This is a genomic window from Salmonella sp. SAL04213, assembly GCF_046550535.1.
Classification (GTDB): Bacteria; Pseudomonadota; Gammaproteobacteria; order Enterobacterales; family Enterobacteriaceae; genus Salmonella; species Salmonella enterica.
Map to the genome: position 1 here is coordinate 728921 of NZ_JBGDXS010000001.1, position 114759 is coordinate 843679.

At 52.2% G+C, this 114759-nt stretch carries 108 protein-coding genes, 1 tRNA gene, 1 other RNA gene, 2 pseudogenes and 1 other annotated feature (2 of these 113 only partly in view); of the genes and pseudogenes, 57 read left to right on the forward strand and 55 right to left on the reverse strand.

Annotation, left to right across the window (positions count from 1 at the left end):
* The 7 genes from nfsB to ACLJPQ_RS03605 all read left to right on the forward strand — a co-directional run.
* Positions 1-468, forward strand: the 3' portion of a protein-coding gene (gene nfsB / locus ACLJPQ_RS03575) for an oxygen-insensitive NAD(P)H nitroreductase (protein ID WP_080184584.1). The gene continues 186 nt to the left of window position 1, outside the view; 468 of the gene's 654 nt are visible here — the last part of the coding sequence; its start codon lies off the left edge, out of view; its stop codon occupies positions 466-468.
* Between the two features lie 198 nt (positions 469-666).
* A complete protein-coding gene (locus ACLJPQ_RS03580) occupies positions 667-1116 on the forward strand; it encodes a PTS sugar transporter subunit IIA (protein ID WP_001216659.1) in 450 nt (149 codons plus the stop codon).
* The gene (locus ACLJPQ_RS03585; protein WP_080184585.1) at positions 1094-1564 is read left to right on the forward strand and encodes a PTS sugar transporter subunit IIB; all 471 of its coding nucleotides are present in this window, start codon (positions 1094-1096) and stop codon (positions 1562-1564) included. The genes ACLJPQ_RS03580 and ACLJPQ_RS03585 overlap by 23 nt, the downstream gene beginning before the upstream one ends.
* A 14-nt stretch (positions 1565-1578) precedes the next feature.
* The gene (locus ACLJPQ_RS03590) at positions 1579-2322 is read left to right on the forward strand and encodes a PTS mannose/fructose/sorbose/N-acetylgalactosamine transporter subunit IIC (protein WP_000927522.1); all 744 of its coding nucleotides are present in this window, start codon (positions 1579-1581) and stop codon (positions 2320-2322) included.
* A 2-nt stretch (positions 2323-2324) separates the two neighbouring features.
* Positions 2325-3179, forward strand: coding sequence for a PTS system mannose/fructose/sorbose family transporter subunit IID (locus tag ACLJPQ_RS03595; protein WP_000005802.1), 855 nt, complete (start codon positions 2325-2327; stop codon positions 3177-3179).
* A 32-nt stretch (positions 3180-3211) separates the two neighbouring features.
* On the forward strand, positions 3212-4255 hold the full coding sequence (locus ACLJPQ_RS03600) for a glutamine--fructose-6-phosphate aminotransferase (RefSeq protein ID WP_023139453.1): 1044 nt from the start codon (positions 3212-3214) through the stop codon (positions 4253-4255).
* Positions 4256-4321: 66 nt separating this feature from the next.
* A complete protein-coding gene (locus ACLJPQ_RS03605; RefSeq protein WP_000020343.1) occupies positions 4322-5308 on the forward strand; it encodes an SIS domain-containing protein in 987 nt (328 codons plus the stop codon).
* A gap of 127 nt (positions 5309-5435) precedes the next feature.
* On the opposite strand, the gene ACLJPQ_RS03610 is transcribed toward ACLJPQ_RS03605, so the two are convergent.
* Positions 5436-8165, reverse strand: a complete 2730-nt coding sequence (locus ACLJPQ_RS03610) for a sigma 54-interacting transcriptional regulator (protein WP_001031469.1) — start codon at positions 8163-8165, stop codon at positions 5436-5438.
* Positions 8166-8331: 166 nt separating this feature from the next.
* Positions 8332-10302: an autotransporter outer membrane beta-barrel domain-containing protein gene (locus ACLJPQ_RS03615; RefSeq protein ID WP_080184586.1), complete on the reverse strand. Its 1971-nt coding sequence runs from the start codon at positions 10300-10302 to the stop codon at positions 8332-8334.
* Positions 10303-10612: 310 nt separating this feature from the next.
* On the opposite strand from ACLJPQ_RS03615, the gene ACLJPQ_RS03620 reads away from it, so the two are divergent.
* Positions 10613-11860, forward strand: a complete 1248-nt coding sequence (locus ACLJPQ_RS03620) for a mechanosensitive ion channel family protein (RefSeq protein WP_080184587.1) — start codon at positions 10613-10615, stop codon at positions 11858-11860.
* 41 nt (positions 11861-11901) lie between these two features.
* On the opposite strand, the gene pheP is transcribed toward ACLJPQ_RS03620, so the two are convergent.
* On the reverse strand, positions 11902-13296 hold the full coding sequence (gene pheP / locus ACLJPQ_RS03625; protein WP_000786291.1) for a phenylalanine transporter: 1395 nt from the start codon (positions 13294-13296) through the stop codon (positions 11902-11904).
* Between the two features lie 325 nt (positions 13297-13621).
* On the opposite strand from pheP, the gene ACLJPQ_RS03630 reads away from it, so the two are divergent.
* Complete coding sequence (locus ACLJPQ_RS03630; protein ID WP_001033459.1) at positions 13622-14797, forward strand: DnaJ family molecular chaperone; 1176 nt, start codon at positions 13622-13624, stop codon at positions 14795-14797.
* Between the two features lie 78 nt (positions 14798-14875).
* On the opposite strand, the gene rclC is transcribed toward ACLJPQ_RS03630, so the two are convergent.
* The 3 genes from rclC to rclA all read right to left on the reverse strand — a co-directional run bounded on the left by rclC (position 14876) and on the right by rclA (position 17167).
* Positions 14876-15436 carry a reactive chlorine resistance membrane protein RclC gene (gene rclC / locus ACLJPQ_RS03635; RefSeq protein WP_080184588.1) on the reverse strand — a complete coding sequence of 187 codons (561 nt, stop codon included), beginning with the start codon at positions 15434-15436 and terminating at the stop codon, positions 14876-14878.
* Between the two features lie 12 nt (positions 15437-15448).
* Positions 15449-15685 carry a reactive chlorine resistance periplasmic protein RclB gene (gene rclB / locus ACLJPQ_RS03640; RefSeq protein ID WP_000922173.1) on the reverse strand — a complete coding sequence of 79 codons (237 nt, stop codon included), beginning with the start codon at positions 15683-15685 and terminating at the stop codon, positions 15449-15451.
* 156 nt (positions 15686-15841) lie between these two features.
* On the reverse strand, positions 15842-17167 hold the full coding sequence (gene rclA, locus ACLJPQ_RS03645) for a reactive chlorine resistance oxidoreductase RclA (RefSeq protein WP_080184589.1): 1326 nt from the start codon (positions 17165-17167) through the stop codon (positions 15842-15844).
* 215 nt (positions 17168-17382) lie between these two features.
* Here rclA and rclR point away from each other — a divergent pair, with 215 nt between their 5' ends.
* A complete protein-coding gene (rclR, locus tag ACLJPQ_RS03650; protein ID WP_000339618.1) occupies positions 17383-18237 on the forward strand; it encodes a reactive chlorine-specific transcriptional regulator RclR in 855 nt (284 codons plus the stop codon).
* A 50-nt stretch (positions 18238-18287) separates the two neighbouring features.
* On the opposite strand, the pseudogene ACLJPQ_RS03655 reads toward rclR, so the two are convergent.
* Positions 18288-18553, reverse strand: a pseudogene (locus tag ACLJPQ_RS03655) (efflux RND transporter permease subunit); the annotation flags it as partial.
* A 3-nt stretch (positions 18554-18556) separates the two neighbouring features.
* Here ACLJPQ_RS03655 and ACLJPQ_RS03660 point away from each other — a divergent pair.
* The 5 genes and pseudogenes from ACLJPQ_RS03660 to ACLJPQ_RS03680 all read left to right on the forward strand — a co-directional run.
* Positions 18557-18931 (forward strand): annotated as a pseudogene (locus ACLJPQ_RS03660) (ATP-binding protein); the annotation flags it as partial.
* Positions 18932-19166: 235 nt separating this feature from the next.
* The gene (locus ACLJPQ_RS03665; protein WP_020898505.1) at positions 19167-19376 is read left to right on the forward strand and encodes a hypothetical protein; all 210 of its coding nucleotides are present in this window, start codon (positions 19167-19169) and stop codon (positions 19374-19376) included.
* A gap of 424 nt (positions 19377-19800) precedes the next feature.
* On the forward strand, positions 19801-20163 hold the full coding sequence (locus ACLJPQ_RS03670) for a GtrA family protein (RefSeq protein WP_000915523.1): 363 nt from the start codon (positions 19801-19803) through the stop codon (positions 20161-20163).
* On the forward strand, positions 20160-21080 hold the full coding sequence (locus ACLJPQ_RS03675) for a glycosyltransferase family 2 protein (RefSeq protein ID WP_080184590.1): 921 nt from the start codon (positions 20160-20162) through the stop codon (positions 21078-21080). Before ACLJPQ_RS03670 ends, ACLJPQ_RS03675 begins: the two co-directional genes overlap by 4 nt.
* Before the next feature lie 15 nt (positions 21081-21095).
* On the forward strand, positions 21096-22583 hold the full coding sequence (locus ACLJPQ_RS03680; RefSeq protein WP_000622958.1) for a hypothetical protein: 1488 nt from the start codon (positions 21096-21098) through the stop codon (positions 22581-22583).
* A 221-nt stretch (positions 22584-22804) separates the two neighbouring features.
* Here ACLJPQ_RS03680 and ACLJPQ_RS03685 read toward each other — a convergent pair.
* Both ACLJPQ_RS03685 and ACLJPQ_RS03690 read right to left on the reverse strand, forming a co-directional pair.
* Positions 22805-23904, reverse strand: a protein-coding gene (locus tag ACLJPQ_RS03685; protein ID WP_086016667.1) for an IS3 family transposase whose coding sequence is annotated in 2 segments (ribosomal slippage) — positions 22805-23649 and positions 23649-23904 — 1101 coding nt in all. Because the reading frame shifts where the segments join, the coding sequence is not laid out codon by codon here.
* Between the two features lie 183 nt (positions 23905-24087).
* Positions 24088-24164: transfer RNA gene (locus ACLJPQ_RS03690), tRNA-Arg, on the reverse strand.
* A 254-nt stretch (positions 24165-24418) separates the two neighbouring features.
* Between ACLJPQ_RS03690 and fimW the strand changes: the two genes are divergently transcribed.
* The 4 genes from fimW (at position 24419) to fimZ (ending at position 27465) form a co-directional block, all read left to right on the forward strand.
* Positions 24419-25015: a fimbria biosynthesis transcriptional regulator FimW gene (gene fimW / locus ACLJPQ_RS03695; RefSeq protein ID WP_000948627.1), complete on the forward strand. Its 597-nt coding sequence runs from the start codon at positions 24419-24421 to the stop codon at positions 25013-25015.
* Positions 25016-25176: 161 nt separating this feature from the next.
* The gene (locus ACLJPQ_RS03700) at positions 25177-25488 is read left to right on the forward strand and encodes a hypothetical protein (protein ID WP_000226494.1); all 312 of its coding nucleotides are present in this window, start codon (positions 25177-25179) and stop codon (positions 25486-25488) included.
* A gap of 18 nt (positions 25489-25506) precedes the next feature.
* Complete coding sequence (gene fimY, locus ACLJPQ_RS03705; RefSeq protein WP_080184591.1) at positions 25507-26229, forward strand: fimbria biosynthesis regulator FimY; 723 nt, start codon at positions 25507-25509, stop codon at positions 26227-26229.
* Positions 26230-26832: 603 nt separating this feature from the next.
* Positions 26833-27465, forward strand: coding sequence for a fimbria biosynthesis transcriptional regulator FimZ (gene fimZ, locus ACLJPQ_RS03710; RefSeq protein WP_000801272.1), 633 nt, complete (start codon positions 26833-26835; stop codon positions 27463-27465).
* A gap of 45 nt (positions 27466-27510) precedes the next feature.
* Here the strand turns inward: fimZ and sfmF are convergent, their stop codons facing one another.
* From sfmF to fimA, 6 genes are all read right to left on the reverse strand, one after another.
* Complete coding sequence (gene sfmF / locus ACLJPQ_RS03715; RefSeq protein WP_079841498.1) at positions 27511-28029, reverse strand: fimbria assembly protein; 519 nt, start codon at positions 28027-28029, stop codon at positions 27511-27513.
* Between the two features lie 9 nt (positions 28030-28038).
* A complete protein-coding gene (fimH, locus tag ACLJPQ_RS03720; RefSeq protein WP_080184592.1) occupies positions 28039-29046 on the reverse strand; it encodes a type 1 fimbria D-mannose specific adhesin FimH in 1008 nt (335 codons plus the stop codon).
* A gap of 14 nt (positions 29047-29060) precedes the next feature.
* Positions 29061-31673: a fimbrial biogenesis usher protein gene (locus ACLJPQ_RS03725; RefSeq protein ID WP_080184593.1), complete on the reverse strand. Its 2613-nt coding sequence runs from the start codon at positions 31671-31673 to the stop codon at positions 29061-29063.
* A gap of 30 nt (positions 31674-31703) precedes the next feature.
* The gene (gene fimC, locus ACLJPQ_RS03730) at positions 31704-32396 is read right to left on the reverse strand and encodes a type 1 fimbria chaperone FimC (RefSeq protein ID WP_001675699.1); all 693 of its coding nucleotides are present in this window, start codon (positions 32394-32396) and stop codon (positions 31704-31706) included.
* A 43-nt stretch (positions 32397-32439) separates the two neighbouring features.
* Complete coding sequence (gene fimI / locus ACLJPQ_RS03735) at positions 32440-32973, reverse strand: type 1 fimbrial protein subunit FimI (RefSeq protein ID WP_000619618.1); 534 nt, start codon at positions 32971-32973, stop codon at positions 32440-32442.
* Between the two features lie 74 nt (positions 32974-33047).
* Positions 33048-33602 (reverse strand): type 1 fimbrial protein subunit FimA, encoded by a 555-nt coding sequence (gene fimA / locus ACLJPQ_RS03740; RefSeq protein ID WP_001523318.1) that lies wholly within the window; start codon positions 33600-33602, stop codon positions 33048-33050.
* Positions 33603-34148: 546 nt separating this feature from the next.
* On the opposite strand from fimA, the gene folD reads away from it, so the two are divergent.
* From folD to ACLJPQ_RS03765, 5 genes are all read left to right on the forward strand, one after another.
* Entirely contained in the window at positions 34149-35015 is an 867-nt protein-coding gene (folD, locus tag ACLJPQ_RS03745) for a bifunctional methylenetetrahydrofolate dehydrogenase/methenyltetrahydrofolate cyclohydrolase FolD (protein ID WP_000729165.1), read from the forward strand.
* Between the two features lies 1 nt (position 35016).
* On the forward strand, positions 35017-35229 hold the full coding sequence (gene ybcJ / locus ACLJPQ_RS03750; RefSeq protein ID WP_000190281.1) for a ribosome-associated protein YbcJ: 213 nt from the start codon (positions 35017-35019) through the stop codon (positions 35227-35229).
* A 127-nt stretch (positions 35230-35356) separates the two neighbouring features.
* A complete protein-coding gene (locus ACLJPQ_RS03755; RefSeq protein ID WP_023195048.1) occupies positions 35357-35902 on the forward strand; it encodes a metal-dependent hydrolase in 546 nt (181 codons plus the stop codon).
* Positions 35895-36332 carry an STM0539 family protein gene (locus ACLJPQ_RS03760; RefSeq protein ID WP_001038574.1) on the forward strand — a complete coding sequence of 146 codons (438 nt, stop codon included), beginning with the start codon at positions 35895-35897 and terminating at the stop codon, positions 36330-36332. Before ACLJPQ_RS03755 ends, ACLJPQ_RS03760 begins: the two co-directional genes overlap by 8 nt.
* Positions 36329-37153: a DUF2145 domain-containing protein gene (locus tag ACLJPQ_RS03765; RefSeq protein ID WP_020898494.1), complete on the forward strand. Its 825-nt coding sequence runs from the start codon at positions 36329-36331 to the stop codon at positions 37151-37153. The genes ACLJPQ_RS03760 and ACLJPQ_RS03765 overlap by 4 nt, the downstream gene beginning before the upstream one ends.
* Before the next feature lie 43 nt (positions 37154-37196).
* Here the strand turns inward: ACLJPQ_RS03765 and cysS are convergent, their stop codons facing one another.
* Entirely contained in the window at positions 37197-38582 is a 1386-nt protein-coding gene (gene cysS, locus ACLJPQ_RS03770; RefSeq protein ID WP_000912377.1) for a cysteine--tRNA ligase, read from the reverse strand.
* A gap of 172 nt (positions 38583-38754) precedes the next feature.
* On the opposite strand from cysS, the gene ppiB reads away from it, so the two are divergent.
* From ppiB to purK, 4 genes are all read left to right on the forward strand, one after another.
* Positions 38755-39249: a peptidylprolyl isomerase B gene (ppiB, locus tag ACLJPQ_RS03775; protein ID WP_000255991.1), complete on the forward strand. Its 495-nt coding sequence runs from the start codon at positions 38755-38757 to the stop codon at positions 39247-39249.
* Between the two features lie 2 nt (positions 39250-39251).
* Positions 39252-39974, forward strand: a complete 723-nt coding sequence (gene lpxH / locus ACLJPQ_RS03780) for a UDP-2,3-diacylglucosamine diphosphatase (RefSeq protein WP_000212287.1) — start codon at positions 39252-39254, stop codon at positions 39972-39974.
* A 117-nt stretch (positions 39975-40091) separates the two neighbouring features.
* Positions 40092-40601: a 5-(carboxyamino)imidazole ribonucleotide mutase gene (gene purE / locus ACLJPQ_RS03785; protein ID WP_000098736.1), complete on the forward strand. Its 510-nt coding sequence runs from the start codon at positions 40092-40094 to the stop codon at positions 40599-40601.
* Positions 40598-41665 (forward strand): 5-(carboxyamino)imidazole ribonucleotide synthase, encoded by a 1068-nt coding sequence (gene purK / locus ACLJPQ_RS03790; RefSeq protein WP_000815599.1) that lies wholly within the window; start codon positions 40598-40600, stop codon positions 41663-41665. The genes purE and purK overlap by 4 nt, the downstream gene beginning before the upstream one ends.
* A gap of 40 nt (positions 41666-41705) precedes the next feature.
* Here the strand turns inward: purK and ACLJPQ_RS03795 are convergent, their stop codons facing one another.
* Genes ACLJPQ_RS03795 through ACLJPQ_RS03810 form a run of 4 tightly spaced genes read right to left on the reverse strand, consistent with a single transcriptional unit; the run spans position 41706 to position 46357 of the window.
* Complete coding sequence (locus ACLJPQ_RS03795) at positions 41706-42599, reverse strand: carbamate kinase (RefSeq protein ID WP_000855342.1); 894 nt, start codon at positions 42597-42599, stop codon at positions 41706-41708.
* 3 nt (positions 42600-42602) lie between these two features.
* The gene (locus tag ACLJPQ_RS03800) at positions 42603-43412 is read right to left on the reverse strand and encodes a DUF2877 domain-containing protein (protein WP_000821191.1); all 810 of its coding nucleotides are present in this window, start codon (positions 43410-43412) and stop codon (positions 42603-42605) included.
* An 11-nt stretch (positions 43413-43423) separates the two neighbouring features.
* Positions 43424-44683, reverse strand: coding sequence for a DUF1116 domain-containing protein (locus ACLJPQ_RS03805; protein WP_000495330.1), 1260 nt, complete (start codon positions 44681-44683; stop codon positions 43424-43426).
* Between the two features lie 9 nt (positions 44684-44692).
* Positions 44693-46357 carry an acyl-CoA synthetase FdrA gene (locus ACLJPQ_RS03810; RefSeq protein WP_058112861.1) on the reverse strand — a complete coding sequence of 555 codons (1665 nt, stop codon included), beginning with the start codon at positions 46355-46357 and terminating at the stop codon, positions 44693-44695.
* 315 nt (positions 46358-46672) lie between these two features.
* On the opposite strand from ACLJPQ_RS03810, the gene allD reads away from it, so the two are divergent.
* Genes allD through allE form a run of 3 tightly spaced genes read left to right on the forward strand, consistent with a single transcriptional unit; the run spans position 46673 to position 49775 of the window.
* Positions 46673-47722, forward strand: coding sequence for an ureidoglycolate dehydrogenase AllD (gene allD / locus ACLJPQ_RS03815; protein ID WP_000703936.1), 1050 nt, complete (start codon positions 46673-46675; stop codon positions 47720-47722).
* 21 nt (positions 47723-47743) lie between these two features.
* Positions 47744-48979, forward strand: coding sequence for an allantoate deiminase (gene allC, locus ACLJPQ_RS03820; protein ID WP_000589769.1), 1236 nt, complete (start codon positions 47744-47746; stop codon positions 48977-48979).
* Positions 48980-48989: 10 nt separating this feature from the next.
* Positions 48990-49775 carry a (S)-ureidoglycine aminohydrolase gene (allE, locus tag ACLJPQ_RS03825; RefSeq protein ID WP_000540981.1) on the forward strand — a complete coding sequence of 262 codons (786 nt, stop codon included), beginning with the start codon at positions 48990-48992 and terminating at the stop codon, positions 49773-49775.
* Positions 49776-49854: 79 nt separating this feature from the next.
* Here allE and glxK read toward each other — a convergent pair whose 3' ends face one another.
* From glxK to allA, 10 genes are all read right to left on the reverse strand, one after another.
* Positions 49855-51003 carry a glycerate 3-kinase gene (gene glxK, locus ACLJPQ_RS03830; RefSeq protein WP_080184594.1) on the reverse strand — a complete coding sequence of 383 codons (1149 nt, stop codon included), beginning with the start codon at positions 51001-51003 and terminating at the stop codon, positions 49855-49857.
* Between the two features lie 22 nt (positions 51004-51025).
* Positions 51026-52324 carry a uracil/xanthine transporter gene (locus tag ACLJPQ_RS03835; protein WP_000484505.1) on the reverse strand — a complete coding sequence of 433 codons (1299 nt, stop codon included), beginning with the start codon at positions 52322-52324 and terminating at the stop codon, positions 51026-51028.
* A 58-nt stretch (positions 52325-52382) separates the two neighbouring features.
* Positions 52383-53744: an allantoinase AllB gene (gene allB / locus ACLJPQ_RS03840; protein ID WP_000006865.1), complete on the reverse strand. Its 1362-nt coding sequence runs from the start codon at positions 53742-53744 to the stop codon at positions 52383-52385.
* A 78-nt stretch (positions 53745-53822) separates the two neighbouring features.
* Positions 53823-55277, reverse strand: a complete 1455-nt coding sequence (locus tag ACLJPQ_RS03845) for an allantoin transporter (protein WP_000401059.1) — start codon at positions 55275-55277, stop codon at positions 53823-53825.
* 95 nt (positions 55278-55372) lie between these two features.
* Entirely contained in the window at positions 55373-56620 is a 1248-nt protein-coding gene (locus ACLJPQ_RS03850) for an MFS transporter (protein ID WP_000005070.1), read from the reverse strand.
* Between the two features lie 65 nt (positions 56621-56685).
* Positions 56686-57564, reverse strand: a complete 879-nt coding sequence (gene glxR / locus ACLJPQ_RS03855; RefSeq protein WP_080184595.1) for a 2-hydroxy-3-oxopropionate reductase — start codon at positions 57562-57564, stop codon at positions 56686-56688.
* 100 nt (positions 57565-57664) lie between these two features.
* A complete protein-coding gene (gene gip / locus ACLJPQ_RS03860) occupies positions 57665-58441 on the reverse strand; it encodes a hydroxypyruvate isomerase Gip (protein ID WP_000943591.1) in 777 nt (258 codons plus the stop codon).
* 12 nt (positions 58442-58453) lie between these two features.
* The gene (gcl, locus tag ACLJPQ_RS03865) at positions 58454-60235 is read right to left on the reverse strand and encodes a glyoxylate carboligase (RefSeq protein WP_001096865.1); all 1782 of its coding nucleotides are present in this window, start codon (positions 60233-60235) and stop codon (positions 58454-58456) included.
* 84 nt (positions 60236-60319) lie between these two features.
* Positions 60320-61138, reverse strand: coding sequence for an HTH-type transcriptional repressor AllR (gene allR / locus ACLJPQ_RS03870; RefSeq protein WP_000141265.1), 819 nt, complete (start codon positions 61136-61138; stop codon positions 60320-60322).
* A gap of 78 nt (positions 61139-61216) precedes the next feature.
* On the reverse strand, positions 61217-61699 hold the full coding sequence (gene allA / locus ACLJPQ_RS03875; RefSeq protein ID WP_000764659.1) for an ureidoglycolate lyase: 483 nt from the start codon (positions 61697-61699) through the stop codon (positions 61217-61219).
* Positions 61700-61925: 226 nt separating this feature from the next.
* Here allA and allS point away from each other — a divergent pair, with 226 nt between their 5' ends.
* Positions 61926-62852 (forward strand): HTH-type transcriptional activator AllS, encoded by a 927-nt coding sequence (gene allS / locus ACLJPQ_RS03880; protein WP_000460169.1) that lies wholly within the window; start codon positions 61926-61928, stop codon positions 62850-62852.
* A 69-nt stretch (positions 62853-62921) separates the two neighbouring features.
* Positions 62922-64016: a tRNA 2-selenouridine(34) synthase MnmH gene (mnmH, locus tag ACLJPQ_RS03885; protein ID WP_080184596.1), complete on the forward strand. Its 1095-nt coding sequence runs from the start codon at positions 62922-62924 to the stop codon at positions 64014-64016.
* Between the two features lie 38 nt (positions 64017-64054).
* Here mnmH and ACLJPQ_RS03890 read toward each other — a convergent pair whose 3' ends face one another.
* The 6 genes from ACLJPQ_RS03890 to ybbA form a co-directional block, all read right to left on the reverse strand.
* Positions 64055-64714, reverse strand: coding sequence for a methionine ABC transporter permease (locus ACLJPQ_RS03890; RefSeq protein WP_000342247.1), 660 nt, complete (start codon positions 64712-64714; stop codon positions 64055-64057).
* Positions 64707-65723, reverse strand: coding sequence for a virulence-associated ABC transporter ATP-binding protein SfbB (gene sfbB, locus ACLJPQ_RS03895; protein ID WP_000569660.1), 1017 nt, complete (start codon positions 65721-65723; stop codon positions 64707-64709). Before sfbB ends, ACLJPQ_RS03890 begins: the two co-directional genes overlap by 8 nt.
* A gap of 36 nt (positions 65724-65759) precedes the next feature.
* A complete protein-coding gene (locus ACLJPQ_RS03900; RefSeq protein ID WP_000524317.1) occupies positions 65760-66590 on the reverse strand; it encodes a MetQ/NlpA family ABC transporter substrate-binding protein in 831 nt (276 codons plus the stop codon).
* A gap of 256 nt (positions 66591-66846) precedes the next feature.
* Positions 66847-67980 (reverse strand): porin, encoded by a 1134-nt coding sequence (locus tag ACLJPQ_RS03905; protein ID WP_000152862.1) that lies wholly within the window; start codon positions 67978-67980, stop codon positions 66847-66849.
* 185 nt (positions 67981-68165) lie between these two features.
* The gene (gene ybbP / locus ACLJPQ_RS03910) at positions 68166-70580 is read right to left on the reverse strand and encodes a putative ABC transporter permease subunit YbbP (RefSeq protein WP_058821697.1); all 2415 of its coding nucleotides are present in this window, start codon (positions 70578-70580) and stop codon (positions 68166-68168) included.
* The gene (gene ybbA, locus ACLJPQ_RS03915; RefSeq protein WP_001110598.1) at positions 70577-71263 is read right to left on the reverse strand and encodes a putative ABC transporter ATP-binding protein YbbA; all 687 of its coding nucleotides are present in this window, start codon (positions 71261-71263) and stop codon (positions 70577-70579) included. The genes ybbP and ybbA overlap by 4 nt, the downstream gene beginning before the upstream one ends.
* On the opposite strand from ybbA, the gene tesA reads away from it, so the two are divergent.
* The 3 genes from tesA to cnoX all read left to right on the forward strand — a co-directional run bounded on the left by tesA (position 71234) and on the right by cnoX (position 73687).
* A complete protein-coding gene (tesA, locus tag ACLJPQ_RS03920; RefSeq protein ID WP_001010574.1) occupies positions 71234-71848 on the forward strand; it encodes a multifunctional acyl-CoA thioesterase I/protease I/lysophospholipase L1 in 615 nt (204 codons plus the stop codon). The two genes, ybbA and tesA, sit on opposite strands and share 30 nt — an antisense overlap.
* A gap of 154 nt (positions 71849-72002) precedes the next feature.
* On the forward strand, positions 72003-72773 hold the full coding sequence (locus ACLJPQ_RS03925) for an SDR family oxidoreductase (RefSeq protein ID WP_001172802.1): 771 nt from the start codon (positions 72003-72005) through the stop codon (positions 72771-72773).
* Between the two features lie 59 nt (positions 72774-72832).
* Positions 72833-73687 (forward strand): chaperedoxin, encoded by an 855-nt coding sequence (cnoX, locus tag ACLJPQ_RS03930; RefSeq protein WP_000116060.1) that lies wholly within the window; start codon positions 72833-72835, stop codon positions 73685-73687.
* Positions 73688-73772: 85 nt separating this feature from the next.
* On the opposite strand, the gene fetB is transcribed toward cnoX, so the two are convergent.
* The gene (gene fetB, locus ACLJPQ_RS03935) at positions 73773-74552 is read right to left on the reverse strand and encodes an iron efflux ABC transporter permease subunit FetB (RefSeq protein WP_001002130.1); all 780 of its coding nucleotides are present in this window, start codon (positions 74550-74552) and stop codon (positions 73773-73775) included.
* On the reverse strand, positions 74539-75216 hold the full coding sequence (fetA, locus tag ACLJPQ_RS03940; RefSeq protein ID WP_000140187.1) for an iron efflux ABC transporter ATP-binding subunit FetA: 678 nt from the start codon (positions 75214-75216) through the stop codon (positions 74539-74541). The genes fetB and fetA overlap by 14 nt, the downstream gene beginning before the upstream one ends.
* 146 nt (positions 75217-75362) lie before the next feature.
* Here fetA and ACLJPQ_RS03945 point away from each other — a divergent pair, with 146 nt between their 5' ends.
* Together ACLJPQ_RS03945 and ACLJPQ_RS03950 are read left to right on the forward strand one after the other, a co-directional pair.
* Positions 75363-76280 carry an SPFH domain-containing protein gene (locus ACLJPQ_RS03945; RefSeq protein WP_000906146.1) on the forward strand — a complete coding sequence of 306 codons (918 nt, stop codon included), beginning with the start codon at positions 75363-75365 and terminating at the stop codon, positions 76278-76280.
* Positions 76277-76729, forward strand: a complete 453-nt coding sequence (locus ACLJPQ_RS03950; protein WP_000561177.1) for an NfeD family protein — start codon at positions 76277-76279, stop codon at positions 76727-76729. The genes ACLJPQ_RS03945 and ACLJPQ_RS03950 overlap by 4 nt, the downstream gene beginning before the upstream one ends.
* Here the strand turns inward: ACLJPQ_RS03950 and cueR are convergent, their stop codons facing one another.
* Positions 76730-77146 (reverse strand): Cu(I)-responsive transcriptional regulator, encoded by a 417-nt coding sequence (cueR, locus tag ACLJPQ_RS03955; protein WP_001026760.1) that lies wholly within the window; start codon positions 77144-77146, stop codon positions 76730-76732.
* Positions 77147-77255: 109 nt separating this feature from the next.
* On the opposite strand from cueR, the gene copA reads away from it, so the two are divergent.
* From copA to ybaK, 4 genes are all read left to right on the forward strand, one after another.
* Positions 77256-79757, forward strand: coding sequence for a copper-exporting P-type ATPase CopA (copA, locus tag ACLJPQ_RS03960; RefSeq protein WP_080184597.1), 2502 nt, complete (start codon positions 77256-77258; stop codon positions 79755-79757).
* Between the two features lie 153 nt (positions 79758-79910).
* Positions 79911-80738, forward strand: a complete 828-nt coding sequence (locus ACLJPQ_RS03965) for a lysozyme inhibitor LprI family protein (RefSeq protein ID WP_000488545.1) — start codon at positions 79911-79913, stop codon at positions 80736-80738.
* Between the two features lie 85 nt (positions 80739-80823).
* Positions 80824-81618, forward strand: coding sequence for a TraB/GumN family protein (locus ACLJPQ_RS03970; protein WP_000421861.1), 795 nt, complete (start codon positions 80824-80826; stop codon positions 81616-81618).
* A gap of 201 nt (positions 81619-81819) precedes the next feature.
* Complete coding sequence (ybaK, locus tag ACLJPQ_RS03975) at positions 81820-82299, forward strand: Cys-tRNA(Pro)/Cys-tRNA(Cys) deacylase YbaK (RefSeq protein WP_000186618.1); 480 nt, start codon at positions 81820-81822, stop codon at positions 82297-82299.
* A 116-nt stretch (positions 82300-82415) separates the two neighbouring features.
* Here the strand turns inward: ybaK and ushA are convergent, their stop codons facing one another.
* Positions 82416-84068 (reverse strand): bifunctional UDP-sugar hydrolase/5'-nucleotidase UshA, encoded by a 1653-nt coding sequence (ushA, locus tag ACLJPQ_RS03980; protein ID WP_000670398.1) that lies wholly within the window; start codon positions 84066-84068, stop codon positions 82416-82418.
* Between the two features lie 172 nt (positions 84069-84240).
* Between ushA and ACLJPQ_RS03985 the strand changes: the two genes are divergently transcribed.
* Both ACLJPQ_RS03985 and ybaL read left to right on the forward strand, forming a co-directional pair.
* Positions 84241-85461, forward strand: a complete 1221-nt coding sequence (locus ACLJPQ_RS03985) for an MFS transporter (RefSeq protein WP_001251593.1) — start codon at positions 84241-84243, stop codon at positions 85459-85461.
* 214 nt (positions 85462-85675) lie between these two features.
* Entirely contained in the window at positions 85676-87352 is a 1677-nt protein-coding gene (gene ybaL / locus ACLJPQ_RS03990) for a YbaL family putative K(+) efflux transporter (RefSeq protein ID WP_000546209.1), read from the forward strand.
* A gap of 48 nt (positions 87353-87400) precedes the next feature.
* Here the strand turns inward: ybaL and gsk are convergent, their stop codons facing one another.
* Complete coding sequence (gsk, locus tag ACLJPQ_RS03995; protein ID WP_000671592.1) at positions 87401-88705, reverse strand: inosine/guanosine kinase; 1305 nt, start codon at positions 88703-88705, stop codon at positions 87401-87403.
* Between the two features lie 152 nt (positions 88706-88857).
* On the opposite strand from gsk, the gene aes reads away from it, so the two are divergent.
* Complete coding sequence (aes, locus tag ACLJPQ_RS04000) at positions 88858-89829, forward strand: acetyl esterase (RefSeq protein ID WP_000801786.1); 972 nt, start codon at positions 88858-88860, stop codon at positions 89827-89829.
* Here the strand turns inward: aes and hemH are convergent.
* The 8 genes from hemH to ACLJPQ_RS04040 all read right to left on the reverse strand — a co-directional run bounded on the left by hemH (position 89826) and on the right by ACLJPQ_RS04040 (position 97990).
* A complete protein-coding gene (gene hemH, locus ACLJPQ_RS04005; RefSeq protein WP_064043807.1) occupies positions 89826-90788 on the reverse strand; it encodes a ferrochelatase in 963 nt (320 codons plus the stop codon). The two genes, aes and hemH, sit on opposite strands and share 4 nt — an antisense overlap.
* A gap of 228 nt (positions 90789-91016) precedes the next feature.
* Complete coding sequence (gene adk / locus ACLJPQ_RS04010; RefSeq protein ID WP_001220237.1) at positions 91017-91661, reverse strand: adenylate kinase; 645 nt, start codon at positions 91659-91661, stop codon at positions 91017-91019.
* 240 nt (positions 91662-91901) lie between these two features.
* The gene (htpG, locus tag ACLJPQ_RS04015) at positions 91902-93776 is read right to left on the reverse strand and encodes a molecular chaperone HtpG (RefSeq protein ID WP_001523272.1); all 1875 of its coding nucleotides are present in this window, start codon (positions 93774-93776) and stop codon (positions 91902-91904) included.
* A 110-nt stretch (positions 93777-93886) separates the two neighbouring features.
* The gene (gene recR, locus ACLJPQ_RS04020; protein ID WP_023194514.1) at positions 93887-94492 is read right to left on the reverse strand and encodes a recombination mediator RecR; all 606 of its coding nucleotides are present in this window, start codon (positions 94490-94492) and stop codon (positions 93887-93889) included.
* Positions 94492-94821 carry a YbaB/EbfC family nucleoid-associated protein gene (locus ACLJPQ_RS04025; RefSeq protein ID WP_000467098.1) on the reverse strand — a complete coding sequence of 110 codons (330 nt, stop codon included), beginning with the start codon at positions 94819-94821 and terminating at the stop codon, positions 94492-94494. Before ACLJPQ_RS04025 ends, recR begins: the two co-directional genes overlap by 1 nt.
* Before the next feature lie 45 nt (positions 94822-94866).
* Complete coding sequence (dnaX, locus tag ACLJPQ_RS04030) at positions 94867-96795, reverse strand: DNA polymerase III subunit gamma/tau (protein WP_080184598.1); 1929 nt, start codon at positions 96793-96795, stop codon at positions 94867-94869.
* Positions 95470-95534: a sequence feature (DnaX frameshifting element), on the reverse strand. It overlaps the preceding gene by 65 nt.
* A gap of 113 nt (positions 96796-96908) precedes the next feature.
* Positions 96909-97460 (reverse strand): adenine phosphoribosyltransferase, encoded by a 552-nt coding sequence (gene apt / locus ACLJPQ_RS04035; RefSeq protein WP_000127350.1) that lies wholly within the window; start codon positions 97458-97460, stop codon positions 96909-96911.
* 152 nt (positions 97461-97612) lie between these two features.
* Positions 97613-97990: a DUF454 family protein gene (locus tag ACLJPQ_RS04040; protein ID WP_001189860.1), complete on the reverse strand. Its 378-nt coding sequence runs from the start codon at positions 97988-97990 to the stop codon at positions 97613-97615.
* 68 nt (positions 97991-98058) lie between these two features.
* On the opposite strand from ACLJPQ_RS04040, the gene priC reads away from it, so the two are divergent.
* The 3 genes from priC (at position 98059) to ACLJPQ_RS04055 (ending at position 99760) form a co-directional block, all read left to right on the forward strand.
* A complete protein-coding gene (priC, locus tag ACLJPQ_RS04045) occupies positions 98059-98586 on the forward strand; it encodes a primosomal replication protein N'' (protein ID WP_076735411.1) in 528 nt (175 codons plus the stop codon).
* Between the two features lie 13 nt (positions 98587-98599).
* Positions 98600-98767: a pleiotropic regulatory protein RsmS gene (rsmS, locus tag ACLJPQ_RS04050; RefSeq protein ID WP_000051161.1), complete on the forward strand. Its 168-nt coding sequence runs from the start codon at positions 98600-98602 to the stop codon at positions 98765-98767.
* 69 nt (positions 98768-98836) lie between these two features.
* The gene (locus tag ACLJPQ_RS04055) at positions 98837-99760 is read left to right on the forward strand and encodes an Rpn family recombination-promoting nuclease/putative transposase (RefSeq protein ID WP_080184599.1); all 924 of its coding nucleotides are present in this window, start codon (positions 98837-98839) and stop codon (positions 99758-99760) included.
* 41 nt (positions 99761-99801) lie between these two features.
* On the opposite strand, the gene mscK is transcribed toward ACLJPQ_RS04055, so the two are convergent.
* Positions 99802-103164 carry a mechanosensitive channel MscK gene (gene mscK, locus ACLJPQ_RS04060; protein WP_000178234.1) on the reverse strand — a complete coding sequence of 1121 codons (3363 nt, stop codon included), beginning with the start codon at positions 103162-103164 and terminating at the stop codon, positions 99802-99804.
* A 118-nt stretch (positions 103165-103282) separates the two neighbouring features.
* On the reverse strand, positions 103283-103936 hold the full coding sequence (gene acrR / locus ACLJPQ_RS04065; protein WP_000101753.1) for a multidrug efflux transporter transcriptional repressor AcrR: 654 nt from the start codon (positions 103934-103936) through the stop codon (positions 103283-103285).
* Positions 103937-104077: 141 nt separating this feature from the next.
* Here acrR and acrA point away from each other — a divergent pair, with 141 nt between their 5' ends.
* The 6 genes from acrA (at position 104078) to ACLJPQ_RS04095 (ending at position 110876) form a co-directional block, all read left to right on the forward strand.
* Positions 104078-105271 carry a multidrug efflux RND transporter periplasmic adaptor subunit AcrA gene (gene acrA, locus ACLJPQ_RS04070; protein WP_001039199.1) on the forward strand — a complete coding sequence of 398 codons (1194 nt, stop codon included), beginning with the start codon at positions 104078-104080 and terminating at the stop codon, positions 105269-105271.
* A gap of 22 nt (positions 105272-105293) precedes the next feature.
* Positions 105294-108443 (forward strand): efflux RND transporter permease AcrB, encoded by a 3150-nt coding sequence (gene acrB, locus ACLJPQ_RS04075; RefSeq protein WP_001132508.1) that lies wholly within the window; start codon positions 105294-105296, stop codon positions 108441-108443.
* Positions 108444-108938: 495 nt separating this feature from the next.
* A complete protein-coding gene (gene tomB / locus ACLJPQ_RS04080; protein ID WP_000344807.1) occupies positions 108939-109313 on the forward strand; it encodes an Hha toxicity modulator TomB in 375 nt (124 codons plus the stop codon).
* A gap of 27 nt (positions 109314-109340) precedes the next feature.
* Positions 109341-109559, forward strand: coding sequence for an HHA domain-containing protein (locus ACLJPQ_RS04085; protein ID WP_001280991.1), 219 nt, complete (start codon positions 109341-109343; stop codon positions 109557-109559).
* 178 nt (positions 109560-109737) lie between these two features.
* On the forward strand, positions 109738-110289 hold the full coding sequence (maa, locus tag ACLJPQ_RS04090) for a maltose O-acetyltransferase (protein ID WP_001278793.1): 552 nt from the start codon (positions 109738-109740) through the stop codon (positions 110287-110289).
* A 116-nt stretch (positions 110290-110405) separates the two neighbouring features.
* Positions 110406-110876 carry a YlaC family protein gene (locus ACLJPQ_RS04095; RefSeq protein WP_000136183.1) on the forward strand — a complete coding sequence of 157 codons (471 nt, stop codon included), beginning with the start codon at positions 110406-110408 and terminating at the stop codon, positions 110874-110876.
* 55 nt (positions 110877-110931) lie between these two features.
* Here ACLJPQ_RS04095 and ykgO read toward each other — a convergent pair whose 3' ends face one another.
* Both ykgO and ACLJPQ_RS04105 read right to left on the reverse strand, forming a co-directional pair.
* Positions 110932-111072: a type B 50S ribosomal protein L36 gene (ykgO, locus tag ACLJPQ_RS04100; RefSeq protein ID WP_001197749.1), complete on the reverse strand. Its 141-nt coding sequence runs from the start codon at positions 111070-111072 to the stop codon at positions 110932-110934.
* A 5-nt stretch (positions 111073-111077) separates the two neighbouring features.
* Positions 111078-111338, reverse strand: a complete 261-nt coding sequence (locus ACLJPQ_RS04105; RefSeq protein ID WP_000801415.1) for a type B 50S ribosomal protein L31 — start codon at positions 111336-111338, stop codon at positions 111078-111080.
* A 224-nt stretch (positions 111339-111562) separates the two neighbouring features.
* On the opposite strand from ACLJPQ_RS04105, the gene ACLJPQ_RS04110 reads away from it, so the two are divergent.
* Positions 111563-113113, forward strand: coding sequence for an EAL domain-containing protein (locus ACLJPQ_RS04110; protein ID WP_000213145.1), 1551 nt, complete (start codon positions 111563-111565; stop codon positions 113111-113113).
* Between the two features lie 49 nt (positions 113114-113162).
* On the opposite strand, the gene ffs is transcribed toward ACLJPQ_RS04110, so the two are convergent.
* An RNA gene (gene ffs, locus ACLJPQ_RS04115) (signal recognition particle sRNA small type) lies at positions 113163-113259 on the reverse strand.
* Between the two features lie 84 nt (positions 113260-113343).
* Here ffs and ACLJPQ_RS04120 point away from each other — a divergent pair.
* A complete protein-coding gene (locus tag ACLJPQ_RS04120) occupies positions 113344-113733 on the forward strand; it encodes an MGMT family protein (RefSeq protein ID WP_000961285.1) in 390 nt (129 codons plus the stop codon).
* A gap of 32 nt (positions 113734-113765) precedes the next feature.
* Here ACLJPQ_RS04120 and ACLJPQ_RS04125 read toward each other — a convergent pair whose 3' ends face one another.
* Positions 113766-114335 (reverse strand): YbaY family lipoprotein, encoded by a 570-nt coding sequence (locus tag ACLJPQ_RS04125; RefSeq protein WP_000779802.1) that lies wholly within the window; start codon positions 114333-114335, stop codon positions 113766-113768.
* Positions 114336-114549: 214 nt separating this feature from the next.
* On the opposite strand from ACLJPQ_RS04125, the gene tesB reads away from it, so the two are divergent.
* A protein-coding gene (tesB, locus tag ACLJPQ_RS04130) for an acyl-CoA thioesterase II (protein WP_000084176.1) crosses the window boundary here: on the forward strand, positions 114550-114759 show its 5' portion. The gene runs 651 nt beyond the window's last position; only the first 210 of its 861 coding nucleotides appear in the window; it begins with the start codon at positions 114550-114552; its stop codon lies beyond the right edge, outside the window.

The window sequence follows — 114759 nt, forward strand, 5'->3', positions numbered from 1 at the left end:
TCCGCCGCCGCCAATTATGTGTTTAACGAACGTAAAATGTTAGACGCCTCCCATGTGGTGGTCTTCTGCGCGAAAACCGCGATGGATGACGCATGGCTTGAGCGCGTCGTCGATCAGGAAGAAGCCGATGGCCGTTTCGCTACGCCGGAAGCTAAAGCGGCAAATGATAAAGGTCGCCGCTTTTTCGCCGATATGCACCGCGTCTCGCTGAAAGATGACCACCAGTGGATGGCGAAACAGGTTTATCTGAACGTCGGCAACTTTCTGCTGGGCGTCGCCGCGATGGGTCTCGACGCTGTCCCCATTGAAGGTTTCGACGCCGAGGTGCTCGACGCTGAATTTGGTCTGAAAGAAAAAGGCTATACCAGTCTGGTCGTGGTGCCGGTCGGCCATCATAGCGTCGAGGACTTCAACGCCGGGCTGCCGAAATCACGTCTGCCGCTTGAAATCACACTGACGGAAGTCTAATCCCCTGCCTAAGCCGGACGCCCGTCCGGCTTTTTTCACCTTTCTGCCAGGTTCCCCAATGATCAATGGCGCGAAGTGCCAGGTTTTACATCGTTAGTGTTAACTTCCCTTCTCAACGCATTGAAAATAAATAATATTTAAAACTGGCACGCCGTTTGCCATATCTGGATACCCCTATCTGGATGAAGGAGAAAACGGGTGAGACATGTTTATGTAGCCAGCCATGGCCCTTTTGCCCGCGGACTTATTAACAGTCTATCGCTGCTGATTGGCGACGAACACGGCGTGACACCGGTTTGCGCCTACGATGGCGATATTGTCACCACGGAGCAGCTTGAACAAACCCTCGAAAATCTGATCGCGCAAGCCAACGGCGAAGAAGTGGTGGTGTTTACCGATCTGCTCGGCGGCAGCATCAACAATAGCGCCGCGAAAGTGCTGATGCGTCACCGTCACGTTTTTGTGGTGGCTGGCGTCAACATGACCCTGTTGCTGGAGTTTTTACTCTGTGAAGAAGAAAGCACAGACGCGGCCATTACCTACGCCACCAATGCGGCGCGTGAATCCATTGTCTTTATCAACACGCTAATAACACAACCATCCGCTGACCTACAGGGAGAATCCCATGATCAAATTAGTGCGCATTGATTACCGCCTGCTGCACGGCCAGGTGGTCTTCGCCTGGACCCGGGCGCTGGATATCGACCATATCATCGTCGCTAACGCCAACGCCGCCGGCGACGCGTTTGTCTCTATGTCATTAAGTCTGGCAAAACCCGCTGGCGTGTCGCTGGACATTATCACGGTGGAACAGGCGGCGGAAAAACTCGCCAGCGGCAAGCTGGATCACAAAAAAGTGATGGTGGTGCTGGGAAATACCGCCGAAACCCTCGCCTTCGTCGAGAAAGTGCCAGGGATTAGCGTTATCAACTACGGCGGTATCGCGCAAAAAGAGGGCGCGCAGCAGTTCGGCAAAGCCATATACCTGACCGAGCAGGAGATTACCGATAGCCAGGCGCTAAAAGCCAAAGGCATCCGTCTGGAAATGCGCCAGGTTCCGGCTCATTCCGCCGAATTACTTAACGATAAACTCTGAACCCGGAGGTCACTATGTTGCTCACCGCAACGCTGCTCGGCCTGATTGCCGCACTGGGCATTCTTGACGGGCGTTTACTCGGCGTGTCGATGATTGACCGTCCGCTGGTGATGTGCGCCCTCACCGGTCTGGTCTGCGGCAATTTACACGAAGGCATTCTGATCGGCGCGACGCTGGAACTGATCTTTTTAGGTAATGTCGCTATCGGCGCCGCGGTACCGCCTGATGTCGTCACCGGTTCGGTGCTGGCGACCGCGTTTTCTATTATGTCCGGGCGCGGGCCCGAAGCGGCGCTGACCATCGCGATTCCTATCTCTATGCTGGCGCAGACCCTCGGCGTCCTGGTGCGCGTGGTTAACGCCCGCTTTGGCCACATGGCCGATCGTTATGCGGCGCAGGGTAATACCCGGATGGTTGCCGTTATGCACCTGGGAGGCCCAACGCTGCTCTATTTTCTAAGCGGTTTTCTGCCGGTCTTTTTCGCCATTTTGCTCGGTTCTGCCGCCGTCACCTGGTTCCTCGACGCCATTCCCGCCTTTATTACCAATGGCCTGGTTGTCGCCAGTAAGATTTTGCCGGCGCTGGGTTTCGCGTTGCTGATCAGCATGATGCTTAGCAGCAAATTAATACCTTACCTTGGGCTGGGCTTTCTGATCGCCGCATATACCAAACTGGACATCATCGCCATCGCGCTGTTTGCCGTGGTGTTGGCTTTCATTATCAGCCAGTTTCTTAACACATCCCAACAGGAGGGCTAATCATGAGTGAAGTGACGCAGACCCTGATCGACGACGCACAGGCTCACTCGCAAAGCGAAAGCCGCATCACCGCCCGCGATTTACGCAGCGTGTTCTGGCGCTCCTTTACGTTGCAAGGATCGTGGAACTATGAACGCCAGCAGCATATGGGCTATGCCTTCGCTATGTCGCCAGCGCTAAAGCGTATCTACCAGGACCCCGCCGAACTGGGGCGCGCCTTACAGCGCCATCTGGTGCTGTTTAATACCACGCCGCATCTGTCAACGTTTGTCTTTGGCCTGTCGATTGCGATGGAGGAGGAAAATCAACGCAACCCGGACTTTAACGAAGAGTCGATCAATGCCGTTAAAACCAGCCTGATGGGGCCGCTAGCCGGGATCGGCGATTCCATCTTTTGGGGATCGCTGAAAGTTATCGCCGCCGGGATGGGGATCTACTTTGCCCAGCAGGGCAGCATTCTGGGGCCGATTCTCGCCCTACTGGTCTATAACATTCCGCACATCCTCTGCCGCTGGTACGCCCTCAAACTGGGCTACCGGGCGGGGACCACCTGGCTGATGCGCCTCTGGCAAAGCGGGCTGATGGACAGGGTGACTTATATCGCGTCAATCGTCGGGTTGATGGTCGTCGGCGCCATGACCGCCAGCATGATCGACATTACTACCCCGCTGAGCTTTACCGCCGGGCAGACTACCATGAAAGTGCAGGATTTTATTGACAAAATCCTCCCTTCCCTGCTGCCGCTGCTCTTCACGCTTGGCATGTACAAACTTATCCGTAAGGGCGTGAACATTAACTGGATCCTGTTAGGCACCGTCGCGTTTGGGCTTCTTGCCAGCGCGCTGGGCCTGCTTTGACGAGAGGTAACACTATGCAAGTAGAAGACTATATGAACGAGACGCCCCTTCGCCTGCTGGAGATGCTGACGCAGACGCGGGAAGATCTCTGGCGCGCGGCGCAGGCGCTAACGGAACGCGGCGTCACCCGCATTATTCTGACAGGCTCCGGCACGTCATACCACGGCGCGCTGACCGCTCGCGCGTTTATGCAGCGCTGGTGCGCATTGCCGGTGGATGTCTGCTGGCCGTTTATGCTTGATGATGAGACGCTTGCCCGCAGCGGCAAGGCGCTGGTTGTGGGCATCTCCCAGGGCGGCGGCAGCCTCTCAACGCTGGCGGCGATGGAGCGCGCCCGCAATGTTGGTCATATCACCGCCTCAATGGCTGGCGTGGCGCCTGCGACTATCGACCGGGCGGCGGATTATATCCTTACCGTTCCCTGCGGCGAAGAAACCGCTGGCGCGAAAACAAAAGGCTATCACTGCACGGTTCTCAATTTGATGCTGCTGGCGCTCGCCGTCGCCGGGCAGCAACAGCGGCTGGACGGCGAACAGCGCCGGTCACTGCTGCTGCGGATGGAAAAGACCTTTAACCACCTGCCCGCGCTGATTACCGCCTCGCAGGCGTGGGCGCAAACCAATGCGCTGGCGCTGCGCGATAGCGCAGATATTCGTCTGACCGGCCCGGCAACGCTGTTCGGTACGGTGCAGGAGGGTGCGCTCAAGATGCTGGAGACGTTGCGCTGCCCGGTGTCGGGCTACGAATTCGAGGAGTTTATTCACGGTATTTACAATGCCTTTAATGCGCAATCCGCACTCATTATGCTCGACCCGCAGCCTGACGCGCGTCAGGATCGGCTGGCGCAAATACTCGGTGAGTGGACGCCGTCTATTTACCGCATCGGCCCGCAGGTAGAAAATAATGGTCTGAATCTGAATTTCCCGTTTGTCAATGATGAGGACTTTGCCGTCTTTGAATATATCATTCCGCTACAAATGCTATGCGCGATATTACCCCCGCAAAAAGGCATTAATCCGGCGATACCCAAAGATCCGCAATTCCATCAAAAAATGAAAAGTAAGCAAGAAATTTAATTTTTATTAATGCTCGTTATTATCCGCGCTGTTGCGGAGGACGCGCTACACGCTAAGGAGATAAATATGTCTATTGCTCATGAAAATGCCCGCCGTATTATTAGCGATATTTTAGGTAAACAAAACATTGAACGCGTCTGGTTTGTCGGCTGCGGCGGTTCATTAACCGGCTTCTGGCCAGGGAAATACTTTCTGGACTGTGAAGCGTCAAAACTGGCTGTCGGTTATATCACCAGTAATGAATTTGTCCACGCCACGCCAAAAGCATTAGGAAAAAATAGCGTCGTTATTCTCGCCTCGCAGCAGGGCAATACGGCGGAAACCGTCGCAGCCGTCCGCGTGGCGCGTGAAAAAGGAGCGGCGACCATCGGTCTGGTTTACCAACCTGACACGCCGTTGTGCGAATACAGCGACTACATCATTGAATATCAGTGGGCGCGTTATCCGGAAACGGTCGACCCTGCACAACAAAAAGCCGCATACAGCCTGTGGCTGGCGCTGGAAATTCTCGCCCAAACAGAGGGCTATGCGCAATACGATGAGTTAGTCAGCGCGTTTGGGCGCTTTAGCGACGTTGTTCACGGCGCCCAACGGCAGGTACAAGAAGATGCTCAGCGTTTCGCCGCCGAATGGAAGGATGAGAAGGTGGTCTATATGATGGGCTGCGGCCCCTCTTTCGGCGCCGCGCATCAGGAGTCTATCTGTATTCTGCTGGAAATGCAGTGGATCAACTCCGCCAGCATACATAGCGGAGAGTATTTCCACGGACCGTTCGAAATCACCGAGCCGGGCACGCCGTTTATATTGCTGCAAAGCAGTGGTCGCACTCGCCCGCTGGACGATCGTGCGATTCGCTTTATTGAACGCTATCAGGGAAAACTGCAGTTGATCGATGCGGATAAACTCGGCATTCAGGATCTGTCCACCGACGTTGGCGAATACTTCTGCGGTCTGTTGCACAACTGTGTGCTGGACGTTTATAACCTCGCTCTGGCGACAGCCCGTAATCACCCACTGACCACCCGCCGGTATATGTGGAAAGTTGAATATTAATAGTTATGCCGGATGGCGGCTTCGCTTTATCCAGCCTACAAAGCGATCTGTAGGCCTGATAAGCGTAGCGCCATCAGGCCTTTCTTCTGCGGGGCGCTAGCGCCCCTTTTTTCCTGAACTACCGCGCCTACCAGCGAAAATCCTCTATCCGTAATTCGAAAATATCGTGAATATAGCCAATTTCTGCTACCGGCAGCGCCACGTTATAAAGAATTTTCAACCGCTGAAACGAATGATTTACCATCGCGATAAATTCACCATGCCGCTCATTAAATTCCGTCATGTTTTTATAGTGGGTAATTTCATTGCGCATGACCAGCCGCTCAATCATACAGCTCAAATGAACATATAAACTAATAATCAAATTATTATTAAAGCTGAAGCCCAGCGTATTTTGCCATTCGGCAATAATCGTTTCGATATGCCCTATCGTCTTATTGGCATTGAGAATGGTCAGCGAATTAACCACATTATGCAACGAAAATTCGCGAACCATATTTTTATTAATTAACGCAATTTGTTTATCGTTAAGATAACCGCTTAATAACTGACTTAAATGCGCATACCCCTGCTCGCCAAGCAGCTCTTCAATCCCCACCCAGGGAACGCCCGCCAGCTGCGGGTCAATGGTGCCGACAACCGCAATCACTTCATACTGATTCAGCAACGAGGCCGCCATCCGGCTGTTTTTCAGGCGAGTATATTCACAGGCGATAATATTAATATCAAAGTCGGTCAACTGACTTTTTTCCATCAAATTTTTAAATTTAAACGCCGTCCCGATGCCGGTAATACAGGTCACCAGCAGCGCGCGTGCTTTTTTCTGCTCGGGCCAGAAGACATCCCAGCGCGACTGATTTAACGGGACGATCTCTTCGGCGATCTGTTCGATGTTTTTTTGCAGCGCGATCTCGCTGGCCACGTTCAGCGCCAGACGCGTCGTAACGTTATCGACCACCACCAGCGGGCCATGAATTACGCTCAAAAGCGCATCGGCGATCTCTTTGGTGTATCCCATATCGATCAGCACCATGACGCCTGCGCGGGTATCCGTATGCTGGAGATAATCGACAATGGCCCGGCTGACATCGCTAAACGCGACCTCCATCGGCATATCCATCGCATGATAAATCTTTTCGCCAATCAGACGGTTCGCCACGCCTGCAATGCTGCTGGCGGTCGAATAACCATGCGCGATGATAAGCGCTTTTACCTTACCGCCGCTGGTGGCGTCAATGGCATTACTGACGATGGCCGCCACGACCAGTCTGTCGAGCGTGTCGATTAACAAATCATATTTATTATTTACCACGTCCAGCAGTTTTTGCGCCACACGCTGCGCCAGCCCCGGCGCCTCCTCCAGCCAGCGCAGCATCACATGGCGAACCGATGGCGACGCCTCCACCGGCGTTAACGGCAGGCTGGTAAGGTAACGTCCGGTGAGATAAGCGAATTCCGCATTCAGTTCGAGATCGTAATGTGCAGCGATCGCTTTCCCGACATCTTCGATAAAACGCAGCCGCTTGTCCTGACGAGCGCGAGGGCTCTCTTTATTCATTAAGGCATCGAGATATAACGTGAGGTTTTGATAGACCAGCTTGTCAAACGTCCGTGCGGAAATATTCTCCTGCGCCAGCTCTTCGCACAGGCCGCAAATGTTTTCCGTCAACCGTAAATATTCCTGATGCTGACCGGAAACTCGCGGAAAAACGCCACCTTCGCGATAAATCATGACGCGTTCCGCCGTCTGCGGAACGGTAAAGGGCACCTCCATCAGCAGACGATCCGGCAGTTGCCCGGCTTTTACTTCCAGTACCCCATCGTCACGCTGGCCGAAAGTCCAGGCGCTGGCGCAAATATTACGAATGAGATTTTCCAGGCCGCCGACATTCCCTTCCAGGGTCTCCTGCATCAGTTGGCTGATAATTTCACTATCCAGCGACAAATCGTGATGAAGACGCTGCGCCTCGCGACGAAAAAAATGGTGAATAAACGCCAGCCGCTCATATTGTCCGCGTTCGGCGATAGGCAGAATTTTGACAATGACCGGTATCCGGCGAATAAATGTCGCCAGAAAGTGCTTTTCCAGATCTTCGGTAGAGGCGAATATCAGACGTACCGTGGCGCTGCGTTCATCGCTGCTTTCGCCTAAGCGACGCCAGGTGCCGTTATCCATAAAATGGAACAGTTTTTCCTGCCCTTCCGGCGGTAGACGGTGCACTTCATCGATAAACAATACGCCGCCATTACTGGTCTCAATTAACCCGGATACCGCTCTGTCTGCGCCGGTAAAAGCACCTTTAGCATGACCAAATAATTTTGACGTCAGCAATTCCGGGTTATTAGCGTATTCGGCGCAGTTAAACACGGTAAAGGGCGCCTCCGGGGGCAAAATGCCCTGCTCGATGGCATACTGCCAAAGTTGACGCGCCAAAAAACTTTTTCCTGTCCCCGTCGGGCCGCGCAGCAGCAAAGGCAAGCCCGCGCCGGGATAACTGATCGCCGCCTTACACTGACGCAGGGACTCCTGCAAGCTGCCCTGTGCGCCAATGAGCAGCTCCAGACTGTCCTGCCGCTCCGCGCACAGCGCCTGAATGGACGCGTAATCCCCCTGCCGAACCGCCAACCGGTGGTGACGACGTAGCGCCTCGACGGGCAGGAACAGCACCGGGCGGCTATTCACTTTGACCACCCGCTGCTCACGATGCAAGTTATTAAGATGGTGACTAATAATGCTGCGTTTTTGCCTGAGACTGTCGGCAATCGCCATTGCGCTAAACCCGCTTAACGCGTCGGCTGTTAGTGAACATCCGGCCAGCCGTAGCTCCAACTGACGAAATATGGACTCTTTATTCATACCTGCGCCCCGCCAAAAACGTAAACTCCGCTTATACGATAATTTACAAACGACGTCACAGGCTTCACCCACATTTTTGAAAATACTTACTTTTTATAAAACTTACCGTTGCGCTTTCGGCTCATCGTGTCACGAACGAACGGGGTTGGCCCTCCCTGGCGTGTCATCAAAATTGGGCGCTAAACCCAACGTTATAACGGGTTTGATTGCCATCGCTTAACCCTGCCGTTTGCGCCAGCCCGGCGAAAGCGGACACCGTTGCCGACAGCGGAAAATCTGCGCCAATCGCGATATCAACCCAGTTTTTATCCTGCGCTTTTCCGTCGCGGCTAAACGTCAGCGCGGTCGATTTAAGGCCGCCGTTCGCCACATACGTATCATCGCCAAACTGACGGCGATAATTAATCTGCGCCCAGGAGTGAATGATGCTGTGGCGAAGATCCAGACGCCAGCCAGCGCCACCCACCTGCGAATGGGCGTTTTGGTCGCCAAAACGCATTGATGTACTGGTATTGAGCTTCTCGCTATAGCCATTAACGTGGCTGTAATCCCATGCATATTGCAGCATCGGTCCGGTCGTTAACCACGGCATCATGACAAAATCATAACCGCTGGTTAACCTCGCGCCCCACAGCTGCCCGTTGGTTTCGCCCTCTTCCACCCGTCTTAGCGCACCGAGCGTGATACTGCGCTGAATGTTACTGAATTTAGCGGACAGGTAGTGTAAATCGCTATCCAGCCACGCCTGACCGGCGCGTAAATGGCTGAATACGGCGGCCTGAAAACCGCGGGCGTCATAACGATAATTATCGTCAGGATGTTGCTTATCCAGAGAACCGGCTATCAGCCCTCCCAGCAGTACCTGCTCGTTAAGCTGATAATCGACGCCAACCGTCAGATTATTATGATTACCGTTCCCGTCGGCCTCATTATTATCATAACGTTGATATCCCCCGCTGTATCCGCCGAACATACCCAGCGAACCGACAGGGTTTTCCCCCTGGCGAAGCTGCTGATAACGGCTGTCAAGCGTGGTACGACTGCCTTGCGCCATCGACTGAACGCTTTGGTTCAGGTATGTCGCCTGTACCGGCGCGGCAATGATCGACTGGATATATTGCGCAATAATGGTATGGACCTGCGGACCGGGATGTAAATGATCGGCAAACAGATAGTCCTGCGACGCATTAAATCCAGGCATCGCCGAGGAGCACGCCGAAGCGGATACGCCAGGCGGGCAGGCCATACCTACGGTATTTGTCAGACCAAACGCCTGCGGGTTGGCAAGAATTTCCTTAAAGAGGCCGTTGATATCGGCACGGGCTATATTGCCGCCGTGTTGCTCCAGCCCCTTCTCTTCCATCTGATTATAATAATCGGTCAGAGCTGACGCCTGCCCTGCCGCCTTTTCATAGCCCGCCAGCAGTTGCTCAACGAGCAGTTGCTGAATAAATGGATTGCTGCTTACCGTTGCAGCCGCCGCCAGCAACGCCTTGCGGATCGCCTGTTGCCGACTGGCGAAATCGGGCGTAGCGCCCTCCGCCAGCGCCTCTAACGCCGCTTTTAGCGCCGGGGGCGCCGCTGCGCCCAGCCCGGCGGTGATTACCGCCTCCAGAAGCATTGGCGTCGCACTAATATCCGGTACGTTTGGCGCCACGACCAGCCCGGCGCCGGCATCCAGTAACATCCCTACCTGCGCCGCCGCGCTAGTGGCGCTATTACCGGCTATTTGCTGTGCCATGGCAGGTCGCGCGATGGCCGCCGCCAGATCGTTTCCGCCGACCCAGTGAATATACAAACCGTTGTGGTCGGCTTTTCCCCCCGTTTTGGCAAGCCACTGCCGTACCTGATCCGCGGTATTATCCTGTGGGTTTAATTCCGGGGTCGCCGTCGCGCCGCCGGCGGCATAATTAGAACCGCCATTGCTGGAAGGGCTTAATGCCAGCCCATATCGTTCGGCCAACTGTTCGTCGTAGAGCTTATTTTGACCACTATCCCAGGTCCAGCGACCGTTATTTCCGGTATCGCTAAGGCTATCGCCAATTACCGTAAGAGAGTCAAACGCACAGGCAGATAATGGCGCAGCCAGCGCCAGCGAGAGTATGCCGTATTTTAGCAGGGTACGCTTTTGGGTCATCCGATGTTCCTTAATGTTATTGTTGATAGGTACGACGGTGCTAATCATTATCCGACAGAGATATTGCAATCGTTTTAAACATTCTGGTTAAAAAGTTTTCATTCATTGTTGACGTACTGGCGCCTGTTCAAAAAGAGGGAACCGCGTAAAATAACGACGTTTATAGGGCGCTGGATAAAATATAGCGTATGGATAACCCCAGAGGCGCTTTTACCCGTCTGTTGCTGATTATGCCTGAAGCGCAGGCGTCCTGATTTGCATAAATGCCATTCAGCAGTCATCATAGGCTGCTGTTTATAAAGGAGAGATTATGCAGGAATTGATATCCCGGGTAGAAGATTTAGCGGGAATTGAAATGAATCACACCACGTCGCTGGTGGTGATATTTGGTATTATTTTTCTGACAGCAGTTGTCGTGCATATTATTTTGCACTGGATAGTACTGCGCGCTTTCGAAAAACGTGCCAGCGCCAGTTCCCGCCTGTGGCTGCAAATTATTACCCAGAATAAATTATTCCATCGTCTGGCTTTTACGCTGCAAGGCATCATTGTCAATATTCAGGCCGCGCTCTGGCTACAAAAAGGCAGTGAGGCTGCGGATATCCTGACGACCTGCGCGCAGTTATGGATTATGACCTACGCCCTGCTGTCGTTATTTTCTCTGCTGGACGTGATTTTCAATCTATCGCAAAAATGGCCCGCCGCCTCTCAGTTACCGCTAAAAGGAATATTTCAGGGCATTAAGCTCATCGGCGCAATTATCGTCGGCATTCTGATGATCTCACTGGTGATTGGCCAATCACCAGCAATTTTAATCAGCGGGCTGGGCGCGATGGCCGCGGTATTAATGCTGGTCTTTAAAGACCCGATTCTTGGCCTGGTTGCCGGTATACAGCTTTCCGCCAACGATATGCTCAAACTAGGCGACTGGCTGGAAATGCCGAAATATGGCGCAGATGGCGCGGTCATTGATATTGGCTTAACCACGGTAAAAGTACGCAACTGGGATAATACCATCACCACCATTCCCACCTGGTCGCTGGTTTCCGACTCGTTCAAAAACTGGAGCGGCATGTCTGCGTCCGGCGGACGCCGGATTAAACGCAGCATTAATATTGACGCGACCAGTATCCATTTTCTGGATGATGATGAAAAACAGCGGCTGTTAACCGCGCAACTGTTAAAGCCGTACCTTACCTGCCGTCATCAGGAAATCGATGAATGGAATAAACAACTGGATGCGCCGGAATCAGCCTTAAATCACCGCCGAATGACCAATATCGGGACATTTCGCGCCTATCTGAACGAATATTTACGCCACCATCCGCGCATCCGTAAAGATATGACGCTGATGGTACGCCAACTGGCGCCTGACGATCATGGTTTGCCGATAGAGATCTACGCCTTTACCAATACCGTCGTGTGGCTGGAATATGAGAGCATCCAGGCCGATATTTTCGACCATATTTTTGCCGTGGTGGAAGAGTTTGGCTTGCGTATTCATCAGACGCCGACCGGCAGCGATATTCGCGCGCTGTCAGGGACATTGCGGCATTAATGGATTGCCCGATCGCATGAGCATGGGATCGGGCAAAAAAGTTAATGAGCCTTACGGCGCAAAACGGTAAACGCGATAAACAGGAATACAATCCATACCGGCAGCAAAATCGCCGACAATCGCATATCGTCCATCGTACACATTAACACCAGAATCAGCGCCAGAAACGCAATGCACAAATAGTTTCCGGCGGGATAGAACAGCGCCTTAAATTGCGTCTCGCGCCCTTTACGACGCATCGCCGCGCGAAAACGTAAATGCGCGAGACAAATCATTATCCAGTTTAGCAATAGCGTCGCGACAACCAGCGCCATCAACAGACTAAACGCTTTTTGCGGCAACAGATAGTTGATCAGCACCACCAGCGAGGTAATCGCTCCGGAAAGTATCAGCGAGTTCACCGGCACGCCGCGATGGCTGACGCGGGTTAAAAATTTCGGCGCATTGCCTTGTACGGACAGGCCGAACAGCATTCGGCTGTTCGAATAAACGCCGCTGTTATACACCGAAAGCGACGCGACCAGAATAACGAAATTCAGCGCCGAAGCCACCACATTACTGTCCAGGTTATGGAAGATCATCACAAAAGGGCTGCTATTGGATTTCACCTCTACCCACGGATAGAGCGCCAGCAACACCACCAGCGAACCGATGTAGAACAGCAAAATACGGTATACCACCTGATTCACCGCTTTCGGGATGCTTTTTTGCGGATCGCGCGCTTCCGCCGCAGTAATGCCGATCAGCTCCAGTCCGCCAAAAGAAAACATAATCACCGCCAGCGACAGAAGCAAACCATGCCAACCGGTAGCGAAGAAACCGTTATAACGCCAGAGGTTATCAATGCTGGCATGTTCGCCGCCGTGGCCGGAGAACAGCAGCCACAGACCAAAACCTATCATGCCGATAATCGCCAGCACTTTAATGAGCGCGAACCAGAATTCCGTTTCGCCATACAGACGAACGTTCACCAGATTCACGGCATTAATGATAATAAAAAACACCGCCGCCCATACCCATGTTGGTACGTCAGGCAGCCAGTACTGCATATAGATACCCGCCGCGGTCAACTCCGCCATCCCGACCAGCACAAACATGACCCAATAGTTCCAGCCCGACAAAAAGCCCGCAAACGGCCCCCAATATTTCCAGGCGAAGTGGGCAAACGATCCGGAAACCGGCTCTTCCACGACCATTTCACCCAACTGGCGCATAATGAGAAAAGCGATAATCCCGGCAACGCCATAGCCCAACAAAACAGCCGGCCCCGCCATTTGAATCGCCGGGCCGATGCCCAGAAACAGTCCGGTGCCAATGGCGCCGCCCAGCGCAATTAACTGAATATGGCGGTTTTGCAACCCCCGCTGAAGCGTCGGTTCATTCTTCGACGCGGCATCCGACACGCTGGCGCCGGATGCAGTTGACGCGTTTTTCACGTCCTACCCCTGTATCGTTTTTATTGAGGGGCACCTTTTAACATTTCGCTCTCGCTGCCGCAAGGCGCAATCGTTTGTCAAGGCTCAACTCCGGACGTTAACGTTATCGTGTAAAAAAAGATGTCGCGGGGAGTAAAAAGAAAAGAGTGCGCGCCGATATAGAACGTTACGGGTGACAGACGCCGAGTATAAAATATGTGAATAACTCTGGACGAAAAGTACGACACCCTACAGAATACATTTAGTATTTTTTCAGTATTTTCAAAAAGGTGAATCAGACCTGGTATCTGTTATCCGTTTTTGAGCCACGCCAGGCATCAACGTCATGAATAAGATCATCAAACGTTTAGAGATCATCAAAAGCGCCATTGAACTTGAGGACGAAGAGATTATCCGTCAGCAGCTCATCTACCTGAAAAATGAGCCGCAGGATGCCGTAATCAGCGCGATTGCCCAGGCGATTGAAGCTCGTCGATTCAGTGACGCCATGCAAGAGATCGCCGCCTGGCTACAGGCTCAACGGGCGCTCTCGACGTGGCAAGATCCCTCTATTGCCGCCAGTAAACTGGAGCTGAAAGCACTTGAAGCCCAACTTCGCGATCTGATTGACAAACGAAATGCGCGGGTTCAAATCCTCGACGATTTCAACGACCTCTATCATCTGCGCCTCGGGCCGTTGATGAGCCGTATTCTTGAGTTGCGTAAACAGCTCGCGGTGAGTATGCAGCGTAAGCAAGAGGCCGAAATAAAACGCCGGGAAAAGGATTATCAATCCTGCCTGCAATTTATTTCCCAGGCCGTGGATCAACTGGCAACGCTAAAACAACAGTGGACAGGATTGAATGCCGCCTCGCGCGAAGCGGTGGGCATCCGTCAGCGAATCCAGCAGCAGACGGAGTTAATCACCGCGTTGCTGGCGGAAATTCGCGAGCTGGAAGCGGATTTTTCCCATCAGGACGACAGCGCATTCCGCCAGGCGCAGGAAAATGCGGAACAGGACTATCACCAGTACCGGGAGCAGCAGCAGGAAGCGCAATTCCGCTACACCCGCGATCAACGTTTGTCGGCTGACGAACGCAGTGAATTAAAACGTTTGTGGCGCCAGGCCAGCCGCCTGTGTCACCCGGATGTGGTCGCCGATGAATTGAAAGAAAAAGCGCACCAGATGATGGTACAGCTTAATCAGGCGCGGCAGAATGCCGATCTGGCGGCAATTCGCGCGTTATTGACGCAGCTGCAAAGCGGTCTGGAACCGATGATGGCAAGCGACAGGCTAAATAACCTGGAACATCTGCGCCATAAAATACGCCAGCTCCGCACGCAAATCGACGCGCTGTTGAAAGAGATAACGCAACTGGAAACGGAAAACGCCTGGCGGCTCGCCTCTTCCGTTGCGGATAAGGAAGCCTATTTCTCCGAGCAGGAACGGGCGCTAACCGAAATTCGCAATACGCTGGAGGCGCAGGTTCAACAGGTGGAACAGGAACTTCTGTCAGGGTAGTCCATCATTCATCAACACATTGTCGGATGGCGCAAGCGCCACCCGACGAATCGCGGCATAAAGAGGGTAAGAGGGTCGCTACTGTCGCTGTAAAAGTAACGAACGGGCGGAGTCCGCCATGATCATCACCGCACCTGCCAGCATTAACGTATCTTTTAATACCAGCCGTCCGGCGCCCGATAAATACGGAAAACCATAATGCGCATCGCCCAGCGGCATAACCCAGGCCTCCGGCGTAGTGATTAAAAACGACAGCGTGACAAATGGCGTCAGGAATGCCAGCACGCCGCCTGCCAGCCCTAACCAGCGGCTGACAGGGTTAGCCAGTACCAGCGCCGCGATAATCAATTCCACCACGCCCAGACTATCCGAAAACGCATACGTATTATTGGCCGTTTGCCAGGCGCGTTCCTCCGGTTTTAGTTCGCCCTCATGAGTCAGATGCTGACGATATTCTTCCGGATGTTCATAGAAAAAAGACATAAACGGGCTGTTCGCTACAAACGGGGTAATACTGTCTGCCTCATAGGGCACAAATTTTAGTAGTCCAATCCAGATAAAAACGATGGCGATACTCAGGCGAATTAATGTTAATCCCAGCCGATCCCCCTGACTTAACAGACGAAGATATTTATCCATCTCAGGCTCTCCTTACTTATATAAAATCGCAGTGGCGTAACCCGTATTATCAATACGCATTGACGTAATTTTCCATGACGACGCCTGTTTACTTTGCGCCAGTCTGGCAATAGCGTCTTCAAGCATTGACGGCGTTGCTGACACCGCAGAAACGCTGATATATTCAACGTCAGTTAGCGGCTGGGCGGAGACGGAAAACGCCAGCGGCGCAGCCAATAATGAAGCAATAAGTGTGGTAACTTTTAACATCGAGATTTCCAGTCGTGGGTTATTTCAATGGTGTTATAATACGTTACGCCTGACTAAAGCCTTTTCTTTCAGACGCCAGCATATTTGTTCTGGCGTATTTTTATAGCCTGACAGGCAAAAAAAAGCCCTGATTAACAGGGCTACGTTATTTATGTTTTACTTAATGAGAGAGAAGAGATCGTTTAAAGACTCACTCATTGTAGGATGGGTAAATATCTGGTCGCGTAACACCGTATAAGGTAAATCTGCATCCATAACGGTTTTAACGATATTAATCATTTCATGAGAATCAACGCATAACAATGACACCCCTACAATACGCTGCGTATTCACGTCCACTACCGCTTTTAGTACGCCACGGGTATCGTTCATAACACGGGCGCGAGGGATCGCCGCCACCGGTAATGTCACCACCTGCACCGTTGCGCCGCTTGCCCGCGCTTGTTCTTCCGTCAGCCCGACACGAGAGAGCGGCGGCGTCATAAAGACGGAATACGGAACATTCTGGCGATCGCGGGTACTGCGTTTGCCATCTCCCAATAACCCGTCGCGTACAATACGAAAATCATCCAGTGAAATATAGGTAAACTGCAACCCACCGGTAACGTCGCCCATCGCCCAGATATTGTCCGCCGTGGTACGCAGGTAATCATCCACGATGATCCCGCCGCGTTTGTTCACCGCCACGCCGGCGTTCTGCAACTGTAAGCCAGCCGTCGCCGGTTTTCGCCCCGACGCCACCAGCAGGGCATCCACAAGATGCGCGCCTTCCGGCGTTTCTACTTGTACCGCGCCCTCCTTTGAGGATACGGCCTGTACGTTGGCGTTTAAAATCAGCTCGACGCCCTTTTCCTGTAAAATGCGGGTAATTGCCTGCGCGATATCCCGATCTTCACGAGGCAGGAATTGCGGCGCTGCTTCAAAGATAGTGACCTTCGTACCAAAGTTGGCGAACATTGAGGCAAATTCAAGGCCAATATAACCACCGCCTAAAATCCCCAGCCGCGCCGGACGCTGGCTCAGGCTGAGTAGCCCGGTGCTATCGAACACCCCTGCCGTCGTTGTTAAGCCCGTAATAGCCGGGATCACCGGCTCTGCGCCAGTATTAATGAAGATCTTTTCTCCCCGTAACACCCGCTCGCCGTCCGCCTGAAATACCCGTAAGGTATGGTTATCAATAAACTCCGCCCTTCCCTCAATCACATCGACATTGTCCAGGTCGGCAAGATTATGAAAATTTTTGTCGCGTAAAAAATTTACGACCGCCGCTTTGCGTTGCATGGCGACAGAAAAATCGCCCTCACGTTCCGCGTCATGCACCAGCGTTTTCGTTGGAATACAGCCAATGTTGATGCAGGTTCCGCCAAACATACTCGCGGACTGTTCGATAATCGCCACGCGCCATCCCGTCTTCGCCAGAGTTGCCGCCAACGTTTTTCCTGCCTTGCCAAAACCAATAATGAGCGCCTGATACTGTGTCATCTTCTTTCTCCGCCAAATCACCATCTGTTTGTCAGGACAAGTATAAATAACGTCAAAAAAGACAGGGTTATCCGCAACGCGTCATTTTTTGTCTTATCGTCTAAATTGGCGGTTAGCAAAAAGAAGGGTAGAAATGACATTGAGTCCGAAATATAGTGATCAGAGACAGAAATGGTTATCCCTATTTTTGAAAAAGAATCTGTTCTGGAGTCTATATGGATGCGCTTAGTCGGCTATTGACGCTTAACGCCCCTCAGGGCTCAATCGACAAGAATTGCCCGTTAGGCGGCGACTGGCAGTTGCCGCACGCCGCTGGCGAACTATCGGTGATTCGCTGGCATACCGTTACGCAGGGCGAAGCGCAACTGGAAATGCCTACCGGCGACGCCATGACGCTTACGCCGGGAAAGGTGGTGATTCTGCCGCAAAACTCCGCCCACCGTTTGCGCCAGTCTGGCGAAGCACCGACACATATCGTGTGCGGTAGTCTACGTCTGCACACGACGTCACGTTATTTCCTTACCGCGTTGCCGGAAGTGTTATGTCTTGCCCCGCCGCCGCATAGCCCCGCCAGTATCTGGATTAACGCCGCCATTTTGCTGTTACAGCAGGAGTCAGAACGCCATTTACCTGGCGCTGATGTCTTATACAGTCAGCAGTGCGCCACGCTGTTTACCCTCGCCGTTCGCGACTGGCTATCGCAGGCTGGCACAGCGAAAAGCGTGCTCAATTTATTGCTGCATCCCCGGCTGGGCCGCGTGATCCTTCACATGCTGGAAACACCGGCGCATCCCTGGACGGTCGAAACGCTGGCGCAACGGGTACACATGTCGCGGGCGAGCTTCGCCCAGCTATTTCGCGACGTGTCCGCGACGACGCCCTTAGCCGTGTTAACAACGCTGCGCCTGCAAATCGCCGCCCAGACCCTGTCGCGTGAAGCGCTGCCAGTGATGGTGATTGCCGAGTCGGTAGGTTATGCGAGCGAATCTTCTTTTCACAAAGCTTTTGTCCGTGAATTCGGTTGTACACCAGGCGAGTACCGCAAACGGGTCAACGCGCTCGGACGATAAACGTATACTGAACCCGCCTACAGTTTGACGCCGCAGGCGGGCGACACACGTTATGCCGCAAGGCGACGATGCCTGCGCAGCCACATCAGCTTGTAGGCTGCCGGAATGATAAACAGCGACAGCAGCGGCGCGGTAATCATGCCGCCAATCATCGGCGCTGCAATACGGCTCATCACCTCAGAACCCGCGCCGGTCCCCCATAAAACAGGCAGCAGACCGGCGATAATCACCGCTACCGTCATGGCTTTTGGCCCCCCCGGAGCACCGCCCCGTGGTAAAGCGCCTCATCGAGTTTTTCTGCCGAAAAGGTGTTGGGAGCTTGCGCTTTGAAGGCCGCGCCTGCTGAATCACCGGCGCTCCCATCATGCTACGCAGAGCGATCAGTAATTTACTCTCTAATACGATGCGCTATACGCCGCCGGGTAAAACCATTACTCTTAGGATAAAAGAAGCGGACGACCAGATACATATTATTGTTGAAAACCCCGGTACGCCAATCGCGCCGGAACATTTGCCGCGCCTTTTCGATCGTTTTTATCGCGTTGATCCCTCCCGCCAGCGTAAAGGGGAAGGCCGCGGTATAGGCCTGGCAATTGTAAAATCCATCGTCATTGCGCATCAGGGAAAAGTTTCTGTCACCTCCGATACGCGCGCTACTCGTTTTATTTTGACATTACCCAAACACCTCCGTTGAACTGTAGCGATAGTGAAAGGCGCTATCACTAGCCAGCAAAATAATCTGATATAATCGTCATTATCCTGTCACGCGCCAGACCCAACGACTGTTTTATTATTTCTCTTATTAACCCACACCGGAGAAATAAGATGAATAAGTTTACATCCCTTTTAGCTGTCGTTTTTTTATTTCAGCTGGCGTAAAAGCCGCAGAGAAAATAGAATCCCGCCAATTATCCGCCACGGCGCATGAGATGATGAATAACGGTGACGCCTTCGCGCACCAGCAAATGGCTCAGACACAGAAACCCAGCGCCCTGACTACAGTGGAAAATGCGACACCCTTTTCTGAAATGGACGACCATGAAAAAGCAATGGTCATCCATCAATCGATGAATAATGCCCATTCTTTCTCCCACGAGATCCAGGCTGAGGAGCACCATAAACAGATTAAACGCAATTAGTTATTTGCATATTAGCGTCACGTACTGCGGATGGCGCAACGTCGCCCCCGCAGAAGCTTACGGATTAACATAATTTTGAGAGGTTAAATGGCGCGCCCTGCAGGATTCGAACCTGCGACCCACGGCTTAGATGTTCCTGGAACTACCTGAGCTAACAACAAGTTATCCCATTACTACGGCGCTCACACTCGCCCCATCCTCGAAAAACATGCAAAGCCTTGCAAACCAATGCAAAGCTTTGTGTGTCCCGTTTTTGTCCCAAACAACTTAGCAATCAGTAGTCCCAATTGATCGGTAACAACGATCAATTAATAATATAACAATAAGTTTAAACTATCAAATATCACATTATTGATCGTTTATATCGATCAAAGCAATTTGTAGTGCTACACTCCAGACCTTTCCGAATCCGCTGATTTTCATAATGTTGAAGTTATTCGCTAAGTACACATCGATCGGTGTTCTTAACACGCTTATTCATTGGGGCGTATTTGCTTTTTGTGTGTATGGGATGCATACGCATCAGGCGCTGGCGAACTTTTCCGGTTTTGTTATCGCCGTATCGTTCAGCTTCTATGCCAATGCGCGCTTCACCTTTAATGCCAGCACCACCACGCTTCGCTACATGATGTACGTGGGGTTTATGGGAACACTGAGCGCCGTTGTTGGCTGGATGGCTGACAAATGTTCCCTGCCGCCACTCCTTACGCTTGTCACCTTTTCAGCTATCAGCCTGATATGCGGATTCATTTATTCAAAGTTCATTGTCTTTAGGGATGCGAAATGAAAATCTCGTTAGTCGTTCCGGTCTTCAATGAAGAAGCCACGATACCTATTTTCTATAAAACGGTTCGCGAGTTTGAAGAGCTAAAACCGTATGAAGTTGAGATTGTTTTCATCAACGACGGAAGCAAAGATGCGACTGAATCAATAATTAACAAAATAGCTGCATCTGATCCGCTCGTTATTCCGCTTTCGTTTACGCGAAACTTCGGTAAAGAACCTGCTCTTTTCGCGGGTCTCGACCATGCAACCGGGGATGCGGTCATTCCTATTGATGTCGATTTACAGGATCCGATAGAAGTTATCCCCCATCTCATTGAGAAGTGGCAGGCTGGCGCGGATATGGTGCTGGCTAAGCGCTCAGACCGCTCAACTGACGGGCGCATGAAGCGTAAGACTGCTGAATGGTTTTATAAGCTGCACAATAAAATCAGCAACCCGCAGATTGAGGAAAACGTAGGAGACTTCCGCCTGATGTCTCGTGAGGTTGTAGAGAACATCAAGCTCATGCCTGAGCGCAACCTGTTTATGAAAGGGGTTTTATCATGGGTTGGGGGTCGCACTGAAGTTGTTAAATATGCACGTGCTGAACGAATTGCCGGGGTGTCAAAGTTTAATGGATGGAAATTGTGGAATTTGGCTATAGAGGGGATCACAAGTTTCTCTACGTTCCCGCTACGTATGTGGACTTATATCGGATTAACCGTTGCTGGAATGGCGTTCCTTTACGGAGCATGGATGATATTTGAAACATTGGCATTCGGTAACCCTGTCCGTGGTTATCCATCAATTCTGGTTTCAATTCTTTTCCTGGGAGGAGTTCAGTTGATTGGAATTGGGGTGCTTGGAGAGTATATAGGTAGAATATATATAGAAACAAAATGCCGCCCAAAGTACTTAGTAAAAAAACAACCAAAATAAATAACGGAATATTTTATGATTTCCTTCAATAAATCTAAAATTTTAACATGTGGTTTATTTGCAATTATATCTGCAATTTCACTTTACTTTTTTTTAGTTTCACATCCAACAGTGATCATATCAGGAGATGATTGGGGAAACCTGACATCTACTAGAGCATTATATCCTCAATGGGGGATCGCTAACCCAATTAAGGTAATGCCAGAGCTAGGCTACCCTTTATTTGCAAAGTTATCCACTGCGCTTATAATGCCGCTTGGTTTTGGATTTCTTGAATCATTTTCAATCATAACAGCCATTTTCATCACTATACTTTTGTCTTTGTTCTTACATCAACTATTCCAGCTATTTAATGTTAATCTCTCAGCTGGATTTTTACGATCATCTATTTTTGTTGTTTTTTTCTACGCTTCAATTTTTTTCATTTTCTTGAAAGAGGGCAATCATGAGAACTTATACATGCTATGGGAGGTAAACATAACATGTTTTTATCATTATATAGCACCTGCTTTAATTAACTCTGCGCTATCAATATTTGTAATAAGAAATTATAGAAATTTCGATGTTAACATCTTAAAGAGAAATGGTGTTTGGTATTCTTCGTCGATATTTTTTGCTTCATATATTGCAGTGTTTTCCAGCATGTTCGCTAATATTATATTAGCGATAACTTGCGGAGTGACACTACTGTTCTCGCTCATTAATAATAAACTATCAATAACGAAGACAATAAAGGAAAGCACCTTACAAATATTCACACTAACCGCTTGGGTTGTTGCTGTGATTTATGAGGCCAACGGTGGAAGGGCTGCCAGCCTTGGTTCTGGCTCACTTGATATATATGGCACATTAAGCGTATTAAATTACCTAATAGAACAAGTCCAACCAGCTTTTAAATATTCAGCAACCGCACTCGTTTCAATTGGAATAATATCATCATTGTATTCATTAATAAGAAATAAAAATAGAGACCAAAGCATTGTTTTCTTTATTGTGTTTATTTCAGGAGTGCTGTCATTAATAGCGCTTGTTCTTTTGTGCGCCAGGGCAGGAAGTTATTATGCTGCTCGACCTGTTGTGATGTGGGGGGGATTCCTGTATGTAAGCATGGCGTCTTTCATCACAATTGACATTCTGGCCAAGGACAGAACAAAACTGATAAATGCATTGCTGGCTTTTTGTACAATTATTTTAGTCTATAAAGGGCTGACTTCTAACTCTACTCTTAAGCAGTCAATAAATCTTAACTTAAGCTATAGCCAAGCTAAAGCGGTAAGCCAGAATATAATAGATCAGGTTATATCAACCGACAGGAATAATGGCACAAACATGATTCTTTATGTCCCTAAAGGTGATGATCACGATAACTGGCCATTCCCTATTTATGAAGGACCATTCATAGGGAAGGCATTAAAGAATTATGGCATAATACAAAATGATATATATATTGAGGTTAAGCCTGATATTTATTTGAACCAGAAGATGTCTGTCCCGATTAGTTAACATAATTAGCGGCAGGGGCGCCCTGCCGAAATCTACAAGGCTTTATGGGTACGCCACCACCGAGCCGGAAGTGTTGTAATTATTAGCCACTCTTGGTAACAATATCAGTTGTTGACAACGTTCCTCCTAACGTATTGAAAACGTTCCCCTAATAACTTAAGAAGTGCTTTCCACTTGTTGGAGTAGTAATGACCCTGGCACAAATTCAGTACAGTGCTAAATCAGAGACCTTCGTCTTTCCGGAGACTTCGGATAAATTCAGCCGGAGTCATGTCATTTAATGATGAATGCGTTCTCTCATGATTGTATTCCCTGCGCCAGTTGTCGGGTTTTTCCTGCGCATCTTCCAGTGACAGGAACCAGTGAATGTTCAGGCATTCATCCCGCAGACTGCCGTTAAATGATTCAATAAACGGATTATCTGTCGGCTTTCCGGAGCGTGAGAAGTCCATTGTGACGCCGTGTTCATACACCCATTTATCCAGACTTTTTGAGATAAACTCGCTGCCGTTATCCGTCTGGATACCTACCGGCAGCCGCTTATTTAGTACCCGCAGTGCCTCCATTATTCTGACCACATCCTCGCCTTTTAACAATTTTCCGGCATGGATCGCCAGGCATTCCCGACTAAAATTAACCACTACAGTCAGCGCCCGAAAACGCCGCCCGTTAAACGGATTATCTGACACAAAATCCATACTCCAGCACTGATCGACATGCGTCAGGACCGGGCGCTGCTGACGGCGTGCTGCACTGACATGTCTGCGGGGGCGTTTTCTGCGCAGGTTCAGGCCTTCCGGACAATAAATCCGGTGGGTTTTCTTGTGGTTAACAGGCCATCCCTCCCGGCGCAACTGAATATGAATACGCGGGCAACCGTAGCGTATCCGGGTTTCCGCTATTTCCCGGATACGCAGGGTTATCGCCCGATCATCACGCCGGCTCTGCCAGTGGTAAACGGTTCTGCTCTGCATCAGCAACCCGCATCCCCGCCGGACGCTGATACGGTAAGCCTCCAGCAAAAATGTCACCGCCTGGCGCTTCTGAGCCGACCTCAGAACTTTTGCTTTAGTACCTCCTGCAGCATCTCCTTATCCAGACTCAGCTCAGCGCCCAGCTTCTTCAGCCGCTGATTCTCATCCTCCAGTTGCCGCAGCCGCCGCAGTTCCGTTACGCCCGGCCCGGCAAATTTTTTCTTCCAGTTGTAAAATGTGGCCTCAGAAATTCCCATCTTTCTGCAGACTTCCCCGACGCGAGTGCCGATTTCAGCCTGTTTCAGGGCAAATGCAATCTGTTCTTCGGTATAACGGGTCTTTTTCATGACAATGCGCCTTTCTGTGAGATGGAAGAAAGACCGGAAACTTCAGTTTAGACTGGCACTGTTTACAGGGGGAAGGTCAAGATAATGCGAAAATACAGGGATGATTTAAAACTTACCCTGATACTTACACTGCAGGATAATTTTAGATGATAGTTTTTTTGATGTAACTGCTTGATATATCAATGGCGCGCCCTGCAGGATTCGAACCTGCGACCCACGGCTTAGAAGGCCGTTGCTCTATCCAACTGAGCTAAGGGCGCCTTGTGAAGTGAAGACTTCGTGTAGACGAAACGCGAGAATTATACGGTCAGGCACTCCTGAGTCAATGGCTTTTGTTCTGGTTGCTGACTAAGTGTACGAATATCGTCTTTTCTGGCGCAATGCCAGGTTCCAGGAAATCGCCTGGACACATCTCAGCACGCATAAAGTGGGAATTAAGGCCGCCAGTATTTAGATAATCAATCAGTTTCTTTAATATTTCACCATGATTCACCTGCCGTGTAGGATATTTTTTATGCTGAGTATCGCTATTAAGGAACAAAACAGTCACTTTGAGCATGGGTTGAAAATCATCATGACGCGTCTGGCGAATCAATGGCAGCAGAAAATTGACTTTCTGCCGCCAGAAGAGATAGATAATGCCGATATCGCTTTCCTGGCCCTGGATGATGATTGGTTCAGCGCTGGCTGTTATCAGATACCTATGCATACCCAACATCAGCTACGGGTGATTATTTGTAATAAATGCGATAAAGAAAAGCTCATGTTCAGACCATGTCTGTATATGCTGCCGCATATTTATCGGGAAGATGATATTGAAGAAATTACCCGGAAAATGATATTGATCTTACATAAACGAGCGCTTCGACATAGCGTCCCTTCTGGCATTTGCCACTACTGCACGACTCGTCATTTTTCAGTAACAGAACGTCACCTGTTAAAACTGATCGCCAGCGGTTATCATTTAAGCGAAACGGCCGCTTTACTTTCACTTTCTGAAGAGCAGACAAAGTCACTCCGCCGGAGCATTATGCGAAAATTACATGTTAAAACGGAGCAGCAGTTTTTAAAATATATTAGAGTTAACCTTCATTTCTTACTCAGTAAGTAAACTCACTTAACTTTTTACAAGGCTTACGAAATATCTCACCAATAATTAAGTAACGATACCTACAGGCATTTTTTTAACGCTGCCACAATGATGCCCATAATATCCTGATAGATTCAGGGGTCGAAAATATATGGCTGCATCATAAATGCCTGGAGGAGTGTTTGGTGGCACAGGGTACTTTATTAAAGGAAAGGATAAATCCCCCACACCTGGCGTCTTCGCCCACACGTCATTCATATCTCAACAGCGAATTGTTAAAATCTGAGCCAATCGTTAATCTCTCAACTGCGCAATTAATCGGCTATGAGGTCCTGACGCAACTTCCGTCAGAACATGATAGCGAAGTTTTTTTTCAGCAGTTAATGCTGGTGGAAGGCATTGAAACATCAGAGCAACGAAGCATTGCTTTTTACGCTGGTGCAACGATGGAACAAGGTTATTTATGGCCAGCCATATTACCAGATATATATTAGAGCAATGGAAAAAGCAGGATGCGCAGCGTACCACGCAGGGAAAGACACCGCCGTTTAAGAAATGCTAAAGACTGCGCCTGCCGTTATCACTCTCCAACGCCGCAGATATTTGATCGCCTTGAGTTACTGAACCAACAGCTCAATTATGCCTTGCCGGTTGGTATCATTTCTCAGGCAATAATTACAACTGACAACTACCTCGGCTATTCGCTGAGTCACTACTTATTTTCCGGAAAACGTGCCGCAGCATTCCGCTCATTAGATGACATTTCTTTGTGGATTGAAAAGGGGTCGCTCAGACAACTGATTGTAGATATGGAGACGCTACCTGTCTCCTGTATTGAGGCGCTTAACCAGCTACGCGCGCTCAGTTGGCAACAAAGCGATATCCAGTTTTACCTGCTGGTATCAGATAAAACCCCCGCTATAGCTCAGTTTATCCGTATGGCTGGGCGTTTTTTTGTCCTGTCGCGACGACAAAATCTGGCCTCTGTACGCGAAGCCTTGTTATCAGCCGCCGAACCTCGCTTATCGGAAAGCTTTAGCCGTACTGACTGGTTGATTATTGAAACTTTAGCGCAAGGCGCCTCTTTAAAAGAAATAGCACGTCAGCAAAGCGTACCTTATCATCGTGTAGTTTACCGGCTTAAACAACTTATCACCCTCCTTAACCTTCCCCACAGGCAAAGCTTTCTTCGGCTGATCCAGCAGTTAAACGTTACTTTCCACGACATTTTTTAACGAACTAACGTTTTGGTGAATAAGATTTTTTAAGAAATTACTTATTTTCACTTCCATTAAATGTAAATATTTCACATAAAATTAATATTTACAACTCGTCCTGGTAAGCGATAAAAATTTTTTTCTTACACCGTCCCCTGTTCCTCCTCGTTTTTTGAGGTCTCCAGCGTCAACATCTTTCTGTTATTACATAACAAATACTAAACAATTAGTCTTTCATATTATTTTTATACTTAAAAACAACAGTTTAAACTACTCAATGTCAACTCTAAAGAAAATAGCTCCACCACGAACAAATTTTCTATAACGCCACAGAACATCCTACCCGCTATCCATAATTCGCATTTCGCAAGACTTTTCCGAGAAATCAGACCAGGTATAATCCATATTGTTTTTACTTAATCAGAAATTTCTTTTTTGTTGGTGCGAAATGGATATTCCACATATTTATTACTCTTACGCCAAATAGCCAGTCAACAGGGAGGTCTCATTCTTTATTATTGCTCCACTGTGTGGTGCGTAGACCTGGCTATTTCACAATCTTTAAGGTGTCTGACGCTTATTCTAAAACGAAGGACGCATAACAGTCTGAGGCATACAACAATGAAACCTGCATCTGTTATCATTATGGACGAACACCCTATTGTAAGAATGTCGATCGAAGTTTTACTCGGTAAAAATAGCAATATTCAGGTTGTCCTGAAAACGGATGATAGCCGAACAGCGATAGAGTATCTGCGCACTTATCCTGTTGACCTTGTCATTCTGGATATTGAATTACCGGGCACCGACGGCTTTACCTTACTTAAACGAATCAAATCTATCCAGGAACATACCCGGATACTTTTTTTATCGTCGAAATCAGAGGCTTTTTATGCCGGAAGAGCAATAAGAGCGGGCGCAAACGGATTTGTAAGTAAACGCAAAGACCTCAATGATATTTATAATGCGGTAAAAATGATTTTATCCGGCTATTCTTTTTTCCCATCTGAGACGCTTAATTTCATCAGTAATACCCGTCCCCCCAAAGGTGGGCACCATGATATGCCACTATCTAACCGCGAAGTTACCGTGCTGCGCTATCTGGCCAATGGAATGTCTAACAAAGAAATTGCCGAGCAACTTTTATTGAGTAACAAGACTATCAGCGCGCATAAGGCCAATATATTTTCTAAACTTGGCCTTCACTCTATCGTTGAGCTTATCGATTACGCCAAATCACACGAATTATTGTAAATGTACTCCCGGCGAATTATCGTTCGGGAGCCACAATAACGGACACTAATTGTAATTGATCAGGAAGGTCGCATCCGCGTTAGCAAGTCCGGGCTGCACGCCATCGGCTAAGGCGATATAGTTCGCATAGAATTTCAGGGTAGCATTGCCGTTGTTGTCAATATCGACGGCCTTGCTGGCCTGTTCAAGCGGCAATCGACGTTGATCGCCATCGCGAATTTCAATCGCCAGTTTTTGCGCCATTTCCGTATCAGCAAGCGCCAGTAATGCCGTGCCGGGCGCTGGCGTCCCGGAAAACGTTATAGACGCCGAACCCGGCGGGCAACCTTCAAGTTTTAGGCTAAAGGCTACCGGTTGCGTGGCGTCACCGGCGGCGTGAAGCTGTTTTGTCGGCCAGGTGCCGAGGTTAACCGACTTGTTACTGTCGCCCGCCACCACGGCGCAGGTAAAATCCACCACGTTACCGCGCAGTTCAATATTCACTTCGCCCAGAGATGAGTTGGCCTGACTCAGCGGGCTGAACAAAACACAACCGATAGCGATGAAAACGCGCCGAAAGATCATTATGCCTCCTTAATCATAATCGACTCGTAGATAGCCGCGCGCAGTAAACGGCCCTTCCGCCGGTTTAATCCCCGTCACGCTGATCGGCCAGGCGCGAATACCTACGCGAGCGGCGGCGTTATCATCAAGATGAAACGGAATTTTACTCGACAAATTATTGGGTGTGAGCGGCGTACCGTTGCTATCAGCAACCACAAAGCCTAAATCCGGATTATCGGACACCATCGCCTGCCCTGAGGCCTTTTCGGCTTCAAGCCGCATCGATAAATAGGCCTGCGCCGCGACGTTGGTACATTTAATAGCGATAGTTTTCGTTTGCGGCGTGACGCCTTGCGGACGATTACCCGCCCCCGCCTGACTAAATAACGACGCGCCGATATCGCCGAAATCAAACTCCACGACCTGTCCGGCATTCACTTCACAGTTTTGCGGTACTTCCACTTTGCCGCTGTAGCTAATGGTATACACCGGCGTGCTCAACGCGTCGCCGGTAGAGGTCGTTACATAGACAGTAAACATTGTCTGGCGAGGGATCGTCACCATATTAATAAAAGGCCGTATCACTTTTAATTTAAAAACCAGCTTTGAGTCCTGCACGCCAAACGGCTTTTGCTGCGACACGTTAGAGTCGACGCCCATGCGAATATAGTTACGGGGCGGATAAAATACGCCAGCGACACTATCGGTGATGCTCATCGCGCCCAGAAGGTAGTCATTCAGTTTGAGGTATTTAAAATTTCCTTCGGTGCTTCGTACCGGTAATTCTGATACATAGCTTCGGTAGGTATAATTTACCGTTGTCCCCGCCGGGCACGTCGCGTTTACGCCGACCCAACCTGATTTTTCCGGCAGCGTAACCACCTGTCCCGGCTGATTATTGCCGCTGGTGAAAACATCTGACAGGTCGTAAAAGATATCGGTCACCGTCCCGTTTGAATTGCGGCAAACCGTCGCCAGCGCGGGATGGGTGAAAAAGAGCGCGGTCCCCGCCAGCAATAGCGCTGAGTATATTTTCATCTCTATTTTTCCTTTTATGACGCCGGACGGATACAGGTTGCGCTGGCTATCGTAATCGCCTGCTTCAGGCTGTCCTCCGCCAGGGCGTAAGGGGCGATACAACGCGCGTTTTTCCCCTCTCCCCACTGGATGAACAGTTCACCTTTTAGCGGCAAGCCGCTCAGATAAATTTGCCCATCATCGCCGACCATACTGGTAATGCCGCTGGCGGTTTCTCGTACTATCGCGCCAAACGGTAACGGACGTCCGCCAAGCCTCGCGGTAATGATTGCCCTTACGCCTATCCGCGTATCAAAAGCAGCCCGCACCAGCGCGCCCTCTGTCGGCACTACGCTGCTGACGTTATTTTCGACATCGGTATGGTTGTCCATCGTGTTGGTATCTAACGCGACGCGGTTATAGCGATATACCGTGGCGTAGGGCATTACCGCATAACCCCGCCAGTCCGTTTTCACGCCGGTCTGGTTTTCGATGCGCACGCCTTTCGCTCCCGGCGCTTTAATCAAGACATTGGTATCGCCCAACGGTTGGCTAAACGTAATACCATCCGCATGACCGACCACGCCGCCGGAAAGTTGCCAGTTATAGTCATGCTGATCGCGATCGTAGTTATATCCCACGCCCAGCGTGCCATACGTCGCCTGCCAGCTAGCGCTGGCGCTGCCGCTATAACCATTGCTACTGCTACGACCCTGCGTCACGCTGTAGCTCAGATTACGTCCTTCCAGAAGCGTGCCGCCTACTCCGGTCTGCCAGCTATTGTCGCCGTCGCGGTTGCGGTTGGCGTTAAACGTGGCATAAGTACGATCAAGAAGAGTGTCGCGCGCATAACGCCGTCCGGTCAGAACGCTAAACGGAACGGACATATTGAATGCCAGAATGCGGTCGGCGCCTGAGATCCCCACCGACTCGTTCCACGACCATGACAGCGAATAACTTATGCCTTGCCATCCACTGGCGTATCCCAGTTGATACCAGGTATTGGTATCCGGCGTATTCCAGTAATTTTGTTGACTGCCGGAAAGATACAGTGACCCGTAATCCCCCAGGTTTTGCGAAATATTGACCTGAAAGCGGCCTTTTTTGCTGTAGCGGAGATTGTGGTAGCTCTGCGCCACCGGTACTTTATGGCGGCGTCCGTCGCTATCGTATTCGTAGTCGTACCCTTCCATACTGCGGTATGCCACATCATCCAGGGTGTAAAATCCGCGCGTGGAATAGCGGTAACCCAGCAATTGAAAATTAGTCCCGTAATTATTCAGCGATTTGGCGTACAGAAAACGCAACGATTGCCCCTGATGGGTGCTGTCATCTGCCAGTTGGCTACGCGCATGTGTGACATCGACCGACACGGCACCCCAGTCGCCCAAATTTCGCCCCGCCCCGACCACCACGGCACGGTAACGATCGGCAAGTTGCGTACCACCGTAAGCCGTCAGCCCCGCAGGCAGGCCGGCAATCACCGTTCCCTGGAAAAAGAATGGCGAAGACTGCTGACTATTGCCGCTGCGAAAATCCCCGGCCACCAGGTCATACTTCACCCTGCCCTCACGCTGCAATAGCGGAACGGTAGAGTAAGGCACCGTGTAACGTTGTTGGCTACCGTCTTTTTCATCTACCGTCACCTCAAGGTCGCCGCTGGAAGAGGTAGGATTAAGATCGGTAATCGCAAACGCGCCCGGCGACACATAGCTTTGGTAGATAACATACCCGTTCTGTCGTATCGTCAGCTTTGCCGCCGTCCGGGCGATTCCTCTAACCGTGGGGGCGTAGCCCTGCAGGCTATCGGGATACATATTGTCAGAAGAGTACAGCCGCGCTCCGCGAAAGCCGACGCTGTCGAAAACATCGTTCCCGGTATTGCTGTCCCCCATGACCAGTTCGCTTTTTAGCGGAATGATGGCGCGCTGTACCCAGGTGCCAATGTTGTTCCAGCGTTGCGAATGATAGCCATCCCCTTTCGAATAATTCCAGGCTCCGTTATTACGCAGCCGCCAGGGGCCATAGTTCAACCCGCTCAGCAGACTCAAAAAATAGCTATCGCTGTCTGTTCCGCGGCTACCGGTAAAACTGTAATTAATGAGTGCGGCGGGTATCCCTTCATCCCACTCTTCCGGCGGGATATAGCCACGCGCGCTGTTGAGCAATGACGCCTGCGGCAAGCTAATGTTTAAGCGCATCGACGCGAAATCGAACGCGACCTCCGCGCCCGGGATTTTCTCAGGAAGGTGAATACACGTGGTATCGACGCCTTTATCTGAGACAGGGAACACCGCGGTATTCACGCCCAGCCGTTTAATCCACTCCGGTGTAAAACAAGGCATCAGGCCGCCGGATTTATCGCCGGTGCCCACGGCGCCCGCCTCAAAACGAATATCCTGCGTCGCTACGAATTCGTCGTTACGCCAGATATCCACCCGGTAAATACCAGGCGGCTGATGATTACCTTTTTCAAAGCGAGATAAATCCGCCACGGACGCGGTATCCGCCGACAAAAACGCAGGGTTGAAATAACTTTCGCCGCGGCTCGTCAGCGGACACAGCGCCGCCAGCACCGACAGCGCCACGCCGCTTAACGGTGATACATAGCCGGGAAATCGCCCTGCAAACCAGGTTGTCTTCTTCATCGTGTTCTCGTGTGGCTTCACGCTCTCTGCTTAACCGAGACTGGCCGTTGTCGCCGACGTCAATGCGCCGTAATCATTGACGGTCTGAAATGTCACGCTGCCCTGCGCGCCAGTCGGTAAGGGAATTTGCATGTCGCTTTTTGGCGCGATCATCACGTTATCAATCTTTTTCGCGCCCACGCTGATATTGACCAGCGTGAGGTAATAAGCAGATGGGTTGGTTATCTTGAGATGGTTGCCGACACGGGAAAATTTCAGCAAGGTCGGCGCGTCTTCCGGCGTCTGCGGCAAATTCGCCGGACGCACGAACAGTTTGATGCGCGACAGAATCGCCAGTTGCAGAACGTTTTTTCCTTCAATATGACTTTTATCGACCGACGGAATGGCTTTCACGTTCATCCAGAATAACGACTCCCGATCCCCGGGTAGCGGTTGCCCGGCGTAGATAATACGCAGCGTGTTTTCGCTTTTGGGCTCGCTGACGAATAAAGGCGGCGTAACGATAAACGTTTTTTCTTTCTGCCCGGCGCTATTTTCGATCCATGAATTGACGAGGTAACGTTCTTGAGTATCGCTATTACTGATTGCCAGAGAAGTCTGTTTCGCCGCCGAGGGATAAATAACGCGCGTGGCGCCTAATGCAATCCCCCCCGCCGCCTGTACGTTCAGCGAAGTAAATAACGTGAGAAGAACAATAAAGCCTACTTTTATACTATTCAGCATGGTAAAAAATACCTTTTGCATTGAGTCACGTCGGCAAGAAAATTCATGGGTAAACCAGCGTAAACCACACTTCTGAATGAATTCGTCCCGGCGTCATATTTTCTGAAATTGCCCGATAGCGGGCAGTAAAATGCAAAGTCATTTCTGACGTTAAAATGGGCGTGTAATGAAGCGGTAACGTGTTAGGTATGATTTGCCGCTGCTGGTCATCAAATAATGCCAGGCCGATTCCGGCATTACCGATACCCTCGCCGCTGGCCAGAAAAACATGGGGATCTTCCGCAGGCGTAACGCCGGCAAACGCAATGCCGACATGACGCCAGACCTCCGCGCTACAGGAGATTAACCGTAACGAAAATGGAACGCTGACGGGAGCGAAGCTGCCAGGACCGGTAAACGCATTCGTGCGGTACTGTCCCATCAGTACGCGCAAATCCTGGCTTTCAGTGGCGACAGCGCAGCCGCCATTGACCAGTTGTCCGCGCAGGTGAACACGCCCGCTCTCCACCATTACCGGCTGCGCAATAACGGGCGACATCAAAACAAGCCCCACTAGCGCCGCGCCTTTCCTTATCATCTGCTATGTTCTCTTTTATCCCCGATAGCCTCTTCCGTTGAGGCGCCTCCCTTCCCTGGCGTTCCCAGACGGGATTATTCGTATTTCATGATAAAGGTGGCGTCGGCATTAGCCTGGCCTGGCGTCGCGGCGGCGGTTGCCTTATAGCGTGCGGTAAAACGCAGCGTATTGGTGCCTTCAACCAGCGCCTGCTTCGCCGAGAAGGTCGCGCCGTCCGGCTTCAACGGTGAGGAGGTGTTATCAAGAATCTCAATCCCGACGCCGGTTGCGGTAGTGCTATTGTCCGCAGAGGAGACAGCCAGCAAATTAGGGTTGGTGTTATCTGCCTGACCAGAGAAAGCCACGGCAGCGGTGGCCGCCACTTTCGGATCGCAGTCATTCAGGACGATGGAGAAAGGCACCTGCGCAGTCGTATTACCAATCGCCGTAAAGCTGGCGGTACGGTATTGACCCAGCGTCACCGTTTGATCGGCGGATTTAGTGCTGACGGCACAGGCTGCATTAACCAGTTTACCTTCGAAATGAATAGTACCGCCACTCACGCTCACCGGAGTAGGATCAGCCGCAACCGCTGCGCCAGCGACAAACATCAGACTCGCAATAGTAGAGGTCATTAATTTATGTTTCATGGATTTCCCTTGAATTACACACACCCGGTTTCGGCATCCTGTCGGCTCCGTTTGAATTATTATCGACATAGCATGTCAGAAAATTTATCTCTGCATCCTGTAAAGATAGATATCGCAGATTAATTAGTTTTCTGTTTCTCCCCTGAGTATCAGACGCAGTAATTAATCTTTGCGAACATGACATTTCGTCACGGTAATAAATTAAACATTTCGCTAAATAAAAAATAGCCGCAAACTCTTTTAATGACCTAAGCTAATTCTTATTGGGATATAAGAAGGGTCTAATCTTATTTTGTATAAAATGTCGCATTATGCCGCCCGATGCTATTAACGACGAGGGATTACGGTAACCATAGCCAGGGTGATGAATTGTTTCTTTTTGGTTAATCATGGCGCGCTTACGGGTCACGTCTCAGCATCGGCAACGAACGGGGGAGACGTCGCGTTTGCATCGGAAACACAAACGTTAACTGACAGCGAGGCCCGCTTCTGACAAAATAGCGTTATCCCCTTTGACTTGAAGTAACAGATGGAATCTTCTCTCTGATGGCAGCAAAGATTATTGACGGTAAAACGATTGCGCAGCAGGTGCGCTCTGAGGTTGCTCAAAAAGTTCAGGCACGCGTCGCAGCAGGTCTTCGCGCTCCCGGCCTGGCTGTGGTGTTGGTCGGCAGCAATCCGGCCTCACAGATTTATGTCGCAAGCAAACGTAAAGCGTGCGACGAAGTGGGATTCGTCTCCCGCTCCTATGACCTGCCAGAAACCACCAGCGAAGCCGAACTGCTGGCGCTTATCGATACTCTGAATGCAGATAACACGATCGACGGTATTCTGGTGCAGTTGCCTTTACCGGCAGGCATCGACAACGTTAAAGTGCTGGAGCGTATCGCGCCGGATAAAGACGTAGACGGTTTTCATCCTTATAATGTCGGTCGTCTGTGTCAGCGTGCGCCACGCCTGCGTCCCTGTACGCCCCGTGGTATTGTGACCCTGCTTGAGCGTTACAATATTGATACCTACGGCCTGAATGCGGTGGTCATTGGCGCGTCCAATATCGTTGGACGCCCAATGAGCATGGAGCTGCTGCTGGCTGGCTGTACGACTACCGTTACGCACCGCTTTACCAAAGATCTGCGTCACCATGTCGAGCATGCTGATTTGCTCATTGTCGCCGTAGGTAAACCGGGCTTTATTCCCGGCGAATGGATTAAAGAAGGCGCAATTGTGATTGATGTCGGTATTAACCGTCTGGAAAATGGCAAGGTCGTTGGCGACGTCGTGTTTGACGAAGCCGCGGCGCGCGCGTCATACATCACGCCAGTACCGGGCGGCGTCGGCCCGATGACGGTCGCCACGCTTATCGAAAACACGCTGCAGGCGTGCATTGAATATCACGATCCACAAGGAAAATAATATGGCGACATTCTCTTTAGGCAAGCACCCGCACGTCGAGCTGTGCGATCTGCTCAAGCTGGAAGGCTGGAGCGAAAGCGGCGCGCAGGCGAAAATCGCCATTGCCGACGGGTTGGTGAAGGTTGATGGCGTGGTTGAAACGCGTAAACGCTGCAAAATTGTCGCCGGGCAAACCGTTAGCTTCGAAGGCCAAAGTGTGAACGTCGTGGCCTGATACAGAGTGCCGGATAGCGACGCAAAGCGTCTTATCCGGCCTGATTACGCTGTCTTTTCAGATAATCATCCACTTAATCCTCTGCGTTCCAACTGCTAGCATGGCTATTTCCCTGTGAACGATCGCTATGCCTACCGTGATCACCCACGCCGCCGTTCCTCTGTGTCTTGGCGCAGGCTTAGGCCTGAAAGTTATCCCTCCTCGCCTGCTGTTTGCCGGTGTTGTGCTGGCGATGCTCCCCGATGCCGACGTGCTGGCCTTTAAATTTGGCGTCGCCTACGGCAACGTATTTGGCCATCGTGGATTTACCCATTCTTTACTTTTCGCATTCGTCCTCCCCCTGTTGTGCGTACTCGCGGGACGACGATGGTTTCGAGCGGGGCAGGTGCGCTGCTGGCTGTTTTTAACCGTTTCATTGTTGTCGCACAGCCTGCTGGATTCGATAACCACGGGTGGTAAAGGCGTCGGATGGCTGTGGCCGTGGTCAGATGAACGTTTTTTTGCGCCCTGGCAGGTGATTAAAGTCGCGCCGTTCGCGCTTTCAAGCTACATCACGCCGTATGGACATCAGGTCATTCTCTCAGAATTGCTGTGGGTGTGGTTGCCGGGAAGTATTTTAGTGTTATTTCTACGGGTACTTAAAACGCATATTAAAAGGAATCAATATGAATAAAATGACATTCGCCGCCGCGGTCATCTGTTTCTCATTTTCCCACGCCAGCTATAGCGAAGAAATGTCTGCCACTGGCTGGTATGCGGCATCGTCTGCGGTTGTCAGCGTGGGCAGTTCCGCACTGGTTAGCGGAATTATACTCTCCCCCGTACTGCTGCCGCTCAACCTGAGCATTGGATCTGTTGTCGAAAATAAAAAGCAAAAAACCGCGCTGTTAACCACTAAGTCCCCCGATAACAAAGACATTAAAATGCAAGTTCCGCTAAATGTCGTCAAAGAAGGCAACCTCAAAGCTGGTGATAAAGTCACTCTGGAAAAAACGCAGGAAGGCACCGGCGCTTATTTGAAAAAAGAGGGCAAAGTCCTTGCCCATATGGTAAATCAGGACGACGCAGGACTTTCCAGCAACCAGACGGTACCGGCCAAATGAAGCGGTTCGCGTTTGCCCTGTGGCTCAGCGCAATCTCGCTCAACGCTTATGCAGACAGTGCTAACTGTCACCAAAAAGCAAACACGCCGGAGAGCATCGCAGCGACAATGGATCAGGCGCTACAGCTCAAACAACAGCTTAACAGTCAATCCGATCCGGTCGTCATTCTGGTTCGCCAGGGGCAAGATATGTCGAGCCGACATTTAACCTGGTCACATGCTGGCTATGCCATGCGCCAGCCAAACGGAGACTGGCGGGTTTACCATAATCTGAATACTTGCGGAACCGCTGAATCAGCGCTCTATATACAAGGTCTGTATGAGTTTCTGGCTGATGACCTGGTGAATCAGAGCATTGCCGTTTTGCGCCCGCGTTCAGATATCGCGACGGCATTACAAACGCTCTTACATAGCGCTATCAAACTCAATCTCTTCCACAGTCCCCGCTATAACCTAATTGCGTGGCCTTTTTCCGGCCCTTATCAGAATTCGAATGGCTGGCTTCTCGAAGTGTTTGCGCGAGCAAACGATGCGCAGGTTTGGTCACGTAATGATGCCCGTCGCTGGTTGCAGCTTCAGGGTTATCAACCCTCTATCGTTAGTGCTGGCACTTTTGAACGATTAGGCGCAAAACTGTTCACCCCTAACGTTTTCACCGACGATCAGCCAGCAGAATTGCTGCGAAAAGGAAATGTGGGGCTAAACAGCGGCGACAGCGTCATCCGCTTTATTGCCCATTACAGCCGGGCAATACCCGGGTGTGAACATCAGAATCTGGGGGAGTCGGTGTGTGTTTATCTTTCGCCCGGTGCGAAAAAATAAAAAACAGGCCGTTCTATGCAAATAGAGCGGCCTGTAAAAGCGCTTACTTACGCCGCCAGGTGGTGCCCTGCGGGCCATCTTCCAGAATAATACCCATTTCAGTAAGACGATCGCGCGCCGCGTCCGCCGCCGCCCAGTCTTTCGCTTTACGGGCATCCAGACGCTGTTGAATCAAGGCTTCAATTTCCGCAACTTCACCATCATCCGCCTGCGCGCCGCTTTGCAGGAAAACATCCGGCTCCTGCTCCAGCAGTCCCAGCACGCCGGAAATCTTCCGCAGATGAGACGCCATCGCATTCGCGGCGGTCATATCTTCGCCCTTCAGACGGTTGACTTCACGCGCCATATCAAACAGGACGGAGTAGGCTTCCGGCGTATTGAAATCGTCATTCATCGCCTCCACGAAACGCGCTTCAAACGCCTCGCCGCCCGCCGGGGCCGCTGATTTATCCGTTCCACGCAATGCGGTGTATAACCGCTCCAGCGAGGCGCGCGCCTGCTTGAGGTTCTCTTCGCTGTAGTTCAGTTGGCTACGATAATGCCCGGACATCAGGAAGTAGCGCACAGTTTCCGCATCGTAGTATTTCAGCACGTCGCGCACGGTAAAGAAGTTGCCCAGCGATTTGGACATCTTCTCGCGATCCACCATCACCATACCGGAGTGCATCCAGTAGTTGACGTATTCGCCGTCATGCGCGCAGGTAGACTGGGCAATCTCGTTTTCATGGTGCGGGAACATCAGATCGGAACCGCCGCCGTGAATATCAAAATGGTTGCCCAACTGCTTGCAGTTCATCGCCGAACATTCAATGTGCCAGCCCGGACGCCCTTCTCCCCACGGCGACGGCCAGCTCGGCTCGCCCTCTTTCGACATTTTCCACAGCACGAAGTCCATCGGGTTACGCTTCACGTCAACGACATCTACGCGCGCGCCCGCCTGAAGCTGCTCAAGATCCTGACGGGAAAGCTGCCCATAAGTCGGATCGGTCGGTACATCGAACATCACATCGCCGTTATCCGCCACATAGGCGTGCCCTTTCTCGATTAAGGTGCGGGTGAGCTCGATAATTTCCTGAATATGGTGCGTCGCACGCGGCTCGCTGTCCGGACGCAGAATATTCAGCGCGTCGAAGTCCTGATGCATTTCCGCAATCATTCTGTCGACCAGCGCGACAAAACTTTCGCCGTTTTCATTGGCGCGTTTAATAATTTTATCGTCGATATCGGTAATGTTACGCACATACTTCAGCTTATAACCGAGAAAACGCAAATAGCGCGCGACAACGTCAAAAGCGACAAACGTGCGTCCGTGGCCAATGTGGCAGAGATCGTAAACGGTGATACCACACACGTACATGCCGACTTCCCCGGCATGAATGGGTTTGAATTCCTCTTTTTGGCGCGTCAGTGTATTAAAAATTTTTAACATCGAAGATTCCGTATAGACGTGTGTGGGTAATAATCTCCGTATGATACATATTATTCGTAATCGAAGCAGCACACTTTGCAAGGTGATCGCAGCTTACGGTTATGCTATAACAAGCCCCTATATGTGCCCCATTGCGGGCTAAAGCACCACTCTCTTGGAACAGGATGCAAAAATGGTTACTTTCCACACTAATCACGGCGATATCGTAATCAAAACCTTTGATGATAAAGCGCCTGAAACAGTTAAAAACTTCCTGGACTACTGCCGCGAAGGTTTTTACAACAACACCATTTTCCACCGTGTGATTAACGGTTTTATGATTCAGGGCGGCGGCTTTGAGCCGGGCATGAAACAGAAAGCCACCAAAGAGGCGATCAAAAACGAAGCCAACAATGGTCTGAAAAATACCCGTGGTACGCTGGCAATGGCGCGTACTCAGGCACCACACTCGGCTACCGCGCAATTCTTCATCAACGTGGCAGACAACGACTTCCTGAACTTCTCCGGCGAAAGTCTACAGGGCTGGGGCTACTGCGTCTTTGCGGAAGTCGTAGAAGGTATGGACGTGGTAGATAAAATCAAAGGCGTCGCCACTGGCCGTAGCGGTATGCACCAGGACGTACCAAAAGAAGACGTCATCATTGAAAACGTGACCGTCAGCGAGTAATCGTGGCGACACTGTTTATTGCAGACTTGCATCTGCAAACGGAAGAACCGGCGATCGTCGCCGGTTTTCTGCGTTTTTTAGCCGTAGAAGCCCGTCAGGCCGACGCGCTGTATATTCTTGGCGATCTCTTCGAGGCCTGGATTGGCGACGACGACCCCAACCCGCTACATCGTGAAATGGCCGTTGCCATTAAATCGCTGGTTGATTCCGGCGTCCCCTGCTTCTTTATTCACGGTAACCGTGATTTCCTGATTGGCAAGCGATTTGCCCGCGAAAGCGGCATGATTCTACTGCCGCAGGAAAAAGTGCTCGACCTGTATGGCCGCAATGTGTTGATTATGCACGGCGATACGCTCTGTACCGATGATGCCGGATATCAGGCGTTTCGCGCCAAAGTCCATAATCCGTGGGTGCAACGACTGTTCCTTACCCTGCCGCTGTTTATCCGCCGCCGTATCGCCGCCAGAATGCGCGCCGGCAGTAAAGCCGCCAACAGCAGCAAATCGCTGGATATTATGGACGTCAATGCGCAGACCGTCGTCGCCGAAATGGAAAAACACCGCGTACAGTGGCTGGTTCACGGTCACACCCACCGCCCGGCGGTACATGAACTTTCCGTCAACGACCAGCCCGCATTCCGCGTGGTGTTAGGCGCATGGCATCATGAAGGTTCAATGGTAAAAGTCACGCCGGACAACGTTGAGTTAATCGCCTTCCCCCTGTAAATGTTCGTCGAATCGTCCGTTACGGCGCACACGCAACCGTTTTCCTTGCCTGATTATCATGCTATTCTCTGACACCTCAAAAGCAGCGTGTCCCGCACCACAGGAGTTTTAAGACGCATGTCTTCCCGCAATAATCCGGCGCGTGTCGCCATCGTGATGGGGTCCAAAAGCGACTGGGCTACCATGCAATTCGCCGCCGAAATTTTTGAAATTCTGGATGTCCCGCACCATGTAGAAGTGGTTTCCGCCCATCGCACCCCCGATAAACTGTTCAGCTTCGCCGAAACGGCGGAAGAGAACGGATATCAAGTGATTATTGCCGGCGCGGGCGGCGCGGCGCACCTGCCGGGAATGATTGCGGCAAAAACGCTGGTCCCGGTACTCGGCGTGCCGGTACAAAGCGCTGCGCTCAGCGGCGTGGATAGCCTCTACTCCATCGTGCAGATGCCGCGCGGCATTCCGGTGGGTACGCTGGCGATCGGTAAAGCCGGTGCCGCTAACGCCGCCCTGCTCGCCGCGCAGATTCTGGCGCAACACGACGCGGAACTGCATCAGCGCATCGCTGACTGGCGCAAAGCGCAAACCGATGAAGTTCTGGAAAATCCCGATCCGCGGGGGACGCTATGAAGCAAGTTTGCGTTCTCGGCAACGGACAACTGGGCCGAATGCTGCGCCAGGCGGGCGAACCGCTGGGTATCGCCGTCTGGCCGGTTGGCCTGGATGCAGAGCCTACCGCCGTGCCGGTACAGCAGAGCGTCATTACCGCAGAGATTGAGCGCTGGCCGGAAACCGCGCTTACCCGCGAGCTGGCGCGCCACCCGGCCTTCGTCAATCGCGATGTATTTCCGATCATCGCCGACCGTCTGACACAAAAACAGCTTTTCGATAAACTGGGACTCGCGACCGCGCCGTGGCAGCTGCTGACCAGCGCCGACGAGTGGTCCGGCATCTTTGACCGTCTGGGCGAACTGGCGATTATTAAGCGTCGCGTTGGCGGCTACGACGGTCGCGGGCAGTGGCGTCTACGCGCGGACGAAACCGGGCAACTGCCGGATGACTGCTATGGCGAATGTATTGTTGAGCGCGGTATCCATTTTTCCGGCGAAGTGTCGTTAGTCGGCGCGCGCGCTCATGACGGCAGTACCGTGTTTTACCCGCTAACGCACAATTTGCATCAGGACGGCATCTTGCGGACCAGCGTCGCGTTCCCACAGGCGAACGCCGAACAGCAGGCGCAGGCGGAATCGATGCTGTCAGCAATTATGCAGGCGCTGAACTACGTCGGCGTAATGGCAATGGAATGTTTTATCACGCCGGAAGGCCTGTTAATCAATGAACTGGCGCCGCGCGTGCATAACAGCGGACACTGGACGCAAAATGGCGCCAGCATCAGTCAGTTTGAATTGCATTTGCGCGCGATTACCGGCCTGCCGTTGCCCGCGCCGGTGATTAACGCCCCGTCGGTGATGATCAACCTGATCGGCAGCGAGCTGAATTACGACTGGCTGAAGCTGCCGCTGGTACATCTGCACTGGTATGATAAAGCGGTACGTCCGGGGCGAAAAGTCGGCCATCTGAATCTGACCGACAGCGATACGTCACGTCTTAGCGCCACCCTGGAAGCACTCTCTCCGCTCCTGCCGGGCGAATACGCCAGTGGCATTATCTGGGCGCAAAGTAAGCTTAAATAAACAGCGTGGGCGGCGCATTCTCTGTCGCCGCCCATCGCGATCACAGACAGATGCAGGTTCCCGCTCTGCCCGCCAGGGTATCGTCAATACGCGACAATGCGCCAATCCATGCCGGCTTTCCGCACCGCTTCACATACCCGCTTACCGCGGTCACCTTCGGCCCCATCGCGCCATCGGCTTTGGCAAACGGCGCCAGCTCATCGGGCGAAGCCTGACGAATAGCTCGCTGCTGCGGCGTTCCCCAATGTTCATACACCGCATCCGCATCCGTCAAAATGATCAGACCATCGGCCGCTATCTGCTCCGCCAGCAATGCCGCCGCCAGGTCTTTATCTATCACCGCCTCGACCCCTTCGCCCTCGCCGGCAACAGGTACCCCGCCACCGCCGCTGCAAATCACCACATGGCCCTCTTTTAGCAATAACTCAATAGCGGCGCTTTCGATAATCTGACGCGGCGCCGGGGAAGCGACGACACGGCGCAGATATTTTCCATCACGTTTCATATGCCAGCCATAAGTCGCTTCCAGCGACATTTGCTCTTCTGGCGAATAAACGGGACCGATAAACTTTTCCGGTTCAAGAAAAGCAGGATCGTCCGCCGATACCTTTATCCGCGTTAATACCGCAGTCACCGGCGGCATATCGGGTTCAAGTGCCAGACGCTGCGCCAGCATATAGCCGATCATTCCCTGACTCTCCGCTACCAGCACATCCAGCGGATAAGGCTCAACGGCTTTCCAGGCAAGGTTCTGTAAAGCCAACAGGCCGACCTGGGGGCCGTTGCCATGTACTATCGCCAGCCGATACGAGCGGGCAAGTCGCGCCAGCGCAGGCACCGCGTCGGCAATATTACGATATTGATTCTCTGCCGTTAGCGCTTCTCCGCGCTGCAATAATGCGTTGCCGCCAAGAGCAACTACCAACGTTTTCATTCCCTATCCTTTTACTATTTGTTGTCCAAGCCAGAACCCCAGCAGCGTATCCGCGCCAGAGGTGTGCCCCAGCGCCAGCAGTCCATCAATCGCCGTTTCTGTGCGAGCATCTCGTCGCAGCGCATGAATAAAGTGGAGTAAAGGCGACGCGAAATAACCCATAGCCGCATAGCGTAAATAGCTGACGCTCACGAGCGTCGTCGCCCGATCAAGGCTGCCGGATTGGGCAAAAAAATTACGCCCGGCGCGTTCATCTATGGCGCCAAAATACCAGGCCGCCAGCAACATTCCCGTCAGCGTGTCGTCATGACTGGGCGTTAAGCCCGGCCCTTTACCCAGCCATAGCCGCCAGTCAGTCGCAGCACCTGCAAGCGCCGACTGAAAGCAGTGACAAAACTGGCGAAGTTCCGGACATAGAGGCTGGGCTGCGGCGACGGTTAACGGCCCAAACAGTCCCGTCTCCTCACTACGCTGCATGTACGTCGCGTTAAGACGCGGCGACGCAAGATAGCGCGGAACCCGCAGCGAACAGCGCCTCTCCGGCTCGCATAAAAGAAACTCGCCAATCTGAATACCGGCAGCGGTTGACTGCGGTTTTTCGCCATCGGTGAGCACATCGCGCAAGGCGTCAAAATCGCCGCCGCGCAGTATCCACCCTCCCGGACTGAAGCCGCTCCCCCGACGGTGAAGCGTTAATAACTCACCGCTTTTCGCCACAAAATTAATAGAGCGACGCCATACCCCTGACATCTGCCAGGGTTGCCGATAATCCGCCGATTGTCGGCTTGCCATAAGAGGATGGATACGTTTCATGAGACGCTCTCTTAACTTACGCCCATGCTTTCCGCCAGCGCTTCCAGCGCCTGCTCGAAACAGGCCAGTGGCGCACGGACGGTTCCCGCGCCAATCTGGCCAATCCCCGCCTCTTTATGCGCGATACCCGTGTTAATCAGCGGCGTAATTCCGGTCTCGACCACGCGGCGGATATCCAGTCCCAGACAGGCCCCCTGAAAATCCCAGCCGGGGATTTGTAGCTGCATGTTGCGTTCGAGATAAATTTCAGCCATCTCTTCAGAAACAGATTTCGCCGCTTCCATTCCCCCGGCACCAACAAAACGCGTTACGCCAGGCGCGGCAATCATCGCAGCGCCGCCAATACCAAACGTTTCAGTAATGGCGCTGTCGCCCATGTCCGGGTTGGCCTGATCCTGCGAAAAACCGGTAAAAAATAGCCCCTGTGGCGTATTAACAGGCGCGGTGAACCAACGGTCGCCCAGACCGCTAACCCGAATGCCAAACATATCGCCATTGCGGGTCATCGCCGTCACAATACTGCCGGCGCGAATCTGCGCGCCTGCGTCCATGGCGGCTTTACAGTAGGCCATCGCCAGATTAAGGAAGAATTGATCGGTGACGCTCAGAAAATCCATCACTTCCGCTATCTGCTGCTTATCGTGTTCCAGACGGGCGATATGCGGCGCCAACGTGCGCATCAGCAATGCGGAAGAGGCGATATTGCGCTGGTGGAATTCATCTCCCATCGTAATGCCCTGCGCCATCATTGCGGTCAGGTCGAGCCCCCGCTCCAGACGTCCCAGCGCCGCGCTTAATACCGGCATCAGCACATCGCGCATCCAGCGCAAACGTTGCTGAACATCCTCGCCATAGGCGCCGAAACGCATCACTTTGCCGATCCCTTCGTTGAGATTGCAGTACGCGCGATTGCCATCGGTGATATTTTCCACGACCAGCATCGGCATACTGGCTGAGGTAATACCGCCCATCGGCCCCACGGCGTTAACGTGATGGCAGGGAATAAAGTTGACCTTTCCCTGCTCTAACAGCGCGAGCGCGCTCATTTCATCTTTGGCCCATCCTTCAAACAGGCATGCGCCGATACAGGCGCCTTTCATCGGGCCGGTCATCTCTTGCCAGCGCATCGGCGGGCCGGCATGAAGAAGCGTTTTCCCCTGATTGAGCACGCTAATTAATGAAGAAGCTGGCTTCACATCCAGCCAGTGCGGACGTGCGCGACGAATTTGTTCGATGACTGCAGCGTTGGCTTGCGCCACTGATGTAAACATGGGAACCCCTTATTGCAAACGTTCTAACAGACGAGCCAGTTTTTTATTACCGCCAGCGACAGGCGCCCACTGGTAGTGCACCACGGGCATACCGGCAGCCTGTAAATCCAGCGCGAAGCTACGTAACCCGGCATTAATCACCGCAACCGCTTCCAGTAACCGGGGAGCTGATGGATGAGTGGAAGAGAGAGTGGGTCGAATCAGTTCCGCGGCCAACAGAGTGGCTTCGGGAAGAGAATCCACTACCGTGATGCCGGCATCTTCGAGCGCGGCGATTTGTTGCGAGCGGCACTGAGGATCGCGTTCCGTTCCGGTGACGGTTGCGATGGCGAACAGCGGCTGGTCGCTGGCGCGTGCGGCGCATGCCTTCTGCCAGGCCTGAATCAGCGATGCGGCGGGATCGGCGGTCGCGCCAAAACCAATAACGACGTCCACTAATAACACGCGTACCTGCGGCTGTGCGCCAAGCCCGGCGATAAGCTGATTACGTAACGCCGGGTCAATCATCGGATGTGGTCGCCCAACGGTATAAAAGTCATCGCCCAGATCGATAATCTGGTGGCCGTCAGCGTCAAGCATCATGCCATGGTGATGTTCCGTATCCGTCGCGACGCCCAGATAGCCGGCCAGCAGTCCCGCCGCTTCCGCCGCCAGCGTTCCGCCGGTATAGAGACCACGAATCACGCCGCCTGTTGAAACCATTTCTTTACGCTGCGACGTCACGCGAGACAATAAACATGCCAGGCGGGCGGCTTCATCCAGCGTCGAGGCAAACCAGACGTTTTCCTCACGCGCAACGGGAGAGGAAAACCCTAAGAACAGCGCTACAACGGGTTTCCCGGTGGCTTTCATCGCCGCGATAATATGCTGACGAACCGCATCGGCAGGCGGTTTGGAGACAAAGGCCAGCACCTGGCTCTTTTCATCCGCGCTGAGTATGTCCAGTGCCGTTAGCGCGCTGATCCCACCGACCTCGGCGCTCAAATCGCGTCCGCCAAGCCCGATAGCATGGGTAATCCCTTCCCCCGCCAGCGCAATCTGTGAACAGAGCTCCTGAATACCGGTGCCGGAAGCGCCAATCACCCCGATGTTGCCCTCTGGCATGACGTTAGCGAAAGCCAGCGGCGTATTGGCGATCATAGCGGTGCCGCAATCCGGCCCCATGACCAGCAGTCCTTTATCACGTGCCCGGCGTTTTAGTCTGATTTCATCGTCCAGCGTGACATTATCGGAGAAGATCATCACGTTCAACGAACGATCCAGCGCCTGCTCCGCCAGTTCCGCCGCATATTCGCCGGCCACCGATACCAGCGCCAGATTCGCCTCTGGCAGTTTCTGACAGGCGCTTTCCCAGCGTCTGACCTGGATTAACGACTGGCTGCCGCTGCTTCCCTGCGCCAACTGCTGCAATGCTTCTTCGAGCTGTCGCACAATCACTTGCGTAATGCCGTCATCTACCGCTTCGGTACGAATCGCCACACAAATGTCATTGGGCGTTGCGCCATGAAAATCGTCATGCCAGAAACCGGTAGTTTCCAGCAGCGACTTATTCGCAGGCGTTCCCATCATTACCGATACATCATCAACATTTTCGGACTCACTCAGCTTTCGAGAAATAATCATTAAGCTGACAGAGTCCTGAAAACACCCTTTTTTAATAAAGGCGTGGATCATAACAACTCCTTAATAATTGCACCCATTGCAATTGCACGAGCAGTGTTAATGTGCGCTTCACGGTATATATCCAGGAGGGTAAATAGAGTGATTAACGTCACATCAAATTTATTAACAAAAGAATTCAAACAACAGCTAAAGGATTAGTTATGATTTTCTAAAAAAGCTTTTTATTTAAGCAAAAAGATAAAACCCGCCTGATTATCAAATAAATTCTAATTATATTTTTTTGCCTGTCTGGATCACATAATCATTTTATTTTCCCGGTATGTTAATCGCAGTCATGCTTCACACCGTCGTTAAAAAGGAAGACAGATGAAAATCAGTCGGGAAACACTCCATCAGCTTATCGAAAATAAGCTTTATAAAGCCGGACTAAAACGTGAGCACGCCGCCATCGTCGCCGACGTACTGGTTTATGCAGATGCCAGAGGTATTCACTCACATGGCGCCGTACGCGTTGAATATTATGCCGAACGAATTTCAAAAGGCGGCACCAACCGGGAGCCGACGTTCCGCATTGAGAATACCGGTCCCTGTACGGCGATACTGCATGCCGATAATGCTGCCGGACAGGTCGCAGCCAAAATGGGAATGGAGCATGCTATTGAAATAGCCAAAAAAAATGGCGTCGCGGTTGTCGGCATTAGCAGAATGGGCCATAGCGGCGCCATCTCTTATTTCGTCCGCCAGGCTGCTCGCGAAGGCCTGATCGGTCTGTCTATCTGTCAGTCCGATCCTATGGTCGTGCCGTTTGGCGGGGCGGATATTTACTATGGCACTAATCCGCTAGCCTTTGCCGCGCCGGGCGAAGGCGATGACATCATTACCTTTGATATGGCCACCACCGTGCAGGCCTGGGGAAAAGTCCTCGATGCACGGTCCCGCAATGAGTCCATTCCGGAGAGTTGGGCCGTCGATAAAAACGGCGCGCCGACACATGATCCTTTTGCCGTCAATGCGTTATTACCCGCCGCAGGCCCGAAAGGTTACGGCCTGATGATGATGATCGATATTCTGTCCGGTATTCTGCTGGGGCTGCCGTTTGGCCGCCAGGTCAGTTCGATGTATGAAGATTTACACGCCGGACGCAATTTAGGACAACTTCATCTGGTCATTAATCCGGCGTTCTTTTCTTCCTGTGAATTATTCCGCAAACATATTAGTCAGACCATGCAGGAACTCAATTCCGTGAAGCCCGCCCCCGGTTTTAAACAGGTTTATTATCCTGGACAGGATCAGGATATTAAACAGAAAAATGCCGATATGAATGGTATCGATATTGTTGATGATATTTATCAATATCTGATTTCCGATGCCCTCTATCTCAAGTCATACGAAACAAAAAATCCCTTTGCCCAATAATTATTGAAACAGGAATTTTCTATGATAAAGCATTTTCGCCACGCGATAGAAGAAACATTGCCCTGGCTCTCTTCCATTGGAGCCGATCCTACGGGTGGAATGACGCGTTTACTTTATTCGCCTGAGTGGCTGGAAACACAGCAGCAGTTTAAAAAGCGAATGGCAGAAAGCGGTCTGGAAACACGCTTTGATGACGTCGGAAATTTATATGGCCGCCTTTGCGGCACACAATTTCCGGAGCAGGTGATTTTAAGCGGTTCGCATATTGATACGGTCGTCAACGGCGGCAATCTGGACGGGCAATTCGGCGCGCTTGCCGCCTGGCTGGCGCTCGACTGGCTAAAAGCGACCTACGGCGCGCCGCTGCGCACCGTCGAGGTAGTGTCAATGGCTGAGGAAGAAGGCAGCCGTTTCCCTTACGTTTTTTGGGGCAGCAAGAACATTTTTGGCCTGGCGAATCCTGAAGAGGTACGCCATATCCAGGACGCCAAAGGCACAGGCTTTGTCGACGCTATGCAGGCGTGCGGATTTACCCTTCCCGCCGCGCCGCTCGCCGCGCGAACCGATATCCGCGCCTTTGTTGAATTGCATATTGAGCAAGGCTGCGTTCTGGAGAGCAACGGACAGTCGATTGGCGTCGTCAACGCCATCGTCGGGCAACGTCGCTACACGGTGACGCTCAACGGCGAGTCCAACCATGCAGGCACAACGCCAATGGGCTATCGTCGCGATACGGTGCATGCCTTCAGTCGTATTTGCAGTCAGTCCATTGAAAAAGCCAAACAGCATGGCGATCCCCTGGTATTAACGTTCGGCAAAGTTGAGCCGCAGCCGAATACGGTCAATGTTGTCCCTGGAAAAACCACATTTACAATCGATTGCCGGCATACGGACGCCGCGGTACTTCGCGAATTTACCGAACAGTTGGAAAACGATATGCGCGCCATCTGCGATGAAATGGATATCAGCATCGATATCGATTTGTGGATGGACGAAGCGCCGGTGCCGATGAACGCCGAACTGGTCGCGGCCCTCACCAGGCTGTGTGAAACCGAACAACTGAACTATCGCATAATGCATAGCGGCGCAGGTCATGACGCGCAAATTTTCGCGCCGCGCGTCCCTACCTGTATGATTTTCGTCCCCAGCATTAATGGTATCAGCCATAACCCGGCGGAACGTACCAACATTAATGATCTTGCTGAAGGGGTCAAAACTCTGGCATTAATGCTGCATCAACTTGCCTGGCAAAAATAAGGAGCCATCAATGGGATATCTGAATAACGTCACGGGTTACCGCGATGATTTACTGGCGAACCGCGCCATTGTAAAACACGGTAACTATGCGCTCTTAACGCCGGACGGTCTGGTGAAAAATATTATTCCCGGCTTTGAAAACTGTGACGTCACCATCCTTTCGACGCCGAAGCTGGGTGCTTCTTTCGTCGATTATCTGGTCACCTTACATCAGAATGGCGGCAACCAGCAGGGCTTTGGCGGCGAGGGGATTGAAACTTTTCTCTATGTCATTGCGGGAAATATTGAAGCTAAAGCAGAAGGAAAAACATTCTCTTTAACCCAGGGCGGATACCTCTATTGTCCACCGGGCGAGATGATGACCTTTAGCAACGCTCAAACGGAAGACAGCCAGCTATTTTTATATAAACGCCGCTATACTCCTGTCGAGGGGCATGCCCCGTGGTTGGTTTCCGGCAATGCCAGCCAGCTGGAGCGTATTCATTATGAAGGCATGGAAGATGTTATTCTGCTGGATTTCCTGCCTAAAGAGCTGGGCTTCGATATGAATATGCATATTCTGTCGTTCGAACCGGGCGCCAGCCACGGCTATATTGAAACCCACGTCCAGGAACATGGCGCTTATATCCTTTCCGGCCAGGGGGTTTATAACCTCGACAACAACTGGGTGCCGGTGAAAAAAGGCGACTACATCTTCATGGGCGCTTATTCCCTGCAGGCCGGATACGGTGTAGGTCGTGGCGAAGCATTCAGCTACATCTACTCCAAAGACTGTAACCGCGACGTTATGATTTAACGGCGGGCAGCCCTCCTGATTATTTTTAATTTAGCTATGTTGGATTTTGCCACGGTGAGAACCGTGGCTTTTTTTATGCTTAACGAGTCCCGATGTCCTGGCCAAGTTTGATGACGCGGGCAATATTACAGGCGCTGTGGTAGAGATTTTGTTCACCGTTCGCCAGAACTTCCGGCAAAGGCGCCAGCCGCGGCAAAATACTGAATACGGCATCAATACCGTGGCGATGGACCACTTCCACGCCGTCGCCCAGTACGCCGGCAATGCCGATAACCGGGACATGATGCCGTTTCGCCACTGACGCGACGCCTGTCGGCGCTTTTCCTCCCGCCGTTTGCGAGTCGATTCGCCCTTCTCCGGTAATCACCAGCGAGGCCTCTTTTACCGCCTCCTCCAGCTTCACCGCCTGCATAACAATCTCAATACCGGGCTTCATTTCCGCTTCCAGAAAGACGATAGCGGCAATCCCCATTCCTCCGGCCGCTCCACCGCCCGGTATTTGAGACATGTCGCGTCCGGTCAGGGCATGTAAAACACGGGCATAATTACGCAATCCATTTTCCAGCGTCTCGACCATTTCAGGCGTCGCCCCTTTCTGCGGACCGAATACCGCCGCCGCGCCGCGTGGCCCCACCAACGGGTTATCAACATCACAGGCGACCTCAATACGACACTCTGAAATTCGCGGATCGCACCCCTGCAGGTCAATGCTCGCCAGGCGCGATAAATTGCCCCCTCCGGCGCCAAGCAGCATTCCCTGCGCGTCCAGAAAACGCACACCGAGCGCCTGCGCTACTCCCATTCCGCCATCCACCGTGGCGCTGCCGCCGATACCCAGAATAATATGGCGAATCCCCGCGTCCAGGGCGTGACGAATCAATTCGCCGGTGCCGAAACTGGATGCCAGCAGCGGATTACGCGCCTCTGGCGCCACCAGCATCAATCCGCTCGCCGCCGCCATTTCAATAATCGCCGTTTTGCCGTCGCCGGTCAGGCCATAAAATCCGTTTACTTTTTCCCCCATCGGCCCACTAACGTCCACAGAAACCCGTTTCCCGCCGGTCGCAGCCACCATCGCATCCACGGTTCCTTCTCCACCATCGGCGATCGGTAAACAGACATAGCGCGCATCAGGAAATACGGTTGAAAATCCCGATTTAATAGCCTGACAGCATTTATCAGCGCTTAAGCTCTCTTTAAATGAATCTGGCGCAATTACAATCTTCATTATGTCTCCTTGTTTTCTCACGTTATTTAATGCGTTCCCACGGAATAAGATTTTCCATAAGCACTGCCAGTAAGATTCCCACCAGTAATCCGTTACTAAGCAGAGGACGAATCATCAGTGGAAGATCCTGTAAATAGACCGGAGGAAGCCCCATCAAAAAAATGCCGACAAAAAGCGGTAATGCCAGGCGATAAATATTCCGCGCGGTAAACGTAATTTGCTGGCTAAAAACCAAACCGGAATAAAGTAAAGGTAAATAAGAGACCAGCATAACGGCGCTGCTGATCGCCAGTGGAATAGCGCAAAATAAGCGGGTTAACGGCGTTATAATGGCAACCAGCAGACACAGCGCGCTACCGCAGATAAAGGATTTGCGAGAACTGTCGCCGGTTTGCGTTAATAAACCAATGGAAGACACAAAAGGCGAAAAAGGCACGACCGCAAAAGGCACCGTCACTAACGTCATCAGTCCGGAAATCATAAAGCTTCGGCGATAACGAGAACTGCCCGACCCTTGATGCAGATAAAAGATATCGGTACCGCGGATGGCGCCGTAAGTGTTGCTGATGTTGACTAACCCCGTCATCACCGCCGTCACAATAATACCCGGCATCAGCGTGCCGTGGCTGCCCAGCGGAAACCATCGCCAGCTTAATTCACCCGGCGGTAAGTGTGATGAAGGAAAACATAACCGCCATAGCCCCCACCCGACCACGGTCCCTACCAGTAACGCGTAACGGGAGATACGCTGTTGCAGGAAAATAATCATCGCGAGGATAAAACACATCACCGCGACCGCCAACCCAAAGGGGGCCAATTTGATTCTGGCGCTGGTATCGGCAATGCCAAAAGGCAGCCCCAGCATGCCTTTAAAAAATATTGAGGTCAGCTGCGCGCCCAAAAGCAGCATGAAAAAAACCATTACCGCCGGCGTAAACAGGCGAGCCAGACGGTGTCCTAACCCGCTAATGCCGATAAATATCGTCACCATCGCGGAGATCGCGATCCCGACCGACAGGCTGGAGGCGATATCGTTCAACGGCGTGCCGCGAGACGCCTCGCCAAGCGTAATCGTAAGAATAGCGCCCCACCACAACCCTGTCGGCCCTTCCATAATGGCGCGGCGATGGCCGCAAAATGCCTGAACCAGGCAGGCCAACGCGGTGGTCAAAAAAGCGTATTGTGTGAGCATTAACAGGTTATCAGCGGGAAGATGAAAAGCGGACAGCAAGGTAGGGGGAACCACAACCGTGTTACAGAAAATAAAGAAAAACCACTGAAAGCCGGACAATACACTTTCGCGGTTAATAACAGGGAACATATCCACACCTTAAAATAGAGAATGCCCGTCGTGACGACGGGCATTAAATCACACCGGATTACTGCTGATGTTTAAGGATAAACTGACCTTTTGGCGGCACAGGGAAGCCATGCTCGATGTCATAAATAACATCGCCGCGCAAAATCGTTTTGGTAATACGCGCGCCAATAGTACGGCCAACATACGGACTGACTTTATGGCGATATTCCAGATCTTCATTTTTCAGAACATAGCTGCTGTCAGGCTGAATAAAGACCAGGTCAGCATCTTTGCCGGGGGCAATACGTCCTTTATGTTTCAGACCAAAAATATCGGCGGCGTTGGTCGCCATTAATTTGCCAAACATCGGCAACGACATACCGCGTTTTTGCACCGCTTCATCAAACATGACGTCCATGCAGTTTTGCAGTCCGGCAATTCCGCCCCATGCTTGCATGATATTGCCTGCTTTCATTTCCGGAGGGCATGGAGAGTGGTCGGATACCAGGCAGTCGATTTCGCCGTTAAACAGTTTTTCCCACATCCCTTTCTGGTTTTCCTGGTCGCGAATTGGCGGAGAACATTTTGCCAGGGTGCCAATCTCTTCGAACTGATCAGTATCGAGGACAAAATAGTGCGGGCATGATTCACAGGTGACATCCTGACCTTCCTGACGCGCGCGCGTTACTTCCTCTACCCCCTCCGGGCTGCTGATATGGCAAACGTGCAGACGGCAACCTGCCGCTTTCGCCAGATACAGCACGCGACGAATGGCTTCCACTTCAGTAAATACCGGACGTGAGGCGACATAATCATGCGCCGTTACGCGTCCTTCGCGTTTAGCTTCCTCGCCCAGCTCATCGCAAATCAGAGCATTTTCGCAATGTACCAGTACCGTCTGGTCCATTTCCCCCAGTTTTTGCGCGCCTTTGTAAAACTGCCAGTCATTAACGTCGCGAAAATCATTATCGATGCCACGATCGCCGCAGGTGGCGACAAAGCACTTGAAGCCGACAACGCCCACTTCGTCCAGCTCATGCAGCCGATCCAGGTTATAAGAAACCAAACCGCCCAACTGCGCGGCGTCGATGGTCAATTTACCTTTTGCCGCGTCAAACTTGAGTTCAATCGTCTCACGATCGACCGTCGCCGGCAGCTGATTGAGCGGCATCTCAATCATCGTGGTAATACCGCCTTTCGCCGCCGCGCGGGTACCGGTTTCATAGCCTTCCCAGTGGGTACGGCCCGGTTCAGAAATGTGGGTATGCGCGTCAACCATGCCCGGCGAAACGATCAATCCCGTCGCATCCAGCACATTTTTCGCTTCCCCCAGGTTCTCGCCAATCGCGGCGATTTTTCCGCCCTGGACGGCGATATCGATAACTCTCGCTTCGTTTTCTAAGATGACAGTACCGTTCTTAATAATTAAATCAAAAGACATAACAAACTCCTTGTATGGATACAGATAGTTTTTAAATAGCGCACACTTCATTAAATACGCTTAATGCTTTTTCAATATTTAACCTGCGAGTTTTTTCTCTCCTGTATTTTCAAAACCCGTGCGTTTCTTCAATAGCGCATAAGCAACGAACGCAACTATTACGCCTACAAACCAGGACACGCGGGATAAAGGCTCCAAAAATGGTATAAACTTGCCGCCTAATGACAGAATAACTGCGACCAGGGTGACTGAAAATGCAGTCAGGTTAAATCCATTATCATAATATTTGTAATCACCGCTGGCGGTGTACAGCTCATCAAGATTAATTTTTCCACGCATTACCACAAAATAATGAGCTAACATTACGCCGATTACCGGGCCAAGCATACCGCCGATAATATCGAGGAACAGATAAATACTGTCCTGATTCTCCATTAATTTCCATGGGCAAATCAGTAGACTGATAATACTGGCAATCATTACGCCATTTTTATAGTTAAGCTTTGTCGGGGCAAGCGCCGCAATTTGATACCCCGCAGGTATAATATTACCGGTGGCGTTGGTTGAAATTGTCGTCATCAGAATCACCAGCACCGCAAAGAATGAAGCAAACAGGCTGTCCCAGCGCTGCACAATATCCAGCACGTTCCAGGTATCCATACCATAATGAATACTGGCTCCGGCAATAATGCACACGCTGGCTACGGCGAATAATATATACGCTACGATAAGCCCCAGCGTTTGTCCCAATGCCTGAGCGCGAAATGAATGCGCGTTTTGCGTGAAATCGGACGCGCTTACCGCTGGCGCAGCCCAGACGGCGACTACGGCGTTAATCACCACCAGGAACAGAAAGCCGCTGTGCTCTGCTTTTTGCACGCCTGAAGGCAGATAGTCCAGAATCGGGCCAATGCCGACCAGCGATATTGCCCAAATAGCCATGCCGCCAAAGACAATGTAAATACATGGATTGAGGATAGCGGTAAATTTATTTAATACTTTACCACCGCCAAAACCGATGCCAACGTTAATAATCCAAAAAATTAGAAAAGTAATTAGTCCTGGCAGTGAAAGACCCAGCAGCTTGAAATCTCCGCCTAATGTCAGAAATCCTGGCCAGATCTTCCCAATCAAAATAAGAAATGCCAGCGATCCCGCGTAACACTGCAAGCCGAACCACATAATTGCCGCGATTCCCCCTCGTAATAATCCAGGGAATAGCGCGCCGCGGACGCCGTAAGAACCTCGCAATATCATAGCAAAAGGAACGCCATATTTGCTGCCTGCCGCGCCATTCATTACCATCGCTGCCGCAATAAATAATGCGCTGATAATAATGGCCAACATGATATTAAATGTTGATAGCCCCAGTATAAAAAAACCGCCGACCATAACGTAATTTGGCACGTTATGTACAGATCCCATCCATAAGGTGAAATAGTTAAATGCTTTCCAGTTTCGTTGGGTTTCTGTTTTAGGTAATAAGTCTTCGCTATAACCGCGCTGCTGGTATAGCTCTCTTTGATGTTCCATAAATCCCTCTGTTCACGCATCGGATAACGTTGTTATGGGTTTAGCTATGAGGAACAAATAAATATAAAATAAAGAATTAGTAGATATAATTATTTTTAAGCTGAAGCAATACGTTGCGTTGCTTTCTTTTTATATAAAGTGACGACAGCAAAGATCAGCGTTCCGGTGACCACTAAACATGCTGAAATCACAAAACTGATCTCCTTCGACCCCGTTACATCCGAAATAAATCCGGTCAACGTTGGGGCGACAACCGCCGAGCTCATGCCAAAGAAATTAAAAAGGCTGAAAGCTCTTCCCAGACTTTTTGCCGAAGCCTGTTCAGATACAAAGGAGATCAGGATCGGGTCTACTGCCATTTTCCCCAGCAAGCCGTATAGCGTCAGGCTGACCATCAGCATCGTGGTATTCGGGGACAAAACCGTAAACGCCAACATTGCTGCCGCCACAATTTCCAGACCGAGAATAACCTTAACTTTACTGTTACGGAATTTATCTGACAGATGGCTAAAAAATAACGCCCCCGGTACGCCAACCACCGCCACCAGCGCTGATGCCAGCCCGATAGCTCCGCCATCAAATCCTCTTTCAGTCTGTAGATAAGAGGGCAGCCAGGTCACTATCAAATAGTAACCGTAGCAGGTACAGAAATAGAGGAAGTAAACGCTACACAATAAACCAGAGAATAAAGGTGCGCGTTTCTCATCTTCCGTAACGGTTTGGGTTTGCTTTTCCGCTTGCGCAGAGTCGCTTTTGGCTTTACCGCGAATGATCAGCGTAAAGACGCACAGCATGATTACTAATATCGCGGCCACGATATACAGTACATTTTGCCAGGCCATGCTCATGTTTTTTACTAATACGCTGGAACCGATTAAGCCAATCCCCATCCCTATAGCCGACCCGCTGTTGATAATCGCGTTGGCTAATGCCCGACGGGCCTGCGGCACGTTTGCCGAAGAGAGTGAATAAGCCGAGCTAAAGAAAGAAGCGCATCCGCCACCTGCCATTAGCGACCCTATATAGATCATGGTCAGGCCATTGGCTTTCGCGATACAGAGTGTACCAATAATAAAAAGCGTAAATCCGGCCATCAGCATGATTTTTTGACCGAATTTATCGACCAATATTCCGCAAGGGATTTGCATACTGCAGTAAGCAAAAAAGTAAAAACTTGCAATGGCGCCTATTTCAGCATTACTTACATTGTCTAAAGATGCCTGAATTTCTGGATAAATTGGCGTAAGCACGGTGCGATAGATCCAAATCGCTACCCAGCCCAGACTCATTACGACAACAATTTGTTTCCAGTAATCAATTCCGGATTTTTTAGTTTCACTCATGTTCTTCACCTTTACAGAGTGTTCCTTGTGAACAGGTATCGCTGCAGCCGCAGCGATACACATAATTAGGACAATTTATGATTGGCCATTAATTCCAGCGCCTGTACCATTGCCGAATGATCAAGCTGGCTCCCGCCATTTGCCGCACAGGTATTGAATAATTCCTGGCAGGTCGCCGTATTCGGTAAATTCAGCGCCAGCGCTTTTGCGCTTTGCAATGCAAGATTAAGGTCTTTCTGATGAAGCGCGATTTTGAAACCAGGCTCGAACGTCCGGTTGATCATCCGCTCGCCGTGAACTTCCAGAATGCGTGAAGAGGCGAACCCGCCCATTAACGCCTGGCGCACGCGTACCGGATCGGCACCTACTTTTGAAGCAAACACTAAGGCTTCAGAAACCGCTTCAATATTCAGCGCAACAATAATTTGGTTAGCCACCTTACAGGTTTGCCCATCCCCATTGCCGCCCACCAGGGTGATATTTTTTCCCAGGATGTCAAAGAGCGGTTTAACGCGGTCAAAGACTTTCTGCTCGCCGCCAACCATAATCGACAGAGTGCCTTCACGCGCCCCGATTTCTCCCCCGGAAACCGGGGCATCCAGGTAATCAGCGCCCATTTCATTAACGCGCTGGGCAAAACGTTTGGTTTCGATAGGAGAAATAGAACTCATATCGACGATGGTTTTTCCCTGAAGCGATGTTTTAGCGCAACCGTGTTCGCCAAATAACACGTCTTCAACCTGCGGCGTATCCGGCACCATTATGAAGATGATGTCTGCAAATTCAGTTACCTGACGTGCAGTCTCAACATTTACCGCCCCCAGCGAGAGCAGTTCGTCCGCGACCGGACCAATAGTCGTAACGTGTAATTGATGACCGGCGCGTGCCAAATTGATAGCCATTGGCGAGCCCATAATTCCCAGGCCAATAAATCCCAGTTTCATATACAACCTCTTTTATTGCTTTCGGTGTTTCCAGATTCAGGCAACACAATCCCCTTCCAACACAGTGGAAAAAAAAGCGCTGCCCGAATTATTCTGCGTTTTAACGGTACTGATTAATCCACGATAATCCCGCTTCCGTGGTAGTCAGTGGTTTATATTCACAGCCAACCCAGCCATCATAACCAGACTGTTTAATGACATTAAAAATAAAGTCATAATTAATTTCCCCGGTCCCCGGCTCGCCGCGACGCGGGTTATCAGCAATCTGTAAATGGCCTATTTTATCGGCCCATGCCGTCATGGTTTGCGTTAATTCCCCTTCCATGCGTTGCATGTGATAAATATCATACTGAATTTTGATATTATCGCTGCCGATATCCTTAATTAAGGCTAACGCCTGTTGAGTGCCGGTGAGATGGAATCCCGGCATATCAAAGTGATTAATAGGTTCGATAAGTAATAAAATATCTTCTTTCGCCAGCATATTTGCCGCATAGCGCAGGTTTTCGACCAACGTGTCGTGGATCTCCGTTGCGGAGAATCCTGACGGCGTTTTACCCACCAGACAATTTATTTTCTTATTGCCTAACGCACGTGCATAGCGGATTGCGGCCGCTACGCCATCGCGAAACTCTTCTTCGCGCCCAGGAATACAGGCAATTCCACGTTCGCCAGCCGCCCAGTCGCCAGCCGGTAAATTATGTAACGTATGTTCCAGATTATTATCCCTGAGCTTACGTTTTAACACTTCGATGTCGTTATCGTAGGGAAACATGAATTCCACGCCGCGAAATCCCGACAACGCCGCTTTATCAAAGCGTTCCAGGAAATCATATTCCGTAAACAGCATAGAAAGATTGGCAGAGAAACGTAACATCGATTACCTCCCTTACTCATATTTCATAAAACAGGTTTCTGTTGGCGCATCTTTCGCACTATCCGCAACCTCTTCAAACTCGGTTACGTTATCCAGTTCGCTGCCCATGGAAATATTGGTTACGCGTTCCAGAATGACTTCCACCACCACCGGAACGCGATATTGCGCCATTAGCGCTTTGGCTTGTTCAAATGCAGGCGCAATATCTTCCGGTTTAAAGACACGAATTGCTTTACAGCCTAACCCTTCCGCCACTTTTACATGGTCAACGCCATAGCCATTCACTTCGCTGGAGTTGATATTTTCAAAGGCGAGCTGTACGCAGTAGTCCATGTCAAATGCGCGTTGCGACTGGCGAATCAGACCAAGATAAGCGTTGTTAACCAGCACATGGATATACGGAATGTTAAACTGCGCGCCGACGGCTAACTCTTCAATCAGGAACTGGAAGTCGAAATCGCCGGAAATCGCCACCACATTGCGTTGCGGATCGGCAGCACATACCCCTAATGCCGCCGGGATTGTCCAGCCAAGAGGCCCCGCCTGGCCGCAGTTGATCCAGTGTCTGTCTTTAAACACATGCAGCATCTGCGCTGCCGCGATTTGCGACAATCCAATGGTGGTGACATAGCACACATCGCGACCAAAGGCTTTGTTCATCTCTTCATAGACGCGCTGCGGCTTCACTGGCACGTTGTCAAAGTGGGTTTTACGCAGCAAAGTCCGTTTACGCTGCTGGCATTCGTCCACCCAGGTCTTCCGGCATGGCAAACGCCCCGCTTTTTGCATCTCCTGCGCGACATCGATCAGCAACGTTAGCGCCGCTTTGGCGTCAGAAACGATGCCCAGATCCGGGCACAACACGCGGCCAATTTGCGTCGGTTCAATATCGATATGGATGATTTTTCGACCCTGAGTATATTTCTCAACGGACCCCGTATGACGGTTGGCGAAACGGTTACCGATGCCAAAAACCATATCGGATGCCAGCAGAGTGGCGTTGCCGTAGCGGTGCGCCGTTTGCAGGCCGACCATCCCCGCCATTAAGGGGTGATCGTCCGGGATACAGCCCCAGCCCATCAGGGTAGGGATCACCGGTACGTTGGTCAGTTCGGCAAACTGCTGCAGCAGTGGCGCGGCGTCGGCGTTAATAACCCCGCCGCCCGCGACAATTACCGGACGCTCGGACTGAATCAGCATCTCCAGCGCCTTTTCAATCTGTACGCGGCTGGCGGCTGGCTTATATACCGGCAGCGGCTCATACATATCCGGATCGAATTCGATCTCCGCAACCTGGACATCAAACGGTAAATCAACCAGCACAGGACCTGGGCGGCCTGAGCGCATCAGATGAAAAGCCTGTTGTAATACGCGCGGCACCAGCGCCGCCTCACGAACCGTCACTGCCATCTTGCTGACTGGTTTTGCAATCGCTTCAATATCGACTGCCTGGAAATCTTCCTTGTGCAGACGCGCTCGTGGCGCCTGACCGGTAATGCATAAAATCGGGATAGAGTCGGCAGAAGCGGAATAGAGCGCGGTGATCATGTCGGTTCCCGCCGGGCCGGAAGTGCCCAGGCAGACCCCAATATTACCTGCCGCCGCACGTGTGTAGCCCTCAGCCATATGCGAAGCGCCTTCCACATGACGCGCCAGTATATGGCGAATGCCTCCATGCTTACGCATTGCAGAATAGAAGGGGTTGATTGCAGCCCCAGGAACGCCGAATGCTGTGGTGATACCTTCTTTTTCCAGCACATACATTGCCGCATCCACGGCTCTCATTTTTGCCATTTTATTGCTACCTCTTTTTATTGGAAAAAGTTTCCAACTTTTAAAAATTTTAAAAAAGTCCCGCTCCAGCGAGCGGGATGCGGCTCAGGCTACAGGGGGTTTTAGCCCAAGCGCCGTACTGATGTCTTTCGCGGTATCCCGTACCAGTTCCCCCTGGCTGATAAAGCGATCTTCCGTCAGCCGGGAAGCCGGTCCCGATATTGAGATAGCGGCGACCACGCTGCCCGCATCGTCATAGATAGCGGAGGCGATACAATTCAGCCCGACAACATGTTCTTCCTGGTCGACGGTGTAGCCCTGTTCACGCGCCTGCTCCAGATTTTTAAGCAGGATAGGTAAATCCACCAGAGTGGTCGGCGTAAACCGCCGCAAACCGGTATTGACGACGATCCCCACCAGCTCTTCTTCGGTGAGCGGGTAAAGCAGCGCTTTTCCGGCGCCGGAAGCATGTAACGGCAGACGACTCCCTAAGGGCGCGCACATTCTGACCATCGATTTGCACTCCTTTTGACCGATTAACACCGCTTCATTACCGTTGCGAATCGCTACGTTGACCGTCTCGCCAGAAAGCAGCATAAGTCGGTGCATAAAGGGTCCGGCCACCGAGAGGACATCGCGATTATGAATATACGCAGAGCCCACATTAAATACGCCTAAACCAATATGCCACCAGCCAAGCTGGCTATCCTGGTACACAAAATCAGCCGCTTGCAGTACCTTTAACAGGCGAAACGTCGTAGAAAGCGGTAAATCCAGGCTGCCGGAAATATCGCTAACTGATGAACTGCCGCCGCTTCTTTCGAGATATTGCAATATCGCTATGCCCCTCTCCAGCGCCTGAGCGCCTTTCTGCGCAGTCGGCTCTGCCTGTCCTGGCCTGCCGCGTCGTCTTACTTCCGTCATATTTACGTTAACTCCGGCCCAAAATATGAGCATAAACAATGAACAATATGTTCATCTTATGCAAGAAGGCCAATAGCGTCACGCAAAACAGAGTTCATGTGTCGGGATACTTTCAACATCACAGTTATCGCTGCCGCCGCGATCCACCGTCAGAAAATCGGTAACCGTCTGCCACGCAAACAGCGGGTGATGCCATACATTACGGTGATAATTGACGCCCTGCCGTCCATTGCTAATAAACGCCCGCAGCGTGGAGAGATCGGGTTTATCATCGCCGAGCGCGACAATAACGACAAAAGCCTCGCCGTTCATCGGCACAAACGCCTGCGTACCTAAAGGATGACGTTCCAGTTCATGTACCACAATAGGCATCGCGGCCGGTTGCGCCCTGTTAATACTGATCAGCGTGCGATCCTGCTCCAGAACTTCAACCTTCGCCAGGTCGTGATATCGCTCAACTAACCCGTTGTTTATATGAAAAAAGTCACGTTCCTGCGTCTCAATAACATCTCCATAAGCGCTGAACGTCTTCTGATCTAACGGTAATACCTCAAGTTTCATTATTTTTCCCTTGTAGCTCGATTCCGTTTAACCGCGGTTTGGACTCTATCCGGTTTCAATACCATGCAATCTAAAACCTTCGGGATTTAACATCAACATAAAAGTTGGAATATTTTTCCAAAAGTAGATTTAGACCACAAATCAAACATGGCTATTATGTAAAACTACTTAAAAATCATAGGAAAACAATTCTGGTTTTATCAGGATCGTAAGGAGGCGTCTGACGATGTTTGACCCGGAAACACTGCGTACCTTTATCAGCGTTGCCGAAACGGGGAGTTTCTCCAAAGCGGCGGAGCGCCTGTGTAAAACCACGGCAACCATTAGCTACCGCATCAAACTGCTGGAGGAAAATACCGGCGTAGGGCTGTTCTTTCGCACAACGCGAAGCGTCTCGTTGACGGCGGCGGGCTCTCACCTTCTCTCTCAGGCAAAAGACTGGCTTGCGTGGCTGGATAGCATGCCTGACGAGCTACGCCAGGTTAACGACGGCGTAGAGCGTCAGGTCAATATTGTGGTGAATAACCTGCTCTATAGCCCGCAAGCGGTCGCCAGTCTCTTATCGTGGCTTAATGCGCGTTACCCTTTCACTCAGTTTCACTTTTCCCGGCAAATTTATATGGGCGTCTGGGATTCGCTCCTGTATGAAGGTTTTTCGCTGGCAATTGGCGTAACTGGCACCGAGCCGTTGGCTAATACCTTTATGCTCGACCCTTTAGGTTCCGTACAATGGCGTTTTGTGATGTCCGCGGATCATCCTTTAGCTCACGTCAGCGGGCCTCTAACAGAAGCGCAGCTGCGCCGTTTCCCGGCAATTAATATCGAAGACAGCGCGCGTACGCTGACCAAGCGGGTAGCCTGGCGCCTTCCGGGGCAGAAGGAAATTATCGTGCCTGATATGGAAACCAAAATCGCCGCTCATCTGGCAGGCGTCGGTATCGGTTTTGTCCCGCAGCCGCTTTGTCAAACGCTGATCGACAAAAACGAACTGGTGAGCTGTACCATTCCGACGATGCGTCCGCCCTCACCGTTAAGCCTCGCCTGGCATAAATTTGGCGGAGGCAAAGCGGTAGAAGACATTGTGAAATTATTTACCCAACGACAGCCCGAAATAGCCGGTTTTTTATCCATTTTCAACACGGTACGCTGTTAAAAATCAAGCCACTTTGCGAATTGGCGCGTAAAATAGCGCAAAGGATGATTTAAGGTTACGTTTTACGTTATGCAAGACAGACAAAAAGCACAGGACTATCGCGCGCTCCTCCTTGCCGATACGCCTTTAATTGATGTACGCGCGCCGATTGAGTTTGAACAGGGCGCCATGCCGGGCACCATCAACCTGCCATTGATGATGGACGACGAGCGAGCCGCCGTCGGCACCTGCTACAAACGTCAGGGCGCGGATGCGGCGTTAGCGTTGGGGCATCGGCTGGTTTGCGGCGACATTCGCCAGCAGCGGCTTGAGGCCTGGAAAGCCGCGTATCAACGTTTCCCCAACGGGTATCTGTGCTGCGCGCGCGGCGGTCAGCGGTCACATATCGTACAACGTTGGCTGCAAGAAACAGGGATTGACTGCCCGCTTATTGAAGGCGGCTATAAAGCGCTGCGCCAGACAGCAATTCAGGCGACCTGGCAACTGGCGCAAAAACCGATACTTTTAATTGGCGGCTGTACGGGCAGCGGCAAAACGCAACTGGTGCGACAACAGCCCAACGGCGTGGATCTGGAAGGTCTCGCGCGTCATCGCGGCTCCTCTTTTGGCCGCACGCTGAACCCCCAGCTCAGCCAGGCCAGTTTTGAAAACAAACTTGCCGTTGAATTGCTGAAAATTAACGCGCGTCAGACGCTAAAAAGGTGGATACTGGAAGATGAAGGGCGAACGATCGGCGCCAACCATCTGCCTGAGTGTTTACGCGAAAGAATGGCGCAGGCCCCCATTGCGGTAGTGGAAGATCCGTTTGCGCTTCGTCTGGAACGACTGCGTGAAGAGTATTTCATCCGTATGCATCACGACTTCACCCACGCCTACGGCGATGAAGCCGGTTGGCAGGCGTATAGTGAATATCTTCATCATGGACTGTTCGCTATTCGCCGCCGTCTGGGGTTGCAACGCTTTGCCGAACTGACGGACACGCTGGATAGGGCGCTGGCGGAGCAATTATCCAGCGGCAGCACCGACGGCCATATGGCATGGCTGGTTCCGCTACTTAACGAATATTACGACCCAATGTATCGCTATCAACTGGAGAAAAAAGCCGCGAATATCGTTTTTCGCGGCCCATGGCAAGACGTTGCCAACTGGCTAAAAGCGCAATAGCTTACTTTTATTGCCGGCTGACGCTACATTGAGCCGGCTTAGTGTCTGTCGCGCTTGTCGGCACGTTTTGCCAGCCAGTCGCCCAGCATCTGAACGACCTGAACCAGCACAATCAGCGCCACCACGGTAACAACCATCACTTCGGTTTCGTAACGGTAGTAGCCATAGCGAATCGCCAGGTCGCCTACCCCGCCGCCGCCGACAATCCCGGCCATCGCCGAGTAGCCGATTAAGCTTACCAATGTAATCGTCAGGCCGCGCAGCAGCCCTGCGCTGGCTTCCGGCAACAGTACGGTACAGATAATACGCATCGGACTAGCGCCGAATGCCAGCGCCGCCTCAATAATCCCTTTATCGACTTCACGGAGCGCGCTATCTACCAGGCGTGCATAAAACGCGATGGCGGCCACCGACAGCGGGACGGAGGCTGCAATCGGGCCAATGGTATTGCCCAGCAAAAGCTGCGTTAGCGGCAGTAACAGCACCAGTAAAATAACAAATGGCACCGAGCGGATAATATTCACCAGAACCGAGGCGACGAGATAAATAAAACGGTTCTGCCAGAACAGATGACGATCGGTGACAAAAATCAGAAAACCGAGCGGTAGACCGCCAAGAATCGCCAGCACCGTTGAAATACTCAACATCTGGAAAGTTTCATTGAACGCCAGCGTTAAATCCGGCAATAAATCATCCACGGATCACCTCCACCTGTGCGGTACGTTGACGGATATGCTCCACGGCGGCGGCCACCGCCGTTGGATTATGCGGCGCGGTTAATTGCACCACCAGAATGCCCAACGCGCGTTCGCCGATATACTCAATCTTGCCATGCAGGATATTGACCGCGACGCCAAACTTGATCGCCACCTCTGACAGTACCGGCTGCTCCGCCGAATCGCCGATAAACAAAATTTTCAGCAACTGCCCGGGCAGGTGTTCCCGTAAACGTTCCGGCAGGGTCAAATTAAGGGTATGAGACACCAGTTGCTGTGTGAAAGCGTGTTGCGGGTGGGCAAACACATCAAACACCTCGCCCGACTCCACAACCTTACCGCCCGACATTACCGCCACGCGATCGCAAATAGATTTGATCACGTTCATTTCATGGGTGATCAGCACAATAGTAATCCCGAGCTGTGCATTGATCTGTCTGAGCAGGGCCAGAATCGTGGCGGAAGTTTCCAGATCCAAAGCGGAAGTCGGTTCATCACACAGCAACACATCCGGATGGTTAGCGATGGCGCGGGCTATCCCCACCCGCTGTTTTTGCCCGCCGCTGAGCTGTACCGGGAAACGATTCGCTTTATCGGCAAGGCCCACCAGCGTTAAAATTTCCGCCACCCGTGGCGCGATTTTGCTGCGTTCCCAGCCAGCCGCTTTCAGGCTAAACGCCACGTTTTGCGCCACTGTCCGGGTATGCATTAAGTTAAAATGCTGGAAAATCATACCAATACGCTGCCGCGCCTGGCGTAACGCTTTTCCGTCCAGCGCCGAAATTTCCACGCCGTTGACGTTGACGCGCCCCTGGCTGGGACGCGTTAAGGCGTTCAGGGTACGCAGCAGAGTGCTTTTTCCTGCGCCGCTGGTACCGACAATGCCAAAAATCTCGCCCGCGGCGATATGCAGGCTCACATCATCCACCGCGCGCGTGGGGGTACCGCGACCGGCGGTAAAATCGACGCAGACTTTTTCTATTTCAATCATATTCACCTCAGAAATTGGGGATGGCTACCGCTGCGATCAGGGGGTCGCGGTCATCCATTCCGGTTTCTGGAAGGCGCTATAAATATTCTTTGGATCGTCGATGACCGCGCGATAAGCCGGCGATTTCACCGCCTCGACAATATCTTTGGCAAACGGCTTATCGGCATCTTCACTGCGTACCGCAATGATATTTTTCAGATTCTCATCCAGGTGTTCCTGCTTAATCGCGCTGGAGAGATCGAGTCCTGCCGCCACCGCAAAGTTCCCGTTAACCAGCGCGCCGGTCACGCCATCCAGCGTGCGCGGTAGCTGTGCGGCTTCCAGCGGTTTGAAAACCAGTCCTTTTGGATTGCTGGCGATATCTCGTTCAGAGGCTTTGGTCGGATCGATATTGTCCTTAATCGTGATAAGCCCCAACGATTGCAGGAAGCGAAGGCCGCGCGCCAGGTTAGTCGGATCGTTGGAGAGGGTAATAATGTCCCCTTTTTTAAGCGCATCCAGACTGTTGATTTTACGTGAATAGAAGCCCATCCCGGCGGTCGGTACCACAATAAGTTTGCTGAGCTTCAGCCCTTTGTCAGCGGTGAATTTGTCAAAATAGAGGGTATGTTGAAAGAGGTTGGCGTCGATGCTGCCGTTAGCTAACGCCATATTGGGCTGGACATAGTCGCTAAACTCGCGCACCACGACCTTATACCCTTTTTCTTTTAATGTCGGCGCAATCGCCTGCTTCACCATGTCGCCATACGGCCCTGGCGCGACGCCAAATACGATCGTTTGCGGGGAACTATCGGCATGGGCAAACTGTAATCCGCAGGCCAGTAATAGCGTGCTGGCCGCAATGCGTAAACTCTGACGCAATCCCATAATTTCTCCATTTTAAATAGTGTGATGCTGTGCCGGATGCCGTTCATGCGGCATCGTCTGTTTTGGCCCAAACGAAAGGCTATTTCTTAACATGACACAGATCACAGCCTGCTGTCCTTGAAATTATTTCATGATGTTTCCTGGTGTGTCGTTAAATGTACGAGGCAGGCGCTCAGGCGTGTGTCAGGCGGGAATGGCGTAAAGGGAAATGCCGGATAAGAGGTCTTAACGCCAACATCCGGCACAGGAAAACGCTTTAGAAATCGTAACGCAGACGCACCAGGTTCATATCGCCCAGATTGTCAGTGCTGGAGGTGAAAACATGTTCATAATCAACGCGGAAACCATAATCCAGTTGGAAGGTGATCCCCACGCCGTTATCGGTGCGCAGATAGTCGCGGCCATTCACATATTCAATGCGGTCGCCCATAAAGTACGGTTGAATAGCTTTCACGGCATACTGACCAATCGGGAAAGCGTAACCGACAAAATATTCCAGACCCCACGCATCGCCGGCAAAGTAATCATTCACAGACACTTTTTTGGTCGTCATAAAGTTCTGATACCAACCGCCGCCTGCGGCGATAGTCCAGTTTTCCGGCGTCCAGCTTAACGCGGTACCGACAATATTTTGATCGTAAGTTTTATTGCCGTTGCCGCGCATCTCCGCACGGGTATAGTTCCATGCCGTCCCCCAGGTCAGATCGTCGGTGAGATGGTAATCCGCGCCTAAAGAACCGCCGCCTTTACGTTTGTAATTCAGACCGTTATTGGCATTATAATCGTCGCTGAACAGATAAGACGCGTAGAGATCGACATTGCCAATGCTTTTCTTATACTTCAATGACTTACGCGTACGGTAAGAACCATCGTAGTCGCCGTTAATCCCGTTGCCCGGCGCCTGACCTATCATGTCGTAATCCCAGATATCGGTTTTTACGCCCACCACATCGTAATAAATGCTGTTCTGTTGACCGAAGGTCAGCGTTCCCCACGTCGCGCTCTTGAAGCCGGTATACAGCATACGGCGAGTGGTATCAGTCGCGCCCTTCGCATAATGGTTATCCCAGTCAAATACCGCAGGGATATTGACGCCCAGCTCGTAATAGCTAATCCAACTGATATCATCAAACAGATAATAATCCGCGGCGAAGCGGAAACGCGTCCCGCCATCAAAACCATTACGTTTATAACCGTTCGCGCCGTCATTGCCGGTCATATTCTGGAACTGCGGACGAATACTCCCGCCGACGGTGAAATTGAGTCGGCTGAGTGGATTACCCGCCTGGGGATCTTGTTTTAAAACGGTGATTTCCGCCTGAGTGGCGAAAGGCATGAAAGCCATTGCCGCGCCGATCGATGCCGCCAACGCTGTTATTTTAATTGTCATTATATTTTCCTTGATAGATAGCCAATCCAAATCATTTAGCAGGAAAATAATAACTGTTATAAAACCTTACGTGTTGTGTATTTTTTAATGATTTGTGCTACTAAAAATCAAGGAGTTATCAATTTGTGCGACTAAAAAAGTACGCGCCGTTTTAAAAACCGGCGCGAAATTATTCACATCATGAATCATCCGTTAAACTGTCGGAATAGCGCTTTGCCTTTCAGCAAACGAACGCCAAGCCAGCCGCCGCATACGGAAAGCAGCAGCGCGCCGCAAAACGGCAGTGCGCCCCATAAACGCCAGTCCGGCTCCCAGGGGAAATCAAAAACGTTAATTTGTAAGATCGCCAGCGCCGTCTCCGCGCCAATCGCGGCGACCAACCCGGCAACTAACCCCAGCATGGCGAATTCGCACCAGAGTGTGGTACGCAACAGTTTCTTTCCGGCTCCTAACGTGCGCCACACCACCAGCTCCTGATGGCGCTGACGCATCCCGACCTGTACCTGGGCCAGTAATAGCAACATGCCGCAGAGGGTGACTAGCACAACCATCACCTCCAGCGCCCGACTGACCTGCTCCAGCACCTGTCCCACCTGTTTCAGGATCGCCCCGATATCTAACAGGCTGACGGTAGGAAACTCGCGGTTAAGCTGCGTTAACATGCCGTTGCCATTCTCCCAGCGAAAACTGGTCAACCAGCTTTGCGGTTGCCCGTCCAGCGCCCCGGAAGGAAAAATGAAGAAAAAGTTGGGCCGCAGGCTTTCCCAGTCCACTTGACGCAGGCTGGTGACTTTAGCGCTAAATGCCTGGGTATCGCCCATAAAGGTTACGCTATCGCCGAGTTTGACGTTCAGCCGCTTCGCCAGCCCCTCTTCCATAGAGACTTCGCCCGATTTTGGTGGCCAGTGACCGGCGACCAGCGGATTATGCGCCGGGCGCGTATCCTGCCAGGTCAAATTCAGTTCACGGTTGAGCGACTCATCCTGCTGGCCTTCCGTCGGATTACCGTTTATCTTCGTTAACCGCGCCCGCACAATCGGATAAAACGTCTGCGGAATCACCTGATGTTCCGCCAAAAAGGCTTTCAGCGGCGCGACCTGTTCTGAAGCAATATTGATAAGGAAATAGTTCGGACTTTCCGGCGGGAGCTGCTGTTGCCAGCGATCAAGGAGGTCGCCGCGCAGCACCAGCAAGAGCGCCAGCAGCATAAACGAAAGCGAAAACGCCGAAAGCTGACTCAACGTTGACCACGGCTGACGCAGAAGTCGGCTGACGGCCAGACGCAGCGGTAGCGACGTCAACGTCATGCCGCGCAGCACGTTAAGCAGCATCCAGCCCACCAGACCGCACAGCAGCGCCAGTATCACGGCGCCCGCCAGAACCGCCCACAACAGCATGCTTCCGCCCATCAATCCGGCGAGCAGCGCCACCACGACGGCGCAGGCGACAGGCAAATAAATTTTTAACGGCCAGACGCGAGCGACAACGTCGCGGCGCAGCACCCGTAGCGGCTGGGTCGCCAGCAACAATCGATAAGGCCGTAAACCGACCAGCAGAGAGATGACCGTCATCGCACCCAGCGCCCACAGCCAGGGCCACAGGCTGGCGGGCGGCAAATCGGCGGGCAGTACCGGTTTTAGCAGCACCAACAATATGTTTTCAAACAGTAACCCAATCGCGCCTCCCGTGACGGCGGAAAGCCCCAGCACCATCAACCACTGTCCGATGATAAGTTTACGCAACTGGGCCCGGCCCGCGCCCAACGTTTTTAAAATCGCCACCAGATCGTAGCGGCTACGGCAGTAATGGCTCATCGCCACCGCGACGGCAGCTACCGCCAGCAGTAGCGTTAATAACGCCGAAAGCAGCAAAAACTGCTGCGAACGTTCGAGCGATTTCCCCAATGCCCCGTCATCCTGCTCCAGTCCGTACCAGCGATGTTCCGGTTTAAGCTGCGGTAACAGCCAGCTTTCATAGCCAGCAAGCTGTTGCGGCGTTCCGCCGAATTTATACCGCCACATCACGCGGCTCCCCGGCTGTATCGCACCGGTTTTTGCCACATCGGCCATATTCATCATCAGACGCGGCGCCATCTGAAAAGGGTTAAACCCGGAATCCGGCTCCTGCACCACTTCACCGGCAATACGCAAGGTCACGTCGCCGACATCAATGGTATCGCCCGTTTTCAAATTAAGCAGCGCCATCAGACGCGGCGCCAGCAGTACGCTACCCGGCTGCGGTTTCACTCCGTCAGGACGGGTTTGCAATTCGCCGTACATCGGATAAACGCTATCTACCGCCTTCACGCTGGCCAGTTGCGGCGTATCGCCGGCAAACGTCATGGTCGCAAAGGTTAACTGCTCGCCCACGTTAAGGCCGCGTTTACGCGCCTCTTCAAGCCAGGCCTTCGGTACCTCCCGCGAACTTTGCAGAGTCCGATCGCCTGCCATAAACTCGCGGCTTTGCTGACTTAACCCTTTTTCCATCCGGTCGCTGATACTGCCGAGCGCCAGTACGCAGGCCACCGCCAGACTCAACGCCAGCCAGACAATAATCAGCGACGGCGAGCGCCATTCGCGCCAGAACCAGCGAGCTATCATGCCTCCTCCTGTAACTGACCGTTGACCAACCGCAGCCGCCGGTCGCAGCGCGCCGCCAGCGCCGGGTCGTGCGTCACCAGAATCAGCGTGGTGCCGTGCTCGCGGTTAAGCGAAAATAGCAGGTCGGCGATTTTATCTCCGGTCTGACGGTCAAGGTTGCCCGTCGGCTCATCGGCAAACAGCACATCAGGACGCCCGTTAAACGCGCGCGCCAGCGCTACGCGCTGCTGTTCGCCGCCGGAAAGCTGTGCCGGAAGGTGGTCAAGCCGTTTTCCCAGTCCCAGTTGTTCGAGCAGCGCTTTCGCCCCCGCCTTACTCTGACCGCTGTTTTCACCGCGTAGCAGGGCCGGTAGCTCAACGTTTTCCAGCGCGTTAAGCGTAGGAATAAGCATGAAGGATTGAAAAACAAAACCGACATGCTGAGCGCGAAGCTGCGCCCGCGCCTCTTCGTCCATCTGGTGAAGCGGTTTCCCGACCAGACTGACCTCTCCGCTACTGCCGTCATCCAGTCCGGCGAGAATCGCCAGCAGCGTAGATTTTCCCGATCCTGATTCGCCAATCAGCGCAATGGTTTCGCCGCGTTTGACAACCAGTTCAACTCCGGTAAGGATGGAAAGCTCATGCTCACCCTGACCGACGGACTTCCTGAGACGATGAACTTCAACACTGTTTTCCGCTGGCATTTGCCCTTCCTGTTTTTGATCCTGTTAACTTTCCGTGCCGCCGCCGCAGACACCTTATTAATTCTGGGCGATAGTCTCAGCGCCGGTTACCGTATGGCCGCCAGCGCGGCATGGCCGTCGCTCCTTAATGATAAATGGCAAAACAAAACGTCGGTCGTTAATGCCAGTATAAGCGGTGATACCTCGCAGCAGGGACTGGCGCGTTTGCCGGCGCTGTTGCAACAGCATCACCCGCGCTGGGTAGTGGTGGAACTTGGCGGCAACGATGGCCTACGCGGTTTTGCGCCTGCGCAAACCGAACAGACGCTACGTAAAATCATTCAGACGGTGAAAGCCGCCGATGCCCAACCGTTACTGATGCAAATTCATCTGCCCGCTAACTACGGTCGCCGTTATAATGAATCCTTTAGCGCCATTTATCCTAAGCTCGCCAAAGAGTTCGATATTCCTCTGTTACCGTTTTTTATGGAAGAGGTATATCTGAAACCGCAGTGGATGCAGGATGACGGCATTCATCCCAACCGCGACGCCCAGCCGTTTATTGCCGACTGGATGGCGAAGCAGTTGACCCCTTTTCTCTCCTGAATCATTCGAGTTGCATGAAGGCGGCACGTAAGAGAATTTCCAGGAGCATAGATACCTATGTGACTGGAGTAAACGAACGCACAGGCAACTTGAAGTATGACGGATATAGTTAACCACGACTCTTAAATCAACGGAGATCCTGACAGGTAAAGTTATGCAAAAATCGGTCTTAATAACAGGATGTTCCAGCGGAATCGGTCTGGACAGCGCGCTTGAGCTTAAACGCCAGGGCTTTCAAATCCTGGCGGGCTGCCGCAAACCTGATGATGTCGCCCGGATGAACAGTATGGGATTTACCGGCGTGTTGATCGATCTCGACTCCCCTGAAAGCGTGGATCGTGCCGCCGATGAAGTGATCGCCCTGACCGATAATCGTCTGTATGGGATCTTTAACAATGCCGGCTACGGCGTGTATGGCCCCCTTTCCACCATCAGCCGTGAGCAGATGGAGCAACAGTTTTCCAGTAATTTCTTCGGCGCGCATCAGCTTACTATGCGCTTACTTCCCGCCATGTTGCCGCATGGCGAAGGACGCATTGTGATGACCTCATCGGTGATGGGGCTGATTTCCACCCCAGGGCGCGGCGCTTACGCCGCCAGCAAATATGCGCTCGAAGCCTGGTCTGACGCGCTACGTATGGAGCTACGGCACACAGGCATTAAAGTGAGCCTGATAGAACCGGGGCCGATTCGTACCCGTTTTACCGATAACGTTAACCAGACGCAGCGTGATAAACCGGTAGAAAATCCCGGCATCGCCGCACGTTTCACCCGCGATCCTGACGCGGTAGTAGCGAAAGTACGTCATGCTTTTGCAAGCGATAAACCCAGGCTGCGCTATCCTGTTACGCTGGTCACCTGGGCGGTGATGGCGCTGAAACGCATATTGCCGGGCCGGATGCTGGATAAAATTTTACAAAGCTGAGTTGAAGCGCGCCCGTCAGCCCCCATGTAAACGTGACACAGACAAAAGAGAGCGACGCCATGTCCGTACAGAACATTGTCAATATTAATGAATCCAACCTGCAGCAGACCTTAGAGCAGTCCATGACCACGCCGGTACTGTTCTATTTCTGGTCTGAACGCAGCCAACACTGTCTGCAATTAACGCCAGTGCTGGAAAGTCTGGCTGCCCAGTACCACGGTCAGTTTATTCTGGCAAAGCTGGACTGCGACGCCGAACAGATGATCGCCGCTCAGTTTGGTCTGCGCGCCATCCCGACTGTCTATCTGTTCCAGAATGGCCAACCGGTCGATGGTTTCCAGGGGCCGCAGCCGGAAGAGGCGATCCGCGCTCTGCTGGATAAAGTACTGCCGCGTGAAGAAGAGCTAAAAGCGCAACAAGCGATGCAGTTAATGCAGGAGGGCAACTACATTGACGCGCTGCCGTTGCTCAAAGACGCCTGGCAGCTCTCTTCGCAGAACAGTGAGATTGGCCTGTTACTGGCGGAAGCGCAAATTGCGCTGAACCGCTCTGAAGAGGCCGAAGCGGTGTTAAAAACTATTCCGCTACAGGATCAGGATACCCGTTATCAGGGGCTGGTTGCGCAGATCGAACTGCTTAAACAGGCGGCGGATACGCCGGAAATTCAGCAACTTCAGCAGCAAGTCGCGGAGAATCCGCAGGATGCGGCTTTGGCAACGCAACTGGCGTTGCAGTTGCACCAGGTCGGACGTAATGAAGAAGCGCTGGAATTGCTGTTCAGCCATCTGAGAAAAGATCTTGCCGCCGCCGAGGGACAGACGCGCAAAACCTTCCAGGAGATCCTTGCCGCGCTCGGCACCGGCGACGCGCTGGCGTCGAAATACCGCCGCCAGTTGTACGCGCTACTGTATTAATCCTCTCTTGCCTGATGGCGCGCTTATCTGGCCTACCTGTCGTCCTCAGGCCGGATAAGGCGCTTACGCCATCATCCGGCAACTATCATGATTTCTTGAGCGGCATCACTACCAACTGATGACGCGAATTATAGAACTTCCGGTAGGTTAAATAGCAGGCAATGATGGTAGACAGGCTGGCTGTCGACAACAGCATAAACGTTACCATAATTTGATATTTAATCGCTTTTACCGGATCGATCCCGGCAAAAATCAGCCCGGACATCATCCCCGGCAGGCTCACCAGCCCAACGGTCTTTGCCGAGTCGATCGTCGGGATAAGCGATGCGCGGATACTATCGCGGATAAGCCCGGCGGAGGCCATTTTCGGCGTTGCGCCCAAACTTAATTTTTCCTGGATTTGCTGCTGCTCGCTGTGAAAACGCAGCCCCAGTTGGTTGTAGCACAGCCCTACCGCCACCATCGCATTGCCGGCGACCATGCCAGCGATGGGAATCACCTGCATCGGCGCAAATTCAATCGAACCGGTAAGCACCAGTACCGTCAGCGTTAGTCCGGCGCCGACGGTGATGGCGATAAACGAGGAGAGAAATGCCTTATCGATATATTTACTGCGCTTTTGCGCGTTCCAGGCGGCGTTAAAACAGATGAACAGCACCATCAGCAGCGTCAGGGCGGCATGATTAACGCCAAAGATGTATTTCAGTACATAGCCGACAATAATGAGCTGTATCACCGCCCGGCATACGCTCCACAGAATATCTTTTTCCAGCGCCAGCTTTTCCTTGTGACTGATGAGCATCGCGACCACCACCAGCAGCATCGATAACGCCAGCGAGGTATTGGTAATATTATGCTCGTTCATAACGCGCCTCCTGCATCTCTCCGGCAGATGGCGTTAACGTTATCACCTTATCCGCGTGTTGAATTTCATCTTTATCATGCGTTACCCACAAGACAGCGACCTGCTTATCGCGAACATAGCGATGAATAATATCATTTACATTCCGTTTGTTATGTTCATCCAGCGCGCTGGTTATTTCGTCGAGTAACAGTATTTTCGGCAGAAACTGTAGATTACGAATTAGAGCAATACGCTGTTTTTCTCCGCCGGAAAGCGCGGTAATCGGTTTTTGCAGAATCGTCTCCGGCAGTTCAAAACGCGCCAGATCGTCTGCGAAGGCTGTCGGCTGCGGGCGCTGATGGCGAATTTGCCAGGGAAAAATCAGGTTATCGTAAACCGTATCGCCAAATAGCGCTGGCGTCTGAGCGCAATAAGAAACCTGCTGGCGATAGGCTTCCGGACTCAGAGTAGTAATATCCTGCCCCTCAAAAAGAATCATGCCGATATCAGGGCTTATTAACGAGGCCACCATTTTCAACAACGTACTTTTTCCGCAGCCAGAAGGACCGGTAATTAACTTAAATTCGCCGCGTTGCAGCGTAAAACTGATGTTATTCACTATTTTTGTCGTCGCAGTCCGGTAACCGACCTGCTTTAACTCAAGCAACATGCTACGTTCTGTCATTTATTGCGCATCCGTTGTTCATATTTTTATAGCGATAGTGTATCCCTGTAATTAATAAGGGGGGAACATGCTTTACTGAATCAGGTATAATTCGCTTAATTCGTCAGCAAAATCGGTTTATGGACAACGCAACAGGAGGTTTAGCTATGCTCATTCTTATCCCTATTCTCATTTTCGTCGCGCTGGTGATCGTCGGCGCGGGCGTCAAAATCGTTCCGCAGGGATACCAGTGGACGGTGGAGCGCTTTGGACGTTACACCAAAACCCTGCAGCCGGGATTAAGCCTTGTTGTACCGTTTATGGACAGAATTGGTCGCAAGATCAATATGATGGAGCAAGTGCTGGATATTCCGTCGCAGGAGGTTATCTCAAAAGATAACGCCAACGTCACTATCGATGCGGTCTGTTTTATTCAGGTTATCGATGCGCCGCGCGCCGCTTATGAAGTCAGTAACCTGGAACTGGCGATCATTAACCTGACCATGACCAATATCCGTACGGTGCTCGGTTCGATGGAGCTGGATGAAATGCTCTCCCAGCGCGACAGCATCAACACGCGGCTGCTGCATATTGTCGATGAAGCCACCAACCCGTGGGGAATTAAAGTTACCCGTATCGAAATTCGCGATGTCCGCCCGCCCGCGGAATTGATCTCCTCTATGAACGCCCAGATGAAAGCGGAACGTACCAAACGCGCCTATATCCTTGAGGCCGAAGGGGTACGTCAGGCGGAAATCCTGAAAGCCGAGGGGGAAAAACAGTCGCAGATTCTGAAAGCCGAAGGCGAACGTCAGTCCGCTTTCCTGCAGGCGGAAGCGCGCGAACGTTCCGCCGAAGCGGAAGCCCGCGCTACGCAGATGGTGTCTGAAGCCATCGCCGCCGGGGATATTCAGGCGATAAACTACTTCGTGGCGCAGAAATACACCGAAGCGTTACAGCAAATCGGCTCGGCGAATAACAGCAAAGTGGTCATGATGCCGCTGGATGCCAGCAGTCTGATGGGCGCTATCGCCGGGATCAGCGAGCTGGTTAAGGACAGCGCCAGCGAACGGAAAAAAGCATGATAGCGATGATTCTGGTGCATCCGCATATCTTCTGGCTTAGCCTCGGCGGCCTGTTGTTGGCTGCGGAAATGCTCGGCGGTAACGGCTATTTGCTGTGGAGCGGCGTGGCGGCAGTGATTACCGGCTTAACCGTCTGGCTCTTACCGCTCGGCTGGGAATGGCAGGGCGTGCTGTTTGCGGCCTTAACGTTACTGGCGGCCTGGCTTTGGTGGCGCTGGCTGGCGCGTCGCGTGCGGGAACAAAAGCCGACCGACAGCCGCCTTAACCAACGCGGACAACAACTGGTAGGCCGCCGGTTTATGCTTGATGCCGCGTTAGTGAACGGACGGGGTCATATGCGTGTCGGCGACAGCTCGTGGCCGGTATGCGCTGACGAAGACCTGCGCGCAGGTACGCATGTCGAAGTGATCGCCGTGGAAGGCATCACCTTACGCATTCGTGCCGTTTAATCAACGTGGCTTTTGCGCCTTGTGATGACAGCAGCCGGAAAGATTATCAATAATCGGGCAGTCGGCGCTGTCATCGCCGGGACAACTCTCCGCCAGCGCCAGCAGTTGATCGCGCATTGATTGCAGCTCGCTGATATGGCGCTCGATCTCCGCGACCTTTTCCAGCGTCCGCTTTTTCACATCTGCGCTATGGCGTCGCGGATCGTTAAACAGATTGACCAGTTCGCCACACTCTTCCAGATTAAACCCCACCTGCCTCGCCTGTCGCAGCAACGTCAGCTCGTTTAAATGCTTCTGCGTGTAGGTGCGATAACCATTTTCGCTACGTAATGGCGGCGTCACCAGCCCTTTCTCTTCATAAAACCGAATGGCTTTGCTGGTTAAACCGGTTTTTTTCGCCACATCGCTAATATTCATATTTCCCCCTTGACCTTAACCTTGCTGGAAGGTTTAACCTTTATCACAGTGAGTCACTACGATTACTAAGGTCAATGAATTGATGACCAATCATAAAGGAGTTTTTACTATGTCTCAAACTATCGACCTGACCCTGGACGGTTTGTCCTGCGGTCATTGCGTTAAACGCGTGAAAGAAAGTCTTGAACAACGTCCGGATGTTGAGCTGGCGGACGTCACCGTAACCGAAGCGCACGTTACCGGTACCGCCAGTGCGGACTCGTTAATTGAAACCATCAAACAGGCCGGGTATGGCGCGACGTTAAGCCACCCAAAGGCTAAACCGCTGACGGAGTCATCAATCCCGTCGGAAGCACTGGCAGCGGTTCCTCATGAGCTTCCGGTAGCGACGGCCGATGAAGAAAGCCAACAGTTGCTGTTAAGCGGCATGAGCTGCGCCAGTTGTGTCACCCGCGTACAACATGCGCTACAAAGCGTACCGGGCGTCACGCAGGCACGGGTAAACCTGGCGGAACGCACTGCGCTGGTGATGGGCAGCGCGTCCGCCGCTGATTTAGTGCAGGCGGTGGAAAAAGCCGGCTACGGCGCAGAGGCGATTGAAGATGACATCAAACGCCGCGAGCGCCAGCAGGAAACCGCCATCGCCACCATGAAACGTTTTCGCTGGCAGGCCATCGTCGCTCTGGCGGTCGGTATACCGGTCATGGTCTGGGGGATGATCGGCGATAACATGATGGTGACCGGCGACAACCGCAGCCTGTGGCTGGCTATTGGCCTGATCACGCTTGCGGTGATGGTCTTTGCGGGCGGTCACTTTTACCGTAACGCGTGGAAAAGCCTGCTGAACGGCACAGCGACGATGGATACGCTGGTGGCGCTCGGCACCGGGGTCGCCTGGCTCTACTCCATGAGCGTCAACCTGTGGCCGCAGTGGTTCCCGATGGAAGCGCGGCACCTCTATTACGAAGCCAGCGCGATGATTATCGGTCTGATTAATCTCGGACACATGCTGGAAGCGCGCGCCCGTCAGCGTTCCTCAAAAGCGCTGGAAAAATTACTCGATCTCACCCCGCCCACCGCACGCGTCGTGACAGAAGACGGCGAAAAAAGCGTCCCGCTGGCGGACGTTCAGCCAGGGATGCTGCTGCGGCTCACTACCGGCGATCGCGTGCCGGTGGATGGCGAAATTACCCAGGGCGAAGCGTGGCTTGATGAAGCCATGCTGACCGGCGAACCCATTCCGCAGCAAAAAGGCGAAGGCGACAGCGTTCATGCCGGCACCGTCGTCCAGGACGGCAGCGTCCTGTTCCGCGCCAGCGCGGTGGGCAGTCATACCACGCTGTCACGCATTATTCGCATGGTACGCCAGGCGCAAAGCAGTAAACCGGAAATTGGCCAACTGGCCGATAAAATCTCTGCGGTATTCGTTCCCGTAGTCGTGGCTATTGCGCTGTTCAGCGCCGCTATCTGGTATTTCTTCGGTCCGGCGCCGCAAATTGTTTATACGCTGGTCATCGCCACCACCGTACTGATTATCGCCTGCCCTTGCGCATTAGGCCTGGCGACGCCAATGTCGATTATTTCCGGCGTAGGCCGCGCTGCCGAATTCGGCGTGCTGGTACGCGACGCCGATGCCCTGCAACGCGCCAGTACGTTGGATACCCTCGTTTTTGATAAAACCGGGACGCTGACGGAAGGCAAGCCGCAAGTGGTGGCGATAAAAACCTTTAACGGCGTTGAGGAAGCTCAGGCATTACGTCTGGCTGCCGCGCTCGAACAAGGCTCCAGCCACCCGCTGGCCCATGCGATTCTGGAAAAAGCCGGCGATGATAAACTGCCGCAGGTGAACGGTTTCAGAACGCTGCGCGGACTGGGCGTCAGCGGTGAAGCGGAAGGTCATCAACTGCTTCTGGGGAACCAGGCGTTGCTGAACGAACAGCACGTCGCCACGGATGATATGACGGCGGAAATCACCGCGCAGGCCTCGCAAGGCTCGACTCCGGTCCTGCTGGCGATTGACGGTAAAGCGGCGGCGTTACTGGCGGTACGCGATCCATTGCGCAGCGATAGTATTGCCGCGCTTGAACGCCTGCACAACGCCGGATACCGTCTGGTAATGCTCACCGGGGATAACCCAACGACGGCTAACGCGATTGCCAAAGAAGCGGGTATTGATGAAGTGATTGCGGGCGTTCTGCCGGATGGCAAAGCCGATGCGATTAAACGTCTGCAAAGCCAGGGTCGTCAGGTTGCGATGGTCGGTGATGGTATCAACGATGCGCCCGCGCTGGCGCAGGCGGACGTCGGTATCGCGATGGGCGGCGGCAGCGATGTGGCGATTGAAACCGCGGCGATTACGCTGATGCGCCATAGTCTGATGGGCGTGGCGGATGCGCTGGCCATTTCGCGCGCGACGTTGCGCAATATGAAACAAAACCTGCTTGGCGCATTTATCTACAACAGCATTGGTATCCCGGTGGCCGCCGGTATTCTGTGGCCGTTTACCGGTACCTTGTTAAACCCGGTAGTAGCGGGCGCGGCAATGGCGCTGTCTTCCATTACCGTCGTCAGCAATGCCAACCGGCTATTGCGCTTTAAACCGAAAGCGTAAAAACGCTATATCAGGCAGCATCAGCTGCCTGATATATTATTAAGCCATCAGTAATTTACCGTATCAATATATAAAAATTTAACCGCACATCCTGTAGAAAAATAAAAAACAAAATTTTATAATGTTTTTTTGAATCATAAGGATGTGTTATTTATGTTTAGAAAAGCAGTTACGCTTCTTTTCCTGCTTTCTCCCGCCGTCAGTTATGCAGGGTTATTTGATTCCACTCCAGAGTTAAAATGTGGCAACGATAATGCAGTCACGGCGGCAAAAGAATGGATTTACAATGAAGCATTAGGTCGTTTACAGCAAGACTATATTAAAGAGCCCTCCACGCTTTTCTTCGATATCCCCCAGACTCAATACGAGCAGCAACTCCGGGCTATTCCTGTTCAATTCAGTGATGTAATCACGCAGAACCCTCAAGCAGAAAATGCCAACCTACGAACTTGCTCGGCTACCGTCGCCATGGGTATTCCTCAGCCATTATTTAAATTAATGAAAGACCTACCAAATACTCTATTCTATATTTCACAAGGGGATGGACAGGTAATAAACAATACGGTGACCTGGAAACAGGTTAACTACAATATTCAGCTAGCAGACAACAACAAAGATATTGTTGTCACCCCTGTGCAAAAAACTGATAAATTGGCGCGGTCTATTTATGTAATGGCAAGAATGACGGTATCTGGTGATAGCATTATAAAGAAAAAAAATAACTCACTGATTGAAATCGCAGCAAAGAAATTTGAGAGTAGAGATCGCGAGCTTAATCAGGTCTGGAAATCGCTACCCGCCTCTGCCCGAACGGCATTAAAACAAGAACAGCGAGTCTGGGTGACCAAAAAAGAGCAGCAGTGCGGCAAACTTAGCGATGCCAAATCCGAGGCCATACCCGCTGAAAAGCGCATCAGTATTTATAAATGCCAGCTTGAAATGACCATCGCCAGAACGGCCTATCTCGACGGCAGCGAATAACCCGACCGATCGTTGACGTCCCGTCAGGGCGCATTGCGCCCTTTTCTCCAACGCGCTAGCATGAGCTTTTTCAAAGGGAGCGCGTATGGAGTTATTAAATCAACTTAAACGTTTATGGCGCGCGCTGCGTGGTACCCCAAATAGTTGGCCTGCTATCGATCTCTCCCTGCCCGGCGGTCGTCATCTGCATCTGGTTGGCAGTATTCATATGGGGACGCGCGATATGGCTCCTCTTCCAGCAAAGCTGGTGAAAAAACTACGCCAGGCCGACGCGCTGGTCGTTGAAGCGGATATTTCTGGTAACGAAACGCCATTCAGCAATCTCCCCAAATGCCCGCCGTTGGTCGAACGTCTCAGCGCCGGGCAGCTAAGCGCACTGGAAAAACGGGTCAGCGAGTTGGGTATGCCGCTGATCCATTTTGATAATCAACCTTTATGGCAGATAGCTATGGTGCTACAGGCCACGCAGGCGCAACGGCTGGGATTGCGCCCGGACTATGGCATTGATTATCAGCTATTACAGGCTGCCCGCGAAATGTCGCTGCCGGTGCAAGAGCTGGAAGGGGCGAAACACCAGCTCGAACTACTCTGCGATCTGCCCGATGGCGGGATGGCGCTGCTCGACGACACGCTGACGCACTGGCACACCAACGCACGGCTTTTGCAGGTGATGATCGGCTGGTGGCTTGAGCAGCCGCCGACCAGCGTCGGCGCTTCGCTTCCCAGAACGTTTAGCCAGCCGCTGTATGATGTACTGATGGTAAAACGCAATGAAGCCTGGCGCGACGCGCTGCTGGCACTGCCGCCGGGACGCTACGTGGTAGCCGTAGGGGCGCTACATCTGTACGGCGAAGGCAACCTACCGCAAATATTGAAATAAAAAAATGGCCAATATCGCTATTGGCCCGTCAAAGAGGAATTTCATCGTTATTATTATCCCGACGCTTTCGCTTCGGATCTTCAGATTGTCGCTCAAAGTTGCCGCAACTGCCAAGACCTAATGCACAAGATTATACTATTTTTTAGTCCGCTTTCGGGCGTATGCTGATGGCAAATCACGTCTGTAGTAAGAAGGAACGTTATGACACCCGCAGTTAAGTTACTCGAAAAGAATAAGATTCCGTTTAACATTCACACCTACGATCACGATCCGAATGAAACTAACTTTGGCGATGAAGTGGTGCGTAAGCTCGGGCTAAACGCCGATCAGGTGTATAAAACGCTTTTGGTCGCCGTGAATGGCGATATGAAGCAACTGGCCGTCGCCGTGACGCCTGTAGCCGGGCAGCTGGATTTGAAAAAAGTCGCCAAAGCTCTGGGCGCGAAAAAGGTCGATATGGCCGACCCGATGGTGGCGCAACGCACCACGGGATATCTGGTCGGCGGGATCAGTCCGCTGGGACAGAAGAAACGGCTGCCTACGCTGATTGACGCGCCAGCCCGCACGTTTGCCACTATATATGTTTCCGGTGGTAAACGCGGGCTGGATATTGAACTGGCGGCTGACGATTTGGCCGCCATCCTGGGTGCTAAATTCGCTGATATCGCGCGTCGGGATTAAGCCTGCGTAAAATACATTGCCGGATAGCGGCGCAAACGCCTTATCCGGCCTACAGCAGACATAATCCGTAGGCCTTAAGGCTGCGCGCCATCAGGCAGTGATGGCTATCCGTACCGCTACAACCAGCTCACCTCGCCTTTTGGCGTAAACGCCGCCGCATCCAGCGGTGAATTTTGCTGAATAAACTCTTTCAGCACTTCCGCATCAATAAACCCGGTATTCACGTATCCCGGTTTGTTATCGATGCGCGGATAACCATCGCCGCCCGTGGCGTTGAAACTCAGCGTCGCCATGCGGTAGGTTTTGGCCGGATCAACAGGCTCGCCTTTGATTTTCAGATCGGTGAGCTTGCCCTCTTTGGCGACAAAGCTCACATTGGCGAACTGTGGATAGGCGCCGGAGTCCGGTTTCATCTGCGCTACGGCGGTGAGATAATCAACCACCTCTTTGCCGCTCATATCGGCATACACCACAATGTTGCCGAACGGCTGTACCTTGAGCACGCTTTTATAGGTAATATCTCCCGCCTCAATCGAGTCGCGAATACCGCCGCCGCTCATCACGCCAAAATCGGCGCCGGTGCGCGCGATCTGCGCAGCCAGAATCACCCGTCCCATATTGGTCTGGACAAATCTGACCTTACTGCGATCGCCTTCAAGAAGGCCATTCACGCTACCAATTTTCACCTCCAGTTGCGCTTTACCTTTATTCTGGAACGGCGTTAATAACGAGAGCATTTGCGGATTTTCGGCGATTTCCGGCGTGTAAAGTACACGCTCGCTTTTCCCGTTATCCCAGGTCACTTTTTTCTTGAGATTTACCGGAATAAGCTGGTAGTTAACCATTTTCATCTCGCCGTTACGGAATTCGAAATCCGCGCGGCCCACATATTTACCCCACTCATGCGCCTGCACGATCCAGATACCATTTTGCTTATCCGGCGCGCAGGGCGTTCCCGGTACGTAATTCACCTGTTTTTTATTTTCCGACGCCATGCATACCGGGTCTTGTGAGTGACCGCCCACAATCATCGCCAACGAACCGGCAGGCAGGCTACGCGCCATCTCAACGTCGCCCGGCGCGTTCGAACCGTGATCGCCGTTGTCATAATGTCCCATATGCGTGGTCGCGATAATCACGTCCGGTTTTTCATTCATATTAAGTTCCTGAATCACCACCTTTGCTTCTTCAGCAGGTTTACGAAACTCAATATCGGTGAAATATTCCGGGTTGCCTATTTTCGCCGTGTCATCGGTGGTTAAGCCGATTACCGCGATTTTTATATCCTGGCGTGTAAAAATAGCCCACGGCTTAAACAGACGCTCGCCGGTACTTTTTTGATAAATATTGGCGGAAAGAAAGGGAAACTTCGCCCACTTTTCCTGCTGGCGCAATACGGTGAGCGGATTATCAAATTCATGATTACCGACGGCCATAGCGTCGTAGCCAATCAGATTCATCCCGCGGAAATCGGGCTCCGCATCCTGGAGATCGGATTCCGGCACCCCGGTATTAATGTCGCCGCCGGATAACAACAGGACGCTTCCCCCCTCTTGCGCCACCTCTTTACGGATACTGTCCACCAGCGTTTTTTGCGCCGCCAGACCATATTCGCCATATTCGCTGCGCCAGAAGTGACCGTGGTGATCGTTGGTATGCAGGATAGTAATTTTATAGGTTTTATCTTTTTCGTAAGCCTGTGCAGGCTGAGTCGTCAGCGCGAACGCCGCCAGTAACGCCAGCGCCACACCCCGTTTCAAAAATTTCATCTTTCTCTCCCTGACTCAATATCAACCGCAGAAATTACCTTTCCTTGCAATAATAGACAAATATGTTTTCAGAATTGAGACTTCCTTCAAACACATTTCACAGGTATGTTAGGCAAGTAATAATTACACATCCTACTATCTCCAACATCGCATAAAATTTAAGTGACTTTCTATGGCCATGAGTGAACCAACCCAGCCGTTAGCCGGCGCGCCCGCAGCGGCCGCTAAAGCACGTACTTCGTTTGGTATTTTGGGCGCGATCAGTCTTTCCCATCTGCTGAACGATATGATCCAGTCGCTAATCTTAGCCATTTATCCCCTGTTGCAGGCGGAGTTCTCACTGACTTTCGTCCAGATAGGTTTGATCACCCTGACGTTCCAGCTCGCCTCATCGCTGCTGCAACCGGTCGTCGGCTACTGGACGGATAAGTATCCCATGCCGTGGTCGCTACCTGTCGGCATGTGTTTTACCCTGAGCGGGCTGGTACTGCTGGCAATGGCGGGAAGTTTTGGCGGCGTATTGCTCGCTGCGGCGCTGGTGGGTACCGGCTCGTCCGTTTTTCACCCGGAATCGTCCCGCGTGGCGCGCATGGCCTCCGGCGGACGTCATGGTCTGGCGCAGTCTATCTTCCAGGTCGGCGGTAATTTCGGCAGTTCGTTGGGTCCGTTGCTGGCCGCCGTGATTATCGCGCCCTATGGCAAAGGGAATGTCGCCTGGTTTGTGCTGGCCGCGCTGCTGGCGATCGTGGTGCTGGCGCAGATCAGCCGCTGGTATGCAGCCCAGCACCGGATAGCGAAAGGCAAGCCAAAAGCGATAATCGCTAACCCGCTGCCGCGCAATAAAGTCGTGCTGGCGGTCAGCGTATTATTGCTACTCATTTTCTCGAAATATTTTTATATGGCGAGCATCAGTAGCTACTACACCTTTTATCTGATGCAAAAATTCGGATTATCAATACAAAACGCGCAGCTCCATCTATTTGCCTTCCTGTTTGCGGTGGCTGCCGGGACGGTAATCGGCGGGCCGGTGGGCGATAAAATCGGCAGAAAATATGTGATTTGGGGCTCTATTCTCGGCGTCGCGCCGTTTACCCTTGTTTTACCCTACGCCACGCTGTACTGGACGGGGATTTTAACGGTGATTATCGGCTTTATTCTCGCGTCGGCGTTTTCCGCCATTCTGGTGTATGCCCAGGAGCTGCTGCCAGGACGCATCGGTATGGTTTCCGGCCTGTTTTTCGGGTTTGCCTTCGGGATGGGAGGCCTGGGCGCAGCGGTGTTGGGGCTGATTGCCGACCATACCAGTATCTATTTAGTTTATAAAATCTGTGCTTTCCTGCCGCTTCTGGGGATACTGACCATATTCTTACCTGATAATCGACATAAAGCATGATTTTATGGCGGTTAAAGGTACGCTTTAACCGCCTGTACATCCTGATGCCATCTTGCTTTGTCCATCCCATACTTATCACTTTTACGTTCCGTGCTCTTTTTGCCTTCAGACGGTATCTTTTTATAAAACACAACCATTTTTTATAAACATCCTGATTGAAATTGTCATAAACTATTACCCGGAGTTTTGGAGTCCAGCAACCAAAGGAGACGGAATGCATCACGCTACCCCGCTTATCACCACCATTGTCGGCGGCCTTGTGCTCGCTTTTATTCTCGGCATGATTGCCAACAAATTGCGTATTTCTCCACTGGTGGGATATCTATTAGCGGGCGTTCTGGCGGGACCTTTTACCCCTGGTTTTGTTGCGGATACCAAACTGGCGCCGGAGCTGGCGGAGCTCGGCGTGATTCTACTGATGTTCGGCGTCGGGCTGCATTTTTCGCTGAAGGATTTGATGGCGGTAAAGTCTATCGCCATTCCCGGCGCTGTCGCTCAGATAGCGGTGGCGACGCTGCTGGGTATGGCGCTTTCCGCCGTGCTGGGATGGTCATTAATGACCGGCATCGTTTTTGGGCTCTGTCTGTCTACCGCCAGTACCGTCGTCCTGCTGCGCGCGCTTGAGGAGCGGCAACTCCTTGATAGCCAGCGCGGACAAATCGCCATCGGCTGGCTGATTGTCGAAGATCTGGTGATGGTGCTGACGCTGGTCTTGCTGCCCGCCGTTGCCGGCATGGTGGAAAAAGGCGATGTCGGCATAGCCTCGCTGACGGTCGATATGGGGATAACCATTGGTAAAGTGGTGGCGTTTATCGCCATCATGATGCTGGTCGGACGCCGCCTGGTGCCGTGGATTATGGCCCGCAGCGCCGCCACCGGCTCGCGCGAATTATTTACCCTTTCCGTACTGGCGCTGGCGTTAGGCATTGCGTTTGGCGCGGTAGAACTGTTTGACGTCTCTTTTGCGCTGGGCGCGTTCTTCGCTGGAATGGTGCTTAATGAGTCGGAACTGAGTCACCGGGCGGCGCACGATACGTTGCCGCTGCGCGACGCCTTTGCCGTCCTGTTTTTTGTTTCCGTCGGCATGTTGTTCGATCCGTTAGTCTTGATTCAACAGCCGCTGGCGGTGTTGGCGACGCTTGCCATTATCGTCTTTGGCAAATCGATCGCTGCGTTTTTCCTGGTGCGTATGTTCGGCCACTCGCCGCGAACCGCGCTGACCATTGCCGCCAGCCTGGCGCAAATCGGCGAGTTCGCCTTTATTCTCGCCGGACTCGGCATGGCGCTCAACCTGCTGCCGCAAGCGGGACAGAACCTGGTGCTGGCAGGCGCTATTTTGTCGATTATGCTTAATCCCGTACTGTTTACCCTGCTGGAGAAGTATCTGGCGAAAACCGAAACGCTGGAAGAGCAAACTCTGGAAGAGGCTATCGAAGAAGAGAAGCAAATTCCGGTGGATATCTGTAATCATGCCCTGCTGGTGGGTTTTGGCCGCGTAGGCAGTCTGCTGGGCGAAAAATTACTGGCGGCGGGGATTCCGCTGGTGGTTATCGAAACGTCCCGTACCCGCGTGGATGAACTGCGCGAACGCGGGATTCGCGCCGTGCTGGGCAACGCCGCTAACGAAGAAATCATGAATCTGGCGCATCTGGACTGCGCCCGCTGGCTGTTATTGACCATCCCCAACGGTTACGAAGCCGGTGAGATTGTCGCCTCAGCGCGGGAAAAAAGTCCTGATATCGAGATAATCGCCCGCGCGCACTATGATGATGAAGTGAAATATATTACCGAGCGAGGAGCCAATCAGGTAGTGATGGGCGAGCGAGAAATTGCCCGGGCGATGTTGGAACTGCTTGAAACGCCGCCCGCAGGTGAAGTCGTCGCCAGTTAAGGGTTTGCCGGACGGCCCGATGCGCACAGCGCCATCGGGCAAGCCAGATTAGCGATCCCAGTACGACTCTTCCAGGCTGTCCTCACGCTCCGGCAGCCCGCGTGTCAGACGCGGAGAATGCTGGTTCAGTACCTGATAACTGACACGGTTAGCATATTTACACACCTGCGCCAGCGACGAATAGGTCAGCCAGGTGAATTTGTGCTTACTGGAGTTCGGTACGTTGCTACGATGGTAACTGTTCGCCGTAATATCGTGCAGCAGCGCCGCCAACGCGCCATCGCCCGCGCCGTTGGTGTTCATGATTTTTTCCGGCCCGCCCATATACGGCGCAATATGCGAATAAACGCGCAGCGGATTAATACAATCTTTATGGCGCATTGCCCGGCTAAATTCATACTGGTTAAATTCAGCAATAGCCCCTGGCAGCAGCGGATGCTGGGTTTTACGTTTTGCTTCCTCTTCGGTGAAGCCCGCCATATATAACCCTATCGGCCCGGCGGTGCATAACACCAGGTCGACCCAGTCCAGCGCCTTATCCGCCGCCAGCAGCGGGTCGTTTTCGCCGGTCAGCGCTTCCGCTTCTTCTTCATTCATTGCCAGAATCGAGACATTCTCTTTGAGAAACGCCTGCCACCACTGCGGATTATCGGCGATCACAAATTTGGTGCCCAGCGTCATGACAACCGGCACGTTATGCTTTTTCGCGTATTCGATCGCTTTCATCGTCGCGTCAGGCATCGGTTCGCCAGGCTTACAGCGCACCAGATATGAGGTCAACACCAGCGCGGAAGCGCCAGCGATCACCGCTTCCGGAATACTTTCCGCCCGTAACTGATTCATATGGCCGGGGCTGATAGCGAAGGTACGCTCGCCGGATTCGCCAATCAGCGTGAAACAGCGGCCAATCGGGCCATCTACCGCTTGCAGATAATTCAGGTCGGTACGGCTGGAAGTATTACACAGGTAGCGATAAGCGTAGCTGCCAATCTCAATGTTGCTGCACATCACGCCCAGTAACACCGAACGGTCATCCGCCAGTACCGAGTAATTATGCATCGTATTGCCTATAGTGCCGCCAGCAAACTGATGGGTGATCAGATTTTCCCGCGTCAGTTCCTGATACAGCTTCTCCGCCACCTCGTCTTCTATCACCAGAGAATGCCCGGCGCTTAATCCATAGCGTGTAATAAAATCGTCATCCACTTTCGCCTCAATATCCACCAACGTCTGGTCGATACCGACGACCCAGGAGGCGTTGGTTTCCTGTTCTGGCTGAATTTGTTGCAACAACGGGTCACGCGCATTGACGGGAAAATAGTGTTTGGATTTACGTTTACCGGGAAATTTCATGATTGTGCTTACGGATGAATAACGGAGCGCTGCATGGTAGCACATTCCCCCCGCTGCGCGCGACGGACGATGGCGTTTCAATATCGGACGACGAGATCGCAGTTTCTCCAGCCGCGTTTTTTACAATGGTTCACTTTCACAAGGAGCGTTTTATGAAGCCGGAAAATAAAATTCCCGTACTCACCCGACTGTCTGACGAAATGACAGCCGTCGTAAACTTCCAGCAACCAGGCCTTCCCCCCTGGCCTGCCGATGGCGATATTGAGACCCAGCGTCAGTATTATCTTCTTGAGCGCCGTTTCTGGAATGCCGACGCGCCGTCCATGACCACCCGCACCTGCGCCGTCCCTACGCCTTATGGCGATGTAACAACCCGGCTCTACTCGCCGCAGCCGACCAGTCAGGCCACCTTATACTATCTGCACGGCGGCGGATTTATCCTCGGTAACCTGGATACGCATGACCGGATAATGCGTCTGCTGGCGCGTTATACCGGCTGCACCGTGATCGGTATTGATTATTCGCTGTCGCCGCAAGCGCGTTATCCGCAGGCCATTGAAGAAACCGTCGCGGTATGCAGCTACTTCTCTCAACATGCCGATGAATACTCGCTCAACGTGGAGAAAATCGGTTTCGCCGGAGATTCCGCAGGCGCCATGCTGGCGCTTGCCAGCGCGCTCTGGCTACGTGATAAGCACATTCGCTGCGGTAACGTTATCGCGATTCTGTTGTGGTATGGGCTGTATGGGTTGCAGGATTCGGTAAGCCGCCGTCTGTTCGGCGGCGCGTGGGACGGCCTGACGCGTGAAGATCTGGACATGTACGAAAAGGCCTATCTGCGTAACGATGAAGATCGGGAATCGCCCTGGTATTGTCTATTTAATAACGATCTCACGCGCGATGTGCCGCCCTGCTTTATTGCCAGCGCGGAGTTTGATCCGCTCATTGATGACAGCCGCTTGCTGCACCAGACATTACAGGCGCACCAGCAGCCCTGCGAATACAAAATGTATCCCGGCACGCTGCACGCCTTTCTGCACTATTCGCGAATGATGACAATCGCCGACGATGCCTTGCAGGACGGCGCACGCTTCTTTATGGCGAGGATGAAGACGCCGCGTTAACGGTACGGCGCCGTGAGTTTCAGCATCATATCAATATGTTCCGGCGTCGCGTTCAGCGCCGGAATGTACGCATATTTTTTACCGCCCGCTTCAAGGAAAATCTCGCGGTTCTGTTCCGCTATCTCTTCCAGCGTCTCCAGACAATCCGCGGCAAACCCCGGACACATGACCTGAATATGGCCAGTCCCCTTTTCACCCAACATTTTTAGCGTTTCATCGGTGTACGGCGTCAGCCACGGTTCACGGCCAAAGCGCGACTGGAACGTCATCATTACCTTTTCCGGCGGCAGTCCCAATGCGGAAACCAGTTCGCGCGTGGTATCGCGACAGCGCTGCGGGTAGTCATCGCCTTCATCCGCATAACGTTGTGGAATGCCGTGATAAGAGAGCAGAAGCACATCCGGCTCGCCGTGTCTGGCGAACGACTCACGCGCGCTTTTCGCCAGCGCATCGATATAAGCGCCGTCATCTGCGTAATCGCGAATAAATGAGATACCGGGAATACGACGTTTACGCGCCAGTATCCGCCCCAGTTCGTCCCAGACTGCGCCCACCGTTGAGCAAGAGTATTGCGGGTACAACGGCAGCACGACGATATGGTCGACGTCGCTTGCTAACAGCTCATCGATAGCGCTTTCCAACGAGGGCGAGCCGTAGCTCATCCCCAGCGCGACGGGCGTGTCTGGCAACCGCGCGGCCAGCGCCTGTTGCTGTTCGCGGCTATATACCATGAGCGGCGAACCGCCATCCATCCAGATAGATTGATAGAGTTTCGCGACGCGCGGCGAACGCAGCGGTAAAATAACGCCACGCAGCAGCGGCCACCACAGCAGACGAGGAGTATCCACCACGCGTCTGTCGCTTAAAAATTGTTTCAGGTAGCGCTTTACCGCTTCAGGAGTTGGGGCATCTGGCGTGCCAAGGTTAGCCAGCAGGATACCGGTTTTCGTCTGACGCATTGCCGCCTCTTATCTATTCAAATTGTTGATAATTGTAGCGGAAAAGCGATAAAGAAGAACTAATTGCTGCGAGAGGTAAGACGAGAATTTGCCGAATGGCGCTCACGATGCCAGTAGGCCGGATAAGGCGTTCAGGCCGCCATCCGGCACCGATTGCCTGATGGCGTTACGCTTATCAGGCCTGCGGGATAATGGCAGGCCTGATAAGCGGTTCACTACGCGAAAAAATTAACCGAGGATTTTTTCCAGCGCTGCGCGCACGTCGGCAACGGCCTGCGTACCGTCAACTTTTGCGTATTTGGTGTTGCCCGCTTCCGCTTCTTTCTGGTAGTAGCCAATCAGCGGCGCGGTCATCTGATGATATTCCACCAGACGTTTGCGAACGGTCTCTTCCTGATCGTCTTTACGGGTCGTCAGATCTTCGCCGGTGACGTCATCTTTGCCTTCCACTTTCGGCGGATTAAACTTTACGTGGTAAACGCGGCCAGAGGCGGCGTGTACGCGACGGCCCACAATACGGTCAACGATCAGTTCGTCCGGTACGTCGAATTCCAGCACGTAATCCACGACAATACCCGCTTCTTTCATCGCGTCAGCCTGCGGGATCGTGCGCGGGAAACCGTCCAGCAGAAAACCGTTACGGCAGTCTTCCTGGGCGATACGCTCTTTAACCAGCGCAATCACCAGTTCATCGGTCACCAGTTTACCGGCGTCCATGATATCTTTCGCCTGTTTGCCCAACTCGGAGCCTGATTTCACTGCGGCGCGCAGCATATCGCCAGTGGAGATTTGCGGAATACCATATTTCTCCATGATGAACTGAGCCTGAGTTCCTTTACCCGCGCCCGGAGCGCCAAGCAGAATAATACGCATTACGAAAATCCCCTCAAAGGTTGTCGATATTTTTTAAAAAGCGCTAAACGATACCACCATCACGCATTTCGCTCAAGGAAGCTGCCTGATGCTGAAACGGTTAACGAAGAGAAATCCAGAAAAGAGAAGGTATTATAAAAAATGCCGGATGGCGCTGGCGCTTATCCGGCCTACAAACAGTACTCGCCGTAGGCCGGATAAGATGCTTCGCGTCGCTATCCGGCAATCAGATGAGCGTTATCAGGACACCAGCAACTGGTTCATACGGCGGATAAACTGGTTCGGATCTTCCAGCGTACCGCGTTCAGCGAACAGCGCCTGATCCAGCAGCAGCTCGACCCACTCTTTAAACTGCGCTTCATCCTCGGTATCGGCAGTGCGTTTAACCAGCACATGATCCGGATTGAGCTCAAAGATGTATTTCACTTCCGGCACGGACTGACCGGCCGCGGCGAACAGTTTCGCCATCTGGGTGCTCATTTCATCCGCATCGGTGGTGACAATCGCCGGCGTGTCGGTTAAACGATGCGTCAGACGCACCTCTTTCACGCGATCGCCCAGCAGGGTTTTGACACGCTCCACGAACGGCTCAAGCGCCTTTTCCGCTTCTTTCGCGTTTTCGTCGACTTCATCCGCCAGTTTTTCGATGGACTCATCGGCTTTAGCGACCGACTGGAATGCTTTACCGTCAAACTCGGTCAGGTAGTTCATCATCCACTCGTCAATGCGATCGGAGAGCAGCAGCACTTCGATGCCTTTCTTACGCAGCAGCTCCAGGTGCGGGCTGTTTTTCGCCGCCGCATAGCTGTCTGCGGTGATGTAGTAGATTTTTTCCTGCCCTTCTTTCATCCGGGAGACGTAATCTTCCAGCGACACGGTCTGGGCGGAAGAGTCGGTATGGGTGGAGGCAAAGCGCAACAGTTTAGCGATCGCTTCCTGGTTGGCGTGATCTTCCGCCGGGCCTTCTTTCAACACCAGACCGAACTGTTTCCAGAAGGTTTGGTATTTTTCCGCGTCGTCTTTCGCCAGTTTTTCCAGCATTTGCAGGACGCGTTTGGTCAGAGCGCTACGCAGATTACGCGTTACCGTGCTGTCCTGCAGGATTTCACGGGAGACGTTCAACGGCAGGTCATTAGAATCAATCAGGCCGCGCACGAAACGCAGATAGTTCGGCATGAACTGCTCGGCATCGTCCATAATGAACACGCGCTGTACGTACAGCTTCAGACCATGTTTGTGATCGCGGTTCCACAGATCCCACGGCGCCTGCGACGGGATATACAGCAGGCTGGTGTACTCCTGCTTACCTTCCACGCGGTTGTGGCTCCAGGTCAGCGGATCGGTGAAATCATGCGCGATGTGCTTGTAAAACTCGTTGTACTCGTCGTCTTTAATTTCCGACTTGTTACGGGTCCACAACGCCTGGGCCTTGTTGATTTTCTCCCAGGAAATCACGGTTTCGCCGTCTTTTTCTTCCCGTTTTTCAATCTCTACCGGCAATGCGATGTGATCGGAATATTTACTGATAATTGAGCGTACGCGCCAGTCATCGAGGAATTCATCTTCGCCTTCACGCAGGTGTAAGGTGATTTCCGTACCACGGTCATTTTTGGTGATATCGGCAACGGTGTATTCGCCTTCGCCTGCCGATTCCCAGAACACGCCATTTTCCGGCTTGTCGCCTGCCGCACGTGTACGTACGGTCACTTTATCGGCTACAATAAACGCGGAGTAGAAGCCTACGCCAAACTGACCAATGAGCTGGCTATCTTTCGCCTGATCGGACCCCATTGATTCGAGGAAAGATTTGGTGCCGGACTTGGCAATGGTGCCTAAGTGGTCAATCACCTCATCACGATTCATCCCCACGCCGTTATCGGCAATGGTCAACGTACGCTTATCTTTATCGAAAGAGACGCGCACACGCAGCTCGCCATCTCCTTCATACAGGTCCGGGTTTGACAGAGCGCGGAAACGCAGCTTGTCCGCCGCATCTGAGGCGTTAGAGATGAGTTCACGCAGGAAGATTTCTTTATTGGAATAAAGAGAATGGATCATCAGGTGCAGAAGTTGTTTAACTTCTGACTGAAAACCACGCGTTTCTTGTCCTTTCATGTGGATAGACCTCAACAATGCCATTTTTAATGGTAAAAATACGTTGAGGGTGAGATGGGGACAAGCGGGTGTGATTTCAAGCGGAGGCCGCGAATGCCGCCTCCGTTTGTTCAGAAAATAATCTTATGACGTCCCGCCAGTGAGTGGGACAGCGTCGTACCGTCGACCATCTCCAGTTCGCCGCCAACCGGCACGCCGTGGGCGATACGACTGGCTTCGACGCCGGCCTCCGCGCACAGCTCGGCAATATAGTTCGCGGTAGCCTCTCCTTCAACCGTCGGGTTGGTCGCGAGGATCAGCTCACTGATTTTTTCTGACGCCAGCCGCTGTTCCAGACGATCGAGACCGATATCATCCGGCCCGATGCCGTCCAGCGGCGACAGGTGGCCCATCAGCACGAAATACCGCCCGGAAAATTGCCCGGTCTGCTCAATGGCGTAGATATCCGCAGGACTCTCCACCACGCAAATCTGGCCGTTTTCCTGACGCCGCGGGTTCGAGCAGATATTACAAACCTCCTGCTCGGTAAAGGTGCGGCAGTCGGCGCAGTGGCCGATTTCCGACATCGCCCGGGTCAGCGCCTGCGCCAGGCGCATTCCGCCGCTGCGATCGCGCTGCAACAGGGTAAACGCCATCCGCTGCGCCGACTTAGGGCCAACGCCCGGAAGGCAGCGCAACGCTTCCATAAGCTGAGTTAACAGCGGACTGGTTTGCATCAGAATGGCATCTTAAAGCCTGGCGGCAGTTGCATACCGGAAGAGACGGAAGCCATCTTCTCTTTTTGCGTCTCTTCAATGCGGCGCGCCGCATCGTTGAAGGCCGCAGCGACCAGATCTTCCAGCATCTCTTTGTCATCTTCCAGCAGGCTTGGGTCAATTTCCACGCGGCGGCAGTTATGCGCGCCGTTGATGGTAACCTTCACCAGACCCGCGCCGGATTCGCCGGTCACTTCCAGCTGCGCAATCTCTTCCTGCATTTTCTGCATTTTTTCCTGCATCTGCTGGGCCTGTTTCATCAGATTGCCCAGACCGCCTTTTCCAAACATAAGCTCTCTCTCTTGATGGTTCACAATCGCAAGCCGGGCTTACGATCAAATGGGGCGGATACTCTCTTCATCCAGCTCGGCGTCGAAGAATCGACGCAGCGTCTGAATGTTATTATCCGCAATAATTGACTCACGCGCTTGCGCGAGTTTCTCTTCATAAATGGCCTGACGCCATTCCAGCGGCGTACGCACCGCGGGATTATCATCTTCAACGATGGTCAGTTCAACCGTCGTTCCCGTCAGATCGCTGAGCGCTTGCGCCAGCTTTTGCTGCGCGCCACTGGAATTGAGGTGCCGCTGCGTCGAGCGCAGATGCAGACAAACCGCGTTGCCGTTCTGCTCCTTCCAGGCATTGAGCGCCACCTGCTCCACCAGCTTAGGCAAAGAAAGCTGGCTTACCTGCGCCGCCCACGGATCGCGCTCAATCGCTTCCGCCGCCAGTTTAGCCGCCAGCTCCGGCGTTTTTTCATGCTCCAGAGCTTTCTTAAGCGCTTTTGGCGTAGCCACCACTTCTTTGGTTTGCACTACCGGCGTGGTGGCCTTCCAGCGATAAGCCTCTTTCTTTACTGGCGCCGTTTCCAGCGCAGACGGCGCCGGGCGCGCCTGTACGCGCTCCGAAACCGAGGCCAGCCGCTCCAGCGCAGAGTTATTCACCGGCCGCGCGCGGGATGCGGCTGCCGGTTCACTCTTTTTTGTTTTGGTTACTCCCTGCGCGCGCTGTAGCTGATTGCGCGCCGCCAGCACCTGACTGGTAGACGCTGGCAGCGGCGCTGGCGATGTCTGCGGCGCGGGCGCCGACGGCTGCTGCACCTGCGGCGGCGTCATTACCGCCGTTGGGGCCACGGGCGCAAAAGACTGCCGCGGCGTTTCAGGCTCCGGCAAGGGCATACGCGGGTGAAACGCCAGCGCACGCAGTAACGTCATTTCAACGCCCATCCGCCGGTCCGGCGCCCAGGGCAATTCTTTGCGACCAATCAACAACGTCTGATAGTAGAGCTGAAGATCGCCGGGAGGCACCGTCCGGGCAAGTTCGCGCATCCGTTGCTCGATAGCCGCCATATCGCTGCCTAACGCGGCAGGCGAAAGTTGCACCATCGCAATACGGTGCAGCAGGTTAAGCATTTCGACCAGCAGCGCTTCCCATTCAATACCGCGCGCCGCCGCCTCGTTGATAAGCGACATGACGCGTTCGCCGTTAGCGTCAACCACTGCCTCGACTAATGACAAAGCCTGGTCGTCGTCCAGCGTACCGAGCATGGCGCTTACCGCCTGCGTCGAAACCTGCCCGTCGCCGCTGGCGATCGCCTGGTCAGTCAGACTTAATGCATCGCGCAGGCTGCCGTCAGCCGCGCGTGATAACAACTGCAACGCGCGGGGTTCGTGAGCGATATGTTCCTCATTGAGAATATGCTCAAGCTGATGGCGAATCTGTTCAACATCCAGCGCTTTGAGATGAAACTGTAGACAGCGCGACAAAATGGTCACCGGCAGCTTCTGCGGATCGGTGGTCGCCAGTAAAAATTTCACATGCGCTGGCGGCTCTTCAAGCGTTTTAAGTAGCGCATTAAAGCTGTGGCGCGACAGCATGTGGACTTCATCGATCAGATAGACTTTAAAGCGACCGCGCGCAGGCGCGTACTGGACGTTATCCAGCAGGTCGCGGGTGTCTTCGACTTTGGTACGCGATGCGGCGTCAATCTCAATGAGATCGACAAAACGCCCCTGCTCAATTTCCCGACAGTTATCGCAAACGCCGCACGGCGTCGCGGTAATACCGGTTTCGCAGTTCAGCCCCTTCGCCAGCAGTCGGGCGATAGAGGTTTTACCGACGCCGCGCGTGCCGGAAAAAAGATATGCGTGATGAATGCGCCCTAACGACAAGCCGTTCGCCAGTGCGGTCAGCACATGTTCCTGGCCGACGACGTCAGCAAAGGTTTGTGGGCGCCATTTTCTGGCTAAGACCTGATAACTCATTGGCAGGCTCTGAAACGCTGGAAGGTGGATTCATAGAAGGGTAATGCTAACACAACCTCGCCGATACAGCGAGGTTGTCTCTCTGGCTAAAATAGCAGTGCGGATAGCCTGAATCAATGCCCTGGAAACGGCACCAGGCTATAACAGGTAATCCCCTGCTTTTCCAGACGCTGCTCGCCGCCCAGATCGAACAAATTGATGATGAACGCCGCATCGGTGACTTTCCCGCCCAGACGACGGATCAGCTTCACGGTCGCCTCAATGGTGCCGCCAGTCGCCAGCAGATCGTCCACGACCAGCACGTTGTCGCCAGGTTTAATCGCGTCGACATGGATTTCCAGCTGATCGGTGCCGTACTCTAATTCATAGGTCTCGGCAATAGTTTCACGCGGTAATTTGCGCGGTTTACGTACCGGAACAAAACCAACGCCCAGCCCAAGCGCAACCGGAGCGCCAAACAGGAAGCCACGCGCTTCGGTGCCGACCACTTTGGTGATACCCGCATTTTTATAACGCTCAACCAACAGTTCAATACTGAGCGCGTAGGCTTTCGGGTCTTCCAGTAAGCTGGTGACATCACGGAAAAGAATGCCCGGTTTCGGGTAATCCTGAATGCTTTTGATGCTGTTTTTGAGAAACTCAAGCTGCTGTGCAGTCGCGGTCATGGATATATGCCTGCTAAGTACGGTGTTACTCACGGCGCAATACTTTTCGGTCAGGGGTAACGCTCGGTTACTCTTTGACCGCCTGCGCCTGTGCTCGAAAACGGTCGAATTTACTGGCTGTGAACGACAATTGCAACAGCGATTCGTGTGCTTCAGCGCTTTTGTTGCTTTTCATCAATCACCGGTATCCGCCACATAAAAATCAGCAGGCAGGCCAAAATAACCAATAGCAGCACCCGCACCCACATCATATTCACCAGCCACAGCGATATACCAAAGGTCAGCAATATCAACGCGATCGCTCGCGGTTTAGCTCCCGGCGGCATGGCCCGATAGCGCTGCCAGTGGCGCAGATAACCGCCAAACCATGAACGGTATAACAACCAGGCATGGAAACGCGGCGACGAGCGGGCGAAACACCAGGCCGCCAGTAAAATGAACGGCGTAGTCGGCAACAGGGGCAAAACCACGCCCAATGTCCCTAATACTACCGCCAGCCAGCCAATGATGATTAAAATAGTACGTTGCATAATGCGAATCGTTATCAAACAGAAGGCTACTGTAGCACAGCCTGTCTTATTTTCATCGGGGTGTTGAATTGAAAACCGCTATGCTGTTACAGACGCTGGAAGAGAGGCTGGCGACGCTACGCCAACGCTGCGCGCCGCTGGCGCAACATGCGACGTTAAGCGCGCGCTTTGACCGACACCTTTTCCGTACCCGCAGTACTCTGTTGCAGGGATATCTGGAAGAGGCAGGCGCCAATCTCGTCGCGTTGCGTCAGGCGGTAAAACATGAGCAACTGCCGCAAGTCGCCTGGCTGGCGGAACATCTGGCTTCGCAACTGGAGGCGATATCGCGTGAAACCGCCGCCTGGTCGCTGCGCCAGTGGGACACCGCCGCGCCAGGGCTTGGCCGTTGGCAGCGCAGACGAATACAGCATCAGGAGTTTGAACGTCGACTACTGGCGATGACACAGGAGCGCAAAATTCGTCTGGCGCAAGCGACCGGCCTTGTCGAACAACAAACGCTGCAAAAGGAAGTCGAGATCTATGAAGGACGGCTGGCGCGCTGCCGACATGCGCTGGAGAAAATAGAAAACGTACTGGCGCGTTTAACCCGTTAATCCTGGAGAAAGTATGTCGCTTGAAAATGCCCCTGATGAAGTCAAACTGGCCGTGGATTTAATTGTGCTGCTTGAAGAGAATCGCTTACCGGCACGAACGGTGCTACGCGCGCTGGAAATAGTTATGCGTGATTATGAAAACAAGTTAAAAAGTACGGAAGACGACTCGCAAACAGAGTAATTGCCCCCTGGTTTGTCCTCGTTGTCGCTGACAGAGTGGTCGCTACAGTCAGGCAACAAAGGACGGGGCATGGAACGTCTACCCACCACGCCGCACGATGCGGTATTTCGACAGATGCTGATGCAAAAAGAGGTCGCCCGCGACTTTCTGGCTCTCCACATGCCAGAAGACTTTCTTGCAATCTGCGATCTGGATTCACTGAAGCTGGAGTCGGGGAGTTTTGTTGAAGACAATTTACGCAGCCGCTATTCAGATATTCTCTACTCTCTGCATACCCAACACGGCCCCGGGTATGTTTACGCGCTCATTGAACATCAGAGCAAATCAGACCGGCTGATGGCTTTTCGCCTGATGCGGTACGCCATTGCCGCCATGCAGCGTCATCTGGATGCCGGTCATGATACCTTGCCGCTGGTGGTGCCAATCCTCTTTTATCACGGTCCGGAAAGCCCGTGGCCCTATAGCCTTAACTGGCATAATATGTTTGTGAAACCGGATATGGCGAAGGCCTTATACAGCCGCGATTTTGCGCTGGTCGACCTGACGACAATGCCGGATAATCAGCTTTTGCAGCATCGGCGGATAGCGATGTTAGAGCTCCTGCAAAAACATATTCGTCAACGCGATTTAAGCGAACTGCTCGACCCCCTTATCACGCTTTTAACGCAGGATTATTTGACGGACACGCAGCTCAGTGTACTAATCAACTATATGTTGAAAGCAGGAAACGCCGCAGAACCCGGGGCGCTAATTCGTCAACTGGCGCAGGGCGCGCCGCAGTATAAGGAACAACTGATGACAATAGCGGAATGGCTGGAAGAAAAAGGCCGAACGGAAGGGTTGCAAAAAGGCCTTGAGCAAGGGTTAGCACAAGGCCGTGAGGCCGAAGCGCGCGCTATTGCCCGCAAAATGCTTGCCAACGGGCTGGAACCCGGGCTCATCGCCAGCGTCACCGGCATTACGCCGGAAGAGCTTTCTACGCTGTCGCATTAGCGGCGCCGCGCGCACTCATAAAGCGCGCGGCCCACCGCCTTTTAGCTTGCCGTAGGCGCCAGATCGCCGCCGTTGAGATCGCGCTTCACTTCAGTGACTTCGTCGCCCTTCGCGTTATGCAGATGCACCTCAAGCTGGTTAAAGGCGATATTAATATCATTTTCACGGCACAGTCGATCGATCGCGCGGTTCAGTTCATCCACCGTATGGCTACGATCGCGCAATTCACGCACATACAGACGCAGTTCATGATCCAGAGTGCTGGCGCCAAAGGTGGTGAAGAATACGGCAGGTTCCGGATCGTGCATCACCTTCGGATGCTCCATCGCCGCCTGTAGCAGGACTCTTTTCACTTTTTCCAGATCCGAGCCATAGGCCACGCCAAGCCGGATAACCAGACGGGTCGTGGTATCGGAGAGGGACCAGTTAATCAGCCGCTCCGTTACGAACGCTTTGTTCGGAATGATCACTTCTTTACGATCAAAATCGGTAATAGTGGTGGCGCGAATACGAATCTTACTGACCGTGCCGGAATAGGTGCCGATCGTTACCGTATCGCCAATGCGTACCGGACGTTCGAAGAGGATGATTAAACCCGAGACAAAGTTACCGAAGATCTCCTGTAGCCCAAAACCGAGACCCACCGACAACGCCGCCGCCAGCCACTGAAGTTTATCCCACGAGACGCCGAGCGATCCGAATACTGTCATCGCGCCAACAGCGATAATGACGTAGTTAAGGATCGTGGTGATCGCATACGAAGCCCCCTGGCGCATATTCAGACGTGAAAGCACCAGCACTTCCAACAGGCCGGGTAAGTTGCGGATGAGCGCCCAGGCCACCATCGCGGCAATAATGGCGAATAACAAGCTGCCCATCGTCACGCTTTTCACCACCGCAGCGCCAGCTTCGGAGCCGTTGTAGTGCCACAGCGTGATGCTATCAAGGTAGCTGAATACGGTGATCAAATCGGACCAAATCGCCCAGAACATAACGCCGAACAGGGCAAGCATTAGCAGCATCGTGATACGTAATGTTTGCTGGTTAATCTGCTCCAACGCGATGGTGGGTTCTTCCTGTGGCTCCGCGCCTTCCGCTCCCTCTTTTACCAGGTTCTGACGACGAGCCAGCGCGCGTCGCCAGGCAATCCGGCGCGCCGCTACGCTTAACCCGCGCAGCACCGTTTGATAAAGCAGGTTCCAGATAATGACCAGATAGACGGTTTCAATCCAGCGCCCCGCCAGGCGCAGGGTGGTATAGAAATAGCCGGTCGCCGTTAATACCATTAACGCCACCGGAATAATGGAAAGAATCGTCACGGTCACCAGTCGAATGCCGTGAGATTCTTTATCGCGCCAGCTTTCCCGGCACAGTGGCCACACCAGCAATGTTATGACCAGCAGATTGAGGAAAATAACCGCCTGCCCCAGCACGTCATCCATCAGATTCAGCGGCGACAACTCCGCCACCACAGACCAAAAGTGCAGCGGCAGCAATGCGAGGCTAATGCGTACAATCTGGCGACGCCAGTGGCTGGTCAACTGCGCTGGCATACCGAAATGGCGTATTGCCACGCCCTCTTTTTCCAGCACCTTCCAGCACAGCCCAAAGACCAGCCAGAACATTGCGAGCTTTTTACTAAAGGCCCAGAGCAGATCGCTGATATTTAGCTGCATGGTCAGCAGGATCAGTCCAAGCGCGAGGATAATCAGGCACACCGGCAGCGCGCGGATCAGATCGATCAGAATAGCTTTTGGCGTATTGAGCTGACTATCGTTACGCAACGATCCCACGGCGGCGGCCAGCTTCTGTTGATACGCTTTTAACCATTTCAGACGCCAGCGGATTAAACCGGCGATGAGCAAGAGCGGCAACCCGGCCAAAAAAGCAATAAATACCGCGGGCCAGGCTTTTTGCCAGTTCACCGTGATTTTCATGGCGCTGAATTGCTCTTTTAACGTTTGGGGGAACGCTTTAAGCCAGTCCCAGTCCATAGGGCGGTTACTGTTCACCCAAAAAATCTGCTGCGTCAGAATGGCTTTCAGATTTTTCGAGACGCTCATCAACTGCTGCTGGTTAACTTGCAGGTTAATCGCCATCATCAGCTGGTTACCCAACTGTTTATTTAGCTGATCCAATAGCTCACGGCGCATCTCCACCACCTGAAGCAACGCATCATGAACTTCATCATTCACCTCGCTGGTATGCCCCTCCTCCAGCTTGTCGACAAAGGCATCGCTTTGGAATAAGGCATCACGCTGCTGGTTGATTTCAAACTGTTCCAGACGCAAATCCGCAATGCGGTTGGTCATATCTTCGAGTTCGTCGGCGGAGGGCAGGGTTTGCTGCTGTTGATAAAGAATACGCGACAGCAACAGGCTGCCTTTTAAGACGGCAATCTGTTCTTTGATATTTCTTTCCGACTGCAGCGCGCGATCGAGCCAGTTTTTTACTTTAATGTTTTGCTGCATCAACATATTGCCGTTTTCGGTCGCGACAATCAGACGCTGGCTGAGTTGATGGTTAATATCCAGTTCCTGTTTTACCAGCGGGTTCGCCTGGATACGCGCCGTTTCGTCCGGCGAAATGGCCTCCTGGGCCGTTTTTTCCGTTAGCGTAAGTCGTTTACTGTTGACCGCCTCCTGTAAAAGTTGAAGCTGATGTTCAAGGCGATTACTGTTGGCCGTCACGTAATCCCGCTGTTTTTGCAGGGTGTCCTGCAAAACGGTATTCCCTTCAAGACTCTTACGTTGCTGGTCGATCTGCGCATTAAGCAGCGCCTGTTGTGCCTGTAATAACACCTGTTGGCTGGGGCGAAGCGCGGCTTCGCCGACGTTATTGCCGTCCAGACGGTTACGGATTTGCTGTATTTGCTGTGAGGCGGTATACATGGCGTTTTGCACGCGCTCAGGCTGGGTCTGTAGCGAAACAAGCTGGCTGTTATAAGCGGCAAGATCGTTTTGCGAATTTTGCAAATCATCCAGTACCTGCGCCACGCGCAGCTCAAGCTGACGTAGCGAAAGCGCACTCAGCGTTTTTCGCATTTCATCATCATTATCGACGTCGCTCAGCGCATTCAACGCAGCCGTCGCCTGACGCATTTTTTCAGGCGCCTGCGCCACCTTCTGCCGTAGCTGTACGGTCTCCTCTTTCACCCGCTCGATTTTATCCAGCGTAGCTAACGTATCAATAAGGTCCTGCTGGACGAGCTTATCCTGGGCGGAGAGATCTTTTTGCTTATTCAGCGTATCCAGCTGGTTTTGTACATCCGCTTTTGACGGCAGGTCGCCATTCGTTTGCCCCCGGGCAAATGCCAGAGACTGACAGGACAGCAGGATAATAAGGACGCTAATTGTAATAAAAACAAAATGCTGTGAACGTTTATAAAGCTGCAACATAGTCATGAGAATGAAGTGTCTGAACCGGCAAGCAGACCGGAAATAATTGAGTCGCAAGAATATCACGCCTGTAACAAACAGAATAGCGACACAGAAAATGTCCAGGAGTTTTCCTGGAATATTATCAGGGGGAGCCGTTGAACGTCGACGCGCGCAGCGTCGGACACAATTGATACATCTCCAGCAGGATCGTGACGTAGGCGCGAGCTTCTTTTTTTAAATCAAACGATTGCGGAGCAAATAACCAGTTTTCCATGAGCCCTGAAATAAAGCTGCGCATCAGTATCGCCGCACGACGGGTCAGCAGATTTTCAGGCAGCATTTTAGCATTAATACAATGTTTTAACGTTTGTTCAATCCGATCGTAACTTTCCAGACAAAGGCTACGTTGCGCCTGTTGAACCACAACCATTTCTCCGACAAACTCACATTTATGGAATATAATCTCCATCAATAAGCGGCGTCGTTCTTCTGTTACAGTAGCTTCAAGAATATGAACTAAAATTTCTCTTAATACAGATAGTGGATCGTCGGGGAATTTTGCCTGATACTCAATCTCAAGCTCACCAATATTGGATTCTGATAGCTCCCAGATCTCACTGAATAAATCCGACTTATTTTTGAAATGCCAATAGATTGCGCCGCGCGTCACGCCAGCAGCGTTCGCAATCTCCGCCAGCGAGGTTGCCGATACGCCTTGCTGCGAGAACAAACGCAGGGCCACATCCAGGATGTGTTGTCGTGTCTCCAGCGCTTGTTGTTTGGTTTTTCGTGCCATATGTCGGTGAATTTACAGGCGTTAGATTTACATACATTTATGGATGTATGTACCATAGCACGACGATAATATAAACGCAGCAATGGGTTTAAGGACCTTTGACCATTGACCAATTTGAAATCGGACACTCGAGGTTTACATATGAACAAAAACAGAGGGTTAACGCCTCTGGCGGTCGTTCTGATGCTCTCAGGCAGCTTAGCGCTAACAGGATGTGACGACAAACAGGACCAGCAAGGCGGCCAGCAGATGCCAGAAGTTGGGGTTGTCACACTAAAAACGGAACCACTGCAAATCACAACTGAACTTCCGGGTCGTACCGTTGCTTACCGTATCGCCGAAGTTCGCCCGCAGGTAAGCGGCATTATCCTGAAGCGTAATTTCGTTGAGGGAAGTGATATTGAAGCGGGAGTCTCTCTCTATCAGATTGATCCTGCGACCTACCAGGCGACTTACGACAGCGCTAAGGGCGATTTGGCAAAAGCGCAGGCCGCCGCGAATATCGCTGAACTGACGGTGAAGCGTTATCAAAAGCTGCTGGGTACGCAGTACATCAGTAAGCAGGAATACGATCAGGCGCTGGCTGACGCACAACAAGCGACTGCCGCCGTTGTCGCAGCAAAAGCCGCCGTTGAAACCGCACGTATCAACCTGGCATATACCAAAGTCACCTCGCCGATTAGCGGTCGTATTGGTAAGTCATCCGTAACGGAAGGCGCGCTGGTACAGAACGGTCAGGCGTCGGCGCTGGCGACAGTGCAGCAGTTGGACCCTATTTATGTCGATGTGACCCAGTCCAGCAATGACTTCCTGCGCCTGAAGCAGGAGCTGGCAAATGGTTCGCTGAAACAGGAAAACGGCAAAGCGAAGGTCGACCTGGTGACCAGCGACGGTATCAAATTCCCGCAGTCCGGTACGCTTGAGTTCTCCGACGTGACCGTTGACCAAAGCACCGGGTCTATTACTTTGCGCGCCATCTTCCCTAACCCGGATCACACCTTATTGCCAGGAATGTTCGTTCGCGCACGTCTGCAGGAAGGGACAAAACCGACGGCATTACTGGTTCCACAACAGGGCGTTACCCGAACTCCACGCGGCGATGCCACGGTGCTGGTGGTTGGCGCTGATAACAAAGTGGAAACCCGCCAAATCGTCGCAAGCCAGGCGATCGGCGATAAGTGGCTGGTGACTGACGGGTTGAAAGCGGGCGACCGCGTAGTCGTCAGCGGGCTGCAAAAAGTACGTCCTGGCGCACAGGTTAAAGTGCAGGAAATTACCGCGGATAACAAACAGCAAGCCGCAAGCGGTGATCAACCTGCTCAGCCCAGGTCTTAACTTAAACAGGAGCCGTTAAGACATGCCTAATTTCTTTATCGATCGCCCTATATTTGCGTGGGTGATCGCCATCATCATCATGTTGGCAGGGGGGCTCGCGATCCTCAAATTGCCGGTAGCGCAATATCCGACGATTGCGCCACCAGCAGTGACGATCTCCGCAACCTACCCTGGCGCTGATGCGAAAACGGTACAGGATACCGTCACGCAGGTTATCGAACAGAATATGAACGGTATCGATAACCTGATGTATATGTCCTCCAACAGTGACTCCACGGGGACCGTGCAGATCACGCTGACCTTTGAATCCGGCACCGATGCGGATATCGCGCAGGTTCAGGTTCAGAACAAGTTGCAACTGGCAATGCCGTTACTTCCCCAGGAAGTACAGCAACAGGGCGTGAGCGTTGAGAAGTCCTCAAGTAGCTTCCTGATGGTAGTGGGCGTCATTAACACCGACGGCACCATGACCCAGGAGGATATTTCGGATTACGTTGCCGCCAATATGAAAGATCCGATCAGCCGTACCTCTGGGGTGGGCGACGTCCAGCTGTTTGGTTCGCAGTATGCGATGCGTATCTGGATGAATCCGACAGAGCTGACCAAATACCAACTGACGCCGGTCGACGTGATTAACGCGATCAAAGCGCAGAACGCCCAGGTCGCGGCAGGTCAGCTCGGTGGTACGCCGCCGGTTAAAGGCCAGCAGCTTAACGCATCGATTATTGCCCAAACGCGTCTGACCTCAACGGATGAGTTTGGCAAAATCCTGCTGAAGGTGAATCAGGATGGCTCTCAGGTTCGTCTGCGGGATGTAGCGAAAATTGAGCTTGGCGGCGAAAACTACGACGTCATCGCGAAATTTAACGGTCAGCCAGCGTCAGGTCTTGGCATCAAACTGGCTACCGGCGCCAACGCGCTGGATACCGCTACCGCTATTCGCGCCGAACTGAAAAAAATGGAACCGTTCTTCCCGCCAGGGATGAAAATCGTCTACCCATATGACACCACGCCGTTCGTGAAGATCTCTATTCATGAAGTGGTAAAAACGCTGGTCGAAGCGATTATCCTCGTGTTCCTGGTGATGTACCTGTTCCTGCAGAACTTCCGCGCGACGTTGATTCCGACTATTGCGGTTCCGGTGGTGTTGTTAGGAACCTTTGCCGTGCTTGCGGCATTCGGTTTCTCGATAAACACGCTGACGATGTTCGGGATGGTGCTCGCCATCGGCTTGCTGGTGGATGACGCCATCGTGGTGGTCGAGAACGTCGAACGTGTTATGACGGAAGAAGGCCTTCCGCCGAAGGAAGCGACGCGCAAATCCATGGGCCAGATTCAGGGCGCATTGGTGGGTATCGCGATGGTACTGTCGGCGGTATTTATTCCGATGGCCTTCTTTGGCGGCTCAACCGGGGCAATTTATCGTCAGTTCTCTATCACCATCGTATCGGCGATGGCGCTGTCGGTGCTGGTCGCGCTGATCCTGACGCCCGCGCTGTGCGCGACGATGCTCAAACCCGTCGCCAAAGGCGATCATGGCGAAGGGAAAAAAGGCTTTTTCGGCTGGTTTAACCGCCTGTTTGATAAGAGCACGCATCACTACACCGATAGCGTAGGGAATATTCTGCGCAGCACCGGGCGTTATCTGCTGCTCTATCTCATTATCGTCGTCGGTATGGCTTATCTGTTCGTTCGTCTGCCAAGCTCTTTCTTGCCGGATGAAGACCAGGGCGTATTCCTGACAATGGTCCAGCTCCCCGCCGGCGCGACGCAAGAGCGCACGCAAAAAGTGCTGGATGAGGTCACGGATTACTATCTGAACAAAGAGAAAGCCAACGTTGAATCGGTATTCGCCGTCAACGGCTTCGGTTTTGCAGGGCGCGGTCAGAATACCGGTATTGCATTCGTGTCGTTGAAAGACTGGGCCGATCGTCCAGGCGAAAAAAACAAGGTTGAAGCGATTACCCAGCGGGCAACCGCAGCGTTTTCACAAATTAAAGATGCGATGGTCTTCGCCTTTAACCTGCCGGCGATTGTTGAACTGGGCACCGCAACCGGGTTTGACTTCGAGTTGATTGACCAGGCGGGACTTGGTCATGAAAAACTCACCCAGGCGCGTAATCAGTTGTTCGGCGAGGTGGCGAAATATCCTGATCTGCTGGTCGGCGTTCGACCTAACGGTCTGGAAGATACGCCGCAGTTTAAAATCGATATCGACCAGGAAAAAGCTCAGGCGCTGGGCGTGTCTATTAGCGACATTAATACCACGCTGGGCGCAGCATGGGGCGGCAGCTATGTAAACGACTTTATCGATCGCGGTCGTGTGAAGAAAGTTTACGTGATGTCCGAAGCGAAATACCGCATGTTGCCGGATGATATTAACGACTGGTACGTTCGTGGTAGCGATGGTCAGATGGTGCCGTTCTCCGCATTCTCCTCTTCCCGCTGGGAATATGGTTCGCCACGTCTGGAACGCTATAACGGTCTGCCTTCGATGGAAATTCTGGGTCAGGCGGCGCCAGGCAAGAGTACTGGTGAAGCGATGGCGATGATGGAAGAACTGGCCAGCAAGCTGCCGTCAGGCATTGGGTATGACTGGACCGGGATGTCCTACCAGGAGCGGTTGTCCGGCAACCAGGCCCCTGCTCTGTATGCTATCTCGCTGATCGTCGTCTTCCTGTGTCTGGCGGCATTGTATGAGAGCTGGTCTATCCCGTTCTCCGTAATGCTGGTTGTTCCGCTTGGGGTTATCGGCGCGCTGCTGGCTGCCACCTTCCGCGGACTGACTAACGACGTTTACTTCCAGGTGGGCCTGCTCACAACCATTGGGTTGTCGGCGAAGAACGCGATACTTATCGTCGAATTCGCCAAAGACTTAATGGATAAAGAAGGGAAAGGTCTGGTAGAAGCGACGCTGGAGGCCGTCCGGATGCGTTTGCGCCCGATTCTGATGACCTCGTTAGCGTTCATGCTGGGGGTTATGCCGCTGGTTATCAGTTCCGGCGCGGGTTCCGGCGCGCAGAATGCGGTAGGTACTGGCGTACTGGGCGGGATGGTAACGGCAACCGTACTGGCTATTTTCTTCGTACCGGTCTTCTTCGTGGTGGTACGCCGCCGCTTTAGCCGTAAAAGCGAAGATATTGAGCATAGTCATTCGACAGAACATCGCTGATTTGCTCACTGTTGATAAGGCCGCGCAAGCGGCCTTTTTTACGCAAAAATCATAAAATACGCTTATTGTTAGATTGATTATTTTTTGCCATATTAATAAAAGGTATAATCCTTACTACGTTAAAGGCTTTTCTTAGGAAAGTTGGCCATTTCTTAATTCAGCCATTAATTAAGAAATATTAAGAATATTCCTGGCTATTTTCTCCTGTCAGAGTCTATTGTTTTAGCCTGAAAAGCTAAAAAACGTTAACCCAATGATTACACAAACAATAAAACTGGTTCCTTTTTAGGCGACCGACGATCACTGTTAAAATTCGAAAAAGTATGGCAACACGCGGCTTTCACGCAATTGTAATTTTTCGTAATATGACGATGAAAAGTTTTTTAGAGTAGATTATAGTTAAATCATAAGGTGACGTGGGAAGTACCAGGTTAGTTAGTTGTATCCATCCCGAAGGTGTTCGGTTAGTTTAAGCCACTAAAAAGGGGATGCATTATGGACGAATACTCACCCAAAAGACATGATATAGCACAGCTTAAATTTCTTTGCGAAACCCTGTATCATGACTGTCTTGCAAACCTTGAAGAAAGCAACCATGGCTGGGTTAATGACCCGACCTCAGCAGTCAACCTGCAGCTCAATGAGCTGATAGAGCATATTGCAACTTTCGCGCTTAATTATAAAATTAAGTACAATGAAGACAATAAATTGATTGCGCAGATAGATGAATACCTGGACGACACCTTTATGTTGTTCAGCAGCTATGGTATTAATACGCAGGATTTGCAAAAATGGCGTAAATCGGGCAACCGCCTGTTCCGTTGTTTCGTCAACGCCACCAGGGCTAATCCTGTTAGTTTGTCTTGTTAAAAATTATTACAATCATAGGTAGAATTTATGTCTGATAAACCATTAACTAAAACTGATTATTTGATGCGTTTACGGCGCTGTCAGACAATTGACACTCTGGAGCGCGTCATTGAGAAAAATAAATATGAATTGTCCGACAATGAGCTGGCTGTATTTTACTCAGCTGCGGATCACCGTCTTGCAGAATTGACGATGAACAAACTCTACGACAAGATCCCCTCTTCAGTATGGAAATTCATTCGTTAATCACGCTACATTACTTTTTAGAGAACACGCAGGTGTTATCTGCCTCCTCGTTCTGGCTAATAACACAACGGGCCATTATAGAACAGTGATATAGATCACATACCAATAGCAGGGAACGTTCCCTCTAATACTCTATTATTGCTTCTATTGCGATAATATCCATCAAGGGGAGCGCGCGATGAGTGACGAAAAACAAAAAATGATCGCTGGGGCACTGTATTGCCCGACCGATGAAACTTTATGCCAGGATCGACTGCGGGCGCGTCAACTCATCCATCAATACAATTATACTACGCCTGATGAAATAAATAAGCGTCAGGCGATTTTACGCGACCTGTTGGGTCGATGCGAAGACGCCTATATTGAACCTTCCTTCCGTTGCGACTACGGCTATAATATTTTTCTTGGTCACTCCTTTTACGCTAACTTCGACTGCGTCATGCTTGATGTTTGCCCAATTCATATTGGCGATAATTGTATGCTCGCGCCAGGGGTACATATCTATACCGCCACGCACCCGCTGGACGCCGTCGAACGCAACAGCGGCAGAGAATTAGGTAAACCCGTCACTATCGGAAATAACGTCTGGATAGGCGGACGAGCCGTCGTTAATCCTGGCGTAACCATCGGCGATAACGTCGTCGTCGCTTCAGGCGCTGTGGTGACAAAAAACGTACCGCCAGACGTCGTGGTAGGCGGAAATCCGGCGCGAATCATTAAAAAATTGTAGTCAAAATGATAACTGTTATGCTAATTCGTGGTTAATCTGTTACTTTTTTCACGTTACACCTCCCTTTAAAATGGGCTGTTACTACCCCTATGTCGCAGAAATCATGAAGGCAAAAGATGACAGAGATACAGCGCCTGCTTAGCGAAACTATTGATGACTTAAACGTCCGTGAAAAACGCGATAACAGGCCGCGTTTTAGTATCAGTTTTATCCGCAAGCATCCTGGGTTATTTATCGCGATGTATGCAGCCTGGTTTGCGACGCTGGCGGTCATGCTGCAATCAGAAACGCTGGTGGGGTCAGTGTGGCTGTTAGTGGTGTTATTTATCGCATTTAATGGCTTCTTCTTTTTCGACATCGCCCCGCGTTATCACTATAACGACATCGATGTGCTGGACCTCCGGGTCTGTTACAACGGCGAATGGTACAACACCCGCTTTGTTCCCCCCACGCTCATTGAGACGATTCTTCAGTCTCCACAGGTGGATAATGAACATAAAGTCCAGCTGCAAAAAATGGTTGCCCGTAAGGGCGAACTTTCCTTCTACGATATTTTTACGCTGGCCCGCGCAGAAGCCAGCCGGTAATAAAAAAGTGCGCACCCTCCCTGGTACGCACTGCTTTCCCTGAACCGTTGGTTTTTTAACGTCTTTTTTTACGCCCCTGAACCGCCTTAAAACGCGGATTTGTTTTACAAATCACGTATAAGCGTCCTTTGCGTTTGACTATCTGGCAATCCGGATGCCGTTGTTTTGCATTGCGAAGTGAGTTTAACACCTGCATTTCATTTACCCCCGTTTAGCGCCGATAAAATGACCAAAACGTTTCTGGAAGCGTGCGGCGCTACTTTCGCTATCAAACGTTTTCTGTCTACCGGTATAAAAAGGATGCGATTTTGATGACACATCAATAGTGACATACGGATATGTCACGCCGTCCAGTTCGATTTCACGTTCAGTTTTGATAGTTGATCCCACTTTCACATATTCATTTGCGCTGGTGTCGTGAAATACGACGGTGCGGTATACAGGATGAATATCAGGTTTCATTGCGTCCTCTCAATTATGTTATAACATAACAATAAAATACGCTATCAACGCTCCTTTTTCAACCGGTAAACATTCACGATCTCTTCCTGGCGGCAAAAGCAACGTGGCGTAACGCGTTAGTCTGGCCCCTGTATCTGTAAAATCGATAAAATAGCTTTATCATTCGAGGGCGCGATTTACGATCGGATATACTTTCTCTACGCTGTGTTTATAAGGACATCACTGTGACAACACGACATCTGGTCAGCCTGGTAACGGGAGTGCTTATCCTGTCTGTCCTTTTCCCGATAGGATTGAGCCTGTGGCTGGCGCACCGTCAAGTTGAAAAAAGGTTTAACGAAGAGCTGGATATCTTCTCGTCCCGGGTGGCGCTACGTACAGAAAGGGTCAGTGACCAGGCAAAAGCCGCGTTAACGCATATTGCCTCCTTTAAAGGCGAGCCCTGCAGCAGCGCCCATTTACTCGCCATGCGCCGCGTGTCTTATAGCTTTCGGTATGTCCAGGAAGTTCTGTATCTTAAAAATTCGATTCCCGTTTGCTCCTCACTTGAAAAAGAGAGCCATATTCCCGCGTTCCCTCCGCCCATGAAAATCACTCGCGACGGTTATCGCGCCTGGTTTACGGCGCAAAACGATCTGGGTATAAAACGCTATATGGCGGCACTCGGGAGCGACAGCTATATCGTGATGATCGACCCGGCGTCCTTTATCGATGTGATTCCGTTTGGCGCATGGCCGATTGACGTCGCTATTATTGGCCGGGAACGCAATACTGTGGTTGCCAGCAGCGGTAACCTTGACCCCGCTATTCTTCCGCTCATTCACCATGAGACGCCCCTACGGCTGGAAAACCGAGGCATTCAGTATGCTATCCACCCCTTTCCGGAAATGGGCATTACTATCGTAAGCTGGGCACCGACCGCTCCGCTGGAAAGGAGCTGGTATCGACAGGCGTTTATCTGGCTACCGGCGGGCATCGTAACGGGTCTGCTGGCCGCGGCCTTTATTCTGCGTATTTTGCGTCGGCTACAGTCGCCCCGCCACCGTCTCCAGGATGCGATAGACAATCGCGAAATTAACGTACACTATCAGCCTATTGTCTCCCTGAGCAGCGGAAAAATTGTCGGTGCCGAAGCTTTAGCTCGCTGGCAACAGGCGGACGGCACCTTCCTTTCGCCGGAAATTTTTATCGCGCTGGCTGAACAAACCGGGCTCACGGAGCCGCTAACCCGGCTAATCATCGAAACCGTTTTTGAAGACATGGGGAGTTGGTTAAAGTCCCATCCCGAACAACATATTTCAATCAATCTTGAGGCATCCGATCTGGCGTCGGAAACGTTGCCGACGCTGTTAAGCACGCTGCTGAACCGTAGCCAAATTTCTCCGTCGCAAATCGCGCTTGAATTAACGGAACGCGAGTTCGCCGATCCGAAAACCAGCGCGCCCATTGTCGCCAGATACCGTAACGCGGGACATTCCATTTATATTGATGACTTTGGCACCGGCTATTCCAGCCTCAGCTATTTACAAAATCTGGATGTGGATGTCCTTAAAATTGATAAATCTTTTGTCGATGCGCTGGAATATAAAAACGTCACGCCGCATATTATTGAAATGGCGAAAACGCTCAAACTCAAGATGGTCGCAGAAGGCATCGAAACGACCAGGCAAGAACAGTGGCTACGCCAGCATGGCGTACATTATGGTCAGGGCTGGTTATACAGTAAGCCCCTACCCGCTACGGCATTTATTCTTTGGGCGGAACAGCGGCTATAACGTCGCACAGCAGAAAAGAACAGTGTGGAGAGGCACAAATGGGTGGGGGCCCTGCCAGCTACATCCCGGCACACGCGTCATCTGCCTTGGCTGCTTCCTTCCGGACCTGACCTGGTAAACAGAGTAGCGTTGCGGGAGAACCAACAGAGCCCCCATTGAGAGCGTTGTGAACCAACGCGCAGGCGCATTATCACTGCTATATCGTGCAATTGCAACCCATCAGGCATCGGATGCTGGTTTCTTGCGCATCCGGGCTTTCCTCCCCCCTTATTCCAGATTATCCTGAAGCATTAACGCAGGATTCTATTATGGATATTCAGGACACATTTCCTCAACGCGTCTGGCAAATCGTCGCTTCGATCCCGGAAGGATTTGTCACGACCTACGGTGATGTCGCCCGGCTTGCCGGTTCGCCTCGGGCAGCGCGTCAGGTCGGCGGAGTTTTAAAACGTCTGCCGGAAGGCAGCACTTTACCATGGCATCGGGTGGTGAACCGCCACGGCGCAATATCACTTACCGGGCCGGATCTACAGCGGCAACGTCAGGCATTACTGGCGGAAGGCGTGGTGGTGTCGGGAAGCGGACAAATCGATTTACAACGCTATCGCTGGGTGTATTAACCCTCTCCGTAACGGAGAGGGTTGGCGCAGGATTAATACTGGGTAGGCGCAGGAACGGCAGAAGACGGATTGACCTGGGTCGGCGAAGTCGATGGAACCGTCGTCGTCGCACCGCCGCTGGCCTGCACAGGCACCGCCGTTTGCTGTACCGGTACCAGCGTCAGATCCGCTTTAGTGCCGCCATTATTAATCACCGGTTTCACGCTATCGGTAATAAATACCAGCTTATTGTCAACGGTGATGGCCGCGCTCAGGAGAATACGCGCGTTAGGTTGAATATCTGATGGGTTAAACGGCAACACAAAACTGAAAGGCGCCTGTTTACCTTCGGTACGTACCGCTTTTTGCGACAGCACCTTAGACGGCGCATCAGCCAGCGAAGCATCTGAAAGCGTCACGGTCAGCACCGCATCTGGCGGCAGAGCGACCTTCTGGCGGATCCAGACGGTACCGGAAACATTGGGTTGCTGAATAGTAGACTGGTTAGCTGTAATCGACATGTTAGGGTTTGGCGCAGGCGTCTGGATATCAGCGCTTTTATCAGCGCAGGCCGCCAGAGATATCGCAACCGCTAAACCACTTACGATGTGCACGAGTTTCATTCAATTCTCCTTATCATCAATGCACCAGCAGGCCTTTCCCCCCGCCGGAAGAGTGGTTAACAGAAACATAACGTGATTAAGTGTGGCACATGTCACTCATTTTTGCCTGGAATTGGTCTGTTATTCAGACTTTTGTACCCATCGGACCACTTGCAAAATTGCGTTATACTCTGCCCTACCTCGCTTCGGCATCGTTGTCACCTGGAGAGTATGTATGAGTCAGACACTGAATAATTTGCTGACATTATTGAATCTGGAAAAAATTGAAGAAGGACTCTTTCGGGGCCAAAGTGAAGACTTAGGGCTGCGCCAGGTATTTGGCGGTCAGGTGGTGGGCCAGGCACTCTATGCCGCCAAAGAAACGGTGCCGGAAGCACGACTGGTGCATTCATTCCACAGTTATTTTCTGCGGCCAGGCGACAGC

Bases quoted from the DNA above. Each gene is read 5' to 3' on its own strand.
- acrR (WP_000101753.1), bottom strand. From the start codon at position 103,936: ATGGCACGAAAAACCAAACAACAAGCGCTGGAGACACGACAACACATC.
- ACLJPQ_RS03630 (WP_001033459.1), top strand. From the start codon at position 13,622: ATGAATAAGATCATCAAACGTTTAGAGATCATCAAAAGCGCCATTGAA.
- ACLJPQ_RS03675 (WP_080184590.1), top strand. From the start codon at position 20,160: ATGAAAATCTCGTTAGTCGTTCCGGTCTTCAATGAAGAAGCCACGATA.
- gsk (WP_000671592.1), bottom strand. From the start codon at position 88,705: ATGAAATTTCCCGGTAAACGTAAATCCAAACACTATTTTCCCGTCAAT.
- sfbB (WP_000569660.1), bottom strand. From the start codon at position 65,723: ATGATTGAAATAGAAAAAGTCTGCGTCGATTTTACCGCCGGTCGCGGT.
- aes (WP_000801786.1), top strand. From the start codon at position 88,858: ATGAAGCCGGAAAATAAAATTCCCGTACTCACCCGACTGTCTGACGAA.
- ACLJPQ_RS03765 (WP_020898494.1), top strand. From the start codon at position 36,329: ATGAAGCGGTTCGCGTTTGCCCTGTGGCTCAGCGCAATCTCGCTCAAC.
- ACLJPQ_RS03845 (WP_000401059.1), bottom strand. From the start codon at position 55,277: ATGGAACATCAAAGAGAGCTATACCAGCAGCGCGGTTATAGCGAAGAC.
- mscK (WP_000178234.1), bottom strand. From the start codon at position 103,164: ATGACTATGTTGCAGCTTTATAAACGTTCACAGCATTTTGTTTTTATT.
- ACLJPQ_RS03850 (WP_000005070.1), bottom strand. From the start codon at position 56,620: ATGAGTGAAACTAAAAAATCCGGAATTGATTACTGGAAACAAATTGTT.
- ACLJPQ_RS03585 (WP_080184585.1), top strand. From the start codon at position 1,094: ATGATCAAATTAGTGCGCATTGATTACCGCCTGCTGCACGGCCAGGTG.
- allR (WP_000141265.1), bottom strand. From the start codon at position 61,138: ATGACGGAAGTAAGACGACGCGGCAGGCCAGGACAGGCAGAGCCGACT.
- cysS (WP_000912377.1), bottom strand. From the start codon at position 38,582: ATGTTAAAAATTTTTAATACACTGACGCGCCAAAAAGAGGAATTCAAA.
- fimC (WP_001675699.1), bottom strand. From the start codon at position 32,396: ATGCTGAATAGTATAAAAGTAGGCTTTATTGTTCTTCTCACGTTATTT.
- sfmF (WP_079841498.1), bottom strand. From the start codon at position 28,029: ATGATCTTTCGGCGCGTTTTCATCGCTATCGGTTGTGTTTTGTTCAGC.
- ACLJPQ_RS04040 (WP_001189860.1), bottom strand. From the start codon at position 97,990: ATGCAACGTACTATTTTAATCATCATTGGCTGGCTGGCGGTAGTATTA.
- ACLJPQ_RS03595 (WP_000005802.1), top strand. From the start codon at position 2,325: ATGAGTGAAGTGACGCAGACCCTGATCGACGACGCACAGGCTCACTCG.
- ybaK (WP_000186618.1), top strand. From the start codon at position 81,820: ATGACACCCGCAGTTAAGTTACTCGAAAAGAATAAGATTCCGTTTAAC.
- acrA (WP_001039199.1), top strand. From the start codon at position 104,078: ATGAACAAAAACAGAGGGTTAACGCCTCTGGCGGTCGTTCTGATGCTC.
- rclC (WP_080184588.1), bottom strand. From the start codon at position 15,436: ATGGATAAATATCTTCGTCTGTTAAGTCAGGGGGATCGGCTGGGATTA.
- ACLJPQ_RS04055 (WP_080184599.1), top strand. From the start codon at position 98,837: ATGGAACGTCTACCCACCACGCCGCACGATGCGGTATTTCGACAGATG.
- ACLJPQ_RS04085 (WP_001280991.1), top strand. From the start codon at position 109,341: ATGTCTGATAAACCATTAACTAAAACTGATTATTTGATGCGTTTACGG.
- ACLJPQ_RS03615 (WP_080184586.1), bottom strand. From the start codon at position 10,302: ATGACCCAAAAGCGTACCCTGCTAAAATACGGCATACTCTCGCTGGCG.
- ACLJPQ_RS03610 (WP_001031469.1), bottom strand. From the start codon at position 8,165: ATGAATAAAGAGTCCATATTTCGTCAGTTGGAGCTACGGCTGGCCGGA.
- tomB (WP_000344807.1), top strand. From the start codon at position 108,939: ATGGACGAATACTCACCCAAAAGACATGATATAGCACAGCTTAAATTT.
- cueR (WP_001026760.1), bottom strand. From the start codon at position 77,146: ATGAATATTAGCGATGTGGCGAAAAAAACCGGTTTAACCAGCAAAGCC.
- allS (WP_000460169.1), top strand. From the start codon at position 61,926: ATGTTTGACCCGGAAACACTGCGTACCTTTATCAGCGTTGCCGAAACG.
- ACLJPQ_RS03925 (WP_001172802.1), top strand. From the start codon at position 72,003: ATGCAAAAATCGGTCTTAATAACAGGATGTTCCAGCGGAATCGGTCTG.
- allA (WP_000764659.1), bottom strand. From the start codon at position 61,699: ATGAAACTTGAGGTATTACCGTTAGATCAGAAGACGTTCAGCGCTTAT.
- gip (WP_000943591.1), bottom strand. From the start codon at position 58,441: ATGTTACGTTTCTCTGCCAATCTTTCTATGCTGTTTACGGAATATGAT.
- fimH (WP_080184592.1), bottom strand. From the start codon at position 29,046: ATGAAAATATACTCAGCGCTATTGCTGGCGGGGACCGCGCTCTTTTTC.
- ACLJPQ_RS03985 (WP_001251593.1), top strand. From the start codon at position 84,241: ATGGCCATGAGTGAACCAACCCAGCCGTTAGCCGGCGCGCCCGCAGCG.
- fimA (WP_001523318.1), bottom strand. From the start codon at position 33,602: ATGAAACATAAATTAATGACCTCTACTATTGCGAGTCTGATGTTTGTC.
- fimI (WP_000619618.1), bottom strand. From the start codon at position 32,973: ATGATAAGGAAAGGCGCGGCGCTAGTGGGGCTTGTTTTGATGTCGCCC.
- ACLJPQ_RS03665 (WP_020898505.1), top strand. From the start codon at position 19,167: ATGATGAATAACGGTGACGCCTTCGCGCACCAGCAAATGGCTCAGACA.
- allC (WP_000589769.1), top strand. From the start codon at position 47,744: ATGATAAAGCATTTTCGCCACGCGATAGAAGAAACATTGCCCTGGCTC.
- glxK (WP_080184594.1), bottom strand. From the start codon at position 51,003: ATGAAGATTGTAATTGCGCCAGATTCATTTAAAGAGAGCTTAAGCGCT.
- ACLJPQ_RS03680 (WP_000622958.1), top strand. From the start codon at position 21,096: ATGATTTCCTTCAATAAATCTAAAATTTTAACATGTGGTTTATTTGCA.
- ACLJPQ_RS03970 (WP_000421861.1), top strand. From the start codon at position 80,824: ATGGAGTTATTAAATCAACTTAAACGTTTATGGCGCGCGCTGCGTGGT.
- ppiB (WP_000255991.1), top strand. From the start codon at position 38,755: ATGGTTACTTTCCACACTAATCACGGCGATATCGTAATCAAAACCTTT.
- folD (WP_000729165.1), top strand. From the start codon at position 34,149: ATGGCAGCAAAGATTATTGACGGTAAAACGATTGCGCAGCAGGTGCGC.
- glxR (WP_080184595.1), bottom strand. From the start codon at position 57,564: ATGAAACTGGGATTTATTGGCCTGGGAATTATGGGCTCGCCAATGGCT.
- ACLJPQ_RS03805 (WP_000495330.1), bottom strand. From the start codon at position 44,683: ATGTTTACATCAGTGGCGCAAGCCAACGCTGCAGTCATCGAACAAATT.
- ybbA (WP_001110598.1), bottom strand. From the start codon at position 71,263: ATGCCAGCGGAAAACAGTGTTGAAGTTCATCGTCTCAGGAAGTCCGTC.
- allB (WP_000006865.1), bottom strand. From the start codon at position 53,744: ATGTCTTTTGATTTAATTATTAAGAACGGTACTGTCATCTTAGAAAAC.
- ACLJPQ_RS03620 (WP_080184587.1), top strand. From the start codon at position 10,613: ATGCAGGAATTGATATCCCGGGTAGAAGATTTAGCGGGAATTGAAATG.
- ACLJPQ_RS03945 (WP_000906146.1), top strand. From the start codon at position 75,363: ATGCTCATTCTTATCCCTATTCTCATTTTCGTCGCGCTGGTGATCGTC.
- ykgO (WP_001197749.1), bottom strand. From the start codon at position 111,072: ATGCAGGTGTTAAACTCACTTCGCAATGCAAAACAACGGCATCCGGAT.
- cnoX (WP_000116060.1), top strand. From the start codon at position 72,833: ATGTCCGTACAGAACATTGTCAATATTAATGAATCCAACCTGCAGCAG.
- purE (WP_000098736.1), top strand. From the start codon at position 40,092: ATGTCTTCCCGCAATAATCCGGCGCGTGTCGCCATCGTGATGGGGTCC.
- ACLJPQ_RS04025 (WP_000467098.1), bottom strand. From the start codon at position 94,821: ATGTTTGGAAAAGGCGGTCTGGGCAATCTGATGAAACAGGCCCAGCAG.
- rclR (WP_000339618.1), top strand. From the start codon at position 17,383: ATGGATGCGCTTAGTCGGCTATTGACGCTTAACGCCCCTCAGGGCTCA.
- ACLJPQ_RS03605 (WP_000020343.1), top strand. From the start codon at position 4,322: ATGTCTATTGCTCATGAAAATGCCCGCCGTATTATTAGCGATATTTTA.
- acrB (WP_001132508.1), top strand. From the start codon at position 105,294: ATGCCTAATTTCTTTATCGATCGCCCTATATTTGCGTGGGTGATCGCC.
- ACLJPQ_RS03905 (WP_000152862.1), bottom strand. From the start codon at position 67,980: ATGACAATTAAAATAACAGCGTTGGCGGCATCGATCGGCGCGGCAATG.
- maa (WP_001278793.1), top strand. From the start codon at position 109,738: ATGAGTGACGAAAAACAAAAAATGATCGCTGGGGCACTGTATTGCCCG.
- gcl (WP_001096865.1), bottom strand. From the start codon at position 60,235: ATGGCAAAAATGAGAGCCGTGGATGCGGCAATGTATGTGCTGGAAAAA.
- ACLJPQ_RS03800 (WP_000821191.1), bottom strand. From the start codon at position 43,412: ATGAAACGTATCCATCCTCTTATGGCAAGCCGACAATCGGCGGATTAT.
- fetA (WP_000140187.1), bottom strand. From the start codon at position 75,216: ATGACAGAACGTAGCATGTTGCTTGAGTTAAAGCAGGTCGGTTACCGG.
- htpG (WP_001523272.1), bottom strand. From the start codon at position 93,776: ATGAAAGGACAAGAAACGCGTGGTTTTCAGTCAGAAGTTAAACAACTT.
- fetB (WP_001002130.1), bottom strand. From the start codon at position 74,552: ATGAACGAGCATAATATTACCAATACCTCGCTGGCGTTATCGATGCTG.
- ACLJPQ_RS03725 (WP_080184593.1), bottom strand. From the start codon at position 31,673: ATGAAGAAGACAACCTGGTTTGCAGGGCGATTTCCCGGCTATGTATCA.
- rsmS (WP_000051161.1), top strand. From the start codon at position 98,600: ATGTCGCTTGAAAATGCCCCTGATGAAGTCAAACTGGCCGTGGATTTA.
- ushA (WP_000670398.1), bottom strand. From the start codon at position 84,068: ATGAAATTTTTGAAACGGGGTGTGGCGCTGGCGTTACTGGCGGCGTTC.
- fimW (WP_000948627.1), top strand. From the start codon at position 24,419: ATGCTGAGTATCGCTATTAAGGAACAAAACAGTCACTTTGAGCATGGG.
- fimZ (WP_000801272.1), top strand. From the start codon at position 26,833: ATGAAACCTGCATCTGTTATCATTATGGACGAACACCCTATTGTAAGA.
- ACLJPQ_RS04120 (WP_000961285.1), top strand. From the start codon at position 113,344: ATGCTGGTTTCTTGCGCATCCGGGCTTTCCTCCCCCCTTATTCCAGAT.
- ybaL (WP_000546209.1), top strand. From the start codon at position 85,676: ATGCATCACGCTACCCCGCTTATCACCACCATTGTCGGCGGCCTTGTG.
- fimY (WP_080184591.1), top strand. From the start codon at position 25,507: ATGCGCAGCGTACCACGCAGGGAAAGACACCGCCGTTTAAGAAATGCT.
- ACLJPQ_RS04105 (WP_000801415.1), bottom strand. From the start codon at position 111,338: ATGAAACCTGATATTCATCCTGTATACCGCACCGTCGTATTTCACGAC.
- ACLJPQ_RS04095 (WP_000136183.1), top strand. From the start codon at position 110,406: ATGACAGAGATACAGCGCCTGCTTAGCGAAACTATTGATGACTTAAAC.
- rclA (WP_080184589.1), bottom strand. From the start codon at position 17,167: ATGACACAGTATCAGGCGCTCATTATTGGTTTTGGCAAGGCAGGAAAA.
- ACLJPQ_RS03670 (WP_000915523.1), top strand. From the start codon at position 19,801: ATGTTGAAGTTATTCGCTAAGTACACATCGATCGGTGTTCTTAACACG.
- ACLJPQ_RS03835 (WP_000484505.1), bottom strand. From the start codon at position 52,324: ATGTTCCCTGTTATTAACCGCGAAAGTGTATTGTCCGGCTTTCAGTGG.
- ACLJPQ_RS03590 (WP_000927522.1), top strand. From the start codon at position 1,579: ATGTTGCTCACCGCAACGCTGCTCGGCCTGATTGCCGCACTGGGCATT.
- purK (WP_000815599.1), top strand. From the start codon at position 40,598: ATGAAGCAAGTTTGCGTTCTCGGCAACGGACAACTGGGCCGAATGCTG.
- allD (WP_000703936.1), top strand. From the start codon at position 46,673: ATGAAAATCAGTCGGGAAACACTCCATCAGCTTATCGAAAATAAGCTT.
- ACLJPQ_RS03600 (WP_023139453.1), top strand. From the start codon at position 3,212: ATGAACGAGACGCCCCTTCGCCTGCTGGAGATGCTGACGCAGACGCGG.
- ACLJPQ_RS03810 (WP_058112861.1), bottom strand. From the start codon at position 46,357: ATGATCCACGCCTTTATTAAAAAAGGGTGTTTTCAGGACTCTGTCAGC.
- rclB (WP_000922173.1), bottom strand. From the start codon at position 15,685: ATGTTAAAAGTTACCACACTTATTGCTTCATTATTGGCTGCGCCGCTG.
- ybcJ (WP_000190281.1), top strand. From the start codon at position 35,017: ATGGCGACATTCTCTTTAGGCAAGCACCCGCACGTCGAGCTGTGCGAT.
- hemH (WP_064043807.1), bottom strand. From the start codon at position 90,788: ATGCGTCAGACGAAAACCGGTATCCTGCTGGCTAACCTTGGCACGCCA.
- copA (WP_080184597.1), top strand. From the start codon at position 77,256: ATGTCTCAAACTATCGACCTGACCCTGGACGGTTTGTCCTGCGGTCAT.
- apt (WP_000127350.1), bottom strand. From the start codon at position 97,460: ATGACCGCGACTGCACAGCAGCTTGAGTTTCTCAAAAACAGCATCAAA.
- ACLJPQ_RS03950 (WP_000561177.1), top strand. From the start codon at position 76,277: ATGATAGCGATGATTCTGGTGCATCCGCATATCTTCTGGCTTAGCCTC.
- tesA (WP_001010574.1), top strand. From the start codon at position 71,234: ATGAACTTCAACACTGTTTTCCGCTGGCATTTGCCCTTCCTGTTTTTG.
- allE (WP_000540981.1), top strand. From the start codon at position 48,990: ATGGGATATCTGAATAACGTCACGGGTTACCGCGATGATTTACTGGCG.
- ACLJPQ_RS03760 (WP_001038574.1), top strand. From the start codon at position 35,895: ATGAATAAAATGACATTCGCCGCCGCGGTCATCTGTTTCTCATTTTCC.
- ACLJPQ_RS03755 (WP_023195048.1), top strand. From the start codon at position 35,357: ATGCCTACCGTGATCACCCACGCCGCCGTTCCTCTGTGTCTTGGCGCA.
- ACLJPQ_RS03795 (WP_000855342.1), bottom strand. From the start codon at position 42,599: ATGAAAACGTTGGTAGTTGCTCTTGGCGGCAACGCATTATTGCAGCGC.
- dnaX (WP_080184598.1), bottom strand. From the start codon at position 96,795: ATGAGTTATCAGGTCTTAGCCAGAAAATGGCGCCCACAAACCTTTGCT.
- ACLJPQ_RS03900 (WP_000524317.1), bottom strand. From the start codon at position 66,590: ATGGGATTGCGTCAGAGTTTACGCATTGCGGCCAGCACGCTATTACTG.
- mnmH (WP_080184596.1), top strand. From the start codon at position 62,922: ATGCAAGACAGACAAAAAGCACAGGACTATCGCGCGCTCCTCCTTGCC.
- recR (WP_023194514.1), bottom strand. From the start codon at position 94,492: ATGCAAACCAGTCCGCTGTTAACTCAGCTTATGGAAGCGTTGCGCTGC.
- adk (WP_001220237.1), bottom strand. From the start codon at position 91,661: ATGCGTATTATTCTGCTTGGCGCTCCGGGCGCGGGTAAAGGAACTCAG.
- ybbP (WP_058821697.1), bottom strand. From the start codon at position 70,580: ATGATAGCTCGCTGGTTCTGGCGCGAATGGCGCTCGCCGTCGCTGATT.
- ACLJPQ_RS04125 (WP_000779802.1), bottom strand. From the start codon at position 114,335: ATGAAACTCGTGCACATCGTAAGTGGTTTAGCGGTTGCGATATCTCTG.
- ACLJPQ_RS03965 (WP_000488545.1), top strand. From the start codon at position 79,911: ATGTTTAGAAAAGCAGTTACGCTTCTTTTCCTGCTTTCTCCCGCCGTC.